The following is a 113,307-nucleotide window of genomic DNA, read 5'->3' as shown; positions in this document are numbered from 1 at the left end:
CGGGAATCAAGGCCTGGTCCATGTGACGTTTCCCCGATGCGGCGCTATGCTGTCGCCGTATTGCCAGCCGGGAGGGATGCCCATGCTCGATCGATCCGCCAAGGGCGTTTTCGTCATTGCCCCCACGCCATTCCTGCCGGACGGGTCGCTCGACCTGGCCAGCACCGACAGGATGACCGACGCGTTCATTGCCGCCGGGGCGGCGGGGATGACGATCCTCGGCGTGATGGGCGAAGCCCCGAAGCTGACCGAGACGGAAAGCCTGACCTTCGTCGATCGGGTGTTGAAGCGCGTGGCGGGGCGGGTGCCGGTCGTGGTGGGTGCGTCCGCCCCCGGCTTCGCGCAGATGAAGGCGATCGCGCGCGGATCGATGGACCTCGGCGCGGCCGGGATCATGGTCTCGCCGACGCCGGGGCTGAAGGGCGATGAGGCCGTCGTGTCCTATATCGCCCAGGCGGTGGACGTGGTGGATGCGCCCTTCGTGCTGCAGGATTATCCGCAGCTGACGGGCATCACCATGACGGCGGCGATGATCGCGCGCATGGCACAGGACCCGCGCGTGGTGATGCTGAAGGCCGAGGACTGGCCGGGCTTGGACAAGCTGACGGCGGTGCGGAAGCTCGAAGCCGAGGGCAAGATGCCGCGCGTGTCCATCCTGGGCGGCGTCGGTGGACAGTTCCTGCCGGAGGAGTTGGCGCGCGGCGCGGATGGAATCATGACCGGCTACGCCTATCCCGAGATGCTGGTGAAGGTCTGCGCGCTAATGGGGGCCGGCAAGCGTGACGCGGCGCAGGATCTGTTCGATACGCATCTGCCGCTGATCCGCACGGAGGTCCAACCGGGCCTCGGCCTCGCCATCCGCAAGTATGTGCTGAAGAAGCGCGGCATCATCGCGCACGACACGCTGCGTGCGCCGGGGCCGAAGATGTCGAAGGAGACAGCAGGCGAAGTGGACTACCTGATGGGGCGGCTGGAGCGGGCGGAGGCGCGGCTTGCCGCATAGCGGCAGGTCGCCGCTGTCATGACGCCGGCTGGGCTGCATGAGGCGCTTCTGATCGGGTCCTGGAATCTGCGCTCCTGGGACCGCCAGATCGTCGCGACCGGGCAGGCCGGGCCGGCGCGTGGCCCGGCACGGCGTGGCTCGCTTGTGTACCTGCCGGGCGGCCGCATGATCACCCTGATCATCCAGCGAGACCGGCCATTGCCGGCGGCGATGCCGCCAACGACCGAGGAGAAGGCCGCGCTCTACGACGGCATGCTTGCCTATTCCGGCAGGTGGCGGCTCGATGGCGATGTCGTCGTCCACCGCATCGAGACTGCGTGGAACGGGGTCTGGAGCGGCTCTGAACAACGACGCCACGCCGTTCTCGAAGGCAGCATGCTGACGTTGCGCACGCCGGCATTTATTGAACCGCTGACCGGCCAGGAAGCCGTCCACACGCTCGTATTCCAGCGCGACGGCTGACCTGCGGGAACGCCGGGAGGCCTATGTCGTTCGGCCGAGCACGCGGCGGATCGAGAAGGACGACTGGATGCGCGCGACCCCCGGCAGCCGCGACAGCTGCTCCTTGTGGATGCGCTCGTAATCCGGCGCATCCCGCGCCTCCACGCGCAGCAGGTAGTCCGACATTCCCGTCATCAGGTAGCACTCGCGCACCTCCGGCAGGCGGCGCACGGCGCCCTCGAACCGTGACAAATGTTCCTCCGTCTGCCGGTCCAGCGTGATCTGCACGATCACCGTCACCGTCTCTCGCGCCTCGGGTTCGTCGATGATGGCGGTGTAGCCGCGGATCACGCCGCTGCGTTCCAGCAGCCGCAGCCGCCGCAGGCAGGCGGATTGGGACAGACCCACCGCCTCGGCCAGGGCGGCATTGGTCATCCGCCCATCCTGGCGGAGGGAGCGGAGGATCCGCAGGTCAGCATCATCGAGGCTTGGCATGATCTGCGACGGTTTCGCAGAATCTGCGACCAAGAGCCAGCCATATGGCATAATCCGCGCCGTTTCCGCAGCACCTGCGACACCGATCCGTCACACCATTGCCGCATCGAAGCATTCATCCGGCAGAGGGTGTCCCCATGCGCGTCATCGTCCTTGGCAGCGGCGTCGTCGGCGTCACCAGCGCCTGGTACCTGGCCCGCGCGGGGCATGAGGTAACGGTGCTCGAACGCCAGACCGCGGCGGGGATGGAGACCTCCTTCGCCAATGCCGGGCAGCTCTCCTACGGCTATTCCGCCCCCTGGGCCGGCCCGGGCATCCCGGTGAAGGCGCTGAAGTGGATGATGATGCGCCATCGCCCGCTGGTGATGTGGCCGCGTGCGGATCGCCGTCTCTACACCTGGCTCGCGCAGATGCTGGCGAATTGCACTGAGGCCGCCTACCGCATCAACAAGACGCGCATGGTGCGGCTGGCCGAATACTCCCGCGATTGCCTGGGCGACCTGCGGCGGGAGACGGGCATCGCCTATGACGGGCGCTCCATGGGCACGCTGCAGCTGTTCCGCACGCAGAAGCAGCTCGACCATGTCGGCGACGACACCGCCGTGCTCGACACCTTCAAGGTGCCTTATGAGGTGCTGGACCCCACCGCCTGCATGGCGGCCGAACCTGCGCTGAAGCATGTCGCCGGCAAGTTCGTCGGCGGCCTGCGCCTGCCGGGCGACGAGACCGGCGACGCCCACATCTTTACCCAGCGCCTGGCCGCCATGGCCGAGGCGAGCGGCGTGAAGTTCCGCTACGGTGTGACGATCCGTGGGCTGAACACCGAGGGCGATCGCATCACCGGCGTGGTCACCGATAGCGGCGTCGAGACGGCCGACAGCTACGTCATCGCGCTTGGCAGTTTCACGCCGGAGCTGCTTGCACCGCTCGGCGTGCGCGTGCCGGTCTATCCGGTGAAGGGCTACTCCCTGACCATCCCCATCAAGGAGGAAGCGGGCGCGCCGGTTTCCACCGTGATGGACGAGACCTACAAGGTCGCCATCACGCGCCTCGGCGACCGCATCCGCGTGGGCGGCACGGCGGAACTCGCCGGCTTCTCCCTGCAACTGCGCAAGCCGCGGCGGGAGACGCTGGAGCATTCCGTCACCGACCTTTTCCCGAAGGGCGGCGATGTGGCTGAGGCGTCCTTCTGGACCGGCCTGCGGCCGATGACGCCGGACGGCACGCCGGTCGTCGGGCCGACGCGGTTCCGCAACATGCATCTGAACACCGGGCACGGCACGCTGGGCTGGACCATGGCCTGCGGGTCCGGCCGGGTGCTGGCGGATCTGGTCACCGGCAGGAAGCCGGAGATCGAGACGGCGGACCTGTCGCTGGAGCGCTACGCGGCGGCGTGACTTGGGGACGGCGCGGCGCCCTTTGGGCGCTGAAATTGCGCGAGGCCCGTGGTAGGACCGGAAGGGGCTTTGCCCCCTCCGGATCACCCCCACCAAAGGCTTAAGGCCTTTGGAAACCTTGACCTGGTACCGGGGATCGTGGGTGTTCATGGCGTGCGACGGATGCGCGCTCCCCGACGTTCAGAATGCCTTCCGGCCGCCATGCCCGGAACACGCCTCTCCGCGGTGGAGCCCCATACGGGCACAGAACCAAGTCTCGGCGGTCCAGGGTGCCCTGGCACCCTGGCGGGGTGAGGTTTGGAGAGGGGCAGAGCCCCTCTCCAACTGTCAGCGCAGTCCCTGTCACGCGGCGGCCGGCGGCCTCCGCTCGACCGCAAGGTCCAACTCGCGATCCGCCGGATCCACCTTCGCCTCCAGCGCATCCAGTGTCGTGGTGAAGGCCGCCCGCAACGCCGCCTTGCGTTCGGCCGGCAACCAACATGCATCAACGCCGGCCAGGCTCAGCTTCCGCGCCTCCGCCACGCCCCAGCCCGCATGGTTGAACACCACGCGCCAGCCATGCCCGATGGTGGTCGCGAACATGGTCGGATCGTCGGTGCCGAGCACGATGTTCAGCCCGGCTTCCCCCATGCGCCTGATGCGCTCCAGGCGCGGGATGCGGTTCGGCAGGATGGAGGACCAGCAGGCCATGGTAAATGGCGTGCCATCCTCGACCATGCGGGTGACGAGATCCGGGTCGGCCAGCATGTTGTAGCCATGATCCAGCCGGTCGCAGCCCAGCGCATGGCGGCAGTTGATGACGTGGCTGGGCGGGCCTTCGGAGAGCGTCTGGTTGTCTTCGCAGACATGAGCAGTGCGGAACAGCCCCATGCGGCCGGCGCGGCGCCAGGCCTCCAGCCAGACCAGCGGCGGCCCGCCGCGTTCGGCGCCGTCCAGGCCTACGCCGACGACGCGCGGATGCGGATGGGCCTGCATCCAGGCCAGCATCTCCAGCGCCTCGGAGGGCACGCAGACGCTGCGGTCGATGCAGGCGATCATCAGGGAGGAGACGCCGAAATCGCGTTCGGCGCGTTCCAGCCCGGCGGCGAGACCTTCGACCATCAGCGGATAGGTCGCGCCGTTCGGCGCGTAGTAGTGCGGGTTGAAGAAGATCTCGACATGCCGCGCATTGCCGTGGCGATGCATGTCCTCGATGCATTCATAGGCGGCGCGCTCGAAATCCTCGCGCCGCTTCACCGCCAGCGCGCCGAGGCGCAGCACTTCCAGGAAGCCGTAGAAATCCTTCCACTGATAGAGCGTCTCGGCCGGGCGCGGCAGCGTCACGCCGTTCGCGGTGGCGATCTCGTGCAGCGTCGTCGCGCGCATCGCGCCGGCGATGTGGCAATGCAGCTCGACCTTCGGCACGGCATCGAGGAAATCCGACCAGGACAACATCGCCTCAGCCCCCCCGCCGGATGTTCCACAGGAACATCGCCGGGCCGACCGGCACATCGGCCAGTTCGGCGCGCCAGGCCGACGGTGCGACGAACTGGCCGAGCGGCATGTAGAAGCCGGCTTCGGCCGCGGCGCGGTGCACCTGCTCGGCGGCCGCCTTGCGGGCGGGTTCGTCGGCAGCGGCGGCAAAGGCAGCGCGCCCGGCCTCCACCGAATCCAAAGCCGGCCAGCCGACGAAGCCCCGCGCACCGGCGCCATTGAGATAGGCGTTCTGCAGCGGCGTCTGCATGTCGGGCACGGTGTTGGTCGTATGGAAGATGTGCCAGCCCTCCGGCCGCGCGCGGCGGCCGAAGAAGGTGTTGAGGTCCATCGTCATCAGATCGACCTTGAAGCCGAGCCGCGTCAGCAGGTCCTGTGACACCAGGCCCAGTGCCGCGATGCCCGGCGCATCGGCCGGATGCAGGATTCCGATGGGCTTCGACAAATCGGCGCCTGAATCGAGCACCGCCCGTCGCGCGGCCTCGAAATCCGTCGCCGCGGGCATGCCCGCGCTGGTCTCATAGGGCGTGCCGCAGCCATACATGCTGCGGCACTCGCGCGCGAAATCAGGCCGACCGGACACCGCCGCCATGTAGTCCGACTGCTGCACCGCCAGCATGACCGCGCGGCGCACTCGCACATCGTCGAACGGCGCCTGGGTGTGGTTGAAGCGCAGGATGCCCTGGTAGCCGAAGGGCGAGACCACCTGCACCTTCACCGCGCGGTTGCGCTCCAGCGCCGGCAGCACATCGGCGGGGACGCGTTCGAGGTAATCCACCTCCCCGGTGTTCAGCGCGCTGACCTGGGTGGAGACATCGGGCATGGCGATCAGCTCGATGCGTTCGAAGGTCGGGCGCTTGGCGCCGGATGCCCAGACCGAGGCCTCGCCGCGCGGCACATAGGCGGCGTTGCGCGCGAGAACGATACGTTCGCCGGGGCGGTATTCCCCGGCGACGAAGCGATAGGGGCCGGAGCCCATCGGCTCTGTCACCGGCCGCGCCGGCGGGGTTTCCGCCAATCGCTTCGGCATGATCATCGGCACCATCGCACCCGGCTTGGCCAGGGCCTCCAGCACCAGCCCGAAGGGGCGGGAGAGTTTCAGGCGGAAGGACCGCGCATCGACCGGCTCCAGTGATTCCGTCGCGGCGATCAGGAAGGCGCCGAGCGAATCCCTCGCACCCCAGCGGCGGATGCTGGCTGTGCAATCCTGGGCGGTGACCGGGCTGCCATCGTGGAAGGCCAGGCCCTCCCGTAGCGTGAAGGTCCAGTCGCTTCCATCCGCGCTGCGCGTCCAGCGTTCGACCATCTGGGGCGTTGGTTCCCAGCGGTCATTCACCGCGAACAGCGTGTCGTAGACAAGGTAGGCGAAGTCGCGCGTGGTGAAGCTGGTGGTGAAATGCGGATCGAAGATCGTGGTCAGGGTTTCCGGCACCACGCGCAGCGTCGCGGCGCGAGGGCCTTGTGCGCCGGCGGCATGCGGCAGCAGCGCAGGGGCGGCAAGGGCTGCGAGAAGGGAACGGCGGCGCATGGCAGGCCTCGCGACGGGTCAGGGATCGCCGCGATGGTCCTGCGTTTCACCGCGGCGTTCAAGCCGCGGCCCGCCGGGGCGGAAGCCGCCCCGGCCATCACGAATTCAGGCCGCGCGGATGCGGTCGAGGAAGCTGCCGATCTCGCCGCGCAGCCCGCTCGATTCGCTCGACATGCTGCGGATCGCGGCGACCATCACATCGGTGACCTCGTGCATCTGCCCGGCTGATTGCGTCACCTCGCCGATCTCCACCCGCATCGCATTGGTGCCAACCGCCGTGCGCTGGACGCTCTCGGCGATCTCGCGCGTCGCGTGTCCCTGCTGGTCGACCGCCGAGGCGATGTCGGCGGAGACGTCACTCATCTGCGCGATGCGGTGGCTGATGCCCTGGATCGCCGTCACTGCACCGGCCGTCGCCGCCTGGATCTCGGCGATCTGGCGGGAGATGTTCTCGGTCGCCTGGGTGGTCTGGCTGGCCAGGCTCTTCACCTCCGAGGCGACAACCGCGAAGCCCTTGCCGGCCTCCCCGGCGCGGGCTGCCTCGATCGTCGCGTTCAGCGCCAACAGGTTGGTCTGCGCCGCGATGTCGGTGATCAACTGCACCACCTGGCCGATCTCCTGCGCGGCCGCCGCCAGGCTCTGGACCGATGTGTCGGCGGCCTGCGCCTCTCGCACGGCCTCCTGCGCCATGCCGCTGGCATTCTGCACGCGCCGCGTGATCTCGACCACCGAGGCGCTGAGCTCCTCGGTCGCCGCCGCGACGGTCTGCACCTCGGAGGAGGATTGGTCGGCCGTCGCCGCGACCGAGCCGGCGCGCGTGCCGGTCGTCTCGCTGGCCGCGGCAACGGTATCGGCGGCGCGCGTCATCGCCTCGGTTGCCTCCGTCAGCCGGCGCAGCGCGACCTGCGCGACGCTATCGAAGCCGCTCACCTCGGCATCGATGCGCGCGGCGCGCTCGGCCTTGGCGCGTTCCTCGGCCTCGCGCGCATGCTCGGCCGCCTGGCTGCGCAGCCCGGCTTCCTTGAAGGTTTCCAGCGCCTGGGCCAGTTCGCCCACCTCGTCATGCCGGCCAAGATGCGGCACGGCGACATCGAGACGGCCGGCGGCAACGGTGGTCATCGCCGCGGTGATCTCGGTCAGCGCGCCGAGCACCTTGCGGCGGAACAGCCACGCGCCGATGCCGAGCGCGGCAAGGAACACGCCGAGGGCGGCGGCCACCATGATCAGTTCACGCCATGCATTGGCGAGCGCGGCCTCGGCACCGACCCGCAGTTCGGCCACGGCGACGTCGCGCAGTTCGGCGACGCCACGGAAGCCGTCGATCACGCCGTTCCAGCCCGCCTCGTCGATCACGGGCACGCCCTGTCGGGCCTCATCCACCGTGCGGTCGGTCAGCCGCTTGTTGGGGGCGACGACACGTTCCATCACCCCGTCGTAGCTGCGCTTCAGCGCGGGGAAGGCTTCGTCGTTCTCCATCCGCGACCGCATTTCGGAGGTCAGTGCGTCAAAGCGGCCAAAGGCGGTGTCGATGCGCCGCAGCTCCTGTGGTGTCGCGGCGCGCCGGGCGCGCACGGGCGGGCCGGCCGGCACCAGGAAGCCCGAGATCGCCTCCCGCATGTCGACCGTCAGCCGGGCCATGGAGGCCGCGGTGAGCAGCCCGCTGTCGAGCCGGCCGATCTGCTGCTCGATCGTGGGAATGAGGCGGGTGAACTGCGTCTGCGCTGCCAGGCTGCGGTTCGAGAGGTCGGGCTGCAGGGCCATGCGCTGGTCGCGGTTCTGGCTTCGGCTCGCCTCGGCATCGCGGCGGATGGCGGCCAGGCTGGTCTGCAATTCATTGAGGGCGGCGCCGACGCTGCGCGGCAGCCGCGGGCCGGCCTGCTCGATCGCGCGGCGGGCCTCGACAAGCTGGGCGTCGACCGCCGCGCGCGTCTCCTGGAAGGCGGCTCGCGTCGCGGCTTCCTGCGCGACGTCAGCGGTGACGAAGCGCGTCAGGGCGGCACGATCCTCGGCGATCAGGATGGGCAGCCGGGTGATGCTGCCGAAGGCCGCGCTGGTCGCCACGGCCTCATCCGCCCGATCGACGGCCTGGATGCCGGACCTCAGCAGCAATCCGCCGGCCACCAGCGTGATCACGGCGATGCCGCCGAGCGCTGTCGTCGCTATGGTTCGAATGCGCACTCGCTCAAGCTCCTGCCGCGGCGCCCGGCTCGTTGCGGGCATGGGGACGGGGCGGCCGACCCGCACCCGGCGGCATCATGCCGCGCAGCCGTTAATGGAGCGTGCGCGCGGAACCGCACCGGTCGATGCCCGTTCCGCCGGGGGTTGGTGCTGCGGCCGATCCGCGCCACGCTGCGCCATCCGCAATGGGAGACAACGCCATGCCCAAGATCGCCATCCACGTCGAATTCCGCCCGCATCCCGGCAGCCACGCCGCCTTCGACGCGCTGATCCGCGAGCACGCCCGCCTGACGCAGCAGGAAGAAGCGGGCTGCGAGCGCTTCGAGGTGCTGCAGCCGCTCAACGCCGATGGCAGCAAGGACGAGAGCCGCATCATGCTGGTAGAGGTCTATACCGACCGCGCGGCGGTGAAGACGCATACGCAGAACCCGCGGATGCCGCTGGTGCGCGAGGCCTACGCGCCACTGATCGCCGAACGCATCCTGACGATGTGCGAGTTGTAGCGCGCGGCCCCGGGCCGGGGCGTCAGTCGAGTACCCGGCCCTCGCGGTCCAGCCGGTCGAAATAGGCGACGACGCGTTCCATCATGCCGACGATGTCGCGCTGGTCCTTCTCGCGCGGCGCAGCGGCGGCAGCGATGGCGCGCAGTTCCGGCCGGATGTCGACGCCGGCGGCGCGCAGGCCGAAGGCCGCCGCGAAGACGCCGGTCGTGAGAGTGTGGGTGCGGTCGTAGAGCAGCGCCAGGCTGTTGGGATCGGCCGGGTCGATCGCCTCCGCCATGGCGACGATGCCGGCGGCGCGCCGGCGCACGGCGTCGCCGAGGGCCGCCGGCGCCGGGCGCATCTCCCCCACCAGGTACATCGCGTCGCGCGCGGTGTCGGCATCGTCCGAGGCGATCCGCGCCTCCATCAGCGGCACGAAATCCGGGCGGTCCCGCACGGCGGCGAGGGCGCGGGCGCGGATTTCCAACGGCACCGCGACGCCGGTGAAAGCGAGCCAGGCTTCGGTCGGCGCGTCCGGCCCCGGCAGCGGAGCGGGGCCGGCAGGGGCGGGCACGTCATCGGGCGGCGGTGGCGGTGGGCGCAAGACGACGCGGGAGCGCACTTCGTAGGTGACGCCCTCGGCCGTCGCGTCGCCGGACGACGAATCGGGTTGGCGCCAACCGGTCCAGGGCCCGTCGGCGGTGGCCGGGCGGGCAGGGACCTCGCTGGTAAAGAAGCGGGTGGTGCCGCCGGACAGCATCACGCCGATCACCCGGTCGCCGACGCTGATATGGATCGGCACCGAGCCGGGGATGATCCAGCGGCCATCTTCGAGCCGGGCTTCCTCGATGAGCAGCGGGCCGGTACGCCCGCTTCGCTGCGCGCCGGAATGCAGCGAGACGTAGGTGTATACGCTTCCGTCCACCACCGGCTGCGGCGTGCCGGCCGGCAGGCGGATCTGGATGGCGAGGTCGATCGGCTGGCCGCCGACCAGCGGTGGCACTTCCCGCGAGAGCCAGGCGAGGCCGCCCAGCAGCGTGATGATGCCGAGCACCCCGCCCAGGCCGATGCCGAAGCCGCGCAGCGCGCCATCCAGGCCCGGTCCGCCGGTCACCCGGCACAGCACCATGCCGATGATGGTGCCGCCGATGAAGCCGAGCAGGATCATGAAGGCGACGAAGATGCCCGAGCCGCCTTCGCGGGCCGAGATGCGCAGCCAGGGCACCGCCGCATCGGCGACGACGCCTCCGTAGACCCCGGCGATAAGGCCGATCAGCAGGCCGAGCAGGATGGTGGGCATCCAGGGCATGGGGCGTGGTCCGTCAGTCTTCGCGTTCGATGCGCGACATGCCGTGACGATGGCGGCAGATGTCCAGGATTCGTTTCACCACGGCTTCGCGTTCGTCGGGCGCGATCGGCACCCAGCCCGCCCCATCCGGCAGGGTCCAGCCGTTCAGCGTGCGCGGCAGCAGGCGCGGCGGGTCGCCGAAGGTGCAGATGACGGTCGCGGTGCGCCCGCCCTCGCGATAGGTCAGCATCTCGCCACGGTAGTCGAATGCGATCGCATTGTCGGGTGGTGGCGGGGCCGGCCGGGCGACAGGTTGCCGGGCGGCGCGGATCGCATCCATGTCGGCGGGTGGGGGCGGCGGGCCGGGCGGTTCCAGCACGAAGAAATGCCGCTGCGCGTCGGTCCATTCGCCCGACAGCAGCGCGCTGTCGCGGGCGCGGAAGGACAGTTCCGCATCATCGGCGCGCGGCCGGGTCGTTACCGGCCGCGCCAGCATCACGCAGGCCCCGATCGGCGGCGCGGGGAAGCTGTGGCTGACCTCAACGACGGCATTGCCGGTGGTGAGTTCGGCCTCGACCAGGCGGCGCAGGCTGGCCGGGAAGCGGTCCAGTTTGCGCTGCCAGCCGGCGTTCAGCGGGCGCGCACCAGCAGCCGCCTTGCGCGTTCCACCACGGGCAGGTCGATCATCTGGCCTTCGAAGGCGACCGCGCCTTTGCCCTCGGCGAGGGCTTCGTCGAAGGCCGCGATCAGGCGACGGGCGCGTTCCACCTCGGCGGGGGAGGGCCCGTATTCCTCGTTGATGATTGGCACCTGGGCGGGGTGGATGCAGGCCTGGCAGGCGAAGCCCAGCGCCCGCGACCGGCGCAGGGAGGTGCGATACGCCGCAAGGTCCGAGAAATCCGCGAAGGGCCCGACCGAACCCAGCGGCTGGATGCGCGCCGCCCGCGCCGCCGCCACCACCATCATGGCGTAGACGTAGAGCATGTCGCCGCTCGGCACGGCCTCCAGCTCGGTGGACAGGTCCTCCGCACCGATGCCGAGGGCGACGACGCGAGGATCGGCGGCGGCGATCGCGCCCAGCAATGGCAGCGCGTCGGGCGTCTCGACGATCGCGGCAAAGCGTGTGTGGCCGACCGGCATGCCCAGCGCCGCCTCGCGCGCCGTGACGACTTCCGAGAGCAGGCGGATATGCTCCGGCCCCATCACCTTCGGCAGCATCAACGTGCCGACGGCGGGCATCACCGCCGCAGCGATATCCGGCACGGCGAGGTCGAGCGCGCGGTTGATGCGCACCGCGACCTCCGCCCCCGCCTGCCCGACGCTGGCCGCCGCCGAGGGCAGCGCGGCGCGGGCGGCGGGCTTGTCGCCGGGCGGGATGGAATCCTCCAGGTCGAGGATCACCACATCGGCCCCGCGGGTATGCGCCTTGGCGATGAATTTCTCGCCGGTGGCAGGGACGAACATCAGCGACCGCCAGGTCGCCGGCGACGGGCGCGTCATGCGAAGGAAGCCTCCAGCTTCGCGCAGAGATACCCGTCCTTGTCGGCCGCCCAGCACTCGACCTTGCCATCGGCCGGTGCGGCGCCGCACAGCGTCACGGTATCGCCCACCCACAGCGGCCGCGCGAGCCGCGCGGTGAAGCTGGTGATACGTCCCGGCGCATGCTTCAACGCGGCATCGAGCATCAACTGCATGGTCAGGCCGCCATTCTGCACGGTGGCCGGGTAGCCTTCCTCATCGCGCGCATAGTCCGCGTCGTAATGGATGCGGTGCGCGTTCCAGGTCACCGAGGAATAGCGGAACACCAGCGGGGAGGAGAGCAGCTTCGTCTCGGACCACGCGGCATTGTCCGGGGCTGCGACCGGCGGTGTGGCAGCAGTCGGCTGGCCGGGCGGCGGCGCCTCGCGATACATCGCGTCGAACTCGTCCACCGCGACGGTGCGGCCCTCACATTCGATGACATGGCGCATGGTCAGGATCGCCATGCGCCCGGTGCGCCCGATCTTGGGCAGCACCTGCGCGACGATGGCGCGCTTGATCGCCGGCGTGCCGATGCGCAGCGCCTCGTTGATCGTCACGCGACGGCCGGCGCCCATGCGGCGCGGCAGCGGGATCGGCGGCAGGAACACGCCCTTGTTGGGGTGGCCGTCCGGCCCGATGTCGGACTGTTTCGCGATGTCGGGGAAGAACATGGTGAACCAGTGCGGCGGCAACGCGTCGCCCTGCTTCAGGCTGGCTGGGTCGATATCCAACATGCCCGCGATGCGCCGCGCGGAGGACAGGCCGATCTCGTCCTCCACGATGCGCTCGCGGCCCACCCAGTTCTGCAGGCCGGCGATCGCGGTCTCGAATTCAGCGTCGGTTGTCATCAGTTCATCGTGTCCCAGCAGAGGCGCGCAAGGCGGCCGGCCGTCATGTAGCTCGCCGCGAAGCCAGGCATGCCGTCCGGCATGGTGAGCGGCACCTGGTCGGTATAGACGGTGATGACGAAGCGCGGCTTGCCATCCTTGTAGACGACGCCGGCATCCATCCGCCCGCGCGGCCCGCGGCCCGTCTTGTTCGCGACCTTGGTGCCTTCCGGCAGCAGGCAGGGGATCAGGTTGCGCAGACGCTGCCAGGACAGGATATCGAGCGCGAGGCTGCAGAGTTCCGGCGTCGAACCCAGCGCCGTTGCGGCGGCGGCGTTCGCAGCACCGGCAACCATGCGGTCCAGCAGCAGCCCTTGATCCAGTGCAGTGGTCGTCGCCAGCGCGTCGCGCGCCACGTCCCAGGGCAGGCCCGGCGGCGGGAAGTTGGCGCGATGCGTCGTGCCGGTCATGCCGATGCCCTGGCACCAGGCGTTGAGTTCATCGCGGTCCAGCCGTTCCAGCACCATCTGCGTGGAGACGTTGTCGCTGGTGATGATCATGTTCACGAAGGCGTCGCGCAGCGGGATCACGCAGCCCGGCGTCATATACTGGTAGGTGCCGCTGGCGACGCCTTCCTGCAGCCGCGCCTCGATGGTGCAGGGGTCGTCCAGCCGCAGCTTGCCCTCATGCACCTTGGACAGCGCATGCATCAGGATCGAGGTCTTGCGCGTGCTGGCGGATGGCATGACGACATCGCCGCCGCGATCGGCCTCCCACCCCGTGGCGAGGTCCTTCACGTACCAGGTCGTGTCGAAAGGTTGCGCGTCGCAGATCGCGTTTAGCCGCGCGGCGAGGTCTTGCATGGGTGGTTCCTCCGGATGGCCGGAAGGCTAGCCCCGCTTCCGCCACGTGGCCAGGGCGCGGCCGGCGCGATACCCTGCGCGCAAGCAAGCGGAGGAAGCCCCATGCGGACGGATATCAAGCGCGTCGCGGTGATCGGCGCGGGAACGATCGGGGCGTCCTGGGCGGCGTATTTCCTCAGCCGAGGCCTTCCCGTGACGGCCAGCGACCCGTCGCCCGGCGCGCCCGACCTGGTCCGCCGGATGATCGACAATGCCTGGCCGATCCTGATGCGCCTGGGCGGCAGGCCGGATGCCGACCCTGCGGCCTGGACCTTCCACGCCGATCCGGTCGCCGCGCTGGCGGGTGCCGATTTCGTGCAGGAAAGCGCACCGGAACGCATCGAGATCAAGCAGGAGCTGCTGGCGCGCATCGACGCAGCGTTGCCGGCGGATGTGGTGATCGCGTCATCGACCTCGGGGCTGCTGGCCTCCCGCCTGTCGGAGCGCTGCGCGCATCCCGAACGGGTGGTGATCGGCCACCCCTTCAATCCGCCGCATCTGATCCCGCTGGTCGAGGTGGTGGGCGGCGCCAAGGGCAGCCCGGAGGCCGTCGCGGCGGCGATGGGCTTCTACCGCGCCATCGGCAAGCACCCGATCGAGATCCGCAAGGAGGTGCCGGGCCACCTGGCGAACCGCCTGCAGGCGGCGCTGTGGCGCGAAGCGGTGCATCTGGTCGCCGAAGGTGTCGCGAGTGTCGCCGATGTCGATGCCGCGATCAGCGAGGGCCCCGGCCTGCGCTGGGCGCTGATGGGGCCGCACACCACCTTCCACCTGGCAGGCGGAGAGGGCGGCATGGAAAACTTCCTGAAGCATCTGATGCCGGCGGTGACATCCTGGTGGCCGGATCTCGGTGACCCCAAGGTGGGTGCCGCCCTGCAGCAGATACTGGTGGACGGCGTGGCCGAGGGCACCGGCGGGGCGAGCACGACCGAACTGGCGCGCCGCCGCGACGAAGCCCTGGTGCGGATCCTGGAGGCGCGTGCCGCGTCTCAGCAGGCGCGCACGTAGTATCCGTCGTCGTCATGATAGGCGACGGCGCTGTAGCCGCGGCGCCGCGCCTCGGCGGCGACCTCATTGGCGCGGCGCATGGTCACGAAGGGGCCCGCCACCTGACAGCCGGCCTGGGCGGGCAGGACGAGGGAGACAGTCCTGACCTGCGCCGCATGGATGGCCGCGGCGGATGGCATGACGGCGAGCATGGCCATCAGGGCGGCGCTCGCGAACGGGGCGGGAAGCGATCGGGCATGGGGCATGCTGACCTCCGTGCGGCGTCGGGTCGCGCATCACGACTGCCAGCAGCCGCTCGCGGAACTATGCCGCCATCAAGTAGGATGCACGCCGGCGCAGCGGCTGTCCGTGAAACGGATCACAGCGCGTGCGTGCGGCTCAATCGCCGCGCAGCACGCCCGTCACCGCCCGGCCGCCGTAATACCGCATCGCGCCGGGATGCCATGGCAGCACGGTGTTGTGGATGAAGTTCGCCGGCACAGTCGCCGCGGCGGCGGGGTGGGCCTCCATCATCTCGGCGTGGTTGTCGAACACCGCGCGGACGATCTCGAAGGCAAGCGTCGGCGGCAGGGTGCGGTGCGCGACCGCCAGGTTGTAGAGCCCGACGGTTTCATACGGCGTCAGCAGGGACGGGTAGGTGCCCGCCGGTATCCGCGTCGCGCCAAGCTCGGGCGCGACCAGCCGCAGCCGGGTGACCTGTTCGCGCGACAGCGGCAGGTAGCGGATGGCGCGCCGCGCCTCCAGCGCCGCGATGGCCGGGAAGGGCGCGCCAGCGGCCACCGCGATGGCGTCGAACTCGCCGGCTGCGAAGCGCGTGGCGAGGTCCTCCCAACTGCCGAAGGCCGGCCGGATCTCAGCGCCAAGTGCGGCGAGCAGACGCGGTTCATAGACCGCACCCGTGCCGCCCTCCGGCCCGACCGCGACGAGGCGTCCGGTCAGCTCCGCGAAGGTCCGGATCGGTGAATCCCGCCGCAGCACGAAGTGGAAGGGCGTGTCGTACATGGCGAACAGCGCCTGCGCCGCGGTGTTGCGGGCTTCCAGCGCCGCACCCGTGGTGACGAAGGCGAGCTGCGCCGCCCCGCCATCGAGCAGGCGCAGATTCTCCGCCGGCCCACTCGACTCGCGGATCGACACGGCGATGCCGAGTTCGCGCGTCAGCACGCGGGCGAGCCCGAGGCCATAGGCATGGTAGGTGCCGCCAGGGGAAGCAGTGGCGATGCTGATCGCACCGGGCCAGTCGGGTTCGGCCGCACGCGCGGCGCGGCGCACCGGCAGCGCCGCGCCAGCCAGTGCGGCGAGGACAGCCCGGCGGGGCGTCATCCCGCCTGTCTTTCCTCGGCGACGACAAGCACCTCCTCGGGGGTGTCGGCTTCTGCCTCGGTCTCGCCGGCCAGCACGCGGTGCATCCGCGCGACGTCCAGCGCGCCTTCCCATTTCGCCACCACCACCGTCGCCACGCCGTTGCCGACCAGGTTGGTCAGCGCCCGCGCTTCCGACATGAAGCGATCGACGCCGAGGATCAGCGCGATGCTCGCCACCGGCACGGTGCCGAGCGAGGACAGCGTCGCCGCCAGCACGATGAATCCGGACCCGGTAACGCCGGCCGCGCCCTTGCTGGTCAGCAGCAGGATGCCGATCAGCCCGATCTCCTGCCCCAGGGACAGCGGGGTGTTGGTCGCCTGGGCGAGGAAGATCGCCGCCATGGTCAGGTAAATGCAGGTGCCGTCGAGGTTGAAGGAATAGCCGGTCGGGATCACCAACCCGACAACGGATTTCTCGCAGCCGATATTCTCCATCTTGGCCAGCATGCGCGGCAGCACCGTCTCGGACGAACTGGTGCCGAGCACGATCAGCAATTCCTCCTTGATATAGGCGATGAAGCGCAGGATGGAGAAGCCGCACAGCGCGCAGACGATGCCGAGCACGCCGAGCACGAACAGCAGGCAGGTGACGTAGAAGCCCGCCATCAGGGAACCGAGCTGCAGCAGCGTGCCGACGCCGTAGCGCCCGATGGTGAAGGCCATGGCGCCGAACGCGCCGAGCCAGGCCACCTTCATGATCATGCCGACGATCTTGAAGAACACATGCGCGATGGTGTCGATCAGGTGCAGCACGGGCTTGCCGTGCGATCCCAGCGCCTGCAGCGCGAAGGCGAACAGGATCGCCACCAGCAGGACCTGCAGGATCTCGCCTTCCGCGAAGGCGCCGACCACCGTGTTGGGAATGATATGCATCAGGAAGTCGACGGTGGATTGCTGCCCGGCGCGCGCGGTGTAGGTGGCGATGGCGCGGGTATCGAGCGCGGCCGGATCGACGTTCATCCCGGCGCCGGGCTTCCAGAGATTGACCACCACCAGGCCGATGATCAGGGCGACGGTGGTCATCACCTCGAAGTAGATCAGCGCCTTGATGCCGACGCGGCCGACCTTCTTCATGTCCTCCATGCTGGCGATGCCGTGCACCACGGTGCAGAAGATGATCGGCGCGATCAGCATCTTGATCAGCTTGATGAAGCCATCACCGAAGGGCTTCATCTCCACCGCGATGGCGGGCCAGAATTGGCCAAGCACCACGCCGACGAGGATCGCCGCCAGTACCTGCGCATAAAGATGTCGCCACCACGGGTGGTGCGCCGGTGGAGCAGATGCGGTGGCCGGGATTGCCATGCGTCGGTCACTCCTTGTCACCGCGGCGGCTCGCCGGGGTGTCACATCGGAGCGCAGGCCCGCCGGCGCGTCCCGGCGGCGTGTCGCATCTGCCGCGTCAGAGTCGGGCCATCGCTCCCGGACCGATCGCAGCACGGATCGGTCATGCGCTGGAAGCCGAAGTTTTGGGCATCCGCCAGGTCGTCCGACGCGCGGGGAGGCCGCCATTCATCTCGCAGTGCGGCAAGGTCCCTGAGCCACTGGCTGAGCGAGCCCCTTCATCCGGCCAGGCGCTACCGCCGCCCCCGCACCAGTCGCCCCGGCAGCGCGCCGGTCGCCTCCCCGTCGCGATAGGTCACCGACCCCGCCACCACCGTCGCGACATAGCCGCGTGCCCGTTGCAGCAGCCGTCGCCCACCGGCCGGCAGGTCCGCCACCATGCGCGGCGCATCGAGGCCAAGGGCCGCCAGGTCGAAGACGTTCACATCCGCCCGAAGGCCCGGCTTCAGTACGCCGCGATCCGACAGCCCCGCCGCCGCCGCGGTGTCCGAGGTCAGCCGCCGCACGATCTCGGGCAGGGCGAAGACCTGTTCCTTCGCGTCGCGTGCCCAATAGGCGAGCAGGAAGGTCGGGAATGACCCATCCGAGATGAAGCCAACATGCGCTCCGCCATCCGACAGCCCGGCGATGGCATTGGGATGGCGCAGGCATTCGGCGCTGGCGGACAGGGTGTAGTCCGCGAAATTGGTCAGCGGCGCAAAGATGAAGCCGGCCCCGTCATCGGCCGTCAGCAGGTCATAGGCGACCTCCTCCGGGCTGCACCCCTCGCGCCCCGCAATGGCGGCGATCGAGGCATCCTGCGGCGGCGCGTAGTCCGGCGGGTCGCCGAAGGGGAACATCCGCTCGAAGCCCAGCCGGGTGATCAGCGGAAAGTTCGACCCGGCGACGCGATCCTCCGACAGGATCGCTGCGCGCAGCGCCGGGTCGCGCATCGTCGCGGCCCGGGCGGGTGCGGGCAGATGCGCGACCGCCTTGTAGGATGCACAGCCCGAGAACGGGTTCTGGCTGCCCTGCAACCCCAGCAGGATGCCGATCGGCCGCGGCGGGAAAACCGGACGGATCGGCAGACCAGCGGCGGCGGCGGCATCGGACAGGCCGAGCAATTCCTTCCACGCCTCGGTCCGGTCATGCCGGGCGGTCAGCGAGAACACCGCCGGCTGGCCCGTTGCCTCGACGACGCGGCGCAGGATGGCGAATTCGGTCGCCGGGTCGGGCGTGTTCCAATCCGACACCATCTCCAGCATGCCGCCGCCACCGTCCCGCAGGCCGAGCGCGAGGCCGTGCAACTCCTCCTCCTGCGCGCGCAGCGTCGGCGACGGGTCGCCCTTCAGCGTCTTGTGGCTGATGGTCCGCGATGTCGAGACACCGAAGGCGCCGGCGCGCACCGCCTCGGCGGTCATCGCGCGCATCGCTGCGATATCGGCCTGGTTGGCGTTCTCCAGTGCCAGGCCGCGCTCGCCCATCACATGCACGCGCAGCGCGCCGTGCGGCAGCAGGGCGCAGATGTCGATGTCGCGCGCCTTGGCGTCCAGCGCGTCGAGGTATTCGGGAAAGGTCTCCCAGCGCCAGTCCAGCCCCTCATGCAGGATGGGGCCGGGAATGTCCTCCACGCCTTCCATCAGCTCGATCAGCTTGTCGCGGTCGGCCTCCCGGCATGGGGCGAAGCCGACGCCGCAATTGCCCATCACCGCCGTGGTCACGCCATGCCAGGCGGAGGGCGCAAGGTGGGAATCCCACACAGCCTGGCCGTCGTAATGGGTGTGGATGTCGACGAAGCCGGCGCTGACGATGCGGCCGCGGGCGTCGATCTCCTCGCGACCGGCCTCGGGCACGCGGCCGATGGCGGTGATGCGGCCGGCGTCGATGGCGATATCCGCCTCGAAGGCCGGCGCGCCGGTGCCATCGACCACCGTGCCGCCGCGGATCACCAGATCGGCCATGATGCTGTTCCCTATCCCTCTGGCGGGGAAGGCTAGGCTCCGCTGGCTTTCGGCTCAACCATGGGTCAGACCGCTTCAATCATAGGTGAAGCGTTCCTCGAGGATGCGCCGCGACGGCACGCCCAGCGCGGCAAGCCCGCCACGCACCTCCCGCATCATCGGCGGCGGGCCGCACAGCACGAAGACCCAGCCCTCCCGGGCAGCCCCTGCGCAACGCTGCGCGACAAGCGCGCGGTCGACCATGCCGCGCGCCCCGGACCAGCCGGATGGGGGCTCTTGCAGCACATGCTCGGTGGTCAGGTCGATCTCCTGCGCCATGGCATCCAGCTCGGCGCCCGCCAGGACCTGGCCCTGATGGCGATTGCCATACAGCAGCAGGAAGGGCCGCGGGTCCCGGCGCGCCCGCGCCGCCCGCAGGATCGACAGCAGCGGGGCGACGCCAACCCCGCCGCCGATAAGGCAGACCCCCGGCTCGCGCCGCCCGTCGATCGTCAGGTGCCCGTGCGGTCCATCGACGAAGGCGCGGGCGCCTGGGCGTAGCGCGCCGATGTCGTTGGTGAAGTCGCCGGCCTGCTTCACGAGGAAGGACAGCGACCCGTCGCCACCGGGAGCGGAGGCGATGGAGAAGGGATGCTCCCGCCGCGAAAGTGCCGGCCGGTCGAGCCGCAACCAGGCAAATTGTCCGGCCCTGAAGCGCAGACCTTCATGGCCGAGCGGTTCCAGCACCACCTCCCAGCAGCGTTCGGCGGCTGGTTGGACGGCGGCGACCCGCCAGGGGCGCCGGGCCAGGAGCAGCGGGCGAATGAGGTAGGTGGACGCCAGGGAGGCCCCCGCCAGCCCAGCCAGCACCGCCCAGCTCGCCGCCACCGCCGGCAATGCGCTGTAGCGCCCGCCCGTGAGCGCGTGGGCCAGACCCAGGCCCGCGACCAGCGCCGCACCCAGCCCATGCCCGAGCCGCCAGGCCTCATACCGCCAAGGCAGGGCGTCGCGGGCGATCGCCGTGATCGTCAGCACGCCGAGCCCGAGCCAGGCCAGCGCCCCGGTCGCCAGCATGACTGCACCGATCCCGAGCATTCCGGCCCGGGTCGGATCGCCCGGCCGGACGAATTGCGACGCATCGGGCAGGGTATAGAGGAAGGGGTGGACCAGCAGCCCCACGGTCAGGACCCGCGCCAGCAGTTGGTGCCAGCGCATCGTCCGGTCGATGCCGATCCGCCCGCTGATCATCCGGAACCGGCCCGACAGCAGGAATTCCGACAGCAGCGCCGCCGTCCCCGCCATGGCGAGGCCGCCGGCGAGTTCGTCCCGCCAGGGCCGCACAGGGCCGCCAAAGGCCCAGCCCAGGCCGAGCGGCGCGGCAATGGCCAGGGCCATGACCGTTATCAGCGCAATGGCAGGCATGGCATCCTTCCGGCCGCGTCTTCCCCCCGGGCCTGTAGCGCGGCATGCGGCCCGGCCGGCTTGACCTCGCGCAACCTTGCCCGTCCGTCGCGGCATGTTGGACCGCGGATTGCATCCAGTCGCGTATCCATGGGAAGCATCCCTTACTCCGGCCAGGCAGCACCATGTCCATTCACGTCGCCCTGACGCACCGCACCACCTATCGCTACGAGCGTCCCACCACCCTGGGGCCGCAGACGATCCGGCTGCGACCGGCCCCGCACAGCCGGACGCCGGTGATCTCCTATGCGCTTAAGGTCGAGCCGCAGCCCCACTTCCTGAACTGGCAGCAGGACCCGCAGGGCAATTTCCTGGCCCGAGTCGTGTTTCCGGAGCGGGTGACGCATTTCGACGTGACGGTGGACCTCGTCGCCGACATGGCGACGATCAACCCGTTCGACTTCTTCCTGGAACCCGAGGCCGAGAGCTGGCCCTTCGCCTATGACCCGGCGCTGGAACAGGAACTGGCCCCGTTCCGCCGCATCGACCCCTCGGGCGGGCCGCTGCTCGACGGGTTGCTGGCCGAGGTGCCGCGCACCGCGCCGAGCACCGTGGACATGCTGGTGGCCATCAACCAGATGGTCCAGTCGCGGATCGCCTATGTCGTGCGCATGGAGCCCGGTGTCTGGTCACCGGACAAGACGCTGGCGGAAGGCAAGGGGTCTTGCCGCGACAGCGCCTGGCTGCTGGTGCAACTGCTGCGCCGGCTCGGCTTCGCCGCCCGCTTCGTTTCCGGCTACCTGATCCAGCTGGTCGCCGACCAGAAGCCGGTCGAGGGCCCCGAAGGCCCGACCGCCGATTTCACCGACCTTCACGCCTGGGCCGAGGTCTATTTGCCCGGCGCCGGCTGGATCGGACTCGACGCCACGTCCGGGCTGATGACCGGGGAGGGGCATATCCCGCTGGCCGCAACGCCGGAACCGCAATCGGCCGCGGCGATCTCCGGCGGCCTGGAGCCGGTGAAGACTGAATTCGGCTTCGAGATGCACATCAGGCGCATCTTCGAGACGCCGCGCGTCACCAAACCCTACACCCCCGAGCAATGGGAGGCGATCCGCCAGTCCGGCGAGGCGGTGGACCGCAAGCTCAAGGCGCTGGGCATGCGCCTGACCATGGGCGGGGAGCCGACCTTCGTTGCCGCCTCCGACCGTGACGCGGCCGAATGGAACACCGATGCGCTGGGCCCGACCAAGCGCGCCTATGCCGGACGGCTGCTGCGCCGGCTGGTCAAGCTGTGGTCGCCAGGTTCGGCGCTGACCTACAACATGGGCAAGCACTATCCGGGCGAGCAGCTGCCGCGCTGGGCGCTGTATTCCCATTGGCGCGCGGACGGGGAGCCGGTTTGGTCCAACCCCACACTGCTGGCCTCCGACGACGACAAGGACAATGCGACGGCGGCCGACGCCGCCCGCTTCGGCCGGCTGCTCGCCGAGCGCCTGCAGGTGGATCCTGGCCTGGTGCAGGGCGCGCATGAGGACGTCCACTACTACCTGTGGAAGGAACAGCGCCTGCCGGCCAATGTGGTGGTCGAGGACGCGAAACTGGCCGATGAGCTGGAGCGCAAGCGCCTCGCCCGGGTCTTCGCGCAGGGGCTGTCGGCCGAGGTCGGCTCGGTGCTGCCGATCCGCCGCGTCATCCAGGATGGCGTGCGCCGCTGGCAGTCCGGCCGCTGGTTTGTCCGCGGCGAGCACATGTTCCTGATCCCGGGCGACAGCCCGATCGGGCTGCGCCTGCCGCTCGCCTCGCTGCCCTGGATGAGCCCCGAGGACGCCGCACGCTCGCAGGAATTCGAAGCCGATCCCTTCGCCTGGCGCGACGACCTGCCGCCGCACGCCGCGCTGATGGCGCAGCGGGCGATGCGCGCCCAGGTTCAGCCCGACAGCCTGGATCAGCGCGCGCTGCGCAGCCCGCGCCCCGGCGAGGGCACCGCCTCCTCCATCGAGGATTTCCGGCCGCAGCCGCAGGACATCCCCGTGGTGGGCGAGTCCGACCCCTCCGTGGTGCGCACGGCGCTCACCATCGAATCCCGCGACGGCAAGCTGCACATCTTCTTCCCGCCGCTGTTCGCGGCCGAGGACTGGCTGGAGATGATCGCCGCCGTCGAGGCCACGGCCGCCGAGATGGGCCGCAAGGTCGTGCTCGAAGGCTATCTGCCGCCATCCGATCCGCGGCTGCTGCATTTCTCCGTCACTCCGGATCCGGGCGTGATCGAGGTGAACATCCATCCCGCGACCAACTGGGACGACATCGTCACCCGCACGGGCCAGCTTTATGAGGAAGCCCGTCAGGAGGGTCTCGCCGCCGAGAAGTTCATGACCGATGGCCGTCATGTCGGCACCGGCGGCGGCAACCATGTGGTGATGGGCGGCGAGAAGGTCGCCGAAAGCCCCTTCCTGCGGCGGCCGGACCTGCTGAAGTCGCTGGTCGGCTTCTGGCACAATCATCCATCGCTGTCCTACCTGTTCAGCGGGCTGTTCATCGGCCCGACCAGCCAGCACCCGCGCATCGACGAGGCGCGGATGGATGCGATCCACGAATTGGAGATCGCCTTCTCCAAGGTGCATGCCTGGCAGGAAGTGCCGCCCTGGCTGACGGACCGGCTGTTCCGCAACCTGCTCGCGGACATGACCGGCAATACGCATCGCACGGAATTCTGCATCGACAAGATGTACGATCCGGGCAGCAGCAGCGGCCGCCGCGGCCTGGTCGAGTTCCGCGGCTTCGAGATGCCGCCGCATGCCGAGATGTCCACGGTGCAGATGCTGCTGATGCGCGCAGCCCTGGCCGCCTTCTGGGAGCGCCCCTACGAACGGCGGCTGGTGCGGTGGGGCACGCGGCTGAACGACCAGTTCATGCTGCCGCACTACGCCGAGCAGGATTTCCGCGACGCCATCGACGAGCTGCGCAACATGGGTGCGCCGATCGATGCCGACTGGTTTGCCCCGCACATGGCCTTCCGCTTCCCGGTGATCGGCGAGGTCACCGTGCGCGATGTCGGTCTCGAACTGCGCCATGCGCTGGAACCCTGGCATGTGCTGGCCGAGGACCAGGTCGCCGGCGGCACCGCGCGTTATGTCGATAGCAGCGCCGAGCGCGTCCAGGCGCGCGTGTCGAACTGGGTGCAGGACCGCCATCTGCTCGCGGTGAATGGCGTTGCCGTGCCGCTGCGCGCGACGGAACGGGCGGGCGAATACCTCGCCGGCATCCGCTTCAAGGCGTGGAATCCGCCGTCGTCGCTGCATCCGACGATCCGGCCGCAGACACCACTGGTGCTCGATGTGTTCGACCGCTGGACCGGACGAAGCCTGGGCGGGCTGACCTACCATGTCGTGCATCCGGGCGGGCGCAGCTACGACCGCTATCCGGTCAATGCCAATGAGGCCGAGGCGCGCCGACGCTCACGCTTCCAGCCCTTCGGCCACACGCCGAGCCCTATGGCGCCGCCCGAACCGCTGCCTGGCCTGGAACTGCCCGTCACCCTAGACCTCAGACGTCATGGCTGATCTTGGGGTCGTGCCGCCCATCGACGAGATGGTCGATGGGCGTGGCGGGGTGCGCGCCCATTGGCGCCAATTGCTCGGCATCATGGGGGGCATGGGGGAAGGCGCGTTGGCCGAGCGTGGCCGCAGGCTCGACCGCGCCTTCGAGGATGAGGGCATCGCCGGCGTATTGCCTGGCGCCAAGCGCGACGCCGCCTGGCGCTGCGACCCGCTGCCCATGGTCTTGCCGGCGACGGAATTCGCTGCCCTTGAAGCCGGCATCGTGCAGCGGGCCCGCCTGCTCGAAGCAATCCTCGCCGACCTGTATGGCCCGCAGGCGCTGTTGAGCGAGGGGCTGCTGCCGCCGGAACTGGTCTTCGCCAATCCGGGCTTCCTGCGCGCCTGCCACAGCCTGGGTGCACCGCCACAGCGCCCTCTGCTGCACCTGTATGCCGTCGACCTGCTGCGCGGGCCCGACGGGCAGTGGCGGGTGCTCGCCGACCGCACCTCGGCCCCGGCCGGGCCGGGAATGGCGCGGGAGAACCGCCGCCTGCTCGGCCGCGTGATGCCGGAAGCCTTCCGCGGCGCGCAGGTGCGATCCATGCGCCCGTTCTTCGACGTTTGGCAGGATGCCTTGCAGCGCCTTGCCCCGCCCGAAGTCGGCGACCCCGCCGTGGCCCTGCTGACCCGTGGGTCCCAGGCGCCGCGCTGGTTCGAGGACATGCTGCTGTCGCGCGAATTGTCCTGCGCGCTGGTCGAATGCGGCGACCTCACGGTGCGCGGCGGCGTACTGTACCTCAAGACGCTGCAGGGGCTGCAGCGAGTCGATGTGCTGCTGTCGCGCGTCGATGGCGCACGGCTGGACCCGCTGGAGATGACCGGGGCCGGCACCGCCGGCGTGCCCGGCCTGCTGGACGCGGCGCGCAACGGCGCCGTGCGCATCCTGAACGCGCCCGGCGCCGCCCTTGCCGAGGCGCCCGCGCTCGCCGCCTTCCTCCCCGCGCTGGCCGGACGGCTGCTCGGCGAGACGTTGGCGCTTCCCTCGGTCGAGACGCTTTGGCTCGGCACGTCCGGTGCCGCCGAGCGCGTCGCGCGGGAAGATGGTTGGCTGCTGCGCCGCGCCACCGACGGGTCGATGCCAGCCGCCTCCCAGGCCGAGGCCGTCGCCCGCGAGGCCCGTGACACCCCCGCGGCCTTTGCCGCGGTCCACGTGCCGCCGCCCTCCCTGGTGCCGTGCGTGACGGGCGATGGGCTCGAGCCGCACTCCCTGGTATTGCGCATGTTCGCGGTGTTCGACGGCATGGACTGGCGCGTCATGCCGGGTGGCCTCGCGCGGATCGGCCAGGCAGCCGCACTCGGCGGCGCGCTGCCGTCGCAGGGGCTGTCCAAGGATGTCTGGGTCATGGCCGACGAGGGCAGTGACATCATCGGTCCGGCCCCCGCCCATCTGCCGCCGCTGCCGATCCGCCGCATGCATGGCGCGCTGCCGTCGCGCGTTGCCGACAACCTGTTCTGGCTCGGCCGCTATACCGAAAGGCTGGAACGTGCCGCGCGGCTGGTGCGCGCGACCCAGGCGCGCATCTCCCGTGGCGTGGTGCTGCCGCGAGAAGCCGCTGAGGTCGCCGCCCTGGCGCGCTGCCTCGCCCATGCCGGCTTCACCGGAGCGGAGGAGGTGATCGGTTCCGCCGCTGCGCAGGGGCTGCCCAGCGTGATCGCCGCGGCGCTGCGCGAGGGCGGCGCGGTGACCATCCTGACCGACCGCATCGCCGCGCTGACGGCGATGGTGCGTGACCGGCTGACCGCCGACATGTACGCGACCTTTACCCTGACGCTGCGTGCGGCGCGGGCCGAGATCCAGCAGGCCGGCAGCAATCTCGACGCCATTGGCCGCGCCATGATCGCCGTGCTGCGCTTCGCCACCGCCGTCGCCGGCATCGCCGCCGAGAGCATGGTGCGCGGCGGTGCCTGGCTGTTCCTCGATCTCGGGCGGCGGGTGGAACGCGCGCAGGCGATCGCCTCGGAGGTCGGCTTCGCGCTCGATGAACCGCCCGCGCGGATCGAGGGCGGCATGCGCCTGATCCTGGAACTGTGCGACAGCGTCATCACCTATCGCAGCCGCTATCTGACCGTGTTGCAGCCGGCGCCCGTGCTCGACCTGGTGCTGGCGGACCCGTCCAATCCGCGCGCGCTCGCCTTCCAGCTCGAAGCCATCAGCCGCAACCTGTCGGAGGTTTCGACCGCCGATGACAGCGCGCTGCCGGATGAGGCGGCATCCCTGCTTGCCGAGGCGGAGGCGATCGTCAACCAACTGGTGGCTGCCCCCGACCAGGCGATCGCGGCCGCCGCCCTGCCGCCGCGGCTCGAGGCACTGGCGAACCGCATCGCGGCGCTGTCCGATGCGGTGACGCGGCGGTACTTCGCCCTGCTGCCGGCGACGCAGGCGCTGGGTCTGGAAGGCGCCGAGCCGGCGCTGCGCGGGGCGGCATGATCTACCGGCTGCGTCACGTCACCACCTATGCCTATGCGCATTCGGTCGATCTGGCCGCGCATCTGCTTCTGCTGACGCCACGGTCCCTACGATACCAGAACGTGGTGCGCAGCACGCTCGCGATCACGCCAACGCCATCGCACGTGACCGAGGCGGCGGACCATTTCGGCAATGCGGCGACGCGCGTCTTCCTGGACCTGCCGCATGAGCGCTTCGAGGTGATCGCCGAAGCGCTGGTCGAGGTGCGGTTTCCGGACCCGCCGGCACCGGCCCTGACGCCGCCCTGGGAGGATGTCGTCGCCACGGCGCGGCACGGTGAGGCCGCCGAGTTCGTCTTCCCGAGTCATCTCGCGCCGATCGTCGCCGCGGCGACGGGATATGCCGCGGCATCCTTTCCCGCCGGCCGGCCTGTGCTGGCCGGGTTGCTGGAATTGATGGGCCGGATCCGGCGCGACTTCACCTACAAGCCCGGCGTGACCGGCAACCACACCCAGGTGGTCGAGGTGCTGCGCGACCGGCGCGGGGTCTGCCAGGATTTCGCGCATGTGATGACGGCGGCGTTGCGCGGCCTGGGGCTGCCGGCGCGCTATGTCTCGGGGTATGTACGCACGCGCCCGCCGCCGGGCCGGGCGGCACGACGCGGCGCCGACCAGTCCCATGCCTGGGTCGAGGCCTGGATGGGAGAGGCGTATGGCTGGGTCGGGCTGGACCCCACCAACGATATCGTGGTGCGGGATGAGCATGTGGTGCTCGCCTGGGGGCGCGATTTCATCGATGTCAGCCCACTGAGCGGCGTCATCCTTGGCGGCGGCGACCACGGGTTGCGGGTGGGCGTGGATCTTGAGGAAGTGGTGACGGTCTGACGGGCCGCGCCCGTTGGTGTCGCGATCCACTGCGACCGCGCCGGACCATCCTCCGTTCCTGAGTTGCACCGGGAAAAGTAGGGCGGGTCGCTGCCCGGCCGGAATGCCTTGTGCTGTGCCACGCTTGCCCGGTCTCCGTGCAACGGCGTGCCAGGCCGCGCAGAGGCCAGCGGTATCACCGTTGACGCGAAACCGTCGCGAGATGACAGTCGCGCAACCCCGCGCGGAGATCTTCCATGAACGTCGTCAGCCCGCCCGCCGCATTGCGCGGCATCACCGAGGAAGAATGGCAGGTTCGTTGCGAACTCGCGGCGCTGTATCGCCTGGTCGCGCATTTCCGCATGACGGATTTCATCTACACCCATATCAGCGCGCGGCTGCCGGGGCCGGACCATCACTTCCTGATCAACAAGTATGGCGTGCTGTTTCATGAAATGCGCGCCTCGGATCTCGTGAAGATCGACCTCGACGGCAATGTCGTCGAGGAAGGCGCGGAATCGAAGCCGGTCAACGCCGCGGGCTTCACCATCCATTCCGCCATCCACATGGCGCGCGAGGATGCCGCCGTCGTCATCCACACCCATACCGAGGCCGGCATCGCGGTGTCCGCGCAGCGCCAGGGGCTGCTGCCGATCAGCCAGCATGCGCTGAAGTTCTATGGGCACCTTGCCTATCACGACTATGAGGGCATCGCGCTCGACCTCGATGAGCGCGACCGGCTGGTGAAGGATCTCGGCACGCATAATGCGATGATCCTGCGCAACCATGGCCTGCTGGTCTGCGGCCAGCATGTCGCCGAGGCGTTCCTCAACATCTACTACCTGGAACGCGCCTGCCAGGCGCAGATCTCCGCCATGTCGGGCGGTGCCGAGCTGGTGCTGCCGCCGGAATCCGTGCGCCAGCATACCGCCGGCCAGTTCAACCGGCCGAACAAGGGGCAGGACGGCTTCGCCATGGCGTGGACCGCGGCACTGCGGCTGATCGAAGATGGAAAGCCGGATTATCGTTCGTGACCGCTGACACGCTGATCGCCGGCGGCCGTATCTTCCGCGGCCTTGCCGGCGGGTTTACCGAGGCCGTCGCGCTGAAGGACGGCAAGGTTCTCGCCTTGGGCGAAGCGGCGCTCGCCGCGGCGGGGCAGGGCACGCGGCGGCTCGATCTCGCCGGCCGCATCGCCATCCCGGCCTTCAATGAAGCGCATATGCATCTGCTGCCCTATGGGCTTGGCCTTGCGCAGGTGAATCTGCGCGCCGAGGAAGTGCGCTCGCTGGATGAGGTGCTGAAGCGAATCTCGACGGCGGCCAAGGCGTCGCCCAAGGGGGCCTGGGTGCTCGGGCGCGGCTATGATCATGCCGAGCTCGATGTCGGGCGGCATCCAACGGCCGCGGAACTCGACGCAGCGGCGCCGGACAACCCCGTCTATATCGTCCGCACCTGCGGCCATATGGGTGTCGCCAACCATGCGGCGATGGCGCTGGCCGGCGTGGGCCACAACACGCCGGACCCGGAAGGCGGCGTGATCGAGCGCAAGGGCGGGTCGCTGACCGGCCTGTTCATGGAACGCGCGCAGCGCCTGGTGAAGGACGCCATGCCCGAGCCCGACCAGGCGCGCATGGTCGATGCCATCGAGGCGGCGTGCACGCGCCTGGCCTCGCTCGGCTTCGCCTCCGCCACCGACATGAATGTCGGCATGACGGCGGGCATGGCGGAAGTTGCGGCCTATGAGACGGCCAAATCCACGGGGCGGCTGCCGCTGCGCATGTGGCAGGTGCTGGCCGGCAATCCGGAAGGCATCGCGCAGGATGCCTGGGCGGCCGGGCTGCGCCCGATGCAGGGCGATGACAGCCTGCGCTGGGGCGCAGTGAAGGTGTTCGCTGATGGGTCCGCCGGCGGGCTGACCGCGGCGTTCTTCGAACCGTATCTCGCCAGCGCGGGCGGCGGCACCGGCGTCTTCACCTTCCCCGACGACAAGATCCACGCACTGCTGAAGCTGTATCACGAGCAGGGCTGGCAACTCGACATCCACGCCATCGGCGATGCGGCGATCGAGCAGGTGCTGCTCGGCATGGAAGCTGCCGACAGCGCAGGGCATCCCTTCGCCGATCGTCGCCATCGCATCGAACACTGCGGCTTCGTCACGCGCGACCAGCGGCGGCGGATGAAGGCGCGCGGTATCCTGCCGGTGCCGCAGCCCGTGTTCATGTACGAGTTCGGCGACCTGTACGTGAAGAACCTCGGCCATGCGCGGTCGGACCATGCCTATCCCATGAAGACCTGGCTGGAGGATGGCCACCATCCGGCGGCGTCGTCGGACTGCCCGGTCTCAACCGTCGATCCCTTCATCAACCTGTTCACCATGGCCACCCGCAAGACCAACAAGGGCACGGTGATGGGGCCGGAGGAGGCGCTGACCGTCACCGAGGCCATCCATTGCTACACCTGGTGCGGCGCCTACACCCAGTTTGCCGAGGATCGCCGTGGCACGCTGGAACCCGGCATGCAGGCCGATATCGCCGTGCTGTCCTCCGACATCTTCGACATCGCGCCCGAGGCGATCCTGACCACCCAGGCCGACATCACGCTGCGCGACGGCTTGCCGATCTTCGACCGTCACGGAGAGATGGCCGCCGCCGTCGCGGCGCAGTGACGCGACCATGCTGAGACACGCGCTGCACCGCCTGGTGCTCGCCATTCCCGTGATGTTCGGCGTGCTGCTGATCGGCTTCCTGCTGATGCAGGTGGTGCCGACCGATCCGGCGACGGTGCGCGCCGGGCCGACCGCCACGCCGGACGTGATCGCGGCGATCCGCGCCGACCTCGGACTGAACGAGCCGCTGTATGTGCAGTTCGGGCTTTATGTCTGGCGGTTGCTGCATGGGGACCTCGGTTCGTCGATCATCAACAATGTGTCGGTGGCGCAGGAACTCGGGACGACGATCGGGCCGACGCTGGAACTGATGTTCGCCAGCCTGTTCTGGTCGATCCCGCTCGGCATCCTGTTCGGCACGCTGGCGGGGTATTGGCGCGGATCGCTGATCGACCGCGCGATCATGGCGTTGTCGGTCGCCGGCGTGTCGGTGCCGGTGTTCTTCCTCGGCCTGGTGCTGATCTGGTTCGTCGGCTTCCAGTGGCAATGGCTGCCCTTCACGGGGCGCGGCGGGCCGCTGTGGACGATGGACGGCATCCTGTCGATCATCCTGCCGGCGGTCACACTCGGCGGCGTCTTCGTCGGCCCGGTCGCGCGCATGACGCGCACGGCGGTGCTGGACGTGCTGTCGGCCGACCATGTGCGCACGGCGCGCGCCAAGGGGTTGACCGAGGTGTTGGTGGTCCGGCGCCACGCGCTGCGTAACGCCATGGTGCCGGTGGTCACGCTGATCGGGTTGCAGATCGGCTTCCTGCTCGGTGGCGCGGTGGTGACGGAGACGGTGTTCTCCTGGCCCGGCGTGGGGCGACTCGCGGTCGGTGCGATCCTGTCCTCCGACTTCCCGATGGCGCAGGGCACCATCATCGTGCTGTCGATGGGCTTCATCGTGGTGAATTTGATCGTGGATGTGCTCTACGCCGCGCTCGATCCGCGGGTGCGCGGGGCATGAGCGCTTCGACCGAAACCGCCGAACCGATCGCCCCGCCGCGCCCGGGCATCCTGTCGCGGCTGATGCGCGAGCCGGGGGCGGCGATCTCGCTGATCCTGGTTGTGCTGCTGATCGGCGCGGCGGTCTTCGCGCCGTTGCTGGCGCCGACGGACCCTTACGACAACGACCTGGCGCTGGCGATGCAGCCGCCGGGCAGCGAGGGCCTGCCGCTCGGTGCCGACGCCCAGGGGCGGGACATGATCACGCGCCTGCTGTTCGGGCTGCGCGTTTCGCTGCTGATGGGGTTCGCGGCGGTGGCGCTGGGTGGCGGGCTGGGCGCGCTGCTCGGCTTCCTGGCGGCTTTCTATCACCGCTGGCTGGACGGGCCGATCATGCGGCTGGTCGATATCCTGCTGTCCTTCCCGGCAATCCTGGTCGGGCTTGCCATCGCGGCGATCTTCGGGCCGGGGATCTTCTCGGTCGTGCTGGCGCTGTCGGTCGCCACGGTGCCGCTGATGGCGCGCATCGTGCGCGGGTCGGCGATGGTGGTGATGCGGCTGGACTACATCGAGGCCGCGCGGGCGACAGGGATGTCCGATGCGCGGCTGATCTGGCGGCACCTGGCGCCCAACTGCCTGTCGGCGATCTTCGTCTTCGCCACGCTGCGCTTCGGGCAGGTGATCCTGCTGGGATCGGCGCTGTCCTTCCTCGGCCTCGGCGCGCAGCCGCCGGTGCCGGAACTCGGCGCCATGGCCTCCGAGGGGCGCAACTTCCTGTTCTTCGCACCCCACATCGCGGTGGTGCCCTGCGTGCTGATCTTCATCGTCGTGCTCGCCTTCAACGTCCTCGGGGACGCCTTGCGGGACGCGCTCGACCCCAGGCTTCGCGTTTGATCGGGAGAGATGGATTCATGAAGAAGACAATCGGGGCCGCGCTGCTCGCGCTGGCCGCGGCGATGCCGGTGGGCGATGCGCTCGCCCAGGCCGCCAACCCGCGCAACACGCTGGTCGTGCTGCGGGAGATCGACGCCGACAACTACGACCCGCCGCGTTCCACCGCGCGTGGTGCCGGCGAAGTCGTCTACATGATGACCGACACGCTGGTCGCGCTCGACTTCGACATGCAGACGGTCCGCCCGCTGCTGGCCGAACGCTGGGAGGTCAGCCCGGACGGCAAGACCTACACTTTCCATCTGCGCCGCGACGTCACCTTCTGCGACGGCCGCCCGATGACCGCCGATGACGTGGTCTATTCCATCAATCGCTGGATCGATCCCGCGACGCGCAGCCCGGTGCGCTGGCGCGCCGGCCCGGTGAAGGAAATCCGCGCGCGCGACCAGTTCACCGTTGAATACGAGCTGACGGAACCCTTCGGCGAGTTGTTGTACCAGCTGACGCTGTTCTTCGCGTCCATCGTCGATCGCAATTCGGTCGAGCGTCTGGGCCAGAATTTCGGCGTGCAGGGCTTCAACGGCACCGGGCCGTATTGCTGGGTGTCCTGGACGCCGCGGCAAGATCTCGTGCTGCAGCGCCACCCGACCTACAACTGGGGCCCTGCAGGCGTGTACCAGAATCCGTCGCCGCAGGTGGATCGCGTGATCTGGCGCGTGACGCCGGAAAGCCAGACGCGGCTGGCTGCACTGCAGACCGGCCAGGGTGACGTGACGCAGTACATTCCGGCGATCGCGGTGCAGCAGCTCCAGCGCGCGCCGAATGTCCGCATGTCCCAGCAGGCGAATTATTTCTGGGACCACTTCATGGGCTTCAAGGTGGACAAGCCCGTGGTCAGCGATCCGGCCGTGCGCCGCGCCATCAACATGGCGGTCAATCGCGACGCCATGGTGCGCGCCACCTGGTTCGGCACGGCGACGCCGGCCGATGCCTATCTGAATCCAGCGGTGACGGGCTTCGATGCCGAGGCAGCGCGCATGGTGCCGCGCTTCGACCAGGAAGGCGCGCGGCGGGTGCTGGATGAAGCCGGTTGGCGCATGGGCTCCGATGGCGTGCGCGTGAAGGACGGCCAACGCGCGACCTTCCTTGTCTACGGGCTGCAGACCCAGGCGGCGCAGCAATACCTCCAGGCGATGCAGGCGGATCTGCGGCGGGTGGGCATCGAGATGCGCATCCAGATGTGGGATGCGACGGTGGGCTGGGGGCGTTTGGCGACGCAGGAGTTCGATGCCTTCGTGATGTCCTATCCGTATGTGACGGCGACCGATGCGCTGGCGCTTTACTTCAACGGTGCCAATCGTCCGACGCCAAACCGCATGAACTGGAATGATCCGAACACCGACGCAGCGTTGCGTGAGGCGCTGACGGCGGTTGACCCCGCCGTGCGCACGGCGGCGATCGCCCGCGTCCAGCGCATCGTTTCCGAAGCCAATGTCTGGCTGCCGGTGGCGCGAGAGCAGCTGTGGCTGGCTGCATCAGCGCGGACCGAAGGCGTGCGGGCGCATGGCATCTACGGTGTTGGGCTCTACAAGGGTCTCGATATCCGGCTGACGCGCTGATCGAGAGGGAGGAAACGGCATGACCACAACGCTGATCAAGGCGGCGGAACTCGCCGTCGCCTGGGACGCCTCGGCGAAGTCGCACACCTATGCGCCGGACACCGACATCGCCTTCACCGACGGGGTGCTGACCTTCGTCGGGCGCGGTTATGAGGGCACGGCGGATACGGTGATCGAAGGCCGCGGCCTGATGGTCATGCCGGGCCTCGTGAACATCCACTCCCACCCGTCGAGCGAGCCCTTAAACAAGGGCTTCCTCGACGAGATCGGCTCGCCCGGCCTCTACAATTCTTCCCTCTACGAATACATGCCGATCTTCCGCGCCGATGCGGAGGCGGTGCCGAGCTGCGTGCGCGTGGCCCTGTCGGAGCTGCTGCTGTCCGGCGTCACCACGCTCGCCGACCTGTCCATGGCGCATCCGGGCTGGCTCGACCTTTTGGCCGAGGCCGGCATGCGCGTTTGCATCGCGCCGATGTTCCGGTCGGCGCGCTGGTTCACCAAGAACGGCCATGTCGTCGAATATGAATGGGACGAGAAGGCCGGCGAGAAGGCGATGGAGGAAGCCCTTCGCCTCGTCGAACGCGCCGAGCAGCATGAATCCGGCCGCCTGTTCGGCATGGTGGTGCCCGCGCAGATCGACACCTGCGCGGCCGGGCTGCTGAAGGAAAGCAACCAGGAAGCCAAGGCGCGCGGCCTGTCCTGGCAGATTCACGCCGCGCAATCGGTCGTGGAATTCCACGAGATCACTCGGCGCCACGGCATGACGCCGATCGGCTGGCTTGATTCCATGGGGCTGCTCGGGGAACGCTCGATCATCGGGCATGGCATCTTCCTCGATGACCATCCGTCGACGCCCTGGCACACCAAGAACGACCTGAACCGGCTGGCCGAGACCGGCACCACCGTCGCCCACTGCCCGACCGTCTTCGCGCGGCGCGGCATCGCGATGAAGGATATCGGCCGCTACATCCGCCGCGGCGTGAACATGGGCATCGGCACCGATACCTATCCGCACAACATGCTGGATGAGATGCGCCTCGCCGCGCATATCGCGCGCACCCAGGCGAACGACCCGCGCACCATGACCACGACCGACCTGTTCAATGCCGCGACGATTGGTGGCGCGCGGGCGCTGGGGCGCGACGACATCGGCCGCCTCGCGGTCGGCTGCAAGGCGGATTTCTCGCTGGTGGACATCACCCATCCGATGATCCGTCCGGCCTATGATCCGCTGCGCAGCCTGATCTATTCGGCGGGGGATCGCGCGCTGAAGGCCGTCTTCGTCGACGGCAACAAGGTCGTCGAGGATGGCGAGGTGCTGACCATGGATTACCGCCAGGCCGCCGCGCATCTGCATGAGGCGCAGAAGCGCATCGTCGGCGGCGTGCCGGATCGCGACTGGGCGCATCGCAGCGCGGAGAAGATCGCACCGCCCACGTTCTATTGGTCGTGATGGGGGTGTCGCTTGCCGGTGGACGGACGGAGAGGGGCCTTGCCCCTCTTCGGACCTCACCCCACCAAAGGCCAGGGGGCCTTTGGAATGCCGAATCCTGGCGCCCGGCAGCAGGGTCGCGCCCTTGCCGGCGCCGCGCCCGCATCCCGCCGCGGAATCCCGCGGTCCAGGGGCCCGATGGCCCCTGGCGGGGAGGTTTGGAAGGGCAGCGCCCCTCCAATCGCCGCGCCGCCAGGGCAGGCGCCGCATGACCGACCTCCTCAACATCACCGGCCTGCGCACCGTCTTCCGCACCCATGGCGGGGAGATCGCCGCGGTGGACGGCGTGGACCTGTCCGTCCCGCGTGGCCGCACGCTTGGCATCGTCGGTGAATCCGGCTGCGGCAAATCCGTGCTGTCGCTGTCGGTGATGCGCCTCGTCGCCCATCCCGGGCGGGTTGCGGCGGGCTCCGTTATGCTCGATGGCCGCGACCTGCTGAAACTGTCGAACGCCGACATGCGCGACGTGCGCGGCAGCCAGGTTGCGATGATCTTCCAGGAGCCGATGACCAGCCTGAACCCGGTCCATACGGTCGGCTTCCAGATCACCGAGGCGATGCGCGCCCATGACATGGGTGCCTCCAACGCCGAATTGCGCGACCGCGCGATCGAGGCATTGAAGCGCGTGCGCATCCCCGCGCCGGAACGCCGCTTCGACGAATACCCGCACCAGCTTTCAGGCGGGATGCGCCAGCGCGTGATGATCGCCATGGCGCTTGCCTGCCAGCCGAAGCTGCTGATCGCCGATGAACCGACGACGGCGCTTGACGTGACGGTGCAGGCGCAGATCCTCGACCTGCTGCGCGACCTGCAACAGGAAACGGGGATGTCGATCATCCTGATCACTCACGACCTCGGCGTGGTGGCGGAGATGGCCGATGAAGTCGCGGTGATGTATGCCGGCCGCGTGGTCGAACGCGCGCCAGCCGGCGCGTTGTTCGCCGACCCGATGCATCCCTATACGCTCGGCCTGCTCGGTTCTGTGCCGCGCCTCGATGAGGAGCGCGAGACCCTGCTCGCCATCGAGGGTTCCGTGCCGCCGCCCTTCGCCCTGCCCAAGGGCTGCCGCTTCCATCCGCGCTGCCCTTTCGCCGCAGCCGAATGCAAGTCGGAACAGCCGCCGCTGCGCATGCTCGCCGATGGCCACCAGGCCGCCTGCCTGCGCGCCCCCGTCGAGGCCTTCGCCGCATGAGCGAGACGCTGCTGGAGGTCACCGGCCTCGCCAAGCACTACCCGGTCCGCGAAGGTCTGATCCTGGCGAAGCAGGTCGGTGTGGTGCGCGCCGTCGATGGCGTGTCCTTCACCGTGAAGCGTGGTGAGACGTTGGCGCTGGTCGGCGAATCCGGCTGCGGCAAATCCACCACCGCGCGGCTGGTATTGCGGCTGATCGAACCTTCCGCCGGCACCATCAATTTCGAGGGCGTGGACGTCACGCGCATCACGGGCGCGGCGCAGCGCGCGATGCGCCGGCGTATGCAGATCGTCTTCCAGGATCCCTACGCCAGCCTGAACCCGCGGCTGACGGTGGCGGACACTATCGCCGAGCCGATGATCGTGCACGGCATCGGCGATGCCGCATCACGCCGCAAGCGCGTCGAGGAACTGCTCGGCCTGGTGGGGCTGCGCGCCTTTCATGCGCAGCGCTACCCGCATGAATTCTCCGGCGGACAGCGCCAGCGCATCGGCATCGCGCGCGCATTATCGGTGCAGCCGGACCTCGTTGTTTGCGACGAGCCGGTATCCGCGCTGGATGTCTCGATCCAGGCGCAGGTGGTGAACCTGCTGAAGGATCTGCAACGGCGCTTCGGGCTGGCCTATCTGTTCATCGCGCACGACCTTGCGGTGGTGAAGCACGTCGCCGATCGGGTGGCGGTGATGTATCTCGGCCAGATCGTCGAAACCGCGCCGAAGGCCGACCTCTTTTCCAGCCCACGCCATCCCTATACGCGCGCGCTGCTCGCCGCGATCCCGCATCCCGACCCGCAGCGGCGCGGTCAGGTGAAACCGCTCGGCGGCGACGTGCCGAGCCCGATGAACCCGCCCCCCGGCTGCCGCTTCCACACGCGCTGCCCCTTTGCCCAGGATCGCTGCCGGACGGAAGCGCCGGCACTGCGCCGCATGGCCGAAGGGCACGACGCTGCCTGCCATTTCGCCGAGACACTGCCGCCGGCCGGGCTCGATTTCACCGGCGGGCTGTCGGAAATCGCGGCGAGGCGGCTCGCCCTCTACGCCCGCGCCCGCGCGGCGTGATCGAGGCTCTGCCCGCCCGCTCGTTGGTGACCGGGACATCGCCGATCGGCTGGGTGCCGAGGAATCACGCCCCACGTTGAAGGGGCGTCATCACCGCTTCGGGTGGTTCCACGTCCGGACATAACTGCTCAAGATGCGACGCCGCAGCAGGGAGCAGCAGACATGGCCGATATCCTCGTCGTCGGAGCAGGTCCGGTCGGGTTGACCATGGCCATCGAGCTTGCGCGCCATGGCGTGCGCTGCCGGATCATCGACAAGGCGGACAGCCCTTCGCCCTATTGCCGCGCCATCGGCGTCACGCCGCGTACCCTCGAATTGTGGGAAGGCATGGGCATCGCGCGGGAGGCGATCGATGCCGGGCTGTGGATCACCGGCATGCGCTCGGTCATCACCGGCCATCCGCCCTTCGATGCGCTGCGCGACCTGTCGGACCTGCCCTATTCCGGTCTCGGCATTCCGCAATACGAGACGGAGCGCGTGCTGACGCGCCACCTCGCGGGCCAGGGCCTCGCCATCGAACGCGGCATCACGTTCGACGCGCTGCAACAGGATGCCGAGGGCGTCACGGTCAGCCTGAACGGCCAATCGCAGCGTTTTGCCCATGTCATCGGCTGCGATGGTGCGCACAGCGCCGTGCGCCGCGCCCTCGGCATCGCCTTCGAGGGCGAGGCCATGCCGATGAGCTTCATGCTCGGCGACGTACACATGGCGATGGACCTGCCCTATGGCATGGCACTGCGTGCCGTGCGGCTGCGGGAAGATGCGCCGCCCGATATCTTCGTCGCAGTGCCGCTGCCCGAGCCCGGCCGCTATCGCGTCTCGATGATCGCACCGGACAGCCTCGCCGCCGGCGCCACTGGCGACCACGGTATCCAGGCGGAGATCAAGGGCCCGGACCTCGCCGCGTTGCAGGCCGTGGCGGATGACCTGCTGCCAGACAGGCCGGTGCTGTCGGACCTCCGCTGGTCGTCGATCTTCCGTATCAGCATGCGCCTCGCGGCACGGTATCGCGAGGGGCGCGTCTTCATCGCCGGCGATGCCGCGCATATCCATCCGCCGACCGGCGGGCAGGGGATGAACACCGGCATCCAGGACGCCTGCAACCTGGCCTGGAAGCTCGCCGCCGTGTTGGCAGGCCGTGCGCCGGCCGCGCTGCTCGACAGCTACGAGGCCGAACGGCGGCCGGTCGGGGCGGATGTGGTGGCGCGGACTCTGGCGGCTTCGGTGAACTTCGGGCGCGAGGGTGGGGCGAAGCCGGACCGTCTTGAAGATACCCAGGTGCTGGTGAACTACCGCGACAGCGCCTGGGTGCGCGATGACGGCGGTGCGGAGGGTCCGCGGGCCGGCGACCGGGCGCCGGATGCCGGCGGGCTGCGGCGGCACGGTGTCGGTTTCCCGCTGCGGCTTTTCGACATGCTGCGCGGCACGGAACCCGTGCTGCTCGTGCATCTGCGAGCAGGGACAGCGCCGGCGTCGCTGGATGCCGTGCCGCGACTGGCCGGGCTGCGGCTGGTCGTGATCGCCGACGACACCCTGGGGGATCGCTACGGCATGGCCATGCTGCAGGATGCCGAGGGTGCCTTCGCCGCCGCCTATGGCAAAAGCGGCGCCTGGCTGGTGCGGCCGGACGGCTATGTCGCGTGGCGAGGCCCCTCGGCGGTGCACCCGGGTCTGACAGAATTGCTCGGGCGCGTCCTTGGCCTTGCCTGACATGGCGGCTGACGTGGTTTGACAAGACGGCGGTGCGCTACCGACACTGACCGCAAGCAAACCCGGAGGAACCAGCATGTCCCGCGCGGCATCCGCGAACCTGCAGCGACGATCCCTGCTCACCGGTGCGGCGGCGCTGCTCGCCATGCCGGCACTGGCGCAGGCGCCCTGGCCGAACCGCCCGGTGCGCATCCTGGTCGGGTTTCCCGCGGGCGGGACGACGGACATACTGGGGCGGATCGCCGGGCAGATCCTGCAGGATTCGCTCGGCCAGCCCGTGGTGATCGAGAACCGCCCCGGCGCCGGTTCCAACATTGCCGCGCAGGCCGTGCTGCGCAGCCCGGCGGATGGCTACACGCTGCTGCTGGGCTCGCCCGGCACCAACGCGATCAACCCGCATCTCTATGCCAATGCCGGCTTCGATCCGCTGAAGGATTTCCTGCCAATCGGCCAGATCGCGGAAGTGCCGAACCTGATCGCGGCACATCCCGGCGTCGGCGCGCGCGATGCGGCGGCGCTGATCACGCTCGCGAAGCAGCGCACGCTGTCCTATGGCGAGACGAGCATCGGCGGATCAACGCATCTCGCCGCCGAGCTGTTCCGCCTGATGGGCGGGTTCGAGGCGACGCATGTGTCCTATCGCGGCTCCTCGCCAATGATGGTGGACCTGCTGCCTGGCCGCATCGATTTCGGCTGCGACAACCTGCCCTCGATCATGCCGCATATCCGCTCCGGCGCTCTGGTGGCGATCGGCGTCACCTCGGCCGAACGCTGGCCGGCGAACCCCGACATTCCCGCTATTGCCGAGACGCTGCCGGGCTACGAAGTCACCGCCTGGTTCGGCCTGGTGGCACCGCGCGGCACGCCGCCGGAGATCATTGCGCGCGTCAACGCCGCGCTGCGCGCCGGGCTGGAAAAGCCGGAGACGGTGTCGCGCATGGCCGAGCTCGGCGCGCGGCCGCTGCCCGGCACGCCTGAGGTCTATCAGGCACGCAATGAACGTGAATTCGTCCGGCTCGGCGACCTGATCCGCCGCGTCGGCATCCGCGCGGAATAGAAGGAGGCACACCATGGCACGCATCGGCTTCGTCGGCCTTGGCCGGATGGGCGCGCATATGGCGCGTAACCTGCTCAAGGCAGGGCATGAGGTCGTCGTCTTCGACATCGTGCAGGCGGCGGTGGATGCCGTCGTCGCATCGGGCGGCAAGGCGGCTTTCTCCTCCGCTGCCGCGGCGCAGGATGCCGACGTCGTCATCACGATGTTGCCGGCCGGCGAGCAGGTGCGCGACGCCTGGCTGGGGCAGGGCGGTCTCGCCAAGGCGTCCCGCGCGGACGCGTTGCTGATGGATTGCTCGACCATTGATGTCGCGACGGCGCGCGAGGTCGCGGCGGCGGCTGGGCGGCCCTTCCTCGATGCGCCGGTTTCGGGTGGCGTGATGGGGGCGGAGGCCGGAACGCTGACCTTCATGGTCGGCGGCGATGCGGCGGCGGTGGAACGCGCGAAGCCGATCCTGGGCGCGATGGGCAAGACGATCGTGCATTGCGGCGATGCCGGCGCGGGGCAGGTCGCGAAGCTGTGCAACAACATGATGCTGGCGGCCACCATGGCGGTGACCTCCGAGGCCTTCGTGATGGCCGAACGGCTCGGCCTGCCGGCGCAGGCGCTGTATGACGTGTGCTCGAAATCCACCGCGATGTCCTGGGCACTGAACAATTCCTGCCCGGTGGCTGGACCGGTGCCGACCAGTGCGGCCAATCGGGATTTTGCGCCCGGCTTCACCGCGGCGCTGATGCGCAAGGACCTTGGCCTCGCGCAGCAGGCGGCGAAGGATGCCGGCGTGGATGCGAAGGTCGGCGCGCTGGCGCTGTCGCTGTTCGACCGCTTCGTGGAAGGCGGCGGCGGGGGCAAGGATTTCTCGGGGATCATCACCATGATCCGTGAAGGGAAGTGACGATGACGACGTCGTTCGTGTCGCCGCGCCTGCTGATGATCGGCGGTGGCGCGGTGGGGAAGCTGGCCGAGGTGCTTGGCCAGTTCGGGCTGTCGAAGCCGCTGGTGGTTACCGATCCCTGGATGGTGTCATCCGGCACGGTGGAGAAGGCACTGGGGCCGCTGCGGGCGGCGGGGATCAGCGCCGGCGTGTTCAGCGACACAGTGCCCGACCCGACCGATACGGTGATTGAGGCCGGCGTCGCCGCGATGAAGGCCGGCGACTATGACTGCCTGGTCGGCTTCGGCGGCGGCAGTCCGATGGACACCGCCAAGGCGATTGCCATCCTTGGTGCCGCGCCGGCCGGGGCGAAGATGCGCGACTTCAAGGTGCCGGCGCAGGCAAATCGCGGCGCGCTGCCGGTCATCTGCGTCCCGACCACGGCGGGCACGGGCAGCGAGGCAACGCGCTTCACGGTCATCACCGATACCGAGCGCGATGAGAAGATGCTGATCGCGGGCCTCGGCGCGCTACCGACCGCCGCGGTGGTGGATTATGAACTGACCTTCAGCCTGCCCGCGCGCATCACCGCGGATACCGGCATCGACAGCCTGACGCATGCGCTGGAGGCCTTCGTCTCCAAGCGCGCGAATGACGAGGCGGATGAGTATGCGTTGCGGGCGATGCGGTTGATCGCGCCAAATCTGCGTGCGGTCTATGGCGAGCCGGGCAATGGCATCGCCCGCGCGGCGATGATGAAGGGCGCCACTCTGGCGGGGATGGCGTTCAGCAATTCATCCGTGGCGCTGGTGCATGGGATGTCGCGGCCGATCGGGGCGCATTTCCATGTGCCGCATGGCTTGTCCAACGCAATGCTGCTGCCGGCGGTGACGGAATACAGCCTGAATGCCGCGCTGCCGCGATATGCGGAGGCGGCGCGGGCGATGGGGGTGGCAACGGCGTCGGAGGGCGATCAATCGGCCGCCGCGCGGCTGCTGGAGGAATTGCGCGCCCTGAACCGCGACCTGGCCGTGCCGACCCCTGCGGCCTACGGCATCGATGCAGCCAAGTGGGATGGCCTGCTGCCCGTCATGGCGGCGCAGGCCCTCGCATCGGGCAGCCCGGCGAACAACCCGGCGGTCCCATCCGCCGAGGAGATCATCGCCCTCTACCAGCGTGCCTGGATGGGCTGAGGACGCCGCGCCTGGCGCCGCCAGCCTGACAGACAGAAAAAGGAGGGGGTGCGGGGGAGTTCTCTCCCCCGCGTCACTTTACGGCCTTCGCCCCGGCCGGCGCCGCCGTCTGCTCATCCCGCCGCATCCGGTTCCGCCCCGTGAACAGCACGATCGGCGCCGCGATGAACACCGACGAGCCGGCCGAGATCACGATGCCGACCACCATCACCCAGGCGAAGCCCGACAGCGTATCGCCGCCGAAGAACGCCAGCGGTACCGCCGAGAGCAGCAATGTCATGGAGGTGCCGAGCGACCGGTTCATCGTCTCGTTGATCGAGAGGTCGACCAACTGCTCCAGCGGCATCGTCTTGAACTTGCGCAGGTTCTCCCGCATGCGGTCGAACACCACGACCTTGTCGTTCGCGCTGAAGCCGATGACGGTCAGGATGCCGGCGATGGTCGTCAGGTTGAACTCGACCTGGAACAGAACCATGAAGCCGATGGTCTTCGTGGCATCCAGGATCAGGGTGATGATCGCGGCGATGCCGAACTGCCATTCGAAGCGCACCCAGATGTAGATGAGCATGGCGATGAAGGACAGGCCGAGCGCCATCAGCCCGCCGATGAACAATTCGTTCGAGACGCGGTTGCCCACGGCTTCGACGCGCAGGATGCGGGTGCCGGGGGCGACCTGTTCCAGCGCGTCGCGCACCTTGTTCACCGAGGCCTGGACGGCGCCTTCGTCGCCCTGCGCCGGAAGGCGGATGGCATAGGTGGAGGCGTCGCCGAATTGCAGGATGGTGGCGTCGCCGAGGTTCAGCGCGCCGACAGAACTGCGCAGCAGGGCAATGTCGCCCGCCTGGGGCGTGCGCACCTCCATCTCGATGCCGCCCTTGAAGTCGATGCCCTTCTCCAGCCCCGGATAGAAGGCGATGGCGACCGACCCGGTGGACAGCAGTGCGGAGACGATCAGCCCCATCCGCGCCCCGCGCATGAACGGGATGCGCGTGCCGTCGGGGAAGATGCGGAACAGCGGACGGCGCAGGCGTTCGTACAGCGACAGGCCCGGGCGCTGGAACACGGGCAGTTCCTTCGGCCGGGTCGCGCGATACCACCAGGAGGTGAACAGGCGCGTCAGAACGGTGGCCGTCCACATCTGCACGATGGTGCCGATCGCGACGGTGACGGCGAAGCCCTTCACCGTGCCGGAACCGAAGCCGTAGAGGCAGCCCATGGCAATCAGGTTCGTGAGGTTCGAATCCATGATCGTGCCGGATGCCTTGGTGTAGCCGGCCTCGAGCGCGCTGATCGGCGTTCGTCCGTTGCGTACTTCCTCGCGTATGCGTTCGTTGATCAGGATATTCGCGTCGAGCGCGGTGCCGAGGGTGAGCACGATGCCGGCGATGCCGGGCAGGGTCAGCGTGGCTTCCAGCAGCGACATGCCGGCGACGACCAGCAGGATGTTGAAGGCCAGCGCAATGTTGGCGAACCAGCCGAGCAGGCCGTAGGCGAGGCCCATGTAGAGGAAGACGAGGATGGTGCCGGCGCCGAGCGCATAGGCGCCGGCACGGATCGCATCCGCGCCGAGTTCCGGCCCGACGGTGCGTTCCTCCACCACGGTCAGCGGCGCTGGCAGGGCGCCGGCGCGCAGCAGCACGGCCAAGTCATTGGCCGATTGCGCGTTGAAGGACCCGCTGATCTGGCCCTGGCCGCCGGTGATGGGTTCGCGGATCACCGGGGCGGTGATCACCTTGTCGTCCAGCACCACGGCGAAGGGGCGGCCGACATTCTCCCGCGTGATCTGAGCGAAGCGGCGGGTGCCGACGGAATCGAACTGGAAGTTCACGACCCATTCGCCGTTGCGGCTGTCCTGGCCGGCGCGGGCATTGGTCAGGTTCGCGCCATCGACCTCGACACGGCGGCGCACGGCGACACGCTCGCCGCCGCGTTCTGCCGGCAGGAACATCACGCCCGGCGGCGGCGTGGCCGCCATGGCAGCGCTTTCATCCACCAGATGGAAGGTCATGCGGGCGGTGCGGCCCAGCAGGTCCTTGATGCGATTGGGGTCCTCGACGCCCGGCAGGGTCACCAGGATCCGCGACTGGCCCTGGCGGGCGATCAGCGCTTCGGCCACGCCAGTCTCGTCGATGCGGCGGCGGACGATCTCGATGGATTGCTCGACCGCGCTGGTCGCCTTGGCGCGCAGGCCGGATTCGGTCAGCGCCGCCCAGACCTGCCCGTCTGGGGCGCTGGTCACCTCGATGTCGGGAACGTTCTGGCCGGTCGACATCTGGATCGGGTTGGCCAGTTCGCGCAGCACCGCCATCGCCGCCGGCACCTGCGCGGCGTCGAGCACGCGCATCCCCATCCGCCGGTTGGCGGCATCGGAGGCGAGATTGACATAGCGGATGTTGCCGGCGCGCAGGCGCGTGCGCGCGCCCTCGATCATGCCGTCCAGGCGTTCCCGCACCACGGTGTTGATATCGACTTCGAGCAACAGATAGGAGCCGCCCCGCAGGTCCAGCCCAAGGCTGATCTGCCGCGCCGGGAACCACCCCGGAAAGGCCGAGCGCGGCACCAGGTTCGCCATCGCGATGAGCGTGCCGAGCAGGCAGACCGCCAGGATCACGACGGTCTTCCAACGCGCAAAATGGAGCATGGGCAGCAGAAATCCCGAATTTCAGGCGCCGGACAATGGCGAGGGGGGGCAGGGGATGCAACCCTGCCGTCGGTATGGCGGGAGACGGGGCCCCTCATCGCGCCCATGCCCTGATTCTGCAAGGATTTTCGGATTGTTCGGCCACGCGCGGGCGCGCGGGCTGCCATGTCCGGCCGGTTCCGAAGGGTCCCGGGCGGGCATTTCGGGATCGTTGCGCTGTCGGGCGACCCCATGACAAGACCGTTGCCGGTAGCCACTTTCCCACGGCAGCGACGGGGTCGGCGCGCACCTCTGGCGGAAGTGGTCTGGCCGCCCAGATCAACAAGGCGGATCATCCATGCCGCAGCAAGGAGGCCTCGTCATGTCGAACCTGTCCCGCCGCGGCGCGCTGTCGCTCGGCCTCGCGGTACTCTCGGTGCAGGCCGCTTGGGCGCAAGGCGCCGGCCCGGCGCGCATCCGCGGCACGATCGTCGGCCTGGACGGCAGCGCACTCAGCGTCACCACCCGGACCGGGGAGCGCGTCACCGTCAACTTGGCCGAGAACACGACCGTCAGCGCGCTGCGCCGCGTGGTCCTGGCCGACATCACGCCCGGCACGGCGCTGGGCGTGGTTGCCGAACCCGGCCCGGATGGCGAACTCCGGGCCACCGCCATCACTGTCCTGCCGCCCGGTGTCCGGATCACGGAACTGCAGAACGCCTGGGACACCGCCCCCAACGCCTCCATGAACAATGGCCCGGTCGAGGCCGCTGTGGACAGTGGCTCGGGGCGCGACCTGACGCTGAGCATCCTCGGCCGCCGTGTGCTGGTGCGGGTGCCCGCCGAGACGCCACTGCTGATGCCAATCGCGGCGGCGCGGTCGGACCTGGTGCCCAATGCCACCGTCTTCATCAACGCGATGCGTGATGCGGAGGGCCGCATCACGGCCAGCCGGGTGACGGTCAGCAAGGACGGCGTCGCGCCCGTCATCTGATCGGTCGGTCGGGGCCATGCGCGCGGCCCCGCCCTCTGCTACAGGACGGAGATGAGCGCCAGCGACACACGCCTTCCCCTCGCCATCCTCGGCGTCGGTCATTTCGGCCGGTTCCATGCCCTGAAGGCGGCGGCCAATCCGCGCATCCGGCTGGTCGGACTGGCCGATGCCGACCCGGCCCGCGCCGCTGCCGTCGCGGCCGAGGCCGGCACCCTGGCCCTGGCGCCGGAAGCCGCCATCGCCGCCGCGGAGGCGGTGATCATCGCCGCCCCCACCCGCTTCCACCACGGCCTGGCCGAGGCGGCGCTGATGGCGGGCCGGCATGTCTTCATCGAAAAGCCGATCGCTGCGACGCTCGCCGAGGCCGATGCGCTGATCGCCGCGGCCGCTGCGACGGGCCGCGTGTTGCAGGTCGGCCATATCGAGCGCTTCTCGGCCGCCTTCCGCGCCGTGGTGGGCGCGCGATCGGGCGGCCGGTCGCTGTCATGGGATGCGATCCGCGTTGCACCATTCCGGCCGCGCAGCCTCGATGTCTCGGTCGTGCTGGACCTGATGATCCATGACATCGACCTGGTTATCGAACTGGCCGGCGGCGAGCCGGAGGCGGTCGAGGCCGTTGGCGCCGCCGTCGCCTCCGACCGGCCGGACTTCGCCGTCGCCCGGCTGCGCTTCGCCGGCGGACGGGCGGCGGTGATCACGGCCTCACGCGTGTCGCTGGCGATGGAACGCCGCCTGCGCGTGCTGGGAACCGAGGGCGAGATGAGCGTGAATTTCCTCGACCGCTCGCTCGCGGTGCTGCGGCGCGGCGGGGCCGAGCCAGTCGCGGCCATGCCGGGTTCGGGCATCGACCGCGCCACATGGACCGATCATGACAGCCTGGAGGCCGAACAGGCCGCCTTCGTCGCCGCCTGTCTGGACGGCGCGCCGGTTGTGGTGGACGGTGCCGCCGGACGTCGGGCGCTGAAAGTGGCGCTCGCGGTGGAAGCCGCGATCGGCGGCACGCAAGAGGAAACGTAGCGAATGGACAAGCCACGCATCGCCATCGTCGGCGCCGGCGCGGTCGGAGGTTACGCGGGGTCCTACATGGCCCAGGCCGGCCACGACGTGACCTTCATCGACCCCTGGCCCGAGCATGTGGAGGCGATGCGTTCGCGCGGCCTGACCATCGAGCACCTGAAGGACGTGCCGGCTTTCACCGTGCCGGTGAAGGCGATCCACCTGACCGAATTGCAGTCCTTCGCGAAGCAGAAGCCGGTCGATATCGCCTTCGTCTGCATGAAGTCCTACGACACGGCCTGGGCGACGGCGATGATTGCGCAGTATCTGGCACCGGGCGGCTACATTGTCTCGCTGCAGAACTGCATCAATGAGGAAGTGATCGCCGGCGTCGTCGGCTGGGGCCGGGTGTTGGGGGCGATCGCGTCGCTGATCACAGTGGAATTGTCCGCGCCGGGGCTGGTGAAGCGGGCGGCCGGCAAGTCTGGCGCGTCGCACACCGTCTATCGTGTCGGCGAGCCGCATGGGCGGATTTCACCACGCGCGGAATACATCACCTCGCTGGTGGCACTTTCGGATTCCGCGCTGACCACGAACAACCTGTGGGGTGAGCGCTGGTCGAAGCTGGTGGCGAACGTGATGGGCAACGGCATCGCCGCCGCGACCGGGCTGCTGGCCAAGGAAGCGACCGCCGATGACGCCATCCGCGCCTTCGCCGCGCGGCTGGGGTCGGAGGCGATCCGCGTCGGTCAGGCGCTCGGCTACGACCTTGAGGAGATCCTGCATCTCGACGCCGAGATCATCGCGAAGGCGGGTGAGGGCGATGACGCCGCCCGCGCCGCCTATGACGCGCAACGTTTGGCCGATACGCAGAAGCCGGGCGGCGGGGCGCATCGCGCGTCCATGGGCCAGGACATGATGAAGGGCCGGCGGACCGAGATCGAATACCTCAACGGTTTCGTCGTCGCGCGTGGTGCGGAGATCGGCATCGCCGCCCCGGCCAACGCCGCGCTGACCGAGATCGTGAAGCGCGTCGAGCGCGGCGAGGTTGCCGCTTCCCCCGACCTGATCCGGGACTTGCGGCTGAATTAGGCCCGGGCGCCTGTACGATCCTCCACGCTGTCGCTCATGCTCCCGCCGGTGGGCTGTGTCCGGGAGACGATCGAGTTTCGACGCGGCGCGGAGGTCGCCTATTGCGATTCCGGCTGGTATTTCGTGATGCCGCCCTTCACCTCGTTGTCCGCCTGCTTAGACGAGATTGTGTCAGCCGGCTTCGTGCGGCAGCCCCGGACACCACCGGCACGAACTCCCTATCAGCCAATGCTGTCGTCAGGAGGGTAGCCGGCCCGCATTGACGCCCGGCACCCTTCCCAACACAGTCGGTGCAACTGTTGGGGAAGAACGCCCGGATGCCAGCGACCGCACGCGACGCCTTGCGCAACATCGTTCGCGAGAAACTCGCGCGGGACGAGGTCGTCGCCTCGATGACCGTGCGCCTCGTGCGCGGGATCGAGATCGCGCAGATCGCCGCAAGCGCGGGCTTCGACAGCCTCTATGTCGACATGGAACACGGGCCGCTCACGCTCGACATGACGGGGCAGGTCTGCATGGCGGCGCTCGCGGCCGGCATCACGCCGCTGGTGCGGGTGCCGGCACTCTCGCCGGAATTCGTGGGGCGCGTGCTCGATGCCGGTGCACTCGGCATCATCGCGCCGCATGTTCATTCGGCGGATGAAGCCCGGCGCGTCGTCGAGATGGCGAAGTTCCCGCCGCTTGGCCATCGTTCCGCCGCCGGCCACTTGCCGCAATTCGGCTTCAGGGCCTATCCGGCGCGGGAGGCGAACCTTGTGCTGGATGCCGCGACCATGGTCATCCCGATGGTCGAAAGCGTCGAGGCGCTGGAGAAGGTCGAGGAGATTGCCGCCGTCGAAGGCGTGGACATGATCCTGGTCGGCACCAACGACCTGACCGCCGAGATGGGCATCCCCGGCGCCTTCGACCACCCGCGCGTGCGCGAGGCCTATGAAAGGATCATCGGCGCCTGCCGCAGCCGTGGAAAGCATGTCGGCATTGGCGGCCTCGCCTCCCGGCCGGACCTCGTCGCGCAGATCGTCGGCATGGGCGCTCGCTATGTCTCGACCGGTACGGATCTCGGCTTCCTCGCGGAAGCCTGCGCGGCCAAGGCGAAGCAGGTGCATGCATTGACAGGCTGAGGCCGGCCCGACGGCAGATCACGCGCTGGACCGAGCAGGCCAGCGCTGCGAACATCGTGGCCGATGGCCCGGAACCGTGGGAGGGAGGCACCATGCTGGTCGATGTCGTGATCGAGGCGAGGCTCAGGTCGTGAAGATCGCCGTCATGGGGGCCGGCTCGGTCGGGTGCTACTATGGCGGGATGCTGGCCCGCGCGGGCCTGCCCGTCACGTTGATCGGCCGCAGTCAGCATGTCGATGCGGTCAACGAGCGCGGCCTGTTGCTGGAGATCGGCACCGACCGCATCCCCGTCCCGATGGCTGCCACCACCGAGATCGAGGGCGTCGCCGGTGCCGACGTCGTGCTGTTCTGCGTGAAATCCGGTGATACCGAGGCGGTGGGCCGCGCGATGGCGCCGCATCTGCGCCCGGACGTCACCATCCTGTGCCTGCAGAACGGCGTGGACAATCCCGACCGGCTGCGCGCGGCCATCGGCGGGGAGGTGGTGCCGGTTGCCGTCTACGTCGCCACCGGCATGGCCGGGCCTGGCCACGTTCGGCATCATGGACGCGGCGACCTGGTGATCGGCCCGTCGCGCAGGGATGCCGAGATCGTGGCGCGCTTCGGCGCCGCCGGCATCCCCACCACCGTCTCCGCCAATGCCATCGACGCGCTGTGGGCGAAGCTGATCGTCAACTGCGCCTACAATGCGCTCTCGGCGCTGACGCAATGGCCCTATGGCCGGTTGCTGGCCATGGAAGGCGTCGCTGACGTGATGCGCGACGTGGTGGGCGAATGCGTCGCCGTGGCGCGGGCGTCGGGCGTGACCGTGGCACCGGAAATCGAGCAATCCGTGCTCGGCCTCGCGGCGACGATGCCGGGGCAGAAATCCTCGACGGCGCAGGACATCGCGCTCGGCAAGCCGACCGAGATCGACCACCTCAACGGCCTCGTCATGCGCCGCGGCGCGGCGCTGGGCATTCCCACCCCGGCCAATCGCGTGCTGCATACGCTGGTCAAGGCGGCCGAGGCCCCGCGCGGCTGAAGGCGGCCCAACCGATCGGTTGGGGCGCTCTTGCCAGCGCCCTGCTTGCGCGCGACGCTTCCCCCAACGACACCCGAGGGGAAGGGAACACCGCATGCACAACCCGATGGATCTGACGGGCCGCACCATCATCGTCACAGGCACCGGGCAGGGGATCGGCCGCGCCATTTCGCAGCTTGTCCTCGACCTCGGCGGCAATCTGGTGATGGTCGAGCGCAACCCCGAGACTTTCGCCGATGTCGCCAAGGCGCTGGGCGGCAACCACACCCTCGCTGTCCAGGGCGACGTGACTGATGAGGCATTCTGCGCCCGCGTGGTGGATGACGCCGTCGCCCATTTTGGTGCCGTGCACGGCCTGGTGAACAACGCCGGGATCACCCGCCCCGCGATGATCGAGAAGATGACCGTGCCGCAATGGCAGGCGGTGATCGATGTGAACCTGACGGCGGTGCATCTGATGCAGCAGGCGGTCGGCCGCCATATGATCAGCCGCGCCCGCGCGGGGGACACGGTTGCGGGCGCGATCGTCAACATCTCCTCCACCGCCGGCAAGCGCGGGTCGATCGGGCAGGTCAACTACGCGGCGGCCAAGGCCGGCGTGCTCGGCATCACCATGACCGGGGCGCTGGAATGGGCGCGCTACGGCATCCGTGTGAATTCCGTCGGCTTCGGCACGGTCGAGACGCCGATGACGGAAACCGTGCGTTCCGACCGCTTCCGCGAAAGGACGCTGGCACGCATCCCGCTTGGCCGCATCGCCACGCCGGCAGAGGTCGCGCCGCTGATCTGCTTCCTGCTGTCGGACGCGTCGTCCTTCGTCACCGGCCAGAACTGGCTGGAGGATGGCGGCAGCATCACGCATGTCTGATCGCACCGGTGGCCTTGGGTCACCGATGCGACGTGCGATGATCGTCGAACGGAGGATGGCGGACATTGGCCCGCCCTGCCTTCGGTCGACGGCGCAGGGTGGCCACCGGGTTTCGGCGCTGCCGCCGCGGGACACCCATTCCCTTGGCAGGCAGTATTCGGGCAAAGCGGCGCTTCCGCCGCCCGGCTGCGGTTGACGACTTGCTGCACCGCACCGAAGATTGCCGCATCAACTCGCAGGGGCTGACGCGATGATGATCGACCGCCGCGCACTGCTCGCCGCCTGCGCCGCGGTTCCGACGCTCGCGCGCGGCCAGGGCGTCCGCGGCACGACGAAGATGATCGTGCCTTATGGGGCCGGCAACATCACCGACCAGGTCGCGCGCGTCTTCGTCGATGCGCTCGCCGCGCGTGGCGGCCGGCAGCTGGTGGTGGACAACCAGCCGGGTGCGGGCGGCACGCTCGGCGCTTACAATCTGGTTCGTGCACCGGCGGATGGCAGCACGCTTGGCATGGTCTCGGCCGCTGCGCTGACGATTGCGCCGCATGCCGCGCGCCAGGCGGTGCGCTACGATCCCTTCACCGACCTGATTCCCGCGGCGGGCGTCTACGTGTCGAGCGCCTACCTGGCGGTCAATGCCGCGCTGCCGGTGACGAACCTTGCCGAACTCGTGGCCTACGCACGGGCGCGCCCGGCCGACAATCCGCTGTTCTACTGCTCGCCGGGCAATGCCACCGTGCCGCATCTGAACATCGAGACGTTGCGGCGCGGCCTCGATTTCCCGGCGCAGCACGTGCCGTATCGCACCAGCGCGGCGGCCAATACCGACCTGCTCGCCAATCGCGTGCAGATGACGATGGATTCCGCCTCCATCACCGTCCCCCACATGAAGGCCGGCACGCTGCGGCCCATCGCCTATAACGGCACACAGCGCAGCGCCGACTTTCCCGACATCCCGACCTTCCGCGAGGCCGCACCCGACGTGCCGATGCTCAATGCCTGGTCAGGGCTGTTCTTCCCGAAGGGCACGCCGGCGCCGATCGTGCAGGCGGCCTCGGTGGAATTCCTCGCCACCGTCAACGACCCGGCCTTTGCCGAGAAGATGCCGCTTGGCGTGGCACCCTTTCCGCTGGACCCGGCGGAACTCGCCACGCATATCCGTCGTGACAACGAAAGGCTGGGCCGACTGATCGGCGAGATCGGCCTGACCCAGGATTGAGGACCCAACAGCCCATGGCCCGAGACGTCATCACCTCCCCGCGCGTCACGCCGATGCGTTCCGGGGTCTCCCATGCCGTGAAGTGCAACGGCTTCGTCTTCGTCACCGGCGCCACGCCCTTTCGCGGCGCCGACCGCATGACCGCCGAGATCGACAAGGGCGACCTCACCGCGCAGGTCCATCAGGTGATGCGCAACATCACCGCGATCCTGGAAGAAGCGGGCTCCTCGCTCGACCGTGCTGTGAAGATGAACGTCGCGGTGACCGACCTGACGCGCTATGCCGAATTCGACGCGGCCTTCCGGACATGGTTTGCCGAAGGGAATTTTCCGGCGCGGCAGACGACGGAATCGGTGCATCTCGCGCATCCTGATTTCCTCGTCTCGATCGACTGCATCGCCGAGGCTTGAGGGCGGGATTGGAGAGGGGCTTTGCCCCTCTCCAGACCTCTCCCCACCAAAGGCTTAAGGCCTTTGGGAACCTCCACTGGGCGCAGGGCGCGGCTGCGGTTGCCATTGAGGGGCGCCCCTCGTGCCCGACGGCTCAACTTCGTCACGACGCCGGGCGCGGCGCGTGAGCCCCAGCATCGAAACACGCCTCCTGCCCACCGCCAAAAGCCCGCATTCCAAAGGCCCGTCGGCCTTTGGTGGGGTGGCTTGGAGGGGCGAGGCCCCTCCAATTCTTCCACTTCGCTTTTGCGCAGACAGTGCGGTGCCCTCCAGCCCGCGTACCGTTCCACCGCGACGCTGTCCTTGCGCCGATGATGTCGGCTCACGCGCCGATCATGCCCAGCACCGCCACCGCCGCGGCCTCCGAAGGCAGTCCCTCCGGCGCCCGCAGCCTGGCCAGCGCCTCGGCGAATCCTACGCGCTGCGCTGCCGCCACCGCCGGGTCCAGCATTGGGCGCAGAAGTGCCTCCGACAGCGATTCCGGCGTGCACGGGCCCTGGATGCGTTCGGGCACCACCTCGCGCTCGGCCAGCAGGTTGACCAGCGAGGCATGCGGCACCTTGACCAGCCGTCGAGCGATTTCCGCCGTGATCGGGTTCAGCCGGTAGGCGACGACATGCGGAATACCGGCCACCGCCATTTCGAGCGACGATGTGCCGGACTTGATCAGCCCCGCCCCCTGGGACTGCGCGACAGCGGCAAAGGCGTCGTGCTTGGCGTCGTTGCCATCGACCAGGATGGGCGTCGCCGGCCAGTCGGCGGCCGCCGCGCGGACCGCCTCGGCGACGATGGGGGCAACCGGCAGCACTGGCCGCAGCCCGGGCAGCCGCTGCGCCGCCAGCCGCAGGGCGCCGCCGAACACCGGCAGCAGGCGCTGCGCTTCCATCCGCCGGCTGCCGGGCATGACGATCACCGGGCAGTCTTCCGCGCCCAGCCCATGCATCGCGCGGAAGCGCACGGCATCGCCGCGATCCGCCCCGCTTTCCAGTACCGGGTGGCCGACGAAGGTCACGGGTATGCCGGCATTCTCGAAGAAGATCGGCTCGAAGGGCAGCAGGCAGAGGATGCGGTCCACCTTCTCCTTCAGTTTCACCACGCGGCCGGGACGCCAGGCCCAGACCTGGGGGGCGACGTAATGCACCACCGGGATGCCGAGTGGCTTCACCCGTTCGGCCACGCGCAGCGTGAAGCCGGGGCTGTCGATCGTCACCAGCACATCGGGGCGGCGCGTGGCGATGTCGGCGACAGCCTCGTTGATCAGCCGCTTCAGCCGGAAGATCTTGGGCAGCACTTCCAGCAGCCCCATCAGCGCCAGTTCGCGATAGTCGAACAGGCTCGCCACGCCCTGCTCGGCCATGCGCGGCCCGCCGATGCCGCTGAATTCCAGGTCCGGCCGGCGCCCGCGAAGGGCGGCGATCAGCCGCGCGCCGAGCACGTCGCCCGAGGCCTCCCCGGCGACGACATGAACCCGCGTCATGCGAAGTCCGCCGGCATCGGCGCGGCGAAGGGCCGGGATGGCCAGTCGCGATGGTTGCGCACCTGGCCATCGTCGCGCACCGCGGTCAGCCGCGCCGGGTCCAGTGTGCAGAACACCCATTCCTCCATGTCGAGCGCCCCGCGCGCCAGCACGCCATCCTCGGGGAAGCCGCGATCCACCGGCCCGAACACAGCCGCATGGCCACGGTTCACGTCCAGCGCGGCCGACCAGGGCGCGAGCCCCACGGTGGGCGTGATGGCGACATAGCACTGGTTCTCCATCGCCCGCGCGGCGGCCCCGATGCGCACGCGGTTGAAGCCATGCATCGTGTCGGTGCAGGACGGTGCAAGGACTACCCAGGCGCCGGCCTCGACCTGCACGCGCACATGCTTGGGGAATTCCACGTCGTAGCAGACCGACACGCCGATCCGCCCCCAGGGCGTGTCGAACACGCCCGGATCGGCGCCTTGGGCAACGCCCCAGCGCTCGGCCTCGAACCGTGTCATGGCGCGCTTTTCCTGCACGGCCATGCGGCCATCGGGATCGATCAGCGGTGCGCGGTTGACCACGCGCCCATCCGGCCGGCGCACCGGCAGCGTGCCCGGCAGCAGCCAAACGCCAAGCCGCCGCGCCGCCTGGCGCATTGCCGCCAGGATGTCCGGCGCGGCCGCGACCACGGCGGCCAGTTCGCCGGCCTCATCCGCCGCATCCCCGCCGGCCAGCGCCGCGCCGAGTTCGACGCAGGCATATTCCGGCAACACCAGCAGGTCGGCGCCCGCGCGCCCGTGCTCCAGCCGTTCCTCCAGCGCCTGCGCGAAGTCGGCGACCGAGCCGGGCCGCCCGACGCCGTATTGCAGCAGCCCCAGGCGCATCGGCGCGTTCACAGCGGGTCCTTCACCCAGAAGCCGAGCGCATGCGGCGTCGCCCGGTCGTCGCCGACCTCCTGCCAGTCGAAGACGACGGAGACATCGGCGCGCCGGACATAGCCGCGCCGACCCCAGAAGCCATCGAGCGCGACATGGTCCTTCGGCCGGCGGGGATCGTTGTCATTGCGCGTCACCGCGCAGAAGGCAGCCGCCGGCAGGCCGAGCGAGCGCGCATGCGCCTCCCGCATCTCGAAGAAGCGTACCCCGGCGCCGCGGCCACGATACGCCGGCAGCAGCACGCTCTCGCCGAAATAGCAGTAGCGTGCCGGGTCAAGGCCGCGCCCGCGGAAGGCCGCCTGCACCCGCGCCTGCGCCTCGTTCATCGGCTGGCAGGTCGCACAGCCCACCGCACGATCCCCGTCGATCGCCACGATCACCGCCGCGCCGGGGCTGTCGGCATAGGCGGCGAGGTAGGTCTCCTCGTAGCCGGGGGAGCCGTCATACAGATACGGCCAGTCGCGGAACACCGCGACGCGCAGCCCTACCAGGCGCGGCAACCAGGCGCGCAGCGCGTCGCCGCGCAGGGTCTCGAAGCGAAGGGGGGCGGGCGTCATGCCCGATCCATAGGGGCCGGGCCCGCGGCGGGGAAGGGGGCTACCGGTCCCGCACCACCCGGATGCCGGCGAAGTTGTAGCGGTCCGCCGCCGTGCCGCGCACGCGGTTGCCGGCGCGCACGTACCAGGGCAGGTGGCTCCAGGAACCGCCGCGCATGGACCGGTTGGCGCAGTCGCCGGTCAGCCGCGGCGAGCCATCGACCGGCTGGCCCTCCAGCGTCGGGTTCAGGCAATCAAGCGTCCATTGCCAGACATTGCCGAGCATGTCGTACAGCCCGAAGGCGTTCGGCCGGAAACTGCCGACCGGCGCGGTGTAGACGTGACGGTCGGAGCAGCGAAAGGTGAATTGCGGCCGCCGGTCGAGGTTCAGCGCCTCGGCCAGGGACAGGTCGGCGACATTGCCATACTCGCAGGCCGGCGCCTGTGTATCCCCCCAGAAGCGCGCCGTCGTGGTGCCGGCGCGGGCGCCGAATTCCCATTCCGCCTCGCTCGGCAGACGATACGGCTTGCCGGTGGTGGTCGCGAGCCATCGCGCATAGGCCTGCGCATCAATCCAGCTGACGCAGACGACCGGATGGTCATCCTTCTGCGCAAAGCCCGGGTTGCGCCAGTTGAGCGTCGGGGCTTCTTGGTATTCGTAGGTCGCGCCACTGTTGACGAAAGCCCAGCAGCCGGACCCCGGCGCATGACCCGTCGCGGCGACGAAGGCGGCGAACTGGCCCAGCGTCACGGCGGTGCGCGACATGGCCAGCCCCGGGGCGATGATGACGCGGCGCTGCGGTTCCGACCGGCCTCGCAGGTCGAAGGGCACGCCCTCGCGTTCTTCCTCCCCGCGCGGCACGCCCATGGTGAAGCTGCCACCGGGCAGGGAGACCATCTCGGGGCAGTCGGCGCAGTCGCTGAATGTGTGCGGTGGCACCTGCGCATGGACGTCGCCGAGCAGCGGCAGCAGCAAGACGATCGCCGCCAGGAACGGAATCTTCACATCCGGGGCTCCAGTTTCGGGCGCAGCGTAACGCAGTCGTGCGGTGCGCCGATATGCTTTGCCACGGTCAACGGGGCCGGGTCTGCATCGATTCCCGTCCCGCCAGCACGAAGGCGGCCAGGCCCTCCTCGACCACGGCGCGGGGCAGGTTGCGCAGGACCAGCGTCAGCCGCGACTTGCGGTCGTGATCGCGGGGCCAGGCTGCGAGCCGCGCTGGCGGATGAAAAACATGCTGCACGCCATGCACGACAACGGGCCGGTCCTCCCCCGCGATGTTCAGCAGCCCCTTCACGCGCAGGATGGAGTCGCCGCGCGTCAGCGCCAGCATCTCGAGCCAGGTGGCCACGCCATCCCAGGGGAGCGGCGTATCGAACACCAGCCCGAAGGCCTCGATGCCCGGATTGTGGCGGTTGGGATCGTGGTGGTGGTGGTGGTGATGGCCGTGCGCCGCCTCGGCGGCGAGCCAGCCCGCCACCGCGGGGATGCGCCCGGCGACGTCGAAGCCGCCGGCGTCGAGCAGCGCCGCCGGGGCGATCGTGCCCTGTTCGGCCCACAGCAGAGGTGCCACTGGACTGAGCGCCGCAAGGCGTCCCACCAGTGCCGACACGGCATCCGGATCCGCGATGTCGGCCTTGGTCAGCACCAGCCGGTCGGCCATCGCCGCCTGCTTCACTGCCTCGACCTGGGTGTCGAGCGTGGCCATCCCCGCCACCGCATCGACCAGCGCCACCACCCCGTCCAGCCGGAAGGCGGACAGCACCATCGGATCGGTCATCAGCGTCTGCAGGATCGGTGCTGGGTCGGCGAGGCCGGTCGTCTCCACCACCACGCGGCGGATGTCCTGGCCGCCCTCGGCGCGGATGGCGAGGTCCCGCAGCACCCGCACCAGGTCCCCGCGCACCGTGCAGCACAGGCAGCCGGCATTGAGCAGCACGACGTCGTCGTCCAGCCGCTCGACCAGCAGGTGATCGAGGCCGATCTCGCCGAATTCGTTGATCAGCACGGCACTTCCGGCCATCTCCGGCGCCTTGAGAAGCCGGTTCAGAAGCGTGGTCTTGCCGGCGCCGAGGAAGCCGGTCAGCACCGTGACTGGTATCTTCTCTCGCCTCATCGGCGCGGTCCGTCGGCGTCATTGCCGGCCCCAGGCGCCGGCGCGCCTGCCCGGCGCGCCATGCGCCGTCGCATGGGAGGCCGCGCGCTGTCCGGGCGCGGTCGCACCGTGCGCTGCCGGCCCGCTGCAGGACAACGGGCCGAGGGGGTGCGGGTCATGCGCCGTACAGCGTCTTCGGATCGACCAGCGGGGCGGCGATCTCGGTCAGCTTGCCGTCGCGGATGGCGTGGAAGAAGCAGTTGCGCCGCCCGGTGTGGCAGGCGACGCCATCCTGGTCGACCAGCGCGAGCAGCGTGTCGCCATCGCAATCCACGCGCAGATCCACCAGCCGCTGCTGCTGGCCCGAGGTCTCCCCCTTGCGCCACAGCGCCTTGCGGGACCGCGACCAGTAGCAGACGCGGCCCGTCGCCAGCGTCTCGGCGACTGAATCGGCGTTCATCCAGGCCATCATCAGCACCTCGCCGGTGTCATGCTGCTGGGCGATGCAGGGCACCAGGCCCTGGACATCGAAGCGGATGGCGGCGATCAGGGCGGCGGTGGCGTCCGGGGCGGTGCTGGTCATCGCGTTACGATATAGTGTCCCCGGGACCATTGGCGAGGAGCAGGCATGGCCGAGGCGATGACACGCGAGACCGCCCTGCGCGAGGCTGAGGCCGTCTGCCTGCGCCGCGGTGCGACACTGACGCCGCTGCGCCGGCAGGTGCTGGAACTGGTGCTCGACGCGTCGTCTCCGGTTGGCGCCTATGCGCTGCTCGACCGGCTCAAGGTGTCGCGGCCCGGCGCGGCGCCGCCCACGGTCTATCGCGCACTGGATTTCCTGCTGGAACAGGGCCTGATCCACAAGCTCGAGCGGCTCAACGCCTATATTGGCTGCATCGACGCCGGCCACGGCCATGCCCACGAACACCACCACCCGCACCAGTTCCTGATCTGCCGCCGCTGCGGTGCCACCGCCGAAATCGCCGACCACGGCATCGCCCATGCCATCGAGGCCGCGGCGCGCCGCGAGGGATTCGCCCTGGCCGAGGCGGTGGTCGAGATCGAGGGCACCTGCGCGCGCTGCATGGCCGGATAGCGCGGCGCCACGCTTTGCCCCGCGTCCCGGCGCTGCTGCTCGCGTCCCATCGATTTGCGCAATGTCATTGCGCCGGCCCCGCGCCGCAGTAACCATGGGCCGGCAGGACGCACTACGCCGAGGGCCATTCCGGTCCCGGCCAGGAGGACAACGCGAACCATGGCTTCCCTCACACCCTCCCGGATGCTGCCGCGCGGGGGCTTGGCCCTCGTGCTCGCCGGCGCGATCGCCGCATCGCCCGCCCTGGCGCAGGGCCAGGCCGCCGGCGGCGCCCCCGCCGGCTTCACCACCGCCGACCTGGCTCGCCTGTGCGGCCCGGCGGCCGACAACGCCAATGCGATGGCGCTCCGCCCGGCCTGCTTCGCCGCGCTGGTCACCATCGGGCAGACGCATTCGCTCTACACCACCGGCCCGCGCGCCCAGCGGCCGATCTTCTGCCTGCCGGAGCAGACGCCGACCCTCGACCGCGTCGCCGGGGACTTCGTCTCCTGGGCCGCGGCCAACCAGCAGTATTCCGGCGCGCGTGCCGCCGAGGGCGTGCTGCGCTTCGCCGCCGCCACCTATCCCTGCCCGGCGGCGCCCGCCGCGCGACGCCGCTGAACCGGAGGACAACGCCATGATGACGAAGAAGCCCCTCCGCATCGCCGCCGTGCTGCTGCTCGGCGTCGGCCTCGCCGGCTGCGAAGGCATGACCGAGAACCAGCGTGCGACCGCCACGGGGGCCGGCATCGGCGCGCTCGGCGGCGCCGCCCTCGGGTCGCTGTCGGGCAATGCCGGCTGGGGCGCGCTGATCGGCGCGGGCGTCGGCGGCGTGTCCGGATATGCGATCAGCAACAGTCGTCAGCGGTAGACGGGGCGGCCCGGTCTGGACAGTTGGAGGGACTTTGCCCCTCCAAGCCACCCCACCAGGGGCCAACGGGCCCCTGGACCGCGGGGATTTGGCGCCGGGCAGGGGCATGTCGTGTCGCCTGCAGGCGCCCGCCGCCCAGGGGATTTCATGCTGCGGTGCGCAAGGCACGTTTCCCCGGGTGAACAACAGCCCCGCCCGGCACCAGGTCGGGGTTTCCAAAGGCCTTAAGCCTTTGGTGGGGTGAGGTTCGGAGAGGGGCAAAGCCCCTCTCCGAGACGCCGCCAAGCCGTACCGATGAGGGAGTTGCCCCTCCGGCCCCGCGTCGCACCGTTCCCCCGTTGCCGTCCCCTTCCGCCCCGTCGGACACTGCGCGCGCGTCCCGAGTCTTGCCCGGGGTGCCAATCGCGCGACGGAAGGACAAGACCGACATGCGCTTCAAGACCATTCTCACGGCAGCGGCCCTGTTGGCTGCGGCGCCGGCCATGGCGCAGACGCCGCCGGCCGGGCGCGGTTCGAACACGGCGACGGTGGCCGAGCTCGCCGCCCTCTGCGCGACGCCCGCCGGTGCCTCCGGCTACGCGGAATCCAACGGGCTGTGCCGCGGCTTCATTGGCGGCTTCGCGCAGTATCATGCGGCGCTGACCCAGCCCGGCACGCGCCACCGCCCGCTGTTCTGCGTGCCCAACCCGGCACCGACGGGTGCGCAGGCCGCGGCCGCTTTCGCCACCTGGGCGCAGGCCAATCCCCAGGCGGCGAACGAACTCGCCGTGGACGGGCTCGCCCGCTGGTTCATCGCCACCTATCCCTGCCCGCAGCCGCCCGCGCGCCGCGGCGCGCGCTGAGACGGAGAGCCCAAGATGCGCAAGATGGTCCTTCTTCCCGCGGCCCTGGCCCTCGGCCTTGGCGGCTGCTCGGGTGATTCGATGACGCCCGGTGGGCGCGACGTGCTGCTCGGCGGCGCCGGTGGCGCGCTGGCGGGTGCGGCGATCGGCTCCTTCACCGCCAATGCCGGGGTGGGCGCGCTGATCGGCGCCGGTGTGGGCGTGGTCGGCGGGTATCTGTGGAACCAGCACCAGGTCGCCGAACGCCAGGCGGCGGAACGGCGCCAGCAGCAACTGGATGCGGCGTATCAGCGCGGCGTGCAGAGCGGCGAGCGGCAGGCCCGAAGCTCGAACTGACAGCGTGGCGGGGCAGCATCCGCATGCCCCGCCCACCGCTGTGGCGCGACGCGACCCGGGGCCCCGTCGGGTTGCATGCAATTGAGTCCTGCCGCAGGGTTGTTCCACTGGCGATTTTAGATCACGCAGGTGGAGCGCCTCATGCCCTGGCCCGAGAACCCGCCCGATGACGCGTACATCAACATCGGCTTCATCCAGAAGGACTGGATGAGCGAATTCTCTGACTATGTGGGCAACACGCCGATGACGAGCCCGGGCGTGTGCATGGCCCTCACCACCCAGTTGTTCGAATACCGCAAGAATTCGAGGTCTCCGCCGGATTTCTTCAAGTGGGTCCGGTCGAACGATGGCGCCCAGGCGATCATGAAGATCCAGACCGCCTATATGATGAGCGCGCTGGGGACGACCGACCCGAATGCCCAGGTGAACATGAGCTTCGGGAGCGTCCTCGGCGCGTTCCGGCGTTCGGCCGAGGACGACATGTACAAGTCATCCGGCTTCGAGTCCGTCGACAGCCCGTTCTTCCCCAGCATCTTCGGCGGCTTCGGTTCCCTGGCGAAGGATGTCGTCCAACGGCACGGCACTGCGGGCTGCCTCTACAAGCCGATCTACATGGCGAAGCTGGGTGGGGGATCCCACACGATCGGTGCCATCGTCAATTTCGACCGAAACAACTACGCCTTCTTCGACTCCAACCACGGCTATGTGGCGTTCCAGCAGTTGAGCAGCCTGGAGAGCTTCGTCGCCTCGGTTCAGGATGAATACATCGAGGACTTCACGGCGTATTTCATCGATTCCAAGTCCTGACGGGCGGATCGCGGTTCAGCCATCGCGGCAGTCCTCGCCGAAGCACTCGAACGGCGACCAGCGCGATCCAGGCGAAGCGGGGGGGTGCGCTCCCCCCCCACGCCGTCATGACCGCAGCGTCGCCAGCCCCTGGTCCAGATCCGCGAGCAGGTCGCCTACATCCTCCAGCCCGATATGGATGCGCACGGTGAAGCCGCCGAGATCGTCGGACGTCGCCGTGCGGGTGATGAAGCCGGTGGTGGGCAGGGCGAGGCTCTCATACCCGCCCCAGGATGCGCCGATGCCGAACAGCGCGAGGCTGTCGATGAAACGGAACACCTGTTCCTCGGTGTAGTGCGGCTGGAAGACGATGCCGAACAGGGAGCACGACCCGGTGAAATCCCGCTTGAACAACGCATGCTGCGGGTGGGAGGGCAGGCCGGGATGCAGCACGCGCTGGATCTCTGCGCGGTTCTCGAACCAGCTCGCCACGGCCAGCCCGCTGGCCTCCTGGTGCTTGAGGCGCACCGGCATGGTGCGGGCGCCACGCAGCGCGAGCCAGCAATCGTCGGGGGCGGCAAAGTGGCCCATCTGCCCGGCCGCGGTGCGGACGATGAGGTAGTCTTCCTCGGTGTTCGTGGTGATCGAGCCCAACAGCACGTCTGAATGGCCGCCGACATACTTGGTCAGTGCCTGGATCGAGACATCGACACCGTGCTGGAACGGCATGAAATTGTGGATGCCCCAGGTGTTGTCCATCAGCACCTTGGCACCGCCGGCATGCGCCGCGCGGGCGATCGCCGGGATGTCCTGCAGCTCGAAGGTGTGGCTGCCGGGGCTTTCCGTGTAGACGACCTTGGTGTTGGGGCGCATCAGCGCGGCGATCTCGGCCTCGCCGATGGTCGGGTCGTAGAAGGTCGTCTCGATGCCATAGGCGGCCATCAGGCCGGTGGCGATGTTGCGCCCGGGGCCATAGACGCTGTCGGGCATCAGGCAATGCTCGCCGGTCTTCAGATACGCCATCAGTGGCACCGTGACGGCGGCGAGGCCGGTGCCCACCAGCACGCAGCGCGTGCCGCCCTCGATCTCGGCGATGACGTCTTCCAGGGCGTAATGCGTTGGACCGCCGGCGGTGCCGTAGGTCATCACGCGGTTGAAGCGGTCCTTGGCGAATTCCTTGCGCGACCGCACATTCGGCATCAGCACGGTGGATCCGCGATGCACGGCCGGGTTCACGAAACCATGCGCATGGGTGCCGGCGCGGCCGGCATGGGACATGCGAGTGGCGAAGCCTTCGGTGCGATGCGGCTTTGAGATGTCGTGGGGCATGATCAGGCCGTCTTTTCCTTGGTTGTTTCCGGGCGGGACGCCCATTCGGTCCAGGACCCGTCATAGACGGCGGGTTCAGGCAGGCCGGCGCGCACCATCCCGAAGGCGAGCACGCAGGCGGTAACGCCCGACCCGCAGGAGGTCACGACCGGCTTGCCGCCCGTCGCCCCCGCCGCGGCGAACAGCGCCCGCAGCGTGGATGGGTCCTTGGTCTTGCCGTCCGCGCCGGCGATCTCGCTGGACGGGACATTTGCCGCACCCGGCATGTGGCCGGATGGCAGGCCGGCGCGCGGTTCCGGCGCGGTGCCGTCGAAGCGCCCCTTGGCGCGGGCATCGATGATCAGCGCCGAGCCGTCGGCCACGATCTGCTTGATGTCGCCGATGCCCTTGAGCATCGATGCGCGGAAATCCGGCACGAAGGTCACGGCCGCCGGGGCAGGGACGTCGCCCGTCTCGACCGCGCGGCCTTCCTTCTTCCAGGCCGGCAGCCCGCCATCCAGCACCGCGACGTTGTCGTGGCCGAACAGCCGCATCATCCACCAGCCGCGCGGCGAACTGCGCAGCCCGTGCTGGTCGTAGAACACCACGCGACTGTCGTTCGACACGCCAAGCGCGCCGACCATGCGCGCGAACTTCGCGGGCGTGGGCACCATGTGCGGCAGGTCGGTCTCGTCATCGGCGATCTTGTCGATGTCGAACAGGCGCGAACCCGGGATATGCGCGGTACGGAAGGCGTCGTGCTTGTTGCCGGGTTCGCCCGGCAGGAAGGTCGAGCAATCGAGGACCACCAGGTCCGGCTTGCCGAGTTCCCCGGCCAGCCATTCGGTCGAAACCAGCATCTCCATCGGCGTCACTCCCCGGCGAGGACCAGCGTCACGCGCCGGTTCGCCTTGCCCTTGTTTTCGATCTTGATGACTTCGACGCGGCCGATCTCCCCGGTCGCTCGAACATGGGTGCCGCCGCAGGGTTGCAGGTCAACCGGGGCGGCCTCATCGCCGATGCGCACCAGGCGGATGCGGCCGGACCCTCGCGGCGGCTGCACCGACAGCGTGCGCACCAGGGTCGGATTGGCGTCCAGCTCCGCATCGCTGATCCAGGTCTCGCTGATCGCGTGATTGGCGGCGACCAGCGCGGCCAGTCCTTCGGTCAGGGCTTCCTTGGTCGGCGGGTCCGGCAGGTCGAAGTCGAGCCGCGCCTTCTCCACGGCGATCTGCCCGCCGGTCACGCCGGCGCCGGGGATCAGGCTGCACAGCAGGTGCATCGAGGTGTGCATGCGCATGAAGCGGTGGCGGCGGCCCCAGTCGAGCACCGCAGCGACGAGCGTGCCCGGTTCGGGCAGCACGGCGCCCGGTGCCGGGACGTGAAGCACGGTGTCGTCGGGGCCCTTCACCGCCTCGCTCACCGCCATTTCGCCGCCATCCCAGCGCAGCACGCCGGCGTCGCCCGGCTGGCCACCGGCCCGCGCGTAGAACACGGTGCGATCCAGCACGACGCCATCCGGCGCGGCGGAGACGATGCGCGCCGCGATCTCGCGCGTATAGGCATCGTCACGATAGGCGAGTTCGGTCGGCATTCAGGCGGTCCATTCCTTCAGCAGCGCCGCGCGCCGGCGTGCGAACTGCGCCAGGCACAGCGCGCCGGTGGCATTGGCGATGCGATTGTCGTCCAGCATGGCGATGGCGTCGTCCGCGTCCAGCACCAGCAGGCGGATATCCTCATGTTCGCTGTGCAGGCCGTGGTGGCCGGCATGGCCGGGCTCGGGCAGGCGGGTGCGGGCGAGGAACAGGGTGATCACCTCGTCGCAGCCGCCCTGGCTGAGGATGAACCGCCCGATCGGCAGGATCCGGTCGGCGACCAACCCGGTCTCCTCCGCCAATTCGCGCCGCGCGGCATCGACCGGGTCCTCGCCATCCTCGAGCAGCCCGGCGGCGCATTCGGCCATCACCGGATCCATCCCGGCGGCCAGCGCCGGCAGGCGGAACTGTTCGATCAGCGCCACGCGACCTGCCCAGGGGTCCCACGGCAACACCGCCACGGCCCCGCCGCGTCGCCACAATTCCCAGGTCAGCACGCCGCCTTCGGCACCGTCGAAGCGGCGACGGCGGAAGCGGACGCGTTGCAACGGGAAGCGCCCCTCCCAGACCACCTCGTCGGAAAGCACCGTCAGGCCGGGATATGCGGGGATCGGCTTCGCCTTGGGAGGTCTGGCGCTCATGGATGGCGGACCCTACCCTTGGTCGCAGGGTCCGTCCATGCACCGGGGCCAGGCCGGGGAGGGGATGCTGCGCGTCATCGAGCAAGGCCGGACCAACGGCCGTGGCAGCCACCGGCGCCGCCCATGAGCGACGCCCCCGCCGACATCCATGCCAGCGCCCGCGCGCAGCGGCGCGGCATCATCCTGCTGATCTGCGCGACCGCGGCCTTCGCGATCTCCGCCGCCTTCGCCAAGACGATCGGCGGCCGCATCCCGGTCGCCGAGGTCATCCTGTTCCGCAACGTCTTCGCCCTGCCGGCGCTGTTGCCGGTGGTCCTGGCATCGGGCGGCTTCGCCGCGCTGACGACGCGCAACCCGATGAGCCACGCCGCCCGCACGCTGTTCGGCATGATGGGCATGGTCGGGTCCTTCTATGGCTATGTGCACCTGCCGATCGCGACGGTCACCGCGCTCGGCTTCACCATGCCGCTGTTCCTGACCATCCTGTCGGTGCCGCTGCTGCACGAAAGCGTCGGCTGGCGGCGCGGCCTTGCCGTGCTGGTCGGCTTCTGCGGGGTGGTCCTGATGGTCGGACCGGGGGCGGAAGGGATCGGCGAATCCGGCCTCGCGATCCTGCTGTGCCTGCTGGGTGCGGTGGGCTGGGCGCTGGCGATGATCACCATTCGCCAGATGGGCGATGCGGGGGAGAGTTCAGTCGCGATAGTCGTGTGGTTCGCGGTGGCCTCGGCCGTGGTGGCCGGCATCGCCGCGGCGCCGGTATGGATCTGGCCGACACCGCTGGAATGGGCGCTGTTGGCGGGTATCGGGCTGGTCTCGGCCTTGGCGCAGGTGCTGATGACCACCGCCTATCGCACCGGGGAGGCGACGCTGCTCGCCCCCTTCGAATATGCCGGCATCGTCTGGACCACCGCGCTCGGCGCCTTCATCTGGGCGGAACTACCGGATGGGTGGGATTTCGCCGGCATCGCCGTGCTGGTCGGCGCCGGGATCTACATCTGGCACCGGGAGGTAGTGCTGGGTGTACGGCGTTGATTGGAGCATGATTGGTTCACATTGGTTCACCCACCGCGCTTCAACCTGTTGCTTGATCGCGTGAATCAGACCTCCGGTGCCTTCGCACCCGCGGCCATCACACTCTGATCTTTGAGTTTTCTCGTCTGCGCCAGCGGATGTGATGTCTGTGCCAGCCGCACCACCGCCGCCTTGATCGACCTCATCTGCTCCGCCCTTCTCGTGTAATGCTTGACATGCGACAGGCCCTCCCCTCGGAGGGCGGCGCGGATCTCCAGCGTCGTGCTCCCGCCTCGGCCATGCGACGGGAGATCGAGCAGGTGACGCACGTAGCGGCTGTGCACCCGCGCCGAGCGGTTGCCGCAGTCAGGACAGCAGCCCTCCAGCACGGCGCTTCGCACCGTCATTACGACGCGTTCGCTACTGATCTCGACCTCATCCGGCAGCAGTCCGACCGGAATGACCGAATGAAGGTCAGGGTCGGGCACGGCGAAGCCTCGGGGTTGGCCTCACCACCTACGCGCCGGCAACGCCGTCGTCAGCTCACCTGCACGGAAATCGAGTCAGAGCACGTCATTTAGGCCGCCCCACAGCCTACCGCGTCTAGGCTGGCCGAATACCTGCTCGCTGCGCCACATCTCCCCAGCGTGCCACTTCCTCGGCGATGAAGGCGCGGAACTCGGCGCTGGTGCTGCCGACGGGGTCAAAGCCGCGCCGCGCCAACTCCGCCCCCACACCCTGCTGCATGGCGGCGCGCACATCGGCTTCCAACTTCGCAGCGAGCGGCGCCGGCAACGCGCCAGGCCCCATGAAGCCGGCCCAGCCGCCGCCGACGAACCCCGTCAGGCCAAGCTCCGACAGTGTCGGCACGTCAGGCGCTTGCGGCGAGCGCACCGCGGTGGCGAGGCCGATCATGCGCAACCGTCCCGCCTGGACATGCGGCAGCACCGCCGAGACGGCGTCGAAGGCGATCTGCACGCGCCCCGCGACGAGGTCCGTCTGCAACTGTGCCGTGCCACGATAGGGCACGTGCTCAATGTCCACGCCGGCGCGCAGCTTGAACAGCTCGCCGACGAAATGCGTCGTCGTGCCGACGCCGGAACTCGCATAGGTCAGCGGCTGGCGCTTCGACAGGTCGATCAACTCCGGCAGCGTCTGCGCCGGCAGCCCGGCGGTGACGACCAGCGCGAAGGGATTGCGCGCGATCAAGCTGATCGGCGTGAGGTCGGTCTGCGGATTGTAGGTGAGGCCGGCCTGGGTGAAGGGCGCGACCACCACCTCGGCGGCCGAGGAAACCAGCAGCGTGTACCCGTCCGGATCGGCACGCGCGACGGCAAGGCCGGCGATGGTGCCGCCGGCGCCTGCGCGGTTCTCGACCACCACCGGCTGGCCCCAGACCGGCGATAGTTTTTCGGCCAGCAACCGCGCCGCGATGTCGATCGTCCCGCCGGCGGCAAAGCCGACCAGGAAGCGCACGGGGCGCGTCGGCCAGGCCTGGGCGTGTGCGGCGCCGGGCAGGATGGTCAGGGCCGGAAGCGCGGCGAGCCATTGGCGTCGATGCAGGGACATGCAGCCATCCTCCATGTGCGGGTTCGGTGGTGGTGTCATCGGCCGAGCGCACCCGATGCGCGCAGGTCGGTGATCTCGTCGTCATCAAGGCCGGCTTCGCGGAGCACGGCGTCAGTGTCCTCGCCGAGGCGTGGCGGCGCGCGATCCAGTGCCGGGCCATCGATGTTGGCGTGATGCGCGGCCAACGGCATCGCGATGCGGCCGGACGCCGAAGGCCATGGCGCATCGGCCACGACACCGCGCCCTGCCGCGTCGGAATCGGCCAGCGCCTCGGCCAGGCTGCGCACCCGCGCGGCGGGGACATGGTCGGCGAGCAGCGCTTCCCATGCCGCGGCCGGGCGACGGCGCATCTCATCCGCCAGGATCGTCGCCAGCGCGGTGCGATGCGGATCCTGCCGCCGCACATCGGCAAAGCGCGGATCGTCCAGCAGGTCCGCGCGCCCGATCAGCCGGCACAGCGTCTCGAACTGCCGCTGCGTGCAGGCGCCGAGCATGATCAGCGCACCATCGGCGGCCTCGTAGCAGGAGGCAGCGGCGAGCGCGTGTTCATTGGCATGCAGTCGCGGCGCGCGCCCGCCATTGAGCAGCGAGGAGATCACCGGCCCCATCAGCAGGAAAGCGGTGTCCAGCATGGAGACATCGATGTGCTGGCCCCGGCCGGCGCGTTCCCGGCGCAGCAGCGCCGCGGTCAACGCGAAGGCCGCCATGGTGCCGGAGGCATAGTCCAGAACCGGCGCGCCGGCCTTGAGCGGGCCGGATGCCGTCGTGCCGGTCATCGCCATCAGCCCGCTGAAGGCCTGCACGACGTTGTCGTAGACGGGTCGCCCGGCCAGTGGCCCCTGCTGGCCGAAGCCGCTCAGCGAGCACATCACCAGCCGCGGATTGATCGCCGACAGCGTCGCATAGTCGAGCCCGAGCCGCGCCATCACGCCCGGGCGGAAATTCTCCACCACCGCATCGGCGTTCAGCGCAAGGCGCTGCGCCAGCGCCCGGCCTTCCGGGTGTTGAAGGTTGATGGTGATGGATCGCTTGTTGGCGTTCTGCACGGCGAAATGGTCGCCCATGCCGGCGCGGCGCAGCGCATCGTCGCCGCCGCGGCCGCGCATGTAGTCGCCGGCGACGGGTTCCTCGACCTTGATCACCTCGGCGCCCAGCAGGGCCAGTTGCGCCGTGCAGAAAGGCCCGGCGATCACATGGCTGAAGTCGAGGATGCGGAAGCCGTCCAGCGCGCGCATCAGAAGCGTCCGCAATCCACCTTGATGCTCTCCCCGGTGATGGCCGAGGAGGCATCGGAGGCGAGGAACAGCGCGGCGGTGGCGACCTCCTCCGGCGACAGCCAGCGGCGCAGCGCGGCACTGTCGGTGTAGTTGGCGCGGATGATCTCCTCCGGCGGTCGGCCCTCGGCTTCGGCGCGGCGGGCGATGACGCGGTCCATCAGCTCGCCGCTGACCGCGCCGGGGCACAGCGCATTGACGCGCACGCCAAGCGGGCCGATCTCACGCGCCACAGCCTCGGTCATGCCGATCAGCGCGAATTTCGTCGCGCAATAGGCGGTGCGCATCGGGTAGCCATGCAGCCCCATGCGCGACGACATGTTGATGATCGACCCGCCACGTTGTTCGCCCATCACGCGGGCGGCGACGCGAAGGCAATGCATGGCGCCGAACAGGTTGGTCTCGATGCAGTCGCGCCAGGCGTCGAGATCGACATCGGCGATGCCGCCGACCGGGCCGGTCTGCCCGGCATTGTTCACCAGCACATCGACGCGGCCGGTCTTCCGTGCGGCGGTCGCGAAGACCGCCTCGACATCCGCAAGGCGCGTGACGTCGCAGGCAATGGCGATGCCCCCGATGCGCGCGGCGACGGGTTCGATGGTCGCCAGGCTGCGTCCGGCGACGACGACATGGGCACCGGCGGCGGCGAAGGTCTCGGCAATGGCGCGGCCGATGCCGGTGCCGCCCCCCGTCACGATCGCCGTGCGGCCGGCAAGGCTGTGTGTCGTCATGCGGGGACGGGCTCCGTGGCGTAGGATCGGGCGGGGTCGAACAGCGGCATTTCCGGCTCGCGGCCGAGGATGAAGTCGCCCATCAGCCGGCCGATATAGGGACCGATGGTGTAGCCGCCGCGCACGCAGCCGAGCAGGAAGGCATCGGCCACGCGCGGCGCGGCGCCGGCGAGGGGGTAGAAATCGGGCACATTGGCCTCGAACCCCGTCCAGGACCGCACGACGCGGAAACTGGCAAGGCCCGGCACGGTGAACTGCGCGAGGCGCAGGTTCGGCAGCAGCGTATCCGCGACGACGCGCGTGCGGCCTTCCTCCGGCGTGCCGGCGCCCTGCCAGCCGCCGCCGATCAGCATCGTGCCATTGGCCTTCTGCTTCAGCGTCAGCAGCCCGGTTGCGTGGCCGATCACGCTGTTGACCAGGCGGGGACCGCGTTCGGTGACTGCCACGGTGTTCACCCGCGCGCGTACGGGGATGTCGAGCCCGATCATCGCCGCCGCCATCTTCATCCAGCCGCCGCAGGCGATCAGCAGCCGCGTGGCGCGGATCGGTCCGGTGTTCGTATCCAACCGGAAACCCCGCGACAGGCGCTCGATGGCGGTGACACGACAGAACTGGCGATACGGCACGCCCGCCGCATCCATCCGTGCGCGATAATAGCTGCCGGTCAGGCTGGAATTGGCGTAGCCGTCGAGCGGACACCAACTCGCTGCGCGTACGCGGCGTGACAGGCCGGGTTCCTCCTGCGCGACGCGGCTGGGCGAGACGATCTCGATCGGCGCCCCGGCCTCCCGCTTCAATGCGCTGCGCTCCAGCAGCAGCTTTTCCTCGCGCTCCGTGAAGGCCAGGGTGAATCCGCCGGATCGATGATAGCCGACGGCGTCGCCGGCTTCCTCCCACAGCGCGCGGCCACGCAAGGCATAGGGCATGAGCTTCACGCGCTTGATCTGCAGCGACAGCGTGCCGGCATTCACGCCGGAGGCACCGCCGCCGATCTCGCCCTGGTCCACCACCAGCGCGCGCATCCCGCCGCCCGCCGCCTGGATCGCCGCGGCGCAGCCCATGATGCCGCCGCCGATGACGGCAAGGTCGGTGTCGAAGGGCGCGGTCACAGCGGCGCGGGTTCCGGGATGGGGAGGTCCTCGTAGCGGAAGGCACCGGCCAGCGCGGCAAGCGGGACGGGGCGCAACGGCGGGCGCGCCGTGGCTGGCCCGATGGCGGCGCGATCCTGCCGCGTGTCATGTGCCAGCAGCATTGCGGCGGCCTCGCCGCACAGGCGGCCACCGCACGGCCCCATGCCGCAGCGCGTGGCGGCCTTGAGGTCGCCCAGTGTCCGCGCGCCGCCGGCGATGGCGGCGCTGGCCGTGGCGCGCGTCACCGCCTCGCAGCGGCAGAGCATCGTCTCCGCCGTCATCAGGGCAAGCAGCCCGGCGGGCGGCGTGGCGAGTGCGGTCATGGCACGGCCGAACCGTGCGGCGCGGTCATGCGCGACGCGCAGTGGCTCGACGCGCGCGGCGGCGTCGTTCTCCGCGATGCGTCCGAGATGCCGCCCCGCGCCGATCGCCGCGATACGGCCCGACAACGGTGCGGCCGCGGCACCCGCCAATCCCGCACCGTCGCCACAGGCGAACACGCCGGGCAGGCTGGTCGCCTGCATCGCGTCCGTCTCGGCCAGCCAGCCACCGCGCGCGGCGTCGAAGGCATGGCGGGCGCCGAGCAACCGCGTCGCTTCGGTCGCCGGCACCAGCCCATAGCCGAGGCAGAGTGAGTCCACATCGAAGCTGCGAACGCCGTCGCCGCGTGGCGTGCCGTCGGCCGCCAGCGGCGCGACCGTCACGCGCGATACGGTAGCATCACCCTCGATCATCGTGACGGCGTGGCCGGCCAGAATTGGCACACGCGCGGCGCCCAGCCGCGCCATCCAACCGAGACCACGCGCGGCGAGATCCGGCCGCGCGGCCAGCGCCCCGGCGGCAGCCAACCAGGCACCGCGCGGCCGCGCATCCACCACTGCTGCGACCGTGCCGCCGCCGGCGAGGATCTTCGCGGCGACCAGGTACAGCAGCGGGCCCGTGCCGGCGACGACCACGCGCCGCCCCGGCAGCACGCGTTCCGCCTTCAAAAGGATGGTTGCCGCGGCCAGGCCAAAGACGCCGGGCAGGGTCCAGCCCGGCGTCGGAATATGACGTTCCACCGCGCCGGTCGCGACAATCAGCGTCGCGGCCTCGATCCGTTCCGATCCGTCGGGGCCGAGGGCTGCGATGCGAAAGCCGGGTTCCAGCGTCCAGACACGTCGTGCGAAACGGCAATCCACGGATGACGCGGCCAGGGCTGCACGCAGCGTGTCGCCTTCGGCTTCCTCGGCTGCACCATGCGTCGGCGCACGAAAGACCTGTCCGCCGGCATCCCGCGCTTCGTCGAGCAGCACGACCGAGAGGCCCAGGGATGCGGCTTCCAGCGCCGCCGCCGCACCAGCCGGTCCGGCACCCAGCACGGCAAGATCGCAGCGCGCATCGCTCACGACACTCGCTCCACCACCAGCCCATCGCGCAAGACGGTGCGGCAGGCTTCGACCGGCACGCCGTCAATCCGCACCAGGCAATCCTGGCAGATCCCCATGGCGCAGAAGGCACCGCGCGGATCGCCCGCAACGCCGCTGCGGATGGCAAGGATGCCGGCAGCGAGCAGCGCGACGGCAAGGCTCTCCCCCGCATGCCCGTCCAGGTCGCGCCCGTCGAAACGGAAGCGGATGCGAGGGCCGCGGGTCAGGTCGTTGCCGATGCGCAGATCACCCGCCATGGTCAGCCCGGCAGCAGGCCGAGTTCGTCAAGGGTGCGGCGCACCTTGTCCAGCGCCTCGCCCTCCAGCGCCATCACCGGGTCGCGCGGCACGCCGGCCGGCCAGCCGAGCAGCGTCAGCGCCGCCTTCAGCGATGCCGGCCAGGTGCCGGTACCCATCAGCAGCTGATAGACGACGGTCAGGCGGTAATGCAGCGCGCGTTGCGCGGCGCCGGGGGCCTGCAACGAAATCTCCACGATGCGCCCGGCCTCAGGGCCCAACAGTTCCGGCCCGGTCGCGATGAAGCCGCGCGCGCCGAGGCCGATGCTCGGCACGATGAAATGCGACGGGCCGGTCATGATCGCGATGCGGTCGCGGTAGCGTTCCAGCAGATGCGTGTGATGGAAGAAATCGCGATGCGATTCCTTGATGCCGATGATCGGCGCCGCGTCGCACAGCGCGCCGATGTCATCCACCGTCAGCTCGATGCCGCTGCGCCGCGGGGAATTGTAGGCGACGATCGGGATATCGACCGCCGCGGCCAGCGCGGCGAAGCGGCGTGTCAGTTCGGCGCGCGACGCCTTCAGCACATAGGGCTGCGGCATCACCAGCACCCCGGCCGCGCCGGCTTCCTGCGCCGCCTTCGCGTATTTGATTGTCTGCGCGGAACCCGGCGCGCTGGCACCCATGATGACCGGCACGCGGCCGGCGGCCTTGTCCACCGCGAGGCGCGTCAGCCGGCGGCGTTCATCGACGTCCAGTGTCCAGGATTCGCCGTTGTCGCCGGCAACGCAGATGCCCTTGGCGCCGATGCCGATCTGGCGTTCGACGACCTCCTGGAAGGCGTCCTCCATGATCTCGCCGGCCGGCGTGAAAGGCGTGACGACGGCAGGGAGGAAGCCGTGCAGCGTGGTCTTGTCCAGGGCCATCGGATGTTCCTCAGAAAGCGGTGGCGGGCAGGTCGGAGAGATCGGCGCGGTAGATCGAGGCGGTCTCGGCCTCGACGATGAAAAGGACATCGGCATCGGGGGCGAAGGCGACAGAGGTGGTCCAGCGCCCTTCCGGCAGCACGATGCGGGCGAGTGGATCGCCGAGCCGGTCGAAGACCAGCGCGCGCCCCGCCTGGGCCTGGGCCACGGCCAGCCGCCCATGGCGATCGATGGCGAGGCCATCCGGACCGAGCCCGCCGGACAGATTGAGAAACACGCCCGTCATCGGCAGCAACGGATCGGGCGCGTCGGCCAGCAGCCGCCACACCGCATTGGCACGCGTGACGGCGATATGCACGAGCTTGCCATCGGGACTCAGCGCGACGCCGTTGGGATAGGGAATATTGATGAGCACCGGTTCGGCGCTGGTGGCGCCGGGGCGCAGCCGGAACAGCCGCCCGGTCGGGTCGGTCAGGCTGCTGCGGCCGGGATCGGTGAACCACAGGCTGCCATCCGGGCCGCGCGTGATGTCGCCCAGGCCGCGGAAGGCCTCGGTGTTCACGCCAGTGACCAGCGGCGTCATCGTGCCGTCGGAACCCAGGCGCAGCACGCCGCGCCGGTAATCGGTCACGGCGAAGGCGCCGTCCCCAAGCCGTGCCAGGCCATGCGGTTCCCCCGCATAGGCATGGGCGAGCGTCCAGCCGCCATCCGGATCGACGCGAAAGATGCGCCCATAGGGGACGTCGACGAGCCAGAGATGACCGGCCCCGTCGAAGCAGGGGCCTTCCAGGAAGGAATGCAGACGCTGTCCGGGGCGGGTGACGCGCACCCAGTCGGTCGGCTCGCCCGTGTGGTGCAGGTCGGGCGGCAACCGCGCGAACAGCGTCGCAGACAGGTCACGAGGGGTCATGCGCGTGGCGATGCCGGGCGGGCATGGCGTGTCACGATCCGGCATCCTCCCATGCTCTGTCGCCCCTGCGGCTTGTTTTGCATACGGTCGTGTGTTTTATATATCAACAGTTCCGACGCCGCAATCCCGAGGACGCCATGACCCGAACCGCCAGCGCGCTGCTCCATCGCGACCTGCGGCGCACGCCGCCCGTGGTGGTGCGCGGCGAAGGATGCTGGCTGGTGGACGGGGAGGGGCGCCGCTACCTCGACGCCTCGGGCGGTGCGGCCGTCTCCTGCCTCGGCCATGCGCATCCGCGCGTGACGGCAGCGATCCGCGCGCAGCTCGATCGCGTCGAATACGCGCATACCTCCTTCTTCACGAACGAACCGGCGGAAGCCCTGGCCGAACGCCTGATCGCCCTCGCGCCCGAAGGCTTCGGCGCCGGGCTCGCCACCTTCGTCGGCAGCGGGTCGGAGGCAGTGGAGGCAGCGTTGAAACTCGCCCGCCAGTATCATGTCGAACGCGGCGAACCGACGCGCACGCGCTTCATCTCGCGGCGCATGAGCTATCACGGCAATACGCTCGGCGCGCTGGCCGTCGGTGGCCATGCGGGGCGGCGGGCGATGTACCAGCCGATGCTCGCCGAGACCTTCCAGATTGCACCCTGCCACGCCTGGCGCGACGCAGCGCCTGGCGAGAGCACGGAGACCTACGGCCTGCGCGTCGCCGATGAGCTCGACGCGATGATCCGCCGGCTGGGCGCGCAGACCGTCGCCGCCTTCATCGCAGAACCAGTCTCCGGTGCCTCGCTGGGCAGTGCGCCACCGGTGCCGGGATATTTCCGCCGCATCCGCGAGATCTGCGACGCCCACGGCGTGCTGTTCATCGCCGATGAGGTGATGTGCGGCATGGGCCGCTGCGGCAGCGTCTTCGCCATCGCCGAGGAAGGCGTGGCCCCAGACCTCATCACCATCGCCAAGGGCCTTGGCGCCGGCTACCAGCCGATCGGCGCGCTGCTCGCCGGCCAGCGCGTGGTCGATGCCATCCGCGCCGGGTCGGGCCTCCTCGCGCATGGCCACACCTATATGAGCCACGCGGTCGCCTGCGCCGCCTCCCTCGCCGTGCTCGACGTGATCGAGGAGGAGCAGCTGCTGGGGCGCGTGCAGCGCCAGGGCGCGCTGCTGGAATGCGGGCTGCGCGAGGCCTTCGGCGATCATCCGCATGTCGGTGACATCCGTGGCCGCGGGCTGTTCTGGTCGCTGGAACTGGTGCGCGACCGCGGCAGCAGGGATCCTTTCCCGCAGGAGCTGCGCCTCGCGCCGCGCATCAAGGTCGCGGCGCAGGCGCGGGGGCTGATCTGCTACCCGTCCTCGGGGACGGCGGATGGCGTGGCGGGGGACCATGTTCTGCTCGCGCCGCCTTTCATCGTCACCGATGCGGAGATCGCGGAGATCGTGACGCGGCTGTCCGCGACGCTGGCGGCGGTGCTGGACTGACCGCCCCGGCATGACCGAGCCGCGCGCTGATCCGCGCGGCGGCGGCGCGCACCTCGGGCACATAGCGTTCGTCAAAAGCATCGAAGTCGAATGCCGAATCCGGCCCCGATATGTCGATCGCCGCGGCGACCGTGCCGTCGCGCGCGAAGACGGATGCCGCGATCGAACTGCCGCCCGGTTCCATGATGCCGCGGCTGACGACATGCCCCGATGCCGCCGCCGCGCCAATGCGCGCGAGCAGCGTGGCGAGGTCGGCCGGCGTCTGTTCGGTCCAAGGCGTGAGTGTCGTGCCGGCGAACAGCGTCGCGACCTCCCGCGGCGACAGGTCGGCCATCAGCAGCCAACCCATCGGCGAGGCATAGGCCGGCAGCCGGCTGCCGACATTCATGTTGGACAGGAAGCCGGTGCGCGTCTGGATACAGGACAGGTACAGCACCTCCGCCCCGTCGCGGATGGCGAGATGCGTCGTCACCCCCGTGCGGTCACGCAGCAATTCCAGTTCCGGGCGCGCCGTCTCGATGATGTCCTGCGCGGTGAGGTAGGCGAAGCCGAGATTGAGCACCCGCGCGCCGAGCCGGTAGCCCTTCGCACCCTCGACCTCCTCTAGGAAGCCCATGTGCCGCAGCGTGTAGACAAGGCGGAAGACGGAGGACCGCGTGACGCCAAGCCGCGCGCCGATCTCGGTCAGGCCAAGCGGCCGGCCGGCCTCGGCCAGCGCTTCCAGCACGCGCAGGCCGCGTTCGAGGCCCGGCACCAAATAGGCGGCGTGGTTGGGGTTGCTGTCATTGCCTTCGGCCATCGCGGAGCTGCGCGTCAATCGACGCGGATATTCGCGTCGCGCACCACGCGGGCCCAGACGCGCGTCTCCTCGGCCAGCATGCGGGCCAGGTCGGCGGGACCGCCTACCATCAGCTCCACGCCCTGTTCGGACATCCGGCGGCGCAGTTCCGGATCGCCGGTGCCGGCGCGCAGGGCTTCGGCCAAGCGGGCGATGACCGCATCGGGCGTGCCGACCGGGGCGAACAGGCCCTGCCAGAAGGCCACGTCGAAGCCGCGTGCCGTGTCGGCAACCGGCGGCACGTCCGGGAACAGCGGCAGACGTGTCGCGGAGGAGACGGCGAGCGCGCGGGTCACACCTTCCTGCAGCAGCGGCTGCGCCTCCAGCGCCGAGCTGAACATCGCCTGCACGCGGTTGGCACGCAGGTCGAGCAGCGCGGGGGCGCTGCCGCGATAGGGCACGTGTTCGATCTCCAACCCCGCATCGTTCGCCAGCAGGGCAAAGGCCAGGTGGTTCACCGTGCCGGTGCCGGCGCTGCCGTAGTTGACGCGGCCGGGATTGGCCTTCGCGTAGGTGATGAACTCGCCGAGCGTGCGCACCGGCAGCGACGCATGGACGTGCAGCAGGAACGGGTTGCGGTAGACCGGTCCGACCGGTGCGAGTTCGCGGATCGGGTCGCGCGGCGTCAGGCTCGGCTGCAGCGCCGGATTGATGGCGAGTGGCGTCGCGCCCATCAGCAGCGTGTACCCATCCGGGCGCGCCTGCGCGACATAGGTCGAGGCGAGCGCCGTGCCGCCGCCGGGCCGGTTCTCAACCACCGCGGGCTGACCGAGCACGCGTTCCATGATCGGCGCCAGGGCGCGGGTGATGACATCGGCGCCGCCGCCGGGCGCGTAGGGCACGACCATGGTTATCGCGCGGTTCGGCCAGGCCGATTGCGCGACGGCTGGCGTGGCACATACGACCGGAAGGCTTAGGACTGCACGGCGGTGGAGGCTCATCGGCGGAAACCTCATGGCGTGATATCGATGAAACGCAGTTTTGAGGATAAAACACCCGATGCTTGCATGTCGATCAAATCATTCATGGTGCCTTGAACCATGCTGGGTGAGGCTGGTCTCTCGGACTGAGGACCGAGCCGTGCCCAGGGACGCCTGGCAGGGTGACGAGGCGCCGAATGGTGCTGCCGGATGAGGCGTTCCGGTCGGCGCGTCATGGCCAATGGCCCGGCCTTGAGCTGGTTCGGTAGCGCCCGCGAGACTTTGGATGGGGCGTCCGAGCTGCCCGGTTTCAGCGTGCCCTACCGGCCCGAGTTCCGCCGACAAGTGGTGGGCCCGGTCCGATCCGGGCGAGCGCCATTGCCCGTCAGTCTGCCCGGGCACCCGGGGCCCGCAACGGCGAGCGGGCGTTCGCGCTCATCGCGCATCTGCGGCACTACGCCTGGCATGTTGTCGAAATCGATCTGCGGCCGTCCGGCGAGGAGGTCCGTCAGGGCGGATGCGGCACCACGATCGAGGACATGGACCATGCCGATGTCGGCCATGGCGCAGCAACTCACCCGCCAGGTGATTCGCAGCGCCGACCGACGATGAACCGAACGCGAATAGGCCAGGTCCGCGACGATCGGCCCGGCGTGAGCGCCGTCGGTCGTCGCGACATAGCGCCTGCGCCGCATGGGTTGCAGGCCTGTTCACGCATCAGGCGGCGGAACTTCCTGCCATGCACGACGACGCCCTTGTGGCGCAGTGCCGTGCCGGCACGCCGATAGCCATAGAATTCGAACTCGTCAGAGATCGCGCCATTCCGGGCGAGGATGTCGTCCGCGGTGGCAACGGCAGACGGTACGTCATGGAAGGCCGATCGCGGTAAGCCCATCAGCTAGCATCCTCTTTCCCGCAGTGACGCCGTGGGGCCTGTGGCCATCGACGTATTCGCGCTTCGCCGCCGGCGCGTGCGACCGATGCTTCGTCGTGGTTTCCATCCTCCGGAAGCCCGGCAAGGCCGATCAATCTCCTTCGCTCAATCTGTCCACCCCCGCCAGGATGCACTCCACTTTGGGTCGGTGTGACCGGGTCGGTTTGTGACGGCGCGGGCGGCGGAAAGCCGGGATCCACATCTGGCACCGGGAGGTGGTGCTGGGTGTACGGCGGTGACCGTCAGAGCGCCTTCCTGAACCACACCCTGGCATGCCCGGGCGGCATGCCATCCAGCCGTCCGAACTCGGCATAGCCATTGCTCTCCCAGAAGCGAGGCGCCTGGAAGGAGAAGGTGTCGGTATAGGCATTGGTGCAGCCGCGATCGCGCGCGATCCCCTCGGCGCGCTTCAGCAGGGCACCGCCGAAGCCCTGGCCGCGCATTTCCGGGCTCAGCCACAGCCAGTCGATGAACAGCCAGCCCCAGAAGGTCAGGCCCAACAGCCCGCCCAGCGTCTTGCCCTCGGCATCCTGGACCAGCAACGTCACCGGCTCGCGGTCATAGGGGCCGCCCATCTCCTGGTTGAAGGCGTGCAGGCCGCGCTGGATCGCGCCCACCGCCTCGAATTCCGGGGCGGCGTCCTCGACGATTTCAATGCCCTCGCGCAGCGCCGTGCTCATCCGCCGAAGCGTCCCCAGGTGGCGACGACGACCGTCGCCAATCCGATCATCATGTTCACTGCAACACCCTTCCGAATCGTGTCGAGTGCCGCCGCCGCCGCGGGGCGGTCGCCTGCCTCGAGTGCCACGCGCATCCGTCGCCAGGCCACCAACGCGACGAAGGCGAAGATGGCGGTCATGACCAGCCCGGTCGCATGCATCACATGCACGTGCCAGATGCTGGCGCCGAAGCCCCAGTACCAGCCGGACAGCATCGCCCAGCCGGTCAGCAGCAGGATCGGCACCACATGCCACAGCAGGCGGAAGAAACGGCGGAACACGCCGGCCATCAGCGCCAGGCGCAGCGGGCCCTCCAGCGCCTCATGCGCGGCAGGGCGAAGCACCGCCAGCGCGAAGACCATGCCGCCCACCCAGACCACCGCGCACAGCACATGTGCGACATAGAGCAGCGTTGCCATCTCAGCCCCGCTTCAACGCGGCGAGTGCCGCCGCGAGCGCCCGCGCCTCATCCGCTGCAACGCCCTTCGGCGCCGATTCCACCGCGCCCAGCCCGGCCATGAAGGCCTGCGCGAAGGCGGTGCGGTTGCCCAGAGCGGGGTCGAGCAAGGGTAGCCCGCGTTCGTTGATCATCGCCGTGATCTGCTCGCGCAGCCTGCCCGCCGAGGGCACCCGGTTGAGCACCAGCGCCACCTGCCGTCCTTCCTTCTTCGCCAGATCCAGCGTGCCATCCATCGACCACAGATCGGCTGCCGAGGGCTGCAACGGCACCAGCACCAGGTCGGCTGAGCGGATGGCCACCCGCGCATCCGTGTCGTCATGCGGCGCGGTGTCCAGCAGCACCACATCCTGGTCCTTGTGCAGCCGGTCGAGCACACCGGGCACCCGCCAGCCGGACGGGGCCTCGAAATGCAGCGGCCGCGCCTTGGCGGAACGCCCGCGCATCTCATCCCACCGCTGCAGGGAATGCTGCGGGTCGACGTCCAGCAAGGCCACGCGGCGGCCTTCCTCGGCGAAGGCCGTGGCGAGATTGGCGGCGATGGTCGACTTTCCCGCGCCGCCCTTGCGCTGCGCGACGGCGATGACGAAGGCCATGCGCGACTCCTGATGTTCGCCAAAGCATAGCAGGTCGCGCCCGGCCGCCATCGCGGCGTGATGCATGGTGCGCGCTGGGGATTGGCGAGGGGCGCCGCCCCTGTCCAAACCTCACCACGCCAGGGGACTGCGGCCCCCTGGATCGCGAGGATCTGGTGCTGGGCATTCGCAGTGTCCATCGGGCGAATCGCGACACGGGCACGGCGCCGCGTTTGCACCGCGAAACGCGTGCCGAGCCAAATGCCAAGTCCAGGTTTCCAAAGGCCTTAAGCCTTTGGTGGTGAGGGTTCGGGAGGGGCAAAGCCCCTCCCGTTCAAGCCGACACCGCACGGTGCTTCTTGCTGGTTCCGACGCTGGCGCGGATGCTCCGGCCATGGACATCGACGCCGGCCGTCTCGCCTTGCTGACCCCGGAGGAGATGGGCCGCGCCGATGCCGCAGCCATCACCGCCGGCATCCCCGGCGAACGGCTGATGGACGCCGCCGGGCGCGCTGTCGCCCGCGCCGCCATGCGCCGCTTCCGCCCTTGCCGGACCCTCGTGCTGGCGGGGCCGGGCAATAATGGCGGGGATGGCTATGTCGCCGCGCGGCTGCTGGATCAGGCCGGCTGGCCGGTCGCGGTCGCCGCGCTGGCCCCGCCGCGTCCGGGCAGCGACGCCGCCGCCGCCGCCGCGCGCTGGTCCGGCCCCGTCGTCCCCTTTGCCTCGCGGGAGGCAGCCCGCGCCGGCCTGGTGATCGATGCGGTCTTCGGCGCCGGCCTTGCCCGCCCGGTCGAGGGACTGGTGGCAGATGCCCTGGCCGCAGCCGGCGGCCCGGTGCTGGCGGTGGATGTGCCCTCAGGCCTTGATGGCGCGACCGGGCAGGTGAAGGGCTTCGCCCCGCGCGCCGCGCTCACCGTCACCTTCTTCCGCGCCAAGCCGGGGCATCTGCTGATGCCGGGGCGGGAATTTTGCGGCGACCTGTTCGTCGCCGATATCGGCTTGCCGCCCGCGGTGCTCGCCGCGGTCGGGCCGCGCTGCTGGCAGGCCGCGCCTGGCCTGTGGCGGCTGCCTGCGCCCGGTCCCGCCGCGCACAAGTACAGCCGCGGGCACGTCACGATCCTGGCCGGGGCAGGCATGACAGGTGCAGCGCGGTTGGCCGCGGCGGGGGCGCGGCGCAGCGGGGCCGGGCTTGTCACGCTTCTGGCCCCGGACCGCGCCACCGGCGACGTGCTGCGGGGCGGCGACCCGGGCGTCATCGTCACCGAGGCACCGTTGGCCGGGCTGCTCGCGGATGGGCGCCGCGCCACCTGGGTGATCGGGCCCGGCCTGTCGGCGGACGATACGACTCTCGACACGCTGGCGGCCGTGCTGACGGCCGGGCGCCAGGTCGTGGCCGACGCCGGTGCGCTCGGCGCCGCGGCCAACCGCCCCGAACGCCTGCGCGGCGCGACCGTGCTGACACCGCATGAGGGCGAGTTCACCCGGCTGTTCGGCGCGCCGGGCGACGATCGCCTCGCCGCCACGCGCCGGGCCGCCGCGCTGACCGGGGCCGTGGTGCTGCTCAAAGGCCCCGACAGTGTGATCGCGGCGCCGGATGGCCGCGCGGCGATCAACCGCCACGCACCCGCCTGGCTCGCCACCGGCGGAACGGGGGACGTGCTGGCGGGGATCATCGCGGCGCTGCTGGCCGGCGGGATGGCACCCTTCGAGGCCGCCGCAGCCGCAGCGTGGTTGCATGGCGATGCCGGTTTTCGCTGTGGTTACGGTCTGTTAGCTGAAGATCTTCCGACAAGACTTGCGGAATCCATCACAACTTGCGTGGCCTTGCAGTCACAGAATTGATCGTATCGCGTGTATTTGAAGAGCGTGCGCGACGTGCCGCGCGTTTTGTCCGGGGAAATCCGCTCTTGACGACAACATATGGGTGCTCACGCAACCGTGTGCCACAACATGCTGCGCTGGATGTTTTTTGAGATGGTCAGAATACAGAGCGTTGAATTTACTCATTCTTTAGAGGTAGCCTCCGCTCATCGAGGGGTCGACGGGGGATATCATGAGCGGCAATCTTGTTACCGTGCTTCACAGCGAGGAACGCTCCATCGTGGCGGAACTTCGCGCGTCGAAGCCGTTCCAGCGGCTGGAAGCCATCCGGCGGTTGCTGGCGCTGTATGACGAACAGCCATCGGTTGCGACCGGGCTCGACGCCCCGGTCAGCGCCGAGCCTGACCGCGGCAGCGGTTCGGTGATCAATTTCGCGGCCGGCCCAGCGCCCAGCGCCCCGCCGCAGCCGGTCTATGCGCCGCCGCCCATAGCGGCCCCGCTGGCCCAGGCCGCCCAACAGGCCGGCCCGGTCGCCAGCGCCATCCCGCTGCCTGGTCCGGCGCCGGCCGCCCAGGTTGCCGCCATCGCCGAGGCCGCCGTCGCCGATGTGGTGATGCGCAGCCCGGCGCCGGCGATGAGCATGGAAACGGAATCCGCCAGCGTGGTCTCCAGCGTCCGCGCGGCGCTGCTGGGCATCGGCAAGGCCTGACGCAGCCTGGGGAGTGCGCCTTCCGGCGCACGCCCACCTTCTGCGTGCGTCCACTATTCGCTGCTCCATGAAGGGCGTTGCCGGGATCGCGGCGGCGCCCTTCGATATTTGGCTCACGGCTGCGCCAGCCCATGCCGGAACACTGGATTTTCAATTTGTGTTTCCGTAGGTTTCAGGGTGTCGCTGGTGACCTGATGCCGGAGCCCTCAAGGCTTCGATGTCGCGCCACCAGCCTTTGGTGTCAGAGGCCTGCCTGATGGTGCCTTTCGCTGGCGATCCAGCGCATCCGCGGGCGGGGCATGAGCGGGGTGAGGCATGTCGGAAGTCGCCGTCCAGGCCGGGTTGCTCGATCGGGCGTTGCGCCGCGTCTCATCGCTGTGGCGCGACATGGCCTCGGTGGTCGGCGCCGGTGGCGAGGTGGGCGACGTCGCTGCCCGCCTGCGCGACGCCCTCGATGCGCGTGGTGGCGAGGTCTCTGCCCGCAACCGCGCCGCCAGCCTGGCCGAGGCCTATCGCACGCTCGACGAGGCCGGGCGCCTCGATTTCCTGCGCGCCCTGGCGTCGTTCGATTCCGATCCCGCCGCGGTATCGCGCGCCATGGAAGCGGTGGGCGCGGCTGCTGACGCGGCTGAACGCGCCGTTGCCACCGCCAGGCTGCGTCGCGCCCTTGAACCGCCGCGCATCCGCCTGCTGACCGCCTTCGCCGCCATCCCCGACGGGGTGAAGTTCCTGGTCGACATGCGCGCCGAACTGATCGCCCGGCGCGACGGCGACAAGTTGCTTCAGGCGCTCGAGACCGACCTCAAGGCGCTGCTCGCCGGCTGGTTCGATATCGGCTTCCTCGAACTGCGCCGGATCGACTGGCGGTCACCGGCGCTGCAACTCGAACGGCTGGTGGAATATGAGGCGGTGCATCGCATCCGCGGCTGGCGCGACCTCAAGAACCGGCTGAAGGCCGACCGCCGCTGCTACGCCTTCTTCCACCCGCGCATGCCCGATGAGCCGCTGATCTTCGTCGAGGTCGCGCTGGTTCAGGGCATGTCCGCCAGCGTGCAGGGGCTGCTCGACCAGAAGGCGCCGTCGATCGACCCCACCATCGCCGACACCGCGGTCTTCTATTCGATCAACAATTGCCAGCGTGGGCTCGACGGCATTTCCTTCGGCAACTTCCTGATCAAGCGTGTGGTCGGCCTGCTGGCGGACGAATTCCGCAACCTCAAGACCTTCTGCACGCTGTCGCCGATCCCCGGCTTTCGGCGCTGGCTCGATGCCGTCCTGTCGGCCGAGGAAAGCCCATTGGCCGAGGAAGAACGCAAGGCGCTGCGCAGCATCGCCGAATTGCTGCCCGAGACGGTTCCCGCCGACGCCACCGAGGACGCGATCCTGCGCGCCCTGATCGCGCGGCGCGGTGTGCTGCGCGTCGAGGAAGCGCAGCGCGCGCTGGAACCCATCCTGACGAGGCTTTGTGCGCGGTACCTGGCCAAGGAGGAAGCGCCCGGGCGCCCGGGCCGCGCGCGCGACCCGGTGGCGCATTTCCACCTGTCGAACGGCGCGCGCACCGAACGGCTGAACTGGCGCGCGGATACCTCGGAGAATGGGCACCGGCAGTCGGTCGGGATGATGGTCAACTACCTCTATGATCCCGAGCGGATCGAGGACAACCACGAATTGTACATGGGCGAGGGGCGGCGAGCCGTCTCGACCGGGCTGCGCAAGCTGGCGCGGGGGTAGCCCGCTATTGCCTGCCGCCCGATGCTCTGCATCGGGCCGGCAGCGCGCATCCTTTACGTCGTCGCATGGACGCCGGCGCATCGCGCGCAGGCGCGGCGCGCCGATGATTGCGGCAGCAGCCGGGGCAGAAGCCTCACTGATACCCCTGCATCATGGCGCGCACCCGTGGATAGATTTCATTCTGCCACCGCTTGCCGGCGAACACGCCGTAATGGCCGACGCCGGTCTGCAGGTGGTGGGCGCGCATCGTCGTCGGCAGCGACGAGCACAGGTCGAGCGCGGCCATGGTCTGGCCGATGCCGCAGATGTCGTCCTTCTCGCCTTCCACGGTCATCAACCCCATGCGCCGGATCGCGCGCGGCTGCACCGGACGGCCGCGATAGCGCAGCGTGCCGGACGGCAGGTCGTGGGTCTGGAACACGCGTTCGACCGTCTCGAGGTAGAATTCCGCCGGCAGGTCCATCACCGCGAAATACTCGTCGTAGAAGCGTCGGTGCGCTTCCGCCGCCTCGCGCTCGCCGCCGGCGAGGTTGCGGAAATAGGTCTCATGGGCCGCGATGTGCCGCGCGATGTTGAGCGACATGAAGGCGCTCAGCTGCGTGACGCCCGGATAGACGCGCCGCCCCGCCCCACGACTGCCGAAGGGGACCGTCGAGATCAGGTTCTTCTCGAACCAGGCCATGGGCTTGGAGGAGGCAAGCCGGTTCACCCGCGTCGGGTTCAACCGTGTATCGATCGGCCCGGCCATCAATGTGACGGACCGTGGGCGCAGCGGGTCGCGGTCCTCATGCATCAGGGCGGCCGCCGCCAGCACCGCGACCGAGGGCTGGCACACCGCCAGCAGATGCACGCCCTGGCCCATGGCGCGCACGAATTTCATCACGTGCTCGACGAAGTCGTCGAAGCCGAAGCCTCCGGCGGATAGCGGCACGTCACGGCCATTGTGCCAGTCGGTCACATGCAGGTCGAAATCGGGCAGCAGCGTCTCGGCGGTCTGGCGCAGCAGCGTGGCGAAATGCCCCGACATCGGCGCGACCAGCAGCAACGGCGGCTGGCGCGCGGGGTCATCCTTGCGGAAGCGCAGCAGCGTGCCGAAGGGCGTGGTCAGTACCGCCTCCTCCTGCACCGCCACGTCGCGGTCGCCCATCGTCACCCGCTCCAGCCCGAAGGAGGGTCGCCGGTGGGTGGTGCGCACGCTGGCGAACAGGTCGAGGCCCGCCATCATGCGCCGCAGCGATGGTGACCCGTCGAAGCCCACCCCGCGCATCAGCGCTGCCAGCCATTCGGCCTGGCCGCGCAGCGGCGCCAATGCGCGCGCGTGGCTGTCATAGAAGGCGTAGTTCATCCTTCGAAGCCACCCCTGTGTCGAATGGCTGGCCTGCCATCCGCCCTTGGTATTAATGTTGCACCGCGAATTCGCATTGCAGCAATGTGTATTCTCGTTGCGGCGACACCCTTTGCATGGAGTGCGGCATGGCCGAGGCGACCCTCCTGATCACCAGCCGCAACTACTCCTCCTGGTCGCTGCGCGGATTCCTGCTGGCGCGGCTGTCCGGGATCGATTTCGTCGCGGAGACCATCTCCCCCGACGATCCCATCGCACGGGAGGAGCTGCTGCTGCGCTCCTCCTCCATCCGCTACCCCTGCCTGGTGCATGACGGCGTGCGCATCTGGGATGTGCTGGCGATCGCCGAGTATCTGAATGAGATCTTCCCCGCCGCGGGCATGCTGCCCGCCGAACGCCACGCCCGCGCGCTGTGCCGCTCGATCTCCGGCGAGATGCATTCGGGCTTCGCCGCTCTGCGCGCCTCGCTGCCGATGAACCTCAAGGCGCATCGGCCGGGCTTCGCCATCTGGTCGGGTCCGCGCGCCGATATCGAGGCGATCGAGGCGATCTGGACGGATTGCCTGGATCGCAGCGGCGGCCCCTGGCTGTTCGGGGCCACGCCCAGCATCGCCGATGCGATGTACGCACCCGTGACGACGCGCCTGCGCACCTATGACGTCACTCTCGGGAGGACGGCCGCGGCCTATGCGCGACATGTGCTGGCTTGGCCGGACCTGGTCGAATGGACACGCGACGCGGTCGCCGAACCCGAGGAGATCGCCGAGCTCGAGGTCGAGTTCTGAACACCATGCCGGCCGGCCGAATGGCTAGCCGGCGACAGCGGCGTTCCGACCATACGGGTTCTTCGGCCATCGTGCCGTGCACGTGCGACCAGCCAGCAGACACGCCGTCGCGCAATGCGTATCGGCGCCCGTCGAGAAGCCGCGCGGCCGCCCATCATTGCGCCGCGGCATCGCGCTTCGGCGCACCGGCCATGGCGCACGACGGCACGTCCGGATCGAGGAAGCGCCTCGATCCGACCGATCATGGGCAGCCACGGCGTGGACGTCGTGCGCGGCCGTCCGTCAGCCCACCGTCGCACCTTCCGGCCAGGGCGTCGGCGCCGGCACGTCGCACGGCCCCTCGACCTCGGTGCTGCCGAAATTCGCCGGGCCGACCACCTCCAGGTATTCCATGTCGGGCGAGTAGTCATAGAGGTAGTGCACGATGCCCGGGCGCTGGTGCACGCAGTCCCCGGCCTCGACCAGCGTGATCTTGTCCTCGTACATGAACTTGGCCCAGCCCTTCGTCATGAACACGATCTGGAACTCGGCCTGGTGGGTGTGCCAGCCGGTGCCCTTCTCGGGCGCCTCATTGGCGCGCACCAGATGGGCGATCACCCGCCCGCCGGTCGCCGCTGCGACGCCAAGGTCGCGATAGGCGAAGAAGGACCGCAGCCCATCCGTCCGCCAGGGCACCTCGGTGGATTTCACATGGGAAAACAGGTTCACAACGGGCGCATCGAGCATGGTGCGACTCTCCTGCCTGGCGCCGGGCCGGTCGGGCCGGGCGCGGGGGATGACGCCGTGACATTGGTGTTCCTCGACAGCGCAGTGTCGCGCCGCAGGGCGACCGCCCGCAAGCATTTTGCCGCGCTGCACAATATCGCGCCATGCTGCCTTCCCGGCGTGATCCCGGATACGGAATCTCCATCCGGGCGGGGGCAGGGTTCCGCACCCCCGAGCCGTACCGGACCGAAGCCGCCCATGATCGAACTGTTCCTCCTGCTGGCCACCCTGTTGGCGATGCTGCTGCGTGCCACGCACCGCCCAGCGCCGCTGGCTGAGCGCGCCGGCGCGATCAGTCCGCACGGCTGATCCCGCCGGCCTTCTCCCCGCCCGCCGGAACCCCCATACTCGGCTCCAGAATGCCAAGGGAGCGTCCGGCGATGACCGTGCAGGGAAAAGCGAAGCGGCAGGACACGCCCGATGCGGCGCGCCGCGTCGAATTGCTGCACGCGATCGAACGCAAGCTGCTGTGGCTGTCGGCCTGGATGATCCATCACGCCAACCACATCCGCCCGAACCGCGACGGGCTGAAGGTGGGCGGTCACCAGGCGTCCTGCGCGTCTTCGGTCTCGATCCTGACGGCGCTGTATTTCTCGATCCTGCGCCCGGCGGACCGCGTCGCGGTGAAGCCGCATGCCGGCCCGGTCTTCCACGCCATCAACTACCTGTTCGGCCGCCAGGACCGCGAGAAGCTGTCCACCCTGCGCCAGTTCCACGGCATCCAGCCCTATCCGTCCCGCGTGAAGGATGGTGGGGAGGTTGATTTCTCCACAGGTTCGGTCGGCCTTGGCGTAGCACTCGCCTCCTTCGGATCGCTGGTGCAGGACTATGTCCATCTGCACAACCTCGCCCCCGAGGGCCTGCCCGCCGGCCGTCACGTCGCGGTGGTGGGCGACGCCGAACTTGATGAGGGCAACATCTACGAAGCCCTGCTGGAGGGTTGGAAGCACGACATCCGCAATGTCTGGTGGGTGGTCGATTACAACCGGCAATCGCTCGATTCCGTCGTGCCGGATCGGCTGTTCGGCCGTATCGAGGGCCTGTTCCGCGACATGGGCTGGAACGTCGTCACCATCAAATACGGCCGGAAACTCGAAGCAGCCTTCGCGCGGCCCGACGGCGAGCATCTGCGCCGCTGGATCGATGACTGCCCCAACAGCCTGTATGCGGCGCTGACCTTCCAGGGTGGTGCCGCCTGGCGCGCGGCGGTGCTTGCCGAACTCGGCCGCGTGCCCGGGATCCGGGCCATCATCGACCCGCTGACCGACGATGAACTCGCCGCGCTGATGAACAACCTCGGCGGCCATGACATCGAGACGCTGACCGAGGCCTTCCGCGCCCAGGATGCCGAGGGCGACCAGCCCACCTGCTTCATTGCCTACACGGTGAAGGGCATGGGCCTGCCCTTCGCCGGCCACAAGGACAACCACTCCGGCCTGATGACCAAGGAGCAGATGGGCAGCTTCCGCGAGCTGATGGCCATCCGTCCCGGTCATGAATGGGACCCGTTCGAGGGCCTCGCCATCCCGGAGGCGGAACTGCGGGAGTTCATCGCCACCGTGCCCTTCGCGGAGAAGCTGACACCGGAAGGGCGGAGCCTGGCCTCGCCAACGATCCATGTGCCGGCAACCTTCACCGCGCCGAAGGTGGGGGAGGGGCGAAAGCAATCGACCCAGGCCGCCTTCGGCGACATCCTCGCCGAGATCGGCCGCGGCAACGGCGAATTCGCCGAGCTCGCCAAGCGCATCGTCACCACCAGTCCGGATGTGACGGTGTCCACCAATCTTGGCCCTTGGGTGAACCGGCGCGGCATCTTCGATCGGCACAAGAAGAACGACGTGTTCCGCGACGCGAAGCTGGCGAGCGCGCAACGGTGGGGCATGTCGCCCGAGGGGCAGCATGTCGAACTCGGCATCGCCGAGCAGAACCTGTTCCTGATCCTGGCCGGGCTGGGGTTGGCGGACCGGCTGTATGGCGCCCGGCTGCTGCCGATCGGCACGGTCTACGACCCCTTCGTCAACCGCGGCCTCGATGCGCTGATCTATGCCTGTTACCAGGATGCGCGCTTCCTGCTGGTGTCCACGCCGTCCGGCCTGACGCTGGCGCCGGAGGGCGGTCAGCACCAATCGGTCAACACGCCGCTGATCGGCATGGCGGCCGACCGCCTCGCCTCCTTCGAACCTGCCCATGCCGACGAACTCGCCATCCTGCTGCGCCATGCCTTCGACCACATGCAGAAGCCGGATGGCTCCGCGGTGTGGCTGCGGCTGTCCACGCGTGGGCTGGAACAGCCGGCGCGGGTGCTCGACCCCGCCGCGGTGATCGCCGGTGCGCATTGGGTGGTCCCGCCCGCCGACGGGTCACGGATCGCGATCGGCTATCAGGGCGCCATCGCGCCCGAGGCCGTCGCCGCCTTCGAGGAATTGCGCGGCGAGGAGCCAGGCGCCGGCCTGCTCGCCATCACCAGCCCGGACCGGCTGCATGCCGAATGGCTCGCCGCGCGCCGCGCCGCGCGCAACGGCGTCCGGCAGGTCTCCCATATCGAGCGCATCCTCGCGCCGCTGGCGCGCGATGCGGCGCTCGTCACGGTGCTTGACGGCCACCCCGCCGCGCATGCCTGGATGGGCGCGGTGCGCGGGCAGCGCGTCGTCCCGCTCGGTGTGGATCGCTTCGGCCAGGCCGGCGACATTCCCGACCTGTACCGCGAATACGGCCTCGACAGCGATGCCATCCTCGACGCCTGTGCCGAGGCCCTGCTGGGCTGATCCCGCGCCGGCCCCGCCAGTGTTGGCGGGTCCTGCACTGTCCGGTTGCGCCCTTGGAGCCCCCATCGCGGATGGCGCACGCCGGGAGCCAGGCCTTCGACCGGCCCGAGTGCCGCCCGCCATGCGATCCGGGGCGCCGCTCAGCCCGGCGGGATGAAGGGTTGGCGGATCGCCTAGAACGCCGCGGTTGCCTCCAGGGCGGCGCACCGCCAGGCCAGCGCCGGCATGTCCCCGGGCGGGAGAAGGCCGGGATGGGCCTCGGCCACGAATCGGAAAGCCGTCGCCATCGCGATGTCGGCATGGCCGATCGACCCGCCGCACAGGAACGGCGTCGCCGCTGCCGCGTCCCCCTCCAGCACCGCCGCCGTCGCGCGGAGTTGCCCCCGCCGCCGCTCGATCAGCAGCGGGGAGGGGCTGTCATGCAGCCTCACCTCATAGAACAGGCCCACCGCGGTCTCCGCCAGGCCGGTGGCGAGCCCGACCAGGCGCCGCGTGGCCAGCCGGGCGGCCGGATCGGCGGGCATCAACGCCCGCCCGCCCGGCGCGGCTTCGTCCAGATGCGCGAGGATCTGGTGGCTGTCGGCCAGCGGCACGCCGTCGACCACCAGCACGGGGACCCGCGTCAGCGGGCTGAAGGGGCGGATCAGCGCCGCATCGCCGAAAGTCGACCAGGGCCGGTGCTCAAAGGCCAAGCCAAGCAGGGTCAGGGCGATGCCAACCCGGCGGACGAAGGGCGAATCATACTGTCCGATCAGGATTATGGGCCGCTCCAAGGTCCTCGGCTGGGCCCCAGCCTGGACCGCCCTCGCTGTCATCGTCCAGCCATGCCTTGGAAAGCCGGCCGTCCTGCGCTACAGACCGCGCCTCTCCGCTGCGCGGCGCCTCCGTGGGCGGGCGTGGTGGAACTGGTAGACACGCTGGATTTAGGTTCCAGTGGCGCAAGCCGTGGGGGTTCAAGTCCCTTCGCCCGCACCAATTGGCGCCGCCGGTTCTCTCTAGCCTTATTGGATGGACGTCCCTCGATGCAGGTCACCGAGCTCGCGAATGACGGGCTGAAGCGCGCCTATTCCGTCACTGTTGCCGCGGGCGACCTCGCCTCTGCGCGCGACAAGCGTCTCGCCGAGATCGCCAAGACCGTCACCATGCCCGGCTTCCGCCCTGGCAAGGTGCCGATGTCGGTGGTCAAGCAGCGCTACGGCTCCGCCGTGCTGGGGGAGGTGCTGGAACAGACCGTCACCGACAGCTCGCGCCAGGTGGTGACCGACCGCGGCTTGAAGCCCGCCCTGCAGCCGAAGATCGAGTTGACCAACTTCGCCGAGGGTGCGGACCTCGAATTCCGCATGGACCTCGAGATCCTGCCGGACGTGCCGATGCCGGACTTCTCGGGCATCGCGCTCGAGCGCCTCAAGGCCGAGCCGAGCGAGGAGGCGGTGGACAAGGCGCTGGCCTCGATCGCCGAACGCAATGGTGAACTGGCCGATGCCGAGCCGCGCGCCGCCGGCAAGGGCGACATACTGGTCAGCGACTTCACCGGCCGCCTGCCGGCAGACCTGTTGAAGAATGGCCCTGGCCTGGGCGCCGTTCCGGGCAATCCGGGGTCCCTGCCGACCGGCTGGAACATCGACAAGGTCGGCACCTTCGACCACGAGATCTCGGCCATCGGCAGCGAAGCCGGCCGCCCGTATTTCGACCTGAAGGTGACGGGTTCGCCGGGCGAAAAGGCCGTGCTGCGCCTGCAATTCGCCCCGGCAGACGAATTGTCGGTGAAAGGCGGCGACACGCTGACGCTGCTGGCTTCCGTGCGCGTCGCCGAAGGCGCCCTGCCGGCCGGGGCCGAGCCCAAGCTCGGCTTCAACGAGATGTACAACGGCAACGACATCCACCAGCGCGCCCCCGCGACGATGGGTGCGGATGGCGACCGCATGACGCTGACGCTCGCCGCAGGCGACGCGCCGGTGCAGGCGCTGCCGACCTTCGTGATCGTGCTGCCCGCCGGAGCGCTGGACTTCACCCTGCGCGTCGGTCCCGCCCGCGTCTTCGCTGGCGCCGAGGAGCCCGAGGCGCGCATCTTCGCCGGTGGCACCGCCTCGGACATGCCGATCGAAGTCGGCGGCGCCGGCTTCATCCCCGGCTTCACCGAGCAGATGGATGGCATGTCGCCCGGCGATTCGCGCGACATCGACGTCGTCTTCCCCGGCGACTACGGGTCGGCCGAACTGGCCGGCAAGCACGCCCGCTTCACCATCACGGCCAAGGCGCTCAAGACCCGCACGCCCAAGGCCGTGGATGACGAACTGGCCAAGGCCGTCGGCATGGCCGACCTCGCCGCGCTGAAGGATGCCATCCGTTCGTCCCTGCAGCGTGAATATGACGGCCTGGCGCGGTTGAAGCTGAAGCGCGCGCTGCTCGACAGCCTGGCGGACAAGGCGTCCTTCCAGGTGCCCGAGGGCATGGTCGAGGCCGAGTTCGCCCAGATCTGGCAGCGCGTCGAGGCCGACCTCAAGGCCGGTCGGCTGGACGAGGACGACAAGGGCAAGGACGAGGAGACGCTGAAGACCGAGTATCGCGGCATCGCCGAGCGGCGCATCCGCCTCGGGCTGATGCTGTCCGAGATCGGCCGGGCCAACAACGTCCAGGTCGGCCAGGACGAGATGCAGCGCGCCGTCTACCAGGAAGCCTCACGCTATCCGGGGCAGGAACAGCAGGTGCTCGAGTTTTTCCGCAAGAACCCGCAGGCCGCCGAGAACCTCCGCGCCCCGCTGTTCGAGGAGAAGGTGGTCGATTTCATGATCGAACTCGCCAAGGTCACCGACCGCCAGGTGACCCCCGAGGAGTTGTCCGCCGCCGCGGTCTGACCGCGCCCACGCCGCAACCCGGCAGGTGGTTCGACAGGGGGCAGCCAGGTTTGGCTGCCCCTTTTTCATGCATCACGCCCTGCTTTCATCCCCTTGGCGCGCCTTAGCGAAGTAAATCAGCACCTTTCATCGGACCCGCCTTGCGCCGCCGACCGGGCCTCGCCTACATCGCTAGACAGAACACGAGCGGCCAGACGGACCGCCGATCAAAGGGAGAACTTCAAGGGTGACTGACGCCATCCTGGAAACGGTGGGACTGACGAAGGAGTTCCGCGGCTTCGTGGCCGTGAACGATGTCGCCCTGTCGGTGCGCCGCGGCACGATCCATGGCCTGATCGGCCCGAACGGCGCCGGCAAGACCACCTGCTTCAACCTGCTGACCAAGTTCCTGCCGCCGACCCGCGGGACCATCCGCTATGACGGGCGCGACATCACCGGCATGAAGCCGGCCGAGGTGGCGCGCCTGGGGCTGGTGCGCTCCTTCCAGATTTCGGCGGTCTTCCCGCATCTGTCCGTGCTCGAGAATGTGCGCGTCGCGCTGCAGCGCAGCCGCGGCGGGTCCTTCGACTTCTGGCGCTCGGATTCGGTGCTGCGCAGCTATGACGACCGCGCGCGGGCCTTGCTCGAGGATGTCGGCCTGTCCGGCTATGCCGAGTTGACCGCCGGCGAGCTTCCCTATGGCCGCAAGCGCGCGCTCGAGATTGCGACGACGCTGGCCCTCGATCCGGTGATGATGCTGCTGGACGAACCCACGGCGGGCATGACGCATGACGATGTCGGGCGCATCGTCTCGCTGATCCGCCGAGTATCGCAGGGGCGCACGGTGCTGCTGGTGGAGCACAACCTGACCGTCGTGTCCGGCCTGTGCGACTTCATCACCGTGCTGGCACGTGGGCGCGTGTTGGCCGAGGGCGACTACGCCACCGTCGCGCGCAACCCGGACGTCATCGCCGCCTATCTCGGTACCGAAGCGCCCACGGAGGCCGCCCATGGCTGACACCCTCGCGACCCTGCCGATGGCGGCACAGGAAGGTGGCTCGCCGCTGATGGCCGTGCGCGGGCTGGAAGCCTGGTACGGCGAGAGCCACGTCCTGCATGGCGTGAACCTCGACATCCACGAAGGCGAGGTGGTCACGCTGCTGGGCCGCAATGGCGCGGGCAAGACTTCGACGCTGCGCTCCATCATGGGCGTGGTGCCGAAGCGGTCGGGCTCGATCCACTATGCCGGTCGGGAGCTGATCGGCGCGCGCTCGGACGTGATCGCCAGGGCAGGGATCGCCTATTGCCCCGAGGAACGCGGCATCTTCGCCTCGCTCGACGTGACCGAGAACCTGATGCTGCCCCCGGTGGTGCGGCCGGGCGGGTTGCCGCTCGACGAAATCTACGAGCTGTTCCCCAACCTCAAGGAACGCGCGCGCAGCCAGGGCACGAAACTGTCGGGCGGCGAGCAGCAGATGCTCGCCATCGCGCGCATCCTGCGCACGGGTGCGAAGCTGCTGCTGCTCGATGAACCCTCCGAGGGCCTGGCGCCGGTCATCGTCCAGCAGATCGGCCACACCATCCGCGCGCTCAAGCAGCGCGGCTTCACCGTGCTGCTGGTCGAGCAGAACTTCCGCTTCGCGCAGACGGTCGCCGACCGTCACTACGTGATGGAGCACGGCAAGGTGGTGGACATGGTGCGCAATGCCGACCTCGCGAGCTCGATGGGTCGTCTGCAGGAATATCTCGGCGTCTGATGCCGGATTGTGACAGGTGCGCCTGGCTGCCGGCGCGCCCGGTTTAGAAGGAGACTGGGACGATGACCGACCTTTCCCGCCGCAATGTGCTGACCGCCGGTGCCACCGCTGCCGCTTGGGGGGCGCTACCGGTCTCGCGCGCCCGTGCACAGGCCGCGAACACGATCAAGATCGGCGTGCTTAACGACCAGTCGGGGCTGTACCGGGACCTCTCCGGTCCGGGTTCGACGGCCTGCGTGCGCCAGGCGGTCCAGGAACTCGGCGCGCTGGGCTTCACCGTCGAGGTGATCCAGGCGGACCACCAGAACCGACCCGATGTCGGGTCCAACATCGCGCGCCAGTGGCTCGACCGCGACGGCGTCGACCTGATCATCGACGTGCCGACCTCCTCCGTCGCGCTGGCCGTCGCCGGCATCGTGCGGGAGAAGAACAAGGCCTACATCAACAGCACCGGCGCGTCCTCCGACCTGACTGGCGCGCAGTGCAGCCCGAACACGGTGCACTGGACCTACGACACCTGGATGCTGGCGAATTCGACCGGTGGCGCGATGGTGCGCGCGGGCGGCGATACCTGGTTTTTCATCACCGCCGACTACGCCTTCGGCCATGCGCTGGAACGCGACACCGCGGGCTTCGTGCGCGCGGCCGGCGGGCGGGTGCTTGGGCAGGTCCGCACGCCGTTCCCCGGCACCACCGACTTCAGCAGCTTCCTGGTGCAGGCGCAGTCGTCCCGCGCCAAGGTGATCGGCCTGGCCAATGCTGGTGGGGACACCATCAACTGCATCAAGCAGGCGGCCGAATTCGGCATCACGCGGCGCGGCGTGAAGCTCGCCGGGCTGCTGGTGTTCATCACCGACGTTCATTCGCTGGGACTCCAGACCGCGCAGGGGCTGGTGCTGACGGAATCCTTCTACTGGGACCTTAACGACCGCACCCGCGCCTTCACCACCCGCGTGCGGCCGTCCATGCCGAACAACGCGCCGCCGACCATGGCGCAGGCCGGCTGCTATGCGGGCGCGCTGCACTACCTCAAGACGGTGAAGGACATGGGCGTCGCCGCCGCCAAGGCCGATGGCGCCGCGACCATCGCGCGCATGAAGGCCTTGCCGACCGAGGACGATGCCTTTGGTCCGGGGACGATCCGCGTCGATGGCCGCAAGATCCACCCTGTCACGCTGTTCGAGGTGAAGAAGCCCGAGGAGAGCCGGGGTGCATGGGACTACTACAAGGTCGTGCAGACCGTGCCCGCCGACCAGGCCTTCCGCCCGCTTGCCGATGGCGGCTGCGCGCTCGTGCGCAGCTGACCGAAACCTGCCGGGGCGCGGCGGGGGAAAGACCCGCCGGCCCAACCGTTGATGCCACCAGGGAGAGACGAATGACCGAGTTCAACCGCCGCGGCTTGCTTGCCGCGGGCGCCGCCTTCGGGGCGCTGCCGCTGCATCGTGCCCGCGCGCAGGCCGCGAACACCGTCAAGATCGGTGTGCTGAACGACCAGTCCGGCCTGTATCGCGACGTGAACGGCCCGGGTTCGGTGGCCTGCGTGCGCCAGGCCATCACCGACCTGGGCGCCACGCTGCGCGGGATGAATGTGGAAGTGGTCGTCGCCGACCACCAGAACCGCCCCGATGTCGGGGTGAACATCGCCCGCCAGTGGTTCGACCGCGACGGCGTGGACATGGTGATCGACGTGCCGACCTCCTCGGTCGCGCTGGCGGTCAACCAGGTCGCGAAGGAGAAGAACAAGGTCTACATCAACTCCTCGGGCGCGACGTCGGATCTCACGGGGTCCGCCTGCACGCCGAATACGCTGCACTGGACCTATGACACCTACATGCTCGCGAAGAGCACGGGTGGCGCGATGGTCCGCGCTGGCGGCGACACCTGGTATTTCATCACCGCCGACTACGCCTTCGGCCATGCGCTGGAACGCGACACCTCCGCCTTCATCAACGCCGCCGGCGGGCGCGTGCTGGGGGCCGTGCGCACACCGTTCCCCGGCACTACCGATTTCAGCAGCTTCCTGGTGCAGGCGCAGGCCTCCCGCGCCAAGGTCGTCGGGTTGGCCAATGCCGGCGGCGACACCATCAACTCGATCAAGCAGGCGGCTGAATTCGGGCTGACCCGGCGCGGGACGAAGCTCGCGGCGCTGCTGATGTTCATCTCCGATGTCCATGCGCTTGGCCTGCAGACGGCACAGGGGCTGGTCTGCACCGAGACCTTCTACTGGGACCTCAACGACAGGACGCGTGCCTTCACCGCCCGCGTGCTGCCCAACATGCCCCAGCAGCTGCGGCCGGGCATGGCCCAGGCCGGCTGCTATTCGGGGACGATGCACTACCTCAAGGCGGTGCTCGAACTCGGTGCCGCCGCGGCGCGCGCCGATGGCGCGGCGACGGTCGCGCGGATGAAGGCGATGCCGGTGCAGGACGACGCCTTCGGCGACACCTCGATCCGCGCCGATGGCCGACGCATCATGCCGGCCTACCTGCTCGAGGTGAAGGCGCCGGGCGAGAGCCGCGGCGCCTGGGACTACTACAAGGTGCTGCAGACCACGCCGGCCGACCAGGCCTTCCGGCCGTTGTCGGAGGGAGGCTGCTCGCTGGTGCGCAGCTGATCCAGGCGTGACCATCCCCGGGCGGGGCAACGACCCCGTCCGGTACCGACAAGCAAACACGGAGGAATTCGCCTTGATCGATACGACCCGTCGCAGCCTGCTCGCCGCCGGTGCCGCCACTGCCGCCATCGCGCCGCTGTCGCGCGCGCGGGCGCAGGCGAACACCATCCGCATCGGCGTGCTGACCGACATGTCCGGCACCTACCGCGACAATACCGGCCCGACTTCCGTCGCCTCGACGCGCGAAGCGGTCGCCGAATTCGGCACGAGCCACGGCTTCACGGTCGAGGTCCTGGAAGCCGACCACCAGAACCGCCCCGATGTCGGGTCCAACATCGCCCGGCAATGGTACGATCAGGGCGTGGACCTGATCCTCGACGTGCCGACCTCCTCGGTCGGGCTCGCGGTCAACCAGATCGCGAAGGAGAAGAACAAGGCCTACATCAATGTCGGCTCCGCCACCGCCGACCTGACCGGGCCGGCCTGCACGGCAACGACGCTGCACTGGGCCTACGACACCTATATGCTGGCGAAGTCGACCGGCGGGGCGATGGTGCGCGCGGGCGGCGACAGCTGGTTCTTCATCACCGCCGACTACGCCTTCGGCCACGCGCTGGAACGCGACAACACCAACTTCATCCGCGCCGCCGGCGGCCGCGTGCTCGGCGCAGTCCGCACGCCGTTTCCCGGCACGACCGATTTCAGCAGCTTCCTGGTGCAGGCCGCTGCCGCGCGACCCAAGGTGATCGGCCTCGCCAATGCCGGCGGGGATACCGCGAACTGCGTGAAGCAGGCGGCGGAATTCGGCATCACCCGGCGCGGCATCAAGCTCGCCGCGCTACTGCTGTTCCTGAACGACGTCAACGGCATCGGGCTGCAGACGGCGCAGGGGCTGGTCTGCACGGAATCCTTCTACTGGGACACCAACGACAAGACCCGTGCCTGGACGCAGCGCGTGGTGCGCCGCACGCCCACCAACTACCCGTCGATGATCCATGCCGGCTGTTATTCGGCCGCGCTGCATTTCCTCAAGACCGTGGCGGCGATGGGCGTGCCGGCGGCCAAGGCGTCGGGCCTCGACCTGGTCAACCGCATGAAGGCCATGCCGACCGAGGATGACTGCTTCGGGCCGGGGACCATCCGCGTCGATGGCCGCCGCCTGATCCCGTCCTTCCTGTTCGAGGTGAAGGCGCCGGGCGAAAGCCGTGGGCCTTGGGACTACTACAAGCTGTTGCAGACCACGCCCGCCGACGAAGCCTATCGCCCTCTGGCCGATGGAGGCTGCCCGCTCGTGCGTGGCTGAACCGGACGTCGTGCCTACCCAACGCGCATAAAAAAAAGCAAGCGCGGCAACGAAACAGGTGAGGAAAACAGGAATGAGCGAGATCAACCGCCGTACCGTATTGGCCGCCGGCGCCGGGCTTGGCGCATTGCCCTTCACGCGCGCCCGCGCGCAGGCGGCCAATACCATCAAGATCGCCTTGCTGTGTGACTTCTCTGGCACCTATCGCGACGTCACCGGTCCGAACGAGCTCGCCTGCGTCCGCCAGGCAGCGGCCGAATTCGCCAATCGCGGCTTCAACATCGAGGTCGTCTACGCCGACAACCAGAACCGCGCCGATGTCGGATCGAACATCACCCGCACCTGGTTCGATCGGGAAGGGGTGGATTGCATCGTCGATGGCGGCGCGTCATCGGTGGCACTCGCTGTCAATGACGTCGTGCGCGAGAAGAACAAGGTCTACGTCAATTCCTCCTCCGCGACGTCGGACCTGACGGGGCGGGCCTGCTCGCCCAACCTCGTGCACTGGACCTACGACACCTACATGCTGGCGAAGTCCACCGGCGGGGCGACCGTGCGGGCGGGTGGGGACAGCTGGTACTTCGTCACCGCGGACTACGCCTTCGGCCATGCGCTGGAACGCGACACGGCGAGCTTCGTCCGCGCCGCCGGCGGACAGGTGCTGGGCCAGGTGCGCACGCCCTTCCCGGGAACCACCGACTTCTCCTCCTTCCTGGTTCAGGCACAGGCGTCCCGCGCCAAGGTGATCGGGCTGGCCAATGCCGGCAGCGACACCATCAACTGCATCAAGCAGGCCTCGGAATTCGGCCTCACCCGGCGTGGCATCAAGCTCGCCTCGCTGCTGATGTTCATGCCGGACGTGCATTCCCTCGGCCTCGAACAGACCCAGGGGCTGATCTGCACCGAGACCTTCTACTGGGACCTCAATGACCGCACGCGGGCCTTCACCCGCCGCGTCGCGGCCAACCTGCAGCCGAACACGCCCCTCTGCATGAATCATGCGGGGGGCTATGCCTCGGTGCTGCATTATCTCAAGGCGGTCGCCGATATGGGCGTAGCCCGCGCCAAGGCGAATGGCGCCGAGGTCGTCGCGCGGATGAAGGCGATGCCCTGCGATGATGACTGCTTCGGTCCGGGCCGCATCCGCGAGGACGGGCGCAAGCTGCACCCCGCCTATCTTTTCGAAGTGAAGGCGCCGTCCGAGAGCAGCGGCCGGTACGACTACTATAAGCTGCTGCAGACGACAGCGGGGGATGAGGCGTTCCGCCCGCTCGCCGAAGGCAATTGTTCGCTGGTGCGTAGCTGAAACGGGCGGGCGGGGGGCGGGGCAGGGGTGCCGAACCCCACCCACCGCCCGCCGGCCGGCAACAAGGAGGACGGGTCATGGACTTCAATCGCCGCAGTCTTCTCGCCGCGGGGTCCGCAGCGGCGGTCGCGCCGTTCTCACGCGCACGCGCCCAGGGACAGCCTATCCGCATCGGCGTGCTGACTGACATGTCGGGGCCGTATCGCGACACCACCGGGCCGGGCAGCCTCGTTCTGACGCAGGCCGCGGCCGCCGAGATGGCCAATCGCGGCTTTGCCATCGAGGTGCTGTCCGCCGACCACCAGAACCGCCCCGATGTCGGCGCGAACCTCGCGCGGCAATGGTACGACCAGGGGGTGGACGCGATCGTCGACGTGCCGACCTCCTCGGTCGCGCTCGCCGTCAACCAGATCGCGCGGGAGAAGAACAAGGTCTTCCTCAATTCGGGGGCCGCGACATCCGACCTGACGGGCGCGCAATGCAGCCCGAACACGGTGCACTGGACCTACGACACCTGGATGCTGGCCAAGGGCACCGGCGGGGCGATCGTACGCACCGGCGGCGACAGCTGGTTCTTCATCACGGCCGACTACGCCTTCGGCCACGCGCTGGAACGCGACACGGCGACCTTCGTGCGCGCGGCGGGTGGGCAGGTGCTCGGGCAGGTGCGTTATCCATTCCCGGCGACGACGGATTTCTCCTCCTTCGTGGTCCAGGCGCAGGCGTCCCGCGCCAAGGTGCTCGGCATGGCGAATGCCTCTACCGACACGGTGAACACCATCAAGGCGGCACGCGAATTCGGCCTGCACCGGTCGATGAAGCTCGCCGCGCTGTTGATGGGGGTGATGGATATCCATGCCCTGGGCCTGGAATCCGCGCAGGGGCTGCTGCTGACGGAATCCTTCTACTGGGACCTCAATGACCGCACCCGGGCGCTGACCCAGCGCGTCCGCGCGGCCAACCAGAACCGCCCGCCGGCGATGGTGCCGGCCGGCTGCTATGGCGCGACGCTGCATTACCTCAAGGCGGTGGCCGATATGGGTGCGGCAGCCGCCAAGGCCGATGGCCGCGCGGCGGTGGCGCGCATGAAGGCGATGCCCACCGATGATGACGCCTTCGGCCCGGGGCGCATCCGCGAGGATGGCCGCAAGATCCATCCGGTTTTCCTGTTCCAGGTGAAGACGCCTGCGGAATCCCGCGCGCCTTTCGACTACTACAAGGTTGCCGCCACCACCCCGGCGGAGGAAGCCTTCCGGCCCGTGGCCGAGGGTGGCTGCTCTCTCGTGCGTTCGTGACAAGGACCTGATCGTCAATGCTCGACTTCATCGAGACAATATCCGGCGTCCCGGCGCCGCTGCTGTTCGGGCAGATCCTGCTCGGGCTGATCAACGGCGCCTTCTATGCGATGCTCTCGCTCGGCCTCGCGGTGATCTTCGGGCTGCTCAACATCATCAACTTCACCCATGGCGCGCAGTTCATGATGGGCGCCTTCGTCGCCTGGATGCTGCTGACCTGGGCCGGCATTGGCTATTGGGGGGCGTTGATCCTCGCACCTCTGATCGTCGGGGCCACAGGCGTTATCATCGAGCGATTGATGATCAGTCGATTGTACAAGCTCGACCACCTCTACGGCCTGCTGCTGACCTTCGGCATCGGGCTGATCATCGAGGGCGTCTTCCGCAATGAATTCGGTTCCTCCGGCCTGCCCTACCGCATCCCGGCGGAACTCTCGGGTGCATGGGACCTCGGCTTCATGTTCATGCCGATCTATCGCGGCTGGGTGGTGCTGTTCTCGCTGATCATCTGCCTGATCACCTGGCTGGTGATCGAGAAGACGCGCCTGGGCGCCTATCTGCGCGCCGCGACCGAGAATGCCGCCCTGGTGCAGGCCTTCGGCGTGAACGTGCCGCGCATGATCACGCTGACCTATGGCGCGGGCGTTGCCCTTGCCGCACTCGCCGGGGTGCTTGCCGCGCCGATCTACTCGGTCAATCCGCAGATGGGCACCAACCTCATCATCGTGGTCTTTGCCGTGGTCGTGATCGGGGGCATGGGCTCGATCCTGGGCTCCGTGCTGACCGGCTTCGGCCTCGGCGTCATCGAGGGCCTCACCAAGGTCTATTGGCCGGAGGCCTCGGCCACCGTCATCTTCGTCATCATGGCGATCGTGTTGCTCACGCGACCCGCCGGTCTTTTCGGGAGGGCCTGACCCATGGCATCCGAGACCACTGCCGGGCCGATGCCCGCCACCGCTGGCGAGGGGCAGGCCTTCCTGGGGTACAGCCGGGCGCAGTTCGTCGCCCTGATCATCCTGGTGGGCGCGCTCATCGCCGGGCCGTTCTTCCTGTATCCCGTCTTCCTGATGAAGCTGCTGTGCTTCGCGCTGTTCGCCTGCGCCTTCAACCTGCTGATCGGCTATGTCGGGCTGCTGTCCTTCGGCCACGCCGCCTATTTCGGCATGGGCGGGTACATTGCCGGCTACACCGCCAAGGCCTGGGGTTTCACGCCCGAGGTCGCGGTCATCTCCGGTGCCATCGTCGCCGGGCTGCAGGGCTGGGCCTTCGGCTGGATCGCCATCCGCCGGCAAGGCATCTACTTCGCCATGATCACCCTCGCCCTCGCGCAGATGGTCTATTTCGTCTGCGTCCAGGCGCCCTTCACGGGCGGCGAGGACGGCATCCAGGCGATTCCGCGCGGGCGGTTGTTCGGCGTCATCGACCTCGGCCCGGACATGAACATGTACTGGTTCGTCGCCGGGGTCTTCCTGGCTGCCTTCGTGCTGATCCACCGCATCATCCATTCACCCTACGGCCAGGTGCTGAAGGCGATCCGCGAGAACGAACCGCGCGCGACCTCGCTCGGCTACCGCACGGATGACTACAAGCTGGTCGCCTTCATCCTCTCGGCGTCGATCGCAGGCGTGGCGGGTGGCGTGAAGTCGCTGGTCTTCGGCATCGCCACGCTGACCGACGTGCACTGGTCCATGTCGGGTGAGGTGGTGCTGATGACGCTCGTCGGTGGCCTCGGCACGGTGTTCGGGCCGATGGTTGGCGCGGCGGTGATCGTGACCATGCAGAACTACCTGGCGGAGATGGGCGCCTGGGTCACGGTGATCCAGGGGGCGATCTTCGTGGCGGTGGTGCTGGCGTTCCGGCGCGGGCTGATCGGCGAGATCGGGAACCTGCTGAAGGTGAAGCTGTAGGGCGAGGGGCACGGAGAGGGGCTTTGCCCCTCTCCGAACCTCACCCCACCAAAGGCTTAAGGCCTTTGGAAACCTCGACTTGGTGTTGGCTGCCGCGGTTTGTCCCCGGCGCGAATGTCGCGTCGGGCACCAGACCCGAATTCCTGCACTGATCCTGCCCGTGGTGCCATGCGCCAGGTATCGGTTTCCAAAGGCCCACTGGCCTTTGGCGGGGTGGCTTGGAGGGGCAGCGCCCCTCCAATCTTCTGCCCTGGCTTCAACCGCGCCCCCGCGACAGCGTGACCCCCGCACCCACATGGTACAGGATCGCCGGCCACAGCAGCGGCCCGCCCAGCGCGCTGACCAGCGCGACCCCCAGCAGCGGCACCGCGATCAACGGCTGAAACAGGAGGATCGCGCGACGTGCCGTCGCGTTCGGCCAGTGCCAGCAGGCCGCCGCGAAGGCGAGCAGAGCGAGCCCTGCGATCCGCCCCGGCACCACAGCACCCGTGGCCAGGTCGTGGCCGAGGATCAGCCACACGACCCATGCCGGGCTCGCCACGAGCGCCAGGCCCGTCAGCGCCTCCACGGCGACCGCGACGCGGAAGACCGCCGTCACGGCCCGCGGCCCTGCTCCATCCGCTGCACGAAATCCTCCATGTCGCCGATCAGCCCGCCCACCACCGGCAGGTTCCGCGCTTCGAGCATCCGCTGCAGGTCGCGTAGCGATTCCGGCGTGACCGTGCTGGCCCCGAGATCGACCGTGACCTTTACCAGCCGCCCTGTGAAGGCGAAGGGCACCTGGTAGTCGCGGTCATCGACCGGCGTGCCGGTATCGATGCCGACATCGAAGGTCTCATCCAGCGTCATGATGATGGGCACAGTGCGCGGCATCGACCGCGTCGCCACCGCCTGGCCATCGACCGACATCACGCCCGTGCCGCCGCGCCCGAAGGGCAGGGGGAAGCGGCCATCGGCCGAAGGCTGCCAGTCGAACACTATCGTATGCCGCCCCGGCGTCAGCGCCGGCCCTTGCCAGCGTCCGCGTGCGATGTTGAGGAAGTTGTAGGTGAAGGTCGGCTTGCCCTCGGCCAGGTAGAGCCCGTAGCCGCCGAACCGCCCGCCATGGGTGACGAGCATGCCGTTGGCACCCCCCTGCGGCACGTCGATCTCGGCGGTGATGCGCCAGGCGCGGTTGAGGATGTTCGGCGCGCTCGCATCCTGCAGCGATGAGACCGGGGCGGTGTAGACGAACTGCGTCCGCCCCGCCGCCGGCCCGGGCCGCGGCGTGAGGAAGCGATCCAGCGCCGAGGCATCCAGCGGCAAGACCTGTTTCCATGCCGCCTCGGCGAGGAACAGCCCCTGCATCATGCGCAGCCGGTCGGGATGCTCGCTGGCGACGGAGCGGAACTGAGTCGGATCGTCGGCAAGGTTGAACAACTCCCACTGGAAGCCGTTCAGCACGTCGGTCGGCCGTGGCGCCATGCCGTTCCAGGGCGGCGCGACCGGGATCGTGTTGGCGAACCATCCATCGTGATAGATGCCGCGATTGCCCAGCATCTCGAAATACTGGGTGCGGCGGCGCGATGGGGCATCCGCGTTGGCGCGGTCGAAGGTATAGACCATGCTGACGCCGTCGAAGGGCCGCTGGGTGATGCCGTTGATGCTCCGCGCGACGGGGATGCCGGCGGCTTCGAGGATGGTCGGCACCACATCGATCACATGATGGAACTGCGTGCGGATGCCGCCACGGTCGGTGATGCGCCGCGGCCAGTGCATCACCATGCCGTTGCGCGTGCCGCCGAAATGGGATGCGATCTGCTTGGTCCAGCGGAACGGCGTATCGAAGGCCCAGGACCAGCCGACGGCGAAATGCGGATAGGTCCGGTCGCTGCCCCAGACGTCCATCAGCGGCAGCTGCGGCGCCACCGGGATCTCGACATTGTTGAAGAAGCTCGACTCATTGGGTGAGCCATTGAGCTGGCCTTCGGCGCTCGCGCCATTGTCGCCGGTGACGAAGATGATCAGCGTGTTGTCGAGCTGACCGAGATCCTGGATCGCCTGCACCACGCGGCCGATCTCATGGTCGGAATAGGCCATGTAGGCGGCGTAGACCTCGGCCTGGCGGGCAAACAGCCGCTTTTCATCGGCGGACAGGTCATCCCAGCGGCGCAACTCGTCCGGCCAGGGTGTGAGCTGCGCATTGGCAGGAATGACACCGAGCCGCTTCTGGTTCTCGAAGATGCGTTCGCGGATGACGTTCCAGCCCTCGTCGAACTGGCCGCGGAAGCGGGCGATCCATTCGGGCGGCGGATGATGCGGCGCATGCGTCGCCCCCGGCGCGTAGTGGACGAACCAGGGCCGCTGCGGCGAGACCGCATGCAGGGTGTTGATGTGCCGGATCGCGTCATCGGCCATGGCCGTGATCAGGTTCCACCCCGGATTGCCGTCGAAGGGTTGGATCGGAGTGGTATTGCGATAGAGGTTGCCGGGCTGCCACTGGCTGGTGTCGCCGCCGGCGAAGCCGAAGAAGTAGTCATAGCCCTGGCCGACCGGCCAATGGCTGAACGGCCCGGCGGGGCTGGCTTCCGCGGGCGGGATGTTGTGGTTCTTGCCGAACCAGGCGGTGGCGTAGCCGTTCAATTGCAGCGTTGCCGCGCCATGGGCCGTCTCCGGCGGGATGGTCGCGTTGTAGCCGTCATAGCCGGTGGCCATTTCCGACACGACGCCGAAGCCGGCGTTGTGGTGGTTGCGTCCGGTCAGCAGCGCCGCCCGCGTCGGCGAGCACAGCGAGGTGGTGTGGAACTGCGTGTAGCGCAGTCCGCCCTGCGCCAGCCGGTCGAGCGTCGGCGTCGGGATCACCCCGCCAAAGGCCGAATTCGACGCATAGCCGGCATCATCGAGCAGGATCAGCAGGACATTGGGCGCGCCTTCGGGTGGCATGATCTGCGGCGCCCAGGCCGGCGTGCTGTCCACCGCATTGGGCAGGATGGAGCCGGTGAAGGGTGGCGTCGGCACCGGCAGGGTGCGGCTGTCGGGGAACGCCACGGCGTTCGGCGCGCCAGGCGTGCCGCGTACCTGCTGCGCCATGGCCGGCAGCCCCGCGCAGAGGAGTAGCACCGGCAGCAACAGATGACGCAGGAGCGTGATGGCGATGGACACGGAACGCCTTCCTTCATCAAGCCGGCGGCAGGTCCGATGCATGTTCGCAATCTTCAGTGGGGCAGCGTCGCACGCTGACGCCGTGAATTCACCCGCAATGTGCAGCCGGAATTGGCAACCTGACCAGCCGCGGGTAAGGCCACGCCATGGCGGACCAACAGGCACATCATGTCTGTCCAACGGGCATTGGCTGCCTCCGGGGCGTCTGACGCCCTCCAACCCCGTCTTGCCCGAACCGCCGCCGCGCGCGACCTTGCGCCGCAGCATCGACCGCAGGGCGCGCATGACACGGAAATTCCATCTCGGCTGGTTCCTCCAGGGTTCCTCCGCCCAGGCCTGGGGCGAGCCCTGGACCGGCAATATCGGCACCGAATGGATGGTGCCGGACTTCTTCATCGAGATGACGCGCAACCTCGAACGCGCCTGCTTCGACTACGTACTGATCGAGGACAGCTCCTATGTCGGCGAGTCCTACGGTGGGTCGCGCGAGATCTACCTCCATCACGGCCTGTCCACGCCGCGCCAGGACCCCTCCATCGTCGCCGCCCTGCTGGCGCACAGCACGAAGCGCATCGGCATCGTCACCACGCTCGGCACCTTCGCCTACCCGCCCTATCTGCTGGCGCGGCAGATCGCCTCGCTTGACCAGATTTCATCGGGGCGCATCGGCTGGAATGCGGTGACGGGGTCATCGGACTTCGCCGCCCGGAACTTCGGCCTGGACGGCATGCCGCCGCATGATGCGCGCTACGACATCGCCGATGAATACATGGAAGTGGTGCGCAAGCTCTGGGGATCGTGGGAACCAGGTGCGATCATCGCCGACCGCGAGACCGGCGTGCTGGTGGACCACACCAAGGTCCACGCCATCGACCACCAGGGCACCTACTTCAAGGTCCGTGGCCCGCTCAACTCCGGCCCCTGCCTGCAGGGCCAGCCGGTCATCGCCCAGGCGGGCGGGTCTCCACGCGGCCGTGCCTTCGCCTCGCAACATGCGGACACCATCGTCGCCATGGTCAAAGGCACGGCGGGGATGAAGTCCTATCGCGATGACATCCGCGCCCGCATGGCCGCCCACGGCCGCAACCCCGATGACTGCAAGGTGCTGTTCCTCGTCTCCCCCGTGCTCGGCGACACCGAGGAGGAAGCGCGCGCGAAGCACAAGCGTCGTCTCGCCACCTCCGAGGACCAGATCGCCAAGCGCCTCGCCCATCTGTCGAAGATCACCAACCTCGATTTCGGCGCCCTGCCGCTCGACCAGCCGCTCGGTAGCCTGACCACCAACGGCCACCAGCAATCGCTCGACGAGTTCCTCAAGAAGGCCGGCAACAAGACGCTGCGCGAGGCCGCCGAGATCTATTCCGACGCCGGCTCCATCCCGCTGGTCGGCACGCCGGCGCAGGTCGCCGACCAGATGGGCGCGGCGATGGAGGAGGTCGGCGGCGATGGCTTCCTCATCACCACCAACGAGACATCGCGGCGCATCATCGCCGAGATCGCCGACGGGCTGGTGCCGGAACTGCAACGGCGTGGGCTGACGCGGCGCAGCTACGACCATGCCATGTTCAGGGACAATCTGCTGGCCTTCTGACCGCGTCGCGCCGCCCCGCTGCCCATGCCGCGAGCAGGTCGGGCGCGGCACGCCCTTCATTCCGCCATGGGGGACTTGCGCAAACGCGCCAGCCCGCGCTTCCTCACGCCATGCGGAGGCACCAACCCATCAGGGAGGCCGGGCCATGACCCCGGCCCTCGAAGTCGCAGGCCTGACGCTCGACTTCCGCCAGGATGGTCGGTCCCTGCGCGTGCTCGACGGCGTCTCCTTCCGCGTCGAGCCCGGCCGGACGCTGGCCATCGTCGGTGAATCCGGCTGCGGCAAATCCGTCACCGCGCTGGCCGTCATGGGGTTGCTGCCCGCCACGGCCACCATCGGCGGCGCCATCCGCCTGGCCGGACGCGACCTCACCGCCATCAGCGCCGAGGAGCGCCGCCGGCTCCGCGGCGCCGAGATGGCGATGATCTTCCAGGAACCGATGACCAGCCTGAACCCGGCCTTCACCGCCGGCGAGCAGGTCGCCGAAGCCCTCCGCCTCCACCAGCACCTGGATCACGCCGCCGCCTTCGCCGAGGCCACCCGCATGCTCGACCGCGTGCGCATCCCCGACGCAGCCCGCCGCGCCCGCCAATACCCGCACCAACTCTCGGGTGGGATGCGCCAGCGCGTCATGATCGCCATGGCGCTCGCCTGCAAGCCGAAGCTGCTGATCGCCGACGAGCCCACCACGGCGCTCGACGTCACGGTGCAGGCGCAGATCCTCGCCCTGCTCGACGACATGAAGCGCGAGACCGGCACCGCCGTCATCCTCGTCACCCACGACCTCGGGGTCGTCGCCGACCACGCCGACGACGTCGCCGTCATGTATGCCGGCCGCATCGCCGAACAGGCGCCGGCCGCGACGCTGTTCGCCACGCCCGAACACCCCTACACCGCCGGCCTGCTCGGCGCGGCCCCCGGCGAGGGCACCCCGGGCGAACGCCTCGCCAGCATCGACGGCACCGTGCCCGACCTGCGCAATCCGCCGCCAGGCTGCCGCTTCGCACCGCGCTGCCCGTTCACCATCGCACGCTGCACCACCGAGGTGCCGGCGCTGGTCGAAGTCGCGCCCGACCATCGTTCCGCCTGCTGGCGCGCGCCGCTCGACGGTATGTTCGCAGGAAGGGCGGGGGAGGGAACTCCCCCGGACCCCCTCCTTTCTCTGTCTGTCAGCAGGACAGCGCCGGCCACCAGCGTCGGCCCATCCAGCCCATGACTGGACCGCTGCTTCAGATCGACAACCTGGCCAAGAAATTTCCGGTCAGGGACGCACTCGGGCGCCGCGCGGGTGCGGTGCATGCCGTGGACGGGGTCTCACTCGCCGTCACGGAAGGCGAAACGCTGGCCATCGTCGGCGAATCCGGCTGCGGCAAATCCACCCTCGGCCGTCTGATGCTCAACCTCATCACTCCCGACGCCGGCACCGTCCGCTTCGCCGGGCAGGACCTCACCAAGCTCTCCGCCGCCGCGCTGCGTGCCCGCCGCCGCGACATGCAGCTCATCTTCCAAGACCCCTTCGCCAGCCTTGATCCGCGCATGACGGTCGAACAGGCCGTCGCCGAGCCGTTGCGCCTGCACCGCATCGTCCCGCGCAGCGAGGAACGCGCCCGCGTCGCCGACCTGCTCTCCCGCGTCGGCCTGCGCCCCGAACTCGCCCGGCGCTGGCCCCACGAATTCTCCGGCGGACAGCGCCAGCGCATCGCCATCGCCCGGGCGCTCGCCTCCCAGCCGAAACTGATCATCGGGGACGAGCCGGTCAGCGCGCTCGACGTCAGCGTTCAGGCCCAGGTGGTGAACCTGCTGTCCGACCTGATCCGCGATCTCGGCCTGACCTTCGTGCTGATCAGCCATGACCTCGGGGTCGTCCGCCACATCGCCGACCGTGTCGCCGTCATGTATCTCGGCCGCATCGTCGAGCTCGGACCGGCGGCCGAGGTCCTGTCCGCGCCCAAGCACCCCTATACCCGGGCATTGCTCGCCGCCGTTCCCGGCCACGGCACCAAGGCCCCGCCCATCGAGGGCGACGTGCCATCCCCCATCTCGCCCCCGCCGGGCTGCCGCTTCCACACGCGCTGCCCCTTCGTGGAGGATCGCTGCCGCGTTACTGTGCCCGACCTCACCAGGGGCCCGCACGCCGTCGCCTGCCACCTCGACGGCCGCCTGCCGCCGGTGACACCGCGCCCCGACCGCCTGGCCGGTGGCGAAAGGCTGCAGCGCCTGCAATCCTTCTTCCGGGCCCCTGGCCCGCAACCGGGAGTGTCTCAATGAAGACGATGATCCGCGCCGTGCTGGCCGCCGCCGCCCTGCTGGTCCCCACCATCGCCCCCGCCACGGCGCAGAACCTGCGCATCGGCCTGCGCGACGACCCCGACATCCTCGACCCGACCCTGTCGCGCACCTATGTCGGCCGCATCGTCTACATGTCGCTGTGCGACAAGCTGTTCGACATCAACGAACGGCTTGAAGTGGTGCCCCAGCTCGCCACCGGCTTCCGCTGGGAAAACCCGACCAGCCTGATCATCACGCTGCGCGACGGCGTGCGCTTCCATGACGGGGAGGTGATGGACGCCGAGGCGGTGCGCTACTCCATCGACCGCCATCTCACCATGCAGGGCTCCTTCCGCCGCAGCGAGATCTCGGAGGTCGACCGCGTCGAGGTGGTCGATCCGCGCACCGTGCGAATTCTGCTGAAGGCGCCCTCGGCGGCCTTCCTCGCGGCGCTGACCGACCGCGCCGGCATGATCGTCAGCCCCAAGGCGGCCGAGGCGCTGGGGCGGAACTTCGGCACCCGCCCGGTCTGCGCCGGGCCGTTCCGTTTCGTCGAGCGCGTCGCCCAGGAACGCATCGTGGTCGAGCGGTTCCGCGACTACTGGGATGCGGCGAACATCCATTTCGATCGCGTCACATACCTGACCATGCCGGACAACACCGTACGGCTAGCCAACCTGCAATCCGGCGCCATCGAATTCGGCGAGCGGATGGACCCGGGCGACCTGCGCGCCATGCAGGGCAATCGCGCCCTGCGCGCCCAGGCGGTGGACAGCCTCGGCTACCAGGGCATCACCATCAACATCGGCAACGGGGATCGCGCCAATACGCCGCTCGGCCGCGACGCCCGGGTGCGCCGCGCCTTCGAACTCGCCATCGACCGCGCCGCGGTGAACCAGGTCGTCTATGAAGGCATCAACCTGGTCACGCGCCAGCCCTTCCCGCCGGCCTCCCCCTTCCACGTCCGCGACTTCCAGCCCGAGCCGCGCAACGTCGATCTCGCCCGCGCCCTGCTGCGCGAAGCGGGCGTGACCACGCCCTTCCCGGTCGAGATGACGATCCCGAACAACCCTGATCTTCGCCAGGTAGGCGAAGTGCTCCAGGCCATGGTCGCCGAGGCGGGCTTCGCCCTCACGCTGCGCGCGACCGAATTCGCGTCGTCATTGCAGGCGGCGACGCGGGGGGAATTCCAGACCTACCTGATCGGCTGGTCCGGCCGCACCGATCCGGATGGCAATCTGTACACCTTCAGCCGTACCGGCGGCGGCCAGAATGACGGGCGCTATTCCAACCCCGAGGTCGATCGCCTGCTCGATGCCGCCCGCGTCGAACTCGATGTGGAAAAGCGCAAGCAACTCTACGCCCAGGTGCTGCAACTCGCCTTCGGGCAGGATGCCAGCCGCGTCTATCTCTGGCACCCCCGCAACATCATGGCCTACACCGCGCGGCTGACCGGCTATCGGCCGATAGCCGACGGCATGATCCGGCTCCAGGGGATGCGCTTCCAATGAGTCGCGTGGCTGCCGCCGCGTCGCCAAGCACCCAAGCCGCGCATCTGCGCGGCTTGGCTAGCGCGCCGGGCGTGGCTCTTCGTCCGGGCGCGGTCGCGCTCAGCGCTCCCGGATCGCGCCCGCGCGCAATCCGCAGGGCGGGCGCGATGGCGTCCGGGACGTAGGAGCGGGCATGGGCATTTGGCTGCTGCGCCGGATGGGGCAGGTGATCCCCACCCTGTTGATCCTGTCCTTCCTGATCTTCGGGCTGCAGCAGCTCATGCCCGGCGATCCCGCCTTGATCCTGGCCGGCGAGGAGCGCGGCGACCCTGCCGTGCTCGCCCAGATCCGCGCCGAATTGGGTTTGGACAAGCCGGTCTGGCATCAATACCTGCTGTGGATCGGCCGCGTGCTGACCGGGGATTTCGGCTTCTCCTGGCGCATCCGCGTGCCAGTATCGGAACTGATCCTCACCAAGCTGCCAGTCACCTTCCAATTGGCGTCGATGGCCTTCATCATCGCCATCCTGATCGGCGTGCCGCTTGGCATCGTCTCGGCGGTCAAGAAGGACACGCCGGCCGACTGGGCGGCGAATGGCGCGGCGCTGTTCGGCATCTCCACGCCGAATTTCTGGCTCGGCATCATGATGATCCTGCTGTTCAGCGTCGAACTCGGCTGGCTGCCGCCTTCCGGCTACGTTCCGCTGTTCGAGGACCCTGTTCAGTCGCTGGCCACCACCATCATGCCGGCCTTCGTGCTCGGCACCGGCGTTGCCTCGGTGCTGATGCGCCACACACGGGCCGCGATGCTGACGGCGCTGTCGCAGGACTATGTCCGCACCGCCCGTGCGAAGGGCCTGCGTGAGCGCATCGTCGTGTGCAAGCACGCGCTGCGCAACGCGCTGATCCCCGTGGTCACCCTGGGTGCGATCGAATTCGGCCGCCTGCTGGCCGGTGCGGTGCTGACCGAGCAGATCTTCACCATCCCCGGCTTTGGGAAACTCATCGTCGATGCGGTGTTCAACCGCGACTATCCGGTGGTGCAGGGCGTGGTGATGGCGACCGCGCTGATCTTCGTGCTGCTCTCGCTGCTGACGGACCTTCTGTACATGGCGATCAATCCGCGCCTGAGGAATGCCTGATGGCATTCCGCAGGCGCTTGCTCATCTTTGTGCCTCAGATGCCGGCGCCGGCATCCGCCGGCTTGGCTTTCGCGCCGGGCACTGATGCGCTGGAGGCCACGGGCGGGATGGGCGCGGTCGCGCTGTGCACTCCCGGATCGCGGCATTGCCGCGATCCGAAGCGGAAGGGTGGTGGCACAGGCGCGCCGGATGTCATGTGCCGCCGACGCCGGCGCAGGCGTCCGCGCGCCTGGCATTCGCGCTCCGCGCCGTCGCGAATGTTGCCGCAATCCGACTGGCTGCGGTCGCTCCTTGCGCTCCCGGATCGCGGCATGGCTGCGATCCGGAGCGGGAGGGCTGCGGCATGAGCGTCACCGCAACCACCACGATCCCTGTCGGCGAAAGCCCGACGCGCCGCGCGATCAAGCGCTTCCTGCGCCACCGCCTGGCGGTCTTCGGCGCGGTCATCGTGCTGGCCTTCATCCTGGTCGCCATCTTCGCCCCGCTGATCGCGCCCTACGATCCGCTGCAGACTTCCTGGTCGCGCATCCGCAAGCCGCCATCCTGGGACTTCTGGATGGGCACTGATGAGAATGGGCGCGACGTGCTGTCCCGCGTCATCTGGGGCGCGCGCGCCTCGATGATGGCGGGT

General features: G+C 69.2%; 103 protein-coding genes, 1 tRNA gene and 2 pseudogenes (2 of these 106 only partly in view). 60 read left to right on the top strand and 46 right to left on the bottom strand.

Going from position 1 to position 113,307, the window contains the following annotated elements:
• Positions 1-22 carry the 5' portion of a PrpF domain-containing protein gene (locus AAFN86_RS08300; RefSeq protein WP_347542819.1) on the bottom strand. Its footprint begins 1,118 nt before the window's first position, so the window shows 22 of its 1,140 coding nt (coding positions 1-22); its start codon is at positions 20-22; the stop codon falls past the left edge of the window.
• 60 nt (positions 23-82) lie between these two features.
• Between AAFN86_RS08300 and AAFN86_RS08295 the strand changes: the two genes are divergently transcribed.
• Both AAFN86_RS08295 and AAFN86_RS08290 read left to right on the top strand, forming a co-directional pair.
• The gene (locus AAFN86_RS08295) at positions 83-1,003 is read left to right on the top strand and encodes a dihydrodipicolinate synthase family protein (RefSeq protein ID WP_347542818.1); all 921 of its coding nucleotides are present in this window, start codon (positions 83-85) and stop codon (positions 1,001-1,003) included.
• Between the two features lie 18 nt (positions 1,004-1,021).
• Positions 1,022-1,465: a lipocalin-like domain-containing protein gene (locus AAFN86_RS08290; RefSeq protein WP_347542817.1), complete on the top strand. Its 444-nt coding sequence runs from the start codon at positions 1,022-1,024 to the stop codon at positions 1,463-1,465.
• 21 nt (positions 1,466-1,486) lie between these two features.
• Here AAFN86_RS08290 and AAFN86_RS08285 read toward each other — a convergent pair whose 3' ends face one another.
• A complete protein-coding gene (locus AAFN86_RS08285; RefSeq protein ID WP_347542816.1) occupies positions 1,487-1,939 on the bottom strand; it encodes an Lrp/AsnC family transcriptional regulator in 453 nt (150 codons plus the stop codon).
• A 137-nt stretch (positions 1,940-2,076) separates the two neighbouring features.
• Between AAFN86_RS08285 and AAFN86_RS08280 the strand changes: the two genes are divergently transcribed.
• Positions 2,077-3,336 (top strand): D-amino acid dehydrogenase, encoded by a 1,260-nt coding sequence (locus AAFN86_RS08280; protein ID WP_347542815.1) that lies wholly within the window; start codon positions 2,077-2,079, stop codon positions 3,334-3,336.
• A gap of 342 nt (positions 3,337-3,678) precedes the next feature.
• Here AAFN86_RS08280 and AAFN86_RS08275 read toward each other — a convergent pair whose 3' ends face one another.
• From AAFN86_RS08275 to AAFN86_RS08265, 3 genes are all read right to left on the bottom strand, one after another.
• On the bottom strand, positions 3,679-4,770 hold the full coding sequence (locus AAFN86_RS08275; RefSeq protein WP_347542814.1) for an adenosine deaminase: 1,092 nt from the start codon (positions 4,768-4,770) through the stop codon (positions 3,679-3,681).
• A gap of 4 nt (positions 4,771-4,774) precedes the next feature.
• Positions 4,775-6,337: an ABC transporter substrate-binding protein gene (locus AAFN86_RS08270; protein ID WP_347542813.1), complete on the bottom strand. Its 1,563-nt coding sequence runs from the start codon at positions 6,335-6,337 to the stop codon at positions 4,775-4,777.
• 105 nt (positions 6,338-6,442) lie between these two features.
• Positions 6,443-8,515, bottom strand: coding sequence for a HAMP domain-containing methyl-accepting chemotaxis protein (locus tag AAFN86_RS08265; protein ID WP_347542812.1), 2,073 nt, complete (start codon positions 8,513-8,515; stop codon positions 6,443-6,445).
• A gap of 200 nt (positions 8,516-8,715) precedes the next feature.
• Between AAFN86_RS08265 and AAFN86_RS08260 the strand changes: the two genes are divergently transcribed.
• Complete coding sequence (locus AAFN86_RS08260; RefSeq protein ID WP_347542811.1) at positions 8,716-9,018, top strand: putative quinol monooxygenase; 303 nt, start codon at positions 8,716-8,718, stop codon at positions 9,016-9,018.
• 22 nt (positions 9,019-9,040) lie between these two features.
• Here AAFN86_RS08260 and AAFN86_RS08255 read toward each other — a convergent pair whose 3' ends face one another.
• The 5 genes from AAFN86_RS08255 to AAFN86_RS08235 all read right to left on the bottom strand — a co-directional run bounded on the left by AAFN86_RS08255 (position 9,041) and on the right by AAFN86_RS08235 (position 13,496).
• Complete coding sequence (locus AAFN86_RS08255; protein WP_347542810.1) at positions 9,041-10,306, bottom strand: hypothetical protein; 1,266 nt, start codon at positions 10,304-10,306, stop codon at positions 9,041-9,043.
• A gap of 13 nt (positions 10,307-10,319) precedes the next feature.
• Entirely contained in the window at positions 10,320-10,781 is a 462-nt protein-coding gene (locus tag AAFN86_RS08250; RefSeq protein ID WP_347542809.1) for a hypothetical protein, read from the bottom strand.
• 134 nt (positions 10,782-10,915) lie between these two features.
• Entirely contained in the window at positions 10,916-11,785 is an 870-nt protein-coding gene (locus tag AAFN86_RS08245; protein WP_347542808.1) for a CoA ester lyase, read from the bottom strand.
• Positions 11,782-12,654, bottom strand: coding sequence for a hypothetical protein (locus tag AAFN86_RS08240; protein ID WP_347542807.1), 873 nt, complete (start codon positions 12,652-12,654; stop codon positions 11,782-11,784). Before AAFN86_RS08240 ends, AAFN86_RS08245 begins: the two co-directional genes overlap by 4 nt.
• On the bottom strand, positions 12,654-13,496 hold the full coding sequence (locus AAFN86_RS08235) for a serine hydrolase (protein ID WP_347542806.1): 843 nt from the start codon (positions 13,494-13,496) through the stop codon (positions 12,654-12,656). Before AAFN86_RS08235 ends, AAFN86_RS08240 begins: the two co-directional genes overlap by 1 nt.
• A 102-nt stretch (positions 13,497-13,598) precedes the next feature.
• On the opposite strand from AAFN86_RS08235, the gene AAFN86_RS08230 reads away from it, so the two are divergent.
• Entirely contained in the window at positions 13,599-14,543 is a 945-nt protein-coding gene (locus AAFN86_RS08230; protein WP_347542805.1) for a 3-hydroxyacyl-CoA dehydrogenase NAD-binding domain-containing protein, read from the top strand.
• On the opposite strand, the gene AAFN86_RS08225 is transcribed toward AAFN86_RS08230, so the two are convergent.
• The 5 genes from AAFN86_RS08225 to AAFN86_RS08205 all read right to left on the bottom strand — a co-directional run bounded on the left by AAFN86_RS08225 (position 14,525) and on the right by AAFN86_RS08205 (position 20,589).
• The gene (locus AAFN86_RS08225; protein ID WP_347542804.1) at positions 14,525-14,788 is read right to left on the bottom strand and encodes a hypothetical protein; all 264 of its coding nucleotides are present in this window, start codon (positions 14,786-14,788) and stop codon (positions 14,525-14,527) included. The genes AAFN86_RS08230 and AAFN86_RS08225 overlap by 19 nt on opposite strands.
• 133 nt (positions 14,789-14,921) lie before the next feature.
• The gene (locus tag AAFN86_RS08220) at positions 14,922-15,863 is read right to left on the bottom strand and encodes a TAXI family TRAP transporter solute-binding subunit (protein WP_347542803.1); all 942 of its coding nucleotides are present in this window, start codon (positions 15,861-15,863) and stop codon (positions 14,922-14,924) included.
• Positions 15,860-17,209: a dicarboxylate/amino acid:cation symporter gene (locus AAFN86_RS08215; RefSeq protein WP_347542802.1), complete on the bottom strand. Its 1,350-nt coding sequence runs from the start codon at positions 17,207-17,209 to the stop codon at positions 15,860-15,862. The genes AAFN86_RS08220 and AAFN86_RS08215 overlap by 4 nt, the downstream gene beginning before the upstream one ends.
• A 272-nt stretch (positions 17,210-17,481) precedes the next feature.
• Positions 17,482-19,188 (bottom strand): amidohydrolase family protein, encoded by a 1,707-nt coding sequence (locus AAFN86_RS08210; RefSeq protein ID WP_347542801.1) that lies wholly within the window; start codon positions 19,186-19,188, stop codon positions 17,482-17,484.
• Positions 19,189-19,263: 75 nt separating this feature from the next.
• Positions 19,264-20,589: a ferredoxin reductase family protein gene (locus AAFN86_RS08205; protein ID WP_347542800.1), complete on the bottom strand. Its 1,326-nt coding sequence runs from the start codon at positions 20,587-20,589 to the stop codon at positions 19,264-19,266.
• 164 nt (positions 20,590-20,753) lie between these two features.
• Between AAFN86_RS08205 and AAFN86_RS08200 the strand changes: the two genes are divergently transcribed.
• The 15 genes from AAFN86_RS08200 to AAFN86_RS08130 all read left to right on the top strand — a co-directional run bounded on the left by AAFN86_RS08200 (position 20,754) and on the right by AAFN86_RS08130 (position 42,118).
• Complete coding sequence (locus tag AAFN86_RS08200; RefSeq protein WP_347542799.1) at positions 20,754-24,131, top strand: transglutaminase family protein; 3,378 nt, start codon at positions 20,754-20,756, stop codon at positions 24,129-24,131.
• Positions 24,124-26,595, top strand: coding sequence for a circularly permuted type 2 ATP-grasp protein (locus tag AAFN86_RS08195; protein ID WP_347542798.1), 2,472 nt, complete (start codon positions 24,124-24,126; stop codon positions 26,593-26,595). The genes AAFN86_RS08200 and AAFN86_RS08195 overlap by 8 nt, the downstream gene beginning before the upstream one ends.
• Complete coding sequence (locus tag AAFN86_RS08190; protein WP_347542797.1) at positions 26,592-27,458, top strand: transglutaminase family protein; 867 nt, start codon at positions 26,592-26,594, stop codon at positions 27,456-27,458. The genes AAFN86_RS08195 and AAFN86_RS08190 overlap by 4 nt, the downstream gene beginning before the upstream one ends.
• Before the next feature lie 236 nt (positions 27,459-27,694).
• On the top strand, positions 27,695-28,471 hold the full coding sequence (locus AAFN86_RS08185; protein ID WP_347542796.1) for a class II aldolase/adducin family protein: 777 nt from the start codon (positions 27,695-27,697) through the stop codon (positions 28,469-28,471).
• Positions 28,468-30,105 carry an amidohydrolase gene (locus AAFN86_RS08180; protein ID WP_347542795.1) on the top strand — a complete coding sequence of 546 codons (1,638 nt, stop codon included), beginning with the start codon at positions 28,468-28,470 and terminating at the stop codon, positions 30,103-30,105. The genes AAFN86_RS08185 and AAFN86_RS08180 overlap by 4 nt, the downstream gene beginning before the upstream one ends.
• A 7-nt stretch (positions 30,106-30,112) precedes the next feature.
• Positions 30,113-31,054: an ABC transporter permease gene (locus AAFN86_RS08175; protein ID WP_347542794.1), complete on the top strand. Its 942-nt coding sequence runs from the start codon at positions 30,113-30,115 to the stop codon at positions 31,052-31,054.
• Positions 31,051-31,926, top strand: a complete 876-nt coding sequence (locus AAFN86_RS08170; protein WP_347542793.1) for an ABC transporter permease — start codon at positions 31,051-31,053, stop codon at positions 31,924-31,926. Before AAFN86_RS08175 ends, AAFN86_RS08170 begins: the two co-directional genes overlap by 4 nt.
• A gap of 17 nt (positions 31,927-31,943) precedes the next feature.
• Positions 31,944-33,542 (top strand): ABC transporter substrate-binding protein, encoded by a 1,599-nt coding sequence (locus AAFN86_RS08165; RefSeq protein ID WP_347542792.1) that lies wholly within the window; start codon positions 31,944-31,946, stop codon positions 33,540-33,542.
• Between the two features lie 19 nt (positions 33,543-33,561).
• On the top strand, positions 33,562-34,995 hold the full coding sequence (locus AAFN86_RS08160) for an amidohydrolase family protein (protein WP_347542791.1): 1,434 nt from the start codon (positions 33,562-33,564) through the stop codon (positions 34,993-34,995).
• A 247-nt stretch (positions 34,996-35,242) separates the two neighbouring features.
• Positions 35,243-36,226, top strand: a complete 984-nt coding sequence (locus AAFN86_RS08155; protein WP_347542790.1) for an ABC transporter ATP-binding protein — start codon at positions 35,243-35,245, stop codon at positions 36,224-36,226.
• Positions 36,223-37,284: a dipeptide ABC transporter ATP-binding protein gene (locus AAFN86_RS08150; protein ID WP_347542789.1), complete on the top strand. Its 1,062-nt coding sequence runs from the start codon at positions 36,223-36,225 to the stop codon at positions 37,282-37,284. Before AAFN86_RS08155 ends, AAFN86_RS08150 begins: the two co-directional genes overlap by 4 nt.
• A 162-nt stretch (positions 37,285-37,446) precedes the next feature.
• A complete protein-coding gene (locus tag AAFN86_RS08145) occupies positions 37,447-38,994 on the top strand; it encodes an FAD-dependent monooxygenase (protein WP_347542788.1) in 1,548 nt (515 codons plus the stop codon).
• Between the two features lie 76 nt (positions 38,995-39,070).
• Positions 39,071-40,051, top strand: a complete 981-nt coding sequence (locus tag AAFN86_RS08140) for a tripartite tricarboxylate transporter substrate binding protein (RefSeq protein ID WP_347542787.1) — start codon at positions 39,071-39,073, stop codon at positions 40,049-40,051.
• A 13-nt stretch (positions 40,052-40,064) separates the two neighbouring features.
• The gene (mmsB, locus tag AAFN86_RS08135; RefSeq protein WP_347542786.1) at positions 40,065-40,946 is read left to right on the top strand and encodes a 3-hydroxyisobutyrate dehydrogenase; all 882 of its coding nucleotides are present in this window, start codon (positions 40,065-40,067) and stop codon (positions 40,944-40,946) included.
• A 2-nt stretch (positions 40,947-40,948) separates the two neighbouring features.
• Positions 40,949-42,118, top strand: coding sequence for an iron-containing alcohol dehydrogenase (locus AAFN86_RS08130; protein ID WP_347542785.1), 1,170 nt, complete (start codon positions 40,949-40,951; stop codon positions 42,116-42,118).
• A 73-nt stretch (positions 42,119-42,191) separates the two neighbouring features.
• Here AAFN86_RS08130 and secD read toward each other — a convergent pair whose 3' ends face one another.
• Positions 42,192-44,759 carry a protein translocase subunit SecD gene (secD, locus tag AAFN86_RS08125; protein WP_347542784.1) on the bottom strand — a complete coding sequence of 856 codons (2,568 nt, stop codon included), beginning with the start codon at positions 44,757-44,759 and terminating at the stop codon, positions 42,192-42,194.
• 361 nt (positions 44,760-45,120) lie between these two features.
• Between secD and AAFN86_RS08120 the strand changes: the two genes are divergently transcribed.
• The 8 genes from AAFN86_RS08120 to AAFN86_RS08085 all read left to right on the top strand — a co-directional run bounded on the left by AAFN86_RS08120 (position 45,121) and on the right by AAFN86_RS08085 (position 52,462).
• On the top strand, positions 45,121-45,732 hold the full coding sequence (locus AAFN86_RS08120; protein WP_347542783.1) for a hypothetical protein: 612 nt from the start codon (positions 45,121-45,123) through the stop codon (positions 45,730-45,732).
• A 51-nt stretch (positions 45,733-45,783) separates the two neighbouring features.
• On the top strand, positions 45,784-46,749 hold the full coding sequence (locus AAFN86_RS08115; RefSeq protein WP_347542782.1) for a Gfo/Idh/MocA family oxidoreductase: 966 nt from the start codon (positions 45,784-45,786) through the stop codon (positions 46,747-46,749).
• Between the two features lie 3 nt (positions 46,750-46,752).
• Entirely contained in the window at positions 46,753-47,820 is a 1,068-nt protein-coding gene (locus tag AAFN86_RS08110; RefSeq protein ID WP_347542781.1) for a 2-dehydropantoate 2-reductase, read from the top strand.
• 317 nt (positions 47,821-48,137) lie between these two features.
• A complete protein-coding gene (locus tag AAFN86_RS08105; RefSeq protein ID WP_347542780.1) occupies positions 48,138-48,941 on the top strand; it encodes an aldolase/citrate lyase family protein in 804 nt (267 codons plus the stop codon).
• Positions 48,942-49,071: 130 nt separating this feature from the next.
• A complete protein-coding gene (locus AAFN86_RS08100; RefSeq protein ID WP_347542779.1) occupies positions 49,072-49,965 on the top strand; it encodes a 2-dehydropantoate 2-reductase in 894 nt (297 codons plus the stop codon).
• A 94-nt stretch (positions 49,966-50,059) separates the two neighbouring features.
• Complete coding sequence (locus AAFN86_RS08095; protein WP_347542778.1) at positions 50,060-50,833, top strand: SDR family NAD(P)-dependent oxidoreductase; 774 nt, start codon at positions 50,060-50,062, stop codon at positions 50,831-50,833.
• 250 nt (positions 50,834-51,083) lie between these two features.
• Complete coding sequence (locus AAFN86_RS08090) at positions 51,084-52,052, top strand: tripartite tricarboxylate transporter substrate binding protein (RefSeq protein WP_347542777.1); 969 nt, start codon at positions 51,084-51,086, stop codon at positions 52,050-52,052.
• 14 nt (positions 52,053-52,066) lie between these two features.
• The gene (locus tag AAFN86_RS08085) at positions 52,067-52,462 is read left to right on the top strand and encodes a RidA family protein (protein WP_347542776.1); all 396 of its coding nucleotides are present in this window, start codon (positions 52,067-52,069) and stop codon (positions 52,460-52,462) included.
• Positions 52,463-52,823: 361 nt separating this feature from the next.
• Here AAFN86_RS08085 and lpxB read toward each other — a convergent pair whose 3' ends face one another.
• The 6 genes from lpxB to hisI all read right to left on the bottom strand — a co-directional run bounded on the left by lpxB (position 52,824) and on the right by hisI (position 58,116).
• The gene (gene lpxB, locus AAFN86_RS08080; RefSeq protein WP_347542775.1) at positions 52,824-53,978 is read right to left on the bottom strand and encodes a lipid-A-disaccharide synthase; all 1,155 of its coding nucleotides are present in this window, start codon (positions 53,976-53,978) and stop codon (positions 52,824-52,826) included.
• Positions 53,975-54,862, bottom strand: coding sequence for a carbon-nitrogen hydrolase family protein (locus tag AAFN86_RS08075; protein ID WP_347542774.1), 888 nt, complete (start codon positions 54,860-54,862; stop codon positions 53,975-53,977). The genes lpxB and AAFN86_RS08075 overlap by 4 nt, the downstream gene beginning before the upstream one ends.
• On the bottom strand, positions 54,859-55,458 hold the full coding sequence (locus AAFN86_RS08070) for a GNAT family N-acetyltransferase (protein ID WP_347542773.1): 600 nt from the start codon (positions 55,456-55,458) through the stop codon (positions 54,859-54,861). The genes AAFN86_RS08075 and AAFN86_RS08070 overlap by 4 nt, the downstream gene beginning before the upstream one ends.
• 40 nt (positions 55,459-55,498) lie before the next feature.
• The gene (locus tag AAFN86_RS08065) at positions 55,499-56,443 is read right to left on the bottom strand and encodes a formylglycine-generating enzyme family protein (RefSeq protein WP_347542772.1); all 945 of its coding nucleotides are present in this window, start codon (positions 56,441-56,443) and stop codon (positions 55,499-55,501) included.
• A gap of 67 nt (positions 56,444-56,510) precedes the next feature.
• Positions 56,511-57,554 carry a GTP-binding protein gene (locus AAFN86_RS08060; RefSeq protein ID WP_347542771.1) on the bottom strand — a complete coding sequence of 348 codons (1,044 nt, stop codon included), beginning with the start codon at positions 57,552-57,554 and terminating at the stop codon, positions 56,511-56,513.
• Between the two features lie 154 nt (positions 57,555-57,708).
• Positions 57,709-58,116, bottom strand: a complete 408-nt coding sequence (hisI, locus tag AAFN86_RS08055) for a phosphoribosyl-AMP cyclohydrolase (RefSeq protein ID WP_347542770.1) — start codon at positions 58,114-58,116, stop codon at positions 57,709-57,711.
• Between the two features lie 45 nt (positions 58,117-58,161).
• Here hisI and AAFN86_RS08050 point away from each other — a divergent pair, with 45 nt between their 5' ends.
• From AAFN86_RS08050 to AAFN86_RS08025, 6 genes are all read left to right on the top strand, one after another.
• Positions 58,162-58,629 carry a transcriptional repressor gene (locus tag AAFN86_RS08050; RefSeq protein WP_347542769.1) on the top strand — a complete coding sequence of 156 codons (468 nt, stop codon included), beginning with the start codon at positions 58,162-58,164 and terminating at the stop codon, positions 58,627-58,629.
• 159 nt (positions 58,630-58,788) lie between these two features.
• Positions 58,789-59,229 carry a Rap1a/Tai family immunity protein gene (locus AAFN86_RS08045; RefSeq protein WP_347542768.1) on the top strand — a complete coding sequence of 147 codons (441 nt, stop codon included), beginning with the start codon at positions 58,789-58,791 and terminating at the stop codon, positions 59,227-59,229.
• Between the two features lie 16 nt (positions 59,230-59,245).
• Entirely contained in the window at positions 59,246-59,479 is a 234-nt protein-coding gene (locus AAFN86_RS08040; protein ID WP_347542767.1) for a YMGG-like glycine zipper-containing protein, read from the top strand.
• Positions 59,480-59,907: 428 nt separating this feature from the next.
• Positions 59,908-60,321, top strand: a complete 414-nt coding sequence (locus AAFN86_RS08035; RefSeq protein WP_347542766.1) for a Rap1a/Tai family immunity protein — start codon at positions 59,908-59,910, stop codon at positions 60,319-60,321.
• A 15-nt stretch (positions 60,322-60,336) separates the two neighbouring features.
• Positions 60,337-60,657 carry a glycine zipper domain-containing protein gene (locus AAFN86_RS08030; RefSeq protein WP_347542765.1) on the top strand — a complete coding sequence of 107 codons (321 nt, stop codon included), beginning with the start codon at positions 60,337-60,339 and terminating at the stop codon, positions 60,655-60,657.
• A 141-nt stretch (positions 60,658-60,798) separates the two neighbouring features.
• Entirely contained in the window at positions 60,799-61,464 is a 666-nt protein-coding gene (locus tag AAFN86_RS08025) for a YopT-type cysteine protease domain-containing protein (protein WP_347542764.1), read from the top strand.
• 105 nt (positions 61,465-61,569) lie between these two features.
• Here AAFN86_RS08025 and metC read toward each other — a convergent pair whose 3' ends face one another.
• Genes metC through AAFN86_RS08005 form a run of 4 tightly spaced genes read right to left on the bottom strand, consistent with a single transcriptional unit; the run spans position 61,570 to position 64,987 of the window.
• Positions 61,570-62,772 (bottom strand): cystathionine beta-lyase, encoded by a 1,203-nt coding sequence (gene metC, locus AAFN86_RS08020; RefSeq protein WP_347542763.1) that lies wholly within the window; start codon positions 62,770-62,772, stop codon positions 61,570-61,572.
• 2 nt (positions 62,773-62,774) lie between these two features.
• Entirely contained in the window at positions 62,775-63,617 is an 843-nt protein-coding gene (locus AAFN86_RS08015; protein WP_347542762.1) for a sulfurtransferase, read from the bottom strand.
• A gap of 5 nt (positions 63,618-63,622) precedes the next feature.
• Positions 63,623-64,345 carry an alanyl-tRNA editing protein gene (locus AAFN86_RS08010; RefSeq protein WP_347542761.1) on the bottom strand — a complete coding sequence of 241 codons (723 nt, stop codon included), beginning with the start codon at positions 64,343-64,345 and terminating at the stop codon, positions 63,623-63,625.
• Positions 64,346-64,987, bottom strand: a complete 642-nt coding sequence (locus AAFN86_RS08005; protein WP_347542760.1) for an NUDIX hydrolase — start codon at positions 64,985-64,987, stop codon at positions 64,346-64,348.
• 123 nt (positions 64,988-65,110) lie between these two features.
• Here AAFN86_RS08005 and AAFN86_RS08000 point away from each other — a divergent pair, with 123 nt between their 5' ends.
• On the top strand, positions 65,111-66,019 hold the full coding sequence (locus AAFN86_RS08000; RefSeq protein ID WP_347542759.1) for a DMT family transporter: 909 nt from the start codon (positions 65,111-65,113) through the stop codon (positions 66,017-66,019).
• Between the two features lie 65 nt (positions 66,020-66,084).
• Here AAFN86_RS08000 and AAFN86_RS07995 read toward each other — a convergent pair whose 3' ends face one another.
• The 9 genes from AAFN86_RS07995 to AAFN86_RS07955 form a co-directional block, all read right to left on the bottom strand.
• Entirely contained in the window at positions 66,085-66,486 is a 402-nt protein-coding gene (locus tag AAFN86_RS07995; RefSeq protein WP_347542758.1) for a transposase family protein, read from the bottom strand.
• Positions 66,487-66,601: 115 nt separating this feature from the next.
• Positions 66,602-67,567 (bottom strand): tripartite tricarboxylate transporter substrate binding protein, encoded by a 966-nt coding sequence (locus AAFN86_RS07990; RefSeq protein ID WP_347542757.1) that lies wholly within the window; start codon positions 67,565-67,567, stop codon positions 66,602-66,604.
• A 35-nt stretch (positions 67,568-67,602) separates the two neighbouring features.
• Positions 67,603-68,802 carry a CaiB/BaiF CoA-transferase family protein gene (locus tag AAFN86_RS07985; protein ID WP_347542756.1) on the bottom strand — a complete coding sequence of 400 codons (1,200 nt, stop codon included), beginning with the start codon at positions 68,800-68,802 and terminating at the stop codon, positions 67,603-67,605.
• The gene (locus tag AAFN86_RS07980; protein ID WP_347542755.1) at positions 68,802-69,572 is read right to left on the bottom strand and encodes a glucose 1-dehydrogenase; all 771 of its coding nucleotides are present in this window, start codon (positions 69,570-69,572) and stop codon (positions 68,802-68,804) included. Before AAFN86_RS07980 ends, AAFN86_RS07985 begins: the two co-directional genes overlap by 1 nt.
• Complete coding sequence (locus tag AAFN86_RS07975; protein ID WP_347542754.1) at positions 69,569-70,681, bottom strand: FAD-binding oxidoreductase; 1,113 nt, start codon at positions 70,679-70,681, stop codon at positions 69,569-69,571. Before AAFN86_RS07975 ends, AAFN86_RS07980 begins: the two co-directional genes overlap by 4 nt.
• Positions 70,678-72,090, bottom strand: a complete 1,413-nt coding sequence (locus AAFN86_RS07970; RefSeq protein WP_347542753.1) for an NAD(P)/FAD-dependent oxidoreductase — start codon at positions 72,088-72,090, stop codon at positions 70,678-70,680. The genes AAFN86_RS07975 and AAFN86_RS07970 overlap by 4 nt, the downstream gene beginning before the upstream one ends.
• The gene (locus tag AAFN86_RS07965; RefSeq protein ID WP_347542752.1) at positions 72,087-72,368 is read right to left on the bottom strand and encodes a (2Fe-2S)-binding protein; all 282 of its coding nucleotides are present in this window, start codon (positions 72,366-72,368) and stop codon (positions 72,087-72,089) included. Before AAFN86_RS07965 ends, AAFN86_RS07970 begins: the two co-directional genes overlap by 4 nt.
• Positions 72,369-72,370: 2 nt before the next feature.
• The gene (locus AAFN86_RS07960; protein WP_347542751.1) at positions 72,371-73,276 is read right to left on the bottom strand and encodes a dihydrodipicolinate synthase family protein; all 906 of its coding nucleotides are present in this window, start codon (positions 73,274-73,276) and stop codon (positions 72,371-72,373) included.
• Positions 73,277-73,286: 10 nt separating this feature from the next.
• The gene (locus tag AAFN86_RS07955; protein ID WP_347542750.1) at positions 73,287-74,186 is read right to left on the bottom strand and encodes an SMP-30/gluconolactonase/LRE family protein; all 900 of its coding nucleotides are present in this window, start codon (positions 74,184-74,186) and stop codon (positions 73,287-73,289) included.
• Between the two features lie 137 nt (positions 74,187-74,323).
• Here AAFN86_RS07955 and AAFN86_RS07950 point away from each other — a divergent pair, with 137 nt between their 5' ends.
• Entirely contained in the window at positions 74,324-75,664 is a 1,341-nt protein-coding gene (locus AAFN86_RS07950; RefSeq protein WP_347542749.1) for an aspartate aminotransferase family protein, read from the top strand.
• Here the strand turns inward: AAFN86_RS07950 and AAFN86_RS07945 are convergent.
• The 6 genes from AAFN86_RS07945 to parA all read right to left on the bottom strand — a co-directional run bounded on the left by AAFN86_RS07945 (position 75,597) and on the right by parA (position 80,128).
• Positions 75,597-76,481, bottom strand: a complete 885-nt coding sequence (locus tag AAFN86_RS07945) for an IclR family transcriptional regulator (protein WP_347542748.1) — start codon at positions 76,479-76,481, stop codon at positions 75,597-75,599. The two genes, AAFN86_RS07950 and AAFN86_RS07945, sit on opposite strands and share 68 nt — an antisense overlap.
• Entirely contained in the window at positions 76,478-77,350 is an 873-nt protein-coding gene (locus tag AAFN86_RS07940) for a tripartite tricarboxylate transporter substrate binding protein (RefSeq protein ID WP_347542747.1), read from the bottom strand. Before AAFN86_RS07940 ends, AAFN86_RS07945 begins: the two co-directional genes overlap by 4 nt.
• Before the next feature lie 392 nt (positions 77,351-77,742).
• Entirely contained in the window at positions 77,743-78,117 is a 375-nt protein-coding gene (locus AAFN86_RS07935; RefSeq protein ID WP_347542746.1) for a hypothetical protein, read from the bottom strand.
• Between the two features lie 481 nt (positions 78,118-78,598).
• Positions 78,599-79,036 carry a GNAT family N-acetyltransferase gene (locus AAFN86_RS07930; protein WP_347542745.1) on the bottom strand — a complete coding sequence of 146 codons (438 nt, stop codon included), beginning with the start codon at positions 79,034-79,036 and terminating at the stop codon, positions 78,599-78,601.
• Complete coding sequence (locus tag AAFN86_RS07925) at positions 79,033-79,494, bottom strand: CopD family protein (protein ID WP_347542744.1); 462 nt, start codon at positions 79,492-79,494, stop codon at positions 79,033-79,035. The genes AAFN86_RS07930 and AAFN86_RS07925 overlap by 4 nt, the downstream gene beginning before the upstream one ends.
• Before the next feature lies 1 nt (position 79,495).
• Positions 79,496-80,128, bottom strand: a complete 633-nt coding sequence (gene parA / locus AAFN86_RS07920; protein WP_347542743.1) for a ParA family partition ATPase — start codon at positions 80,126-80,128, stop codon at positions 79,496-79,498.
• Between the two features lie 373 nt (positions 80,129-80,501).
• Between parA and AAFN86_RS07915 the strand changes: the two genes are divergently transcribed.
• The 3 genes from AAFN86_RS07915 (at position 80,502) to AAFN86_RS07905 (ending at position 84,369) form a co-directional block, all read left to right on the top strand.
• A complete protein-coding gene (locus AAFN86_RS07915; RefSeq protein ID WP_347542742.1) occupies positions 80,502-81,950 on the top strand; it encodes an NAD(P)H-hydrate dehydratase in 1,449 nt (482 codons plus the stop codon).
• Between the two features lie 211 nt (positions 81,951-82,161).
• Complete coding sequence (locus AAFN86_RS07910; RefSeq protein ID WP_347542741.1) at positions 82,162-82,638, top strand: hypothetical protein; 477 nt, start codon at positions 82,162-82,164, stop codon at positions 82,636-82,638.
• A 315-nt stretch (positions 82,639-82,953) separates the two neighbouring features.
• Positions 82,954-84,369 (top strand): malonyl-CoA decarboxylase, encoded by a 1,416-nt coding sequence (locus AAFN86_RS07905; protein WP_347542740.1) that lies wholly within the window; start codon positions 82,954-82,956, stop codon positions 84,367-84,369.
• 133 nt (positions 84,370-84,502) lie between these two features.
• Here the strand turns inward: AAFN86_RS07905 and AAFN86_RS07900 are convergent, their stop codons facing one another.
• Positions 84,503-85,714: a polyhydroxyalkanoate depolymerase gene (locus tag AAFN86_RS07900; RefSeq protein ID WP_347542739.1), complete on the bottom strand. Its 1,212-nt coding sequence runs from the start codon at positions 85,712-85,714 to the stop codon at positions 84,503-84,505.
• Between the two features lie 128 nt (positions 85,715-85,842).
• On the opposite strand from AAFN86_RS07900, the gene AAFN86_RS07895 reads away from it, so the two are divergent.
• The gene (locus AAFN86_RS07895; RefSeq protein WP_347542738.1) at positions 85,843-86,499 is read left to right on the top strand and encodes a glutathione S-transferase; all 657 of its coding nucleotides are present in this window, start codon (positions 85,843-85,845) and stop codon (positions 86,497-86,499) included.
• A gap of 282 nt (positions 86,500-86,781) precedes the next feature.
• Here the strand turns inward: AAFN86_RS07895 and AAFN86_RS07890 are convergent, their stop codons facing one another.
• Positions 86,782-87,225, bottom strand: coding sequence for a cupin domain-containing protein (locus AAFN86_RS07890; protein ID WP_347542737.1), 444 nt, complete (start codon positions 87,223-87,225; stop codon positions 86,782-86,784).
• Between the two features lie 57 nt (positions 87,226-87,282).
• On the opposite strand from AAFN86_RS07890, the gene AAFN86_RS07885 reads away from it, so the two are divergent.
• Together AAFN86_RS07885 and AAFN86_RS07880 are read left to right on the top strand one after the other, a co-directional pair.
• Complete coding sequence (locus AAFN86_RS07885; protein WP_347542736.1) at positions 87,283-87,573, top strand: hypothetical protein; 291 nt, start codon at positions 87,283-87,285, stop codon at positions 87,571-87,573.
• A 71-nt stretch (positions 87,574-87,644) separates the two neighbouring features.
• Complete coding sequence (locus tag AAFN86_RS07880) at positions 87,645-90,029, top strand: 1-deoxy-D-xylulose-5-phosphate synthase N-terminal domain-containing protein (RefSeq protein ID WP_347542735.1); 2,385 nt, start codon at positions 87,645-87,647, stop codon at positions 90,027-90,029.
• A 173-nt stretch (positions 90,030-90,202) separates the two neighbouring features.
• Here AAFN86_RS07880 and AAFN86_RS07875 read toward each other — a convergent pair whose 3' ends face one another.
• A complete protein-coding gene (locus tag AAFN86_RS07875; protein ID WP_347542734.1) occupies positions 90,203-90,802 on the bottom strand; it encodes a glutathione S-transferase family protein in 600 nt (199 codons plus the stop codon).
• Positions 90,803-90,919: 117 nt separating this feature from the next.
• On the opposite strand from AAFN86_RS07875, the gene AAFN86_RS07870 reads away from it, so the two are divergent.
• The 12 genes and pseudogenes from AAFN86_RS07870 (at position 90,920) to AAFN86_RS07815 (ending at position 103,045) form a co-directional block, all read left to right on the top strand.
• Positions 90,920-91,004 (top strand) — tRNA-Leu (locus tag AAFN86_RS07870).
• 47 nt (positions 91,005-91,051) lie between these two features.
• A pseudogene (locus AAFN86_RS07865) lies at positions 91,052-91,468 on the top strand (trigger factor); the annotation flags it as partial.
• 630 nt (positions 91,469-92,098) lie between these two features.
• Positions 92,099-92,884 (top strand): annotated as a pseudogene (tig, locus tag AAFN86_RS07860) (trigger factor); the annotation flags it as partial.
• Between the two features lie 226 nt (positions 92,885-93,110).
• Positions 93,111-93,881, top strand: coding sequence for an ABC transporter ATP-binding protein (locus AAFN86_RS07855; RefSeq protein ID WP_347542733.1), 771 nt, complete (start codon positions 93,111-93,113; stop codon positions 93,879-93,881).
• Entirely contained in the window at positions 93,874-94,620 is a 747-nt protein-coding gene (locus AAFN86_RS07850) for an ABC transporter ATP-binding protein (RefSeq protein ID WP_347542732.1), read from the top strand. The genes AAFN86_RS07855 and AAFN86_RS07850 overlap by 8 nt, the downstream gene beginning before the upstream one ends.
• A 62-nt stretch (positions 94,621-94,682) precedes the next feature.
• Positions 94,683-95,924 carry an ABC transporter substrate-binding protein gene (locus AAFN86_RS07845; RefSeq protein ID WP_347542731.1) on the top strand — a complete coding sequence of 414 codons (1,242 nt, stop codon included), beginning with the start codon at positions 94,683-94,685 and terminating at the stop codon, positions 95,922-95,924.
• Between the two features lie 71 nt (positions 95,925-95,995).
• Positions 95,996-97,234: an ABC transporter substrate-binding protein gene (locus AAFN86_RS07840; RefSeq protein ID WP_347542730.1), complete on the top strand. Its 1,239-nt coding sequence runs from the start codon at positions 95,996-95,998 to the stop codon at positions 97,232-97,234.
• Between the two features lie 76 nt (positions 97,235-97,310).
• Positions 97,311-98,537, top strand: a complete 1,227-nt coding sequence (locus tag AAFN86_RS07835; protein ID WP_408906592.1) for an ABC transporter substrate-binding protein — start codon at positions 97,311-97,313, stop codon at positions 98,535-98,537.
• A gap of 73 nt (positions 98,538-98,610) precedes the next feature.
• On the top strand, positions 98,611-99,843 hold the full coding sequence (locus tag AAFN86_RS07830; RefSeq protein WP_347542728.1) for an ABC transporter substrate-binding protein: 1,233 nt from the start codon (positions 98,611-98,613) through the stop codon (positions 99,841-99,843).
• Between the two features lie 77 nt (positions 99,844-99,920).
• Positions 99,921-101,138, top strand: a complete 1,218-nt coding sequence (locus AAFN86_RS07825) for an ABC transporter substrate-binding protein (RefSeq protein WP_347542727.1) — start codon at positions 99,921-99,923, stop codon at positions 101,136-101,138.
• Positions 101,139-101,155: 17 nt separating this feature from the next.
• Positions 101,156-102,052 (top strand): branched-chain amino acid ABC transporter permease, encoded by an 897-nt coding sequence (locus AAFN86_RS07820; RefSeq protein ID WP_347542726.1) that lies wholly within the window; start codon positions 101,156-101,158, stop codon positions 102,050-102,052.
• Positions 102,053-102,055: 3 nt separating this feature from the next.
• Complete coding sequence (locus AAFN86_RS07815; protein ID WP_347542725.1) at positions 102,056-103,045, top strand: branched-chain amino acid ABC transporter permease; 990 nt, start codon at positions 102,056-102,058, stop codon at positions 103,043-103,045.
• 256 nt (positions 103,046-103,301) lie between these two features.
• On the opposite strand, the gene AAFN86_RS07810 is transcribed toward AAFN86_RS07815, so the two are convergent.
• Together AAFN86_RS07810 and AAFN86_RS07805 are read right to left on the bottom strand one after the other, a co-directional pair.
• Positions 103,302-103,643 carry a hypothetical protein gene (locus AAFN86_RS07810; RefSeq protein WP_347542724.1) on the bottom strand — a complete coding sequence of 114 codons (342 nt, stop codon included), beginning with the start codon at positions 103,641-103,643 and terminating at the stop codon, positions 103,302-103,304.
• Positions 103,640-106,186, bottom strand: a complete 2,547-nt coding sequence (locus AAFN86_RS07805; RefSeq protein ID WP_347542723.1) for an arylsulfatase — start codon at positions 106,184-106,186, stop codon at positions 103,640-103,642. The genes AAFN86_RS07810 and AAFN86_RS07805 overlap by 4 nt, the downstream gene beginning before the upstream one ends.
• A gap of 283 nt (positions 106,187-106,469) precedes the next feature.
• On the opposite strand from AAFN86_RS07805, the gene AAFN86_RS07800 reads away from it, so the two are divergent.
• The 6 genes from AAFN86_RS07800 to AAFN86_RS07775 form a co-directional block, all read left to right on the top strand.
• Positions 106,470-107,777: an NtaA/DmoA family FMN-dependent monooxygenase gene (locus AAFN86_RS07800; RefSeq protein WP_347542722.1), complete on the top strand. Its 1,308-nt coding sequence runs from the start codon at positions 106,470-106,472 to the stop codon at positions 107,775-107,777.
• Between the two features lie 145 nt (positions 107,778-107,922).
• On the top strand, positions 107,923-108,993 hold the full coding sequence (locus AAFN86_RS07795) for an ABC transporter ATP-binding protein (protein ID WP_347542721.1): 1,071 nt from the start codon (positions 107,923-107,925) through the stop codon (positions 108,991-108,993).
• On the top strand, positions 108,990-110,045 hold the full coding sequence (locus tag AAFN86_RS07790) for an oligopeptide/dipeptide ABC transporter ATP-binding protein (protein ID WP_347542720.1): 1,056 nt from the start codon (positions 108,990-108,992) through the stop codon (positions 110,043-110,045). The genes AAFN86_RS07795 and AAFN86_RS07790 overlap by 4 nt, the downstream gene beginning before the upstream one ends.
• Positions 110,042-111,556, top strand: a complete 1,515-nt coding sequence (locus AAFN86_RS07785) for an ABC transporter substrate-binding protein (protein ID WP_347542719.1) — start codon at positions 110,042-110,044, stop codon at positions 111,554-111,556. The genes AAFN86_RS07790 and AAFN86_RS07785 overlap by 4 nt, the downstream gene beginning before the upstream one ends.
• 172 nt (positions 111,557-111,728) lie before the next feature.
• On the top strand, positions 111,729-112,676 hold the full coding sequence (locus tag AAFN86_RS07780; protein WP_347542718.1) for an ABC transporter permease: 948 nt from the start codon (positions 111,729-111,731) through the stop codon (positions 112,674-112,676).
• 343 nt (positions 112,677-113,019) lie between these two features.
• Positions 113,020-113,307 carry the start of an ABC transporter permease gene (locus tag AAFN86_RS07775; protein ID WP_347542717.1) on the top strand. It continues 591 nt past the right edge of the window, so the window shows 288 of its 879 coding nt (coding positions 1-288); the start codon lies at positions 113,020-113,022; the stop codon falls past the right edge of the window.

It is taken from the genome of Roseomonas sp. CAU 1739, assembly GCF_039839775.1.
Classification (GTDB): Bacteria; Pseudomonadota; Alphaproteobacteria; order Acetobacterales; family Acetobacteraceae; genus Neoroseomonas.
Note: the sequence above shows the minus strand (reverse complement) of the source record. Positions and strands in the feature narration are given on the sequence as shown.

Coding starts and splice junctions, on each gene's coding strand:
- AAFN86_RS08280 (WP_347542815.1), top strand. CDS start 2,077: ATGCGCGTCATCGTCCTTGGCAGCGGCGTCGTCGGCGTCACCAGCGCC.
- AAFN86_RS08240 (WP_347542807.1), bottom strand. CDS start 12,654: ATGACAACCGACGCTGAATTCGAGACCGCGATCGCCGGCCTGCAGAAC.
- parA (WP_347542743.1), bottom strand. CDS start 80,128: ATGGCCTTCGTCATCGCCGTCGCGCAGCGCAAGGGCGGCGCGGGAAAG.
- AAFN86_RS07800 (WP_347542722.1), top strand. CDS start 106,470: ATGACACGGAAATTCCATCTCGGCTGGTTCCTCCAGGGTTCCTCCGCC.
- AAFN86_RS08085 (WP_347542776.1), top strand. CDS start 52,067: ATGGCCCGAGACGTCATCACCTCCCCGCGCGTCACGCCGATGCGTTCC.
- AAFN86_RS08035 (WP_347542766.1), top strand. CDS start 59,908: ATGCGCTTCAAGACCATTCTCACGGCAGCGGCCCTGTTGGCTGCGGCG.
- AAFN86_RS08130 (WP_347542785.1), top strand. CDS start 40,949: ATGACGACGTCGTTCGTGTCGCCGCGCCTGCTGATGATCGGCGGTGGC.
- metC (WP_347542763.1), bottom strand. CDS start 62,772: ATGCCCCACGACATCTCAAAGCCGCATCGCACCGAAGGCTTCGCCACT.
- lpxB (WP_347542775.1), bottom strand. CDS start 53,978: ATGACGCGGGTTCATGTCGTCGCCGGGGAGGCCTCGGGCGACGTGCTC.
- AAFN86_RS07915 (WP_347542742.1), top strand. CDS start 80,502: ATGGACATCGACGCCGGCCGTCTCGCCTTGCTGACCCCGGAGGAGATG.
- AAFN86_RS08185 (WP_347542796.1), top strand. CDS start 27,695: ATGAACGTCGTCAGCCCGCCCGCCGCATTGCGCGGCATCACCGAGGAA.
- AAFN86_RS08170 (WP_347542793.1), top strand. CDS start 31,051: ATGAGCGCTTCGACCGAAACCGCCGAACCGATCGCCCCGCCGCGCCCG.
- AAFN86_RS08275 (WP_347542814.1), bottom strand. CDS start 4,770: ATGTTGTCCTGGTCGGATTTCCTCGATGCCGTGCCGAAGGTCGAGCTG.
- AAFN86_RS08000 (WP_347542759.1), top strand. CDS start 65,111: ATGAGCGACGCCCCCGCCGACATCCATGCCAGCGCCCGCGCGCAGCGG.
- AAFN86_RS08015 (WP_347542762.1), bottom strand. CDS start 63,617: ATGGAGATGCTGGTTTCGACCGAATGGCTGGCCGGGGAACTCGGCAAG.
- AAFN86_RS07940 (WP_347542747.1), bottom strand. CDS start 77,350: ATGGTCGTGCCCTACGCGCCCGGCGGCGGCGCCGATGTCATCACCCGC.
- AAFN86_RS07785 (WP_347542719.1), top strand. CDS start 110,042: ATGAAGACGATGATCCGCGCCGTGCTGGCCGCCGCCGCCCTGCTGGTC.
- AAFN86_RS08145 (WP_347542788.1), top strand. CDS start 37,447: ATGGCCGATATCCTCGTCGTCGGAGCAGGTCCGGTCGGGTTGACCATG.
- AAFN86_RS08050 (WP_347542769.1), top strand. CDS start 58,162: ATGGCCGAGGCGATGACACGCGAGACCGCCCTGCGCGAGGCTGAGGCC.
- AAFN86_RS08190 (WP_347542797.1), top strand. CDS start 26,592: ATGATCTACCGGCTGCGTCACGTCACCACCTATGCCTATGCGCATTCG.
- AAFN86_RS08165 (WP_347542792.1), top strand. CDS start 31,944: ATGAAGAAGACAATCGGGGCCGCGCTGCTCGCGCTGGCCGCGGCGATG.
- AAFN86_RS08220 (WP_347542803.1), bottom strand. CDS start 15,863: ATGACGCCCCGCCGGGCTGTCCTCGCCGCACTGGCTGGCGCGGCGCTG.
- AAFN86_RS07900 (WP_347542739.1), bottom strand. CDS start 85,714: ATGAACTACGCCTTCTATGACAGCCACGCGCGCGCATTGGCGCCGCTG.
- AAFN86_RS07850 (WP_347542732.1), top strand. CDS start 93,874: ATGGCTGACACCCTCGCGACCCTGCCGATGGCGGCACAGGAAGGTGGC.
- AAFN86_RS08070 (WP_347542773.1), bottom strand. CDS start 55,458: ATGACGCCCGCCCCCCTTCGCTTCGAGACCCTGCGCGGCGACGCGCTG.
- AAFN86_RS07820 (WP_347542726.1), top strand. CDS start 101,156: ATGCTCGACTTCATCGAGACAATATCCGGCGTCCCGGCGCCGCTGCTG.
- AAFN86_RS08260 (WP_347542811.1), top strand. CDS start 8,716: ATGCCCAAGATCGCCATCCACGTCGAATTCCGCCCGCATCCCGGCAGC.
- AAFN86_RS07925 (WP_347542744.1), bottom strand. CDS start 79,494: ATGGCAACGCTGCTCTATGTCGCACATGTGCTGTGCGCGGTGGTCTGG.
- AAFN86_RS07825 (WP_347542727.1), top strand. CDS start 99,921: ATGGACTTCAATCGCCGCAGTCTTCTCGCCGCGGGGTCCGCAGCGGCG.
- AAFN86_RS07930 (WP_347542745.1), bottom strand. CDS start 79,036: ATGAGCACGGCGCTGCGCGAGGGCATTGAAATCGTCGAGGACGCCGCC.
- AAFN86_RS08045 (WP_347542768.1), top strand. CDS start 58,789: ATGGCTTCCCTCACACCCTCCCGGATGCTGCCGCGCGGGGGCTTGGCC.
- AAFN86_RS08230 (WP_347542805.1), top strand. CDS start 13,599: ATGCGGACGGATATCAAGCGCGTCGCGGTGATCGGCGCGGGAACGATC.
- AAFN86_RS07895 (WP_347542738.1), top strand. CDS start 85,843: ATGGCCGAGGCGACCCTCCTGATCACCAGCCGCAACTACTCCTCCTGG.
- AAFN86_RS08245 (WP_347542808.1), bottom strand. CDS start 11,785: ATGACGCGCCCGTCGCCGGCGACCTGGCGGTCGCTGATGTTCGTCCCT.
- AAFN86_RS08295 (WP_347542818.1), top strand. CDS start 83: ATGCTCGATCGATCCGCCAAGGGCGTTTTCGTCATTGCCCCCACGCCA.
- AAFN86_RS08225 (WP_347542804.1), bottom strand. CDS start 14,788: ATGCCCCATGCCCGATCGCTTCCCGCCCCGTTCGCGAGCGCCGCCCTG.
- AAFN86_RS08115 (WP_347542782.1), top strand. CDS start 45,784: ATGAGCGCCAGCGACACACGCCTTCCCCTCGCCATCCTCGGCGTCGGT.
- AAFN86_RS08215 (WP_347542802.1), bottom strand. CDS start 17,209: ATGGCAATCCCGGCCACCGCATCTGCTCCACCGGCGCACCACCCGTGG.
- AAFN86_RS07955 (WP_347542750.1), bottom strand. CDS start 74,186: ATGACCCCTCGTGACCTGTCTGCGACGCTGTTCGCGCGGTTGCCGCCC.
- AAFN86_RS07840 (WP_347542730.1), top strand. CDS start 95,996: ATGACCGAGTTCAACCGCCGCGGCTTGCTTGCCGCGGGCGCCGCCTTC.
- AAFN86_RS08120 (WP_347542783.1), top strand. CDS start 45,121: ATGTCGAACCTGTCCCGCCGCGGCGCGCTGTCGCTCGGCCTCGCGGTA.
- AAFN86_RS07905 (WP_347542740.1), top strand. CDS start 82,954: ATGTCGGAAGTCGCCGTCCAGGCCGGGTTGCTCGATCGGGCGTTGCGC.
- AAFN86_RS07845 (WP_347542731.1), top strand. CDS start 94,683: ATGACCGACCTTTCCCGCCGCAATGTGCTGACCGCCGGTGCCACCGCT.
- AAFN86_RS07985 (WP_347542756.1), bottom strand. CDS start 68,802: ATGCGCGCGCTGGACGGCTTCCGCATCCTCGACTTCAGCCATGTGATC.
- AAFN86_RS07890 (WP_347542737.1), bottom strand. CDS start 87,225: ATGCTCGATGCGCCCGTTGTGAACCTGTTTTCCCATGTGAAATCCACC.
- AAFN86_RS08255 (WP_347542810.1), bottom strand. CDS start 10,306: ATGCCCTGGATGCCCACCATCCTGCTCGGCCTGCTGATCGGCCTTATC.
- AAFN86_RS08290 (WP_347542817.1), top strand. CDS start 1,022: ATGACGCCGGCTGGGCTGCATGAGGCGCTTCTGATCGGGTCCTGGAAT.
- AAFN86_RS07990 (WP_347542757.1), bottom strand. CDS start 67,567: ATGTCCCTGCATCGACGCCAATGGCTCGCCGCGCTTCCGGCCCTGACC.
- AAFN86_RS08175 (WP_347542794.1), top strand. CDS start 30,113: ATGCTGAGACACGCGCTGCACCGCCTGGTGCTCGCCATTCCCGTGATG.
- AAFN86_RS08040 (WP_347542767.1), top strand. CDS start 59,246: ATGATGACGAAGAAGCCCCTCCGCATCGCCGCCGTGCTGCTGCTCGGC.
- AAFN86_RS08200 (WP_347542799.1), top strand. CDS start 20,754: ATGTCCATTCACGTCGCCCTGACGCACCGCACCACCTATCGCTACGAG.
- secD (WP_347542784.1), bottom strand. CDS start 44,759: ATGCTCCATTTTGCGCGTTGGAAGACCGTCGTGATCCTGGCGGTCTGC.
- AAFN86_RS07790 (WP_347542720.1), top strand. CDS start 108,990: ATGACTGGACCGCTGCTTCAGATCGACAACCTGGCCAAGAAATTTCCG.
- AAFN86_RS08005 (WP_347542760.1), bottom strand. CDS start 64,987: ATGAGCGCCAGACCTCCCAAGGCGAAGCCGATCCCCGCATATCCCGGC.
- AAFN86_RS07880 (WP_347542735.1), top strand. CDS start 87,645: ATGACCGTGCAGGGAAAAGCGAAGCGGCAGGACACGCCCGATGCGGCG.
- AAFN86_RS08090 (WP_347542777.1), top strand. CDS start 51,084: ATGATGATCGACCGCCGCGCACTGCTCGCCGCCTGCGCCGCGGTTCCG.
- AAFN86_RS07965 (WP_347542752.1), bottom strand. CDS start 72,368: ATGGCGGGTGATCTGCGCATCGGCAACGACCTGACCCGCGGCCCTCGC.
- AAFN86_RS07830 (WP_347542728.1), top strand. CDS start 98,611: ATGAGCGAGATCAACCGCCGTACCGTATTGGCCGCCGGCGCCGGGCTT.
- AAFN86_RS07815 (WP_347542725.1), top strand. CDS start 102,056: ATGGCATCCGAGACCACTGCCGGGCCGATGCCCGCCACCGCTGGCGAG.
- AAFN86_RS08025 (WP_347542764.1), top strand. CDS start 60,799: ATGCCCTGGCCCGAGAACCCGCCCGATGACGCGTACATCAACATCGGC.
- hisI (WP_347542770.1), bottom strand. CDS start 58,116: ATGACCAGCACCGCCCCGGACGCCACCGCCGCCCTGATCGCCGCCATC.
- AAFN86_RS08010 (WP_347542761.1), bottom strand. CDS start 64,345: ATGCCGACCGAACTCGCCTATCGTGACGATGCCTATACGCGCGAGATC.
- AAFN86_RS07910 (WP_347542741.1), top strand. CDS start 82,162: ATGAGCGGCAATCTTGTTACCGTGCTTCACAGCGAGGAACGCTCCATC.
- AAFN86_RS08105 (WP_347542780.1), top strand. CDS start 48,138: ATGCCAGCGACCGCACGCGACGCCTTGCGCAACATCGTTCGCGAGAAA.
- AAFN86_RS08140 (WP_347542787.1), top strand. CDS start 39,071: ATGTCCCGCGCGGCATCCGCGAACCTGCAGCGACGATCCCTGCTCACC.
- AAFN86_RS07780 (WP_347542718.1), top strand. CDS start 111,729: ATGGGCATTTGGCTGCTGCGCCGGATGGGGCAGGTGATCCCCACCCTG.
- AAFN86_RS08030 (WP_347542765.1), top strand. CDS start 60,337: ATGCGCAAGATGGTCCTTCTTCCCGCGGCCCTGGCCCTCGGCCTTGGC.
- AAFN86_RS07960 (WP_347542751.1), bottom strand. CDS start 73,276: ATGGCCCTGGACAAGACCACGCTGCACGGCTTCCTCCCTGCCGTCGTC.
- AAFN86_RS08060 (WP_347542771.1), bottom strand. CDS start 57,554: ATGAGGCGAGAGAAGATACCAGTCACGGTGCTGACCGGCTTCCTCGGC.
- AAFN86_RS07980 (WP_347542755.1), bottom strand. CDS start 69,572: ATGACGACACACAGCCTTGCCGGCCGCACGGCGATCGTGACGGGGGGC.
- AAFN86_RS08195 (WP_347542798.1), top strand. CDS start 24,124: ATGGCTGATCTTGGGGTCGTGCCGCCCATCGACGAGATGGTCGATGGG.
- AAFN86_RS07950 (WP_347542749.1), top strand. CDS start 74,324: ATGACCCGAACCGCCAGCGCGCTGCTCCATCGCGACCTGCGGCGCACG.
- AAFN86_RS08160 (WP_347542791.1), top strand. CDS start 33,562: ATGACCACAACGCTGATCAAGGCGGCGGAACTCGCCGTCGCCTGGGAC.
- AAFN86_RS08155 (WP_347542790.1), top strand. CDS start 35,243: ATGACCGACCTCCTCAACATCACCGGCCTGCGCACCGTCTTCCGCACC.
- AAFN86_RS08270 (WP_347542813.1), bottom strand. CDS start 6,337: ATGCGCCGCCGTTCCCTTCTCGCAGCCCTTGCCGCCCCTGCGCTGCTG.
- AAFN86_RS08250 (WP_347542809.1), bottom strand. CDS start 10,781: ATGCTGGCGCGGCCGGTAACGACCCGGCCGCGCGCCGATGATGCGGAA.
- mmsB (WP_347542786.1), top strand. CDS start 40,065: ATGGCACGCATCGGCTTCGTCGGCCTTGGCCGGATGGGCGCGCATATG.
- AAFN86_RS08235 (WP_347542806.1), bottom strand. CDS start 13,496: ATGCAAGACCTCGCCGCGCGGCTAAACGCGATCTGCGACGCGCAACCT.
- AAFN86_RS08285 (WP_347542816.1), bottom strand. CDS start 1,939: ATGCCAAGCCTCGATGATGCTGACCTGCGGATCCTCCGCTCCCTCCGC.
- AAFN86_RS07795 (WP_347542721.1), top strand. CDS start 107,923: ATGACCCCGGCCCTCGAAGTCGCAGGCCTGACGCTCGACTTCCGCCAG.
- AAFN86_RS08095 (WP_347542778.1), top strand. CDS start 50,060: ATGCACAACCCGATGGATCTGACGGGCCGCACCATCATCGTCACAGGC.
- AAFN86_RS07935 (WP_347542746.1), bottom strand. CDS start 78,117: ATGCGGCGCAGGCGCTATGTCGCGACGACCGACGGCGCTCACGCCGGG.
- AAFN86_RS08205 (WP_347542800.1), bottom strand. CDS start 20,589: ATGCCTGCCATTGCGCTGATAACGGTCATGGCCCTGGCCATTGCCGCG.
- AAFN86_RS08110 (WP_347542781.1), top strand. CDS start 46,753: ATGGACAAGCCACGCATCGCCATCGTCGGCGCCGGCGCGGTCGGAGGT.
- AAFN86_RS08210 (WP_347542801.1), bottom strand. CDS start 19,188: ATGGCCGATCTGGTGATCCGCGGCGGCACGGTGGTCGATGGCACCGGC.
- AAFN86_RS08150 (WP_347542789.1), top strand. CDS start 36,223: ATGAGCGAGACGCTGCTGGAGGTCACCGGCCTCGCCAAGCACTACCCG.